General features: G+C 73.4%; 81 protein-coding genes and 4 pseudogenes (1 of these 85 only partly in view). 49 read left to right on the top strand and 36 right to left on the bottom strand.

The window, feature by feature from the left end:
• Positions 1–32: the start of an SDR family NAD(P)-dependent oxidoreductase gene (locus ACGFZP_RS26920; RefSeq protein ID WP_392937823.1), read on the bottom strand. 808 nt of this gene lie to the left of the window's left edge; only the first 32 of its 840 coding nucleotides appear in the window; its start codon is at positions 30–32; its stop codon lies off the left edge, out of view.
• A gap of 163 nt (positions 33–195) precedes the next feature.
• Between ACGFZP_RS26920 and ACGFZP_RS26925 the strand changes: the two genes are divergently transcribed.
• Together ACGFZP_RS26925 and ACGFZP_RS26930 are read left to right on the top strand one after the other, a co-directional pair.
• Positions 196–750, top strand: a complete 555-nt coding sequence (locus ACGFZP_RS26925; RefSeq protein WP_392937825.1) for a TetR/AcrR family transcriptional regulator — start codon at positions 196–198, stop codon at positions 748–750.
• A 46-nt stretch (positions 751–796) separates the two neighbouring features.
• A complete protein-coding gene (locus ACGFZP_RS26930; protein ID WP_392937828.1) occupies positions 797–943 on the top strand; it encodes a hypothetical protein in 147 nt (48 codons plus the stop codon).
• A 119-nt stretch (positions 944–1062) separates the two neighbouring features.
• Here the strand turns inward: ACGFZP_RS26930 and ACGFZP_RS26935 are convergent, their stop codons facing one another.
• The gene (locus ACGFZP_RS26935) at positions 1063–2454 is read right to left on the bottom strand and encodes a GH1 family beta-glucosidase (protein ID WP_392937831.1); all 1392 of its coding nucleotides are present in this window, start codon (positions 2452–2454) and stop codon (positions 1063–1065) included.
• A 198-nt stretch (positions 2455–2652) separates the two neighbouring features.
• Between ACGFZP_RS26935 and ACGFZP_RS26940 the strand changes: the two genes are divergently transcribed.
• Both ACGFZP_RS26940 and ACGFZP_RS26945 read left to right on the top strand, forming a co-directional pair.
• Positions 2653–2790, top strand: a complete 138-nt coding sequence (locus ACGFZP_RS26940; protein ID WP_392937834.1) for a hypothetical protein — start codon at positions 2653–2655, stop codon at positions 2788–2790.
• 322 nt (positions 2791–3112) lie between these two features.
• Complete coding sequence (locus tag ACGFZP_RS26945; protein ID WP_392937836.1) at positions 3113–3652, top strand: SMI1/KNR4 family protein; 540 nt, start codon at positions 3113–3115, stop codon at positions 3650–3652.
• A gap of 66 nt (positions 3653–3718) precedes the next feature.
• On the opposite strand, the pseudogene ACGFZP_RS26950 reads toward ACGFZP_RS26945, so the two are convergent.
• Positions 3719–4467, bottom strand: a pseudogene (locus tag ACGFZP_RS26950) (transposase family protein).
• A gap of 295 nt (positions 4468–4762) precedes the next feature.
• Here ACGFZP_RS26950 and ACGFZP_RS26955 point away from each other — a divergent pair.
• Both ACGFZP_RS26955 and ACGFZP_RS26960 read left to right on the top strand, forming a co-directional pair.
• Positions 4763–6721 carry a ricin-type beta-trefoil lectin domain protein gene (locus ACGFZP_RS26955; RefSeq protein ID WP_392937838.1) on the top strand — a complete coding sequence of 653 codons (1959 nt, stop codon included), beginning with the start codon at positions 4763–4765 and terminating at the stop codon, positions 6719–6721.
• Positions 6722–7113: 392 nt separating this feature from the next.
• Positions 7114–7542: a KUP/HAK/KT family potassium transporter gene (locus ACGFZP_RS26960; protein WP_392937840.1), complete on the top strand. Its 429-nt coding sequence runs from the start codon at positions 7114–7116 to the stop codon at positions 7540–7542.
• Between the two features lie 199 nt (positions 7543–7741).
• Here ACGFZP_RS26960 and ACGFZP_RS26965 read toward each other — a convergent pair whose 3' ends face one another.
• On the bottom strand, positions 7742–7816 hold the full coding sequence (locus tag ACGFZP_RS26965) for a 50S ribosomal protein bL37 (protein ID WP_392938131.1): 75 nt from the start codon (positions 7814–7816) through the stop codon (positions 7742–7744).
• Positions 7817–7844: 28 nt separating this feature from the next.
• Positions 7845–8675: an SDR family NAD(P)-dependent oxidoreductase gene (locus tag ACGFZP_RS26970; RefSeq protein WP_392937842.1), complete on the bottom strand. Its 831-nt coding sequence runs from the start codon at positions 8673–8675 to the stop codon at positions 7845–7847.
• Positions 8676–9320: 645 nt separating this feature from the next.
• Between ACGFZP_RS26970 and ACGFZP_RS26975 the strand changes: the two genes are divergently transcribed.
• The 8 genes from ACGFZP_RS26975 to ACGFZP_RS27010 all read left to right on the top strand — a co-directional run bounded on the left by ACGFZP_RS26975 (position 9321) and on the right by ACGFZP_RS27010 (position 15777).
• On the top strand, positions 9321–9650 hold the full coding sequence (locus ACGFZP_RS26975; protein ID WP_392937845.1) for a PadR family transcriptional regulator: 330 nt from the start codon (positions 9321–9323) through the stop codon (positions 9648–9650).
• Positions 9651–9652: 2 nt separating this feature from the next.
• Positions 9653–10021 carry a DUF1048 domain-containing protein gene (locus ACGFZP_RS26980; protein WP_392937848.1) on the top strand — a complete coding sequence of 123 codons (369 nt, stop codon included), beginning with the start codon at positions 9653–9655 and terminating at the stop codon, positions 10019–10021.
• Positions 10022–10387: 366 nt separating this feature from the next.
• Entirely contained in the window at positions 10388–11392 is a 1005-nt protein-coding gene (locus tag ACGFZP_RS26985; RefSeq protein ID WP_392937849.1) for an ATP-binding cassette domain-containing protein, read from the top strand.
• Positions 11389–12180: an ABC transporter permease gene (locus ACGFZP_RS26990; protein WP_392937852.1), complete on the top strand. Its 792-nt coding sequence runs from the start codon at positions 11389–11391 to the stop codon at positions 12178–12180. Before ACGFZP_RS26985 ends, ACGFZP_RS26990 begins: the two co-directional genes overlap by 4 nt.
• Before the next feature lie 221 nt (positions 12181–12401).
• Positions 12402–13643, top strand: coding sequence for a serine hydrolase domain-containing protein (locus ACGFZP_RS26995; protein WP_392937854.1), 1242 nt, complete (start codon positions 12402–12404; stop codon positions 13641–13643).
• Between the two features lie 363 nt (positions 13644–14006).
• Positions 14007–14669, top strand: coding sequence for a DUF4097 family beta strand repeat-containing protein (locus ACGFZP_RS27000; protein WP_392937856.1), 663 nt, complete (start codon positions 14007–14009; stop codon positions 14667–14669).
• 447 nt (positions 14670–15116) lie between these two features.
• Positions 15117–15275, top strand: a complete 159-nt coding sequence (locus tag ACGFZP_RS27005; RefSeq protein ID WP_392937859.1) for a hypothetical protein — start codon at positions 15117–15119, stop codon at positions 15273–15275.
• Between the two features lie 133 nt (positions 15276–15408).
• Positions 15409–15777 carry a hypothetical protein gene (locus ACGFZP_RS27010; protein WP_392937861.1) on the top strand — a complete coding sequence of 123 codons (369 nt, stop codon included), beginning with the start codon at positions 15409–15411 and terminating at the stop codon, positions 15775–15777.
• Between the two features lie 253 nt (positions 15778–16030).
• Here the strand turns inward: ACGFZP_RS27010 and ACGFZP_RS27015 are convergent, their stop codons facing one another.
• From ACGFZP_RS27015 to ACGFZP_RS27055, 9 genes are all read right to left on the bottom strand, one after another.
• Complete coding sequence (locus ACGFZP_RS27015) at positions 16031–16729, bottom strand: thioesterase II family protein (protein ID WP_392937864.1); 699 nt, start codon at positions 16727–16729, stop codon at positions 16031–16033.
• 74 nt (positions 16730–16803) lie between these two features.
• Complete coding sequence (locus ACGFZP_RS27020; protein WP_392937867.1) at positions 16804–16992, bottom strand: hypothetical protein; 189 nt, start codon at positions 16990–16992, stop codon at positions 16804–16806.
• Positions 16993–17013: 21 nt separating this feature from the next.
• Positions 17014–17757: an SRPBCC domain-containing protein gene (locus tag ACGFZP_RS27025; RefSeq protein WP_392937869.1), complete on the bottom strand. Its 744-nt coding sequence runs from the start codon at positions 17755–17757 to the stop codon at positions 17014–17016.
• Positions 17758–17787: 30 nt separating this feature from the next.
• Positions 17788–19047: a cytochrome P450 gene (locus ACGFZP_RS27030; protein ID WP_392937871.1), complete on the bottom strand. Its 1260-nt coding sequence runs from the start codon at positions 19045–19047 to the stop codon at positions 17788–17790.
• Between the two features lie 10 nt (positions 19048–19057).
• Positions 19058–19273 carry an MbtH family protein gene (locus tag ACGFZP_RS27035; protein WP_392937873.1) on the bottom strand — a complete coding sequence of 72 codons (216 nt, stop codon included), beginning with the start codon at positions 19271–19273 and terminating at the stop codon, positions 19058–19060.
• Between the two features lie 12 nt (positions 19274–19285).
• A complete protein-coding gene (locus ACGFZP_RS27040) occupies positions 19286–43435 on the bottom strand; it encodes a non-ribosomal peptide synthase/polyketide synthase (protein ID WP_392937876.1) in 24150 nt (8049 codons plus the stop codon).
• A gap of 103 nt (positions 43436–43538) precedes the next feature.
• The gene (locus ACGFZP_RS27045) at positions 43539–45836 is read right to left on the bottom strand and encodes an ATP-binding cassette domain-containing protein (RefSeq protein ID WP_392937880.1); all 2298 of its coding nucleotides are present in this window, start codon (positions 45834–45836) and stop codon (positions 43539–43541) included.
• Positions 45837–46021: 185 nt separating this feature from the next.
• A complete protein-coding gene (locus tag ACGFZP_RS27050; protein ID WP_392937883.1) occupies positions 46022–46360 on the bottom strand; it encodes a DUF5132 domain-containing protein in 339 nt (112 codons plus the stop codon).
• 300 nt (positions 46361–46660) lie between these two features.
• On the bottom strand, positions 46661–48361 hold the full coding sequence (locus ACGFZP_RS27055; RefSeq protein WP_392937886.1) for a DUF885 domain-containing protein: 1701 nt from the start codon (positions 48359–48361) through the stop codon (positions 46661–46663).
• A 352-nt stretch (positions 48362–48713) separates the two neighbouring features.
• Between ACGFZP_RS27055 and ACGFZP_RS27060 the strand changes: the two genes are divergently transcribed.
• The 6 genes from ACGFZP_RS27060 (at position 48714) to ACGFZP_RS27085 (ending at position 56451) form a co-directional block, all read left to right on the top strand.
• A complete protein-coding gene (locus tag ACGFZP_RS27060) occupies positions 48714–49748 on the top strand; it encodes a 3-oxoacyl-ACP synthase III family protein (protein WP_392937889.1) in 1035 nt (344 codons plus the stop codon).
• Between the two features lie 88 nt (positions 49749–49836).
• Positions 49837–51432: an ABC transporter substrate-binding protein gene (locus ACGFZP_RS27065; protein WP_392937891.1), complete on the top strand. Its 1596-nt coding sequence runs from the start codon at positions 49837–49839 to the stop codon at positions 51430–51432.
• Between the two features lie 13 nt (positions 51433–51445).
• Positions 51446–52414, top strand: a complete 969-nt coding sequence (locus tag ACGFZP_RS27070) for an ABC transporter permease (protein WP_392937894.1) — start codon at positions 51446–51448, stop codon at positions 52412–52414.
• A gap of 7 nt (positions 52415–52421) precedes the next feature.
• Positions 52422–54272 carry a dipeptide/oligopeptide/nickel ABC transporter permease/ATP-binding protein gene (locus tag ACGFZP_RS27075; RefSeq protein WP_392937896.1) on the top strand — a complete coding sequence of 617 codons (1851 nt, stop codon included), beginning with the start codon at positions 52422–52424 and terminating at the stop codon, positions 54270–54272.
• Positions 54269–55144 carry an ABC transporter ATP-binding protein gene (locus ACGFZP_RS27080; protein ID WP_392937899.1) on the top strand — a complete coding sequence of 292 codons (876 nt, stop codon included), beginning with the start codon at positions 54269–54271 and terminating at the stop codon, positions 55142–55144. Before ACGFZP_RS27075 ends, ACGFZP_RS27080 begins: the two co-directional genes overlap by 4 nt.
• Entirely contained in the window at positions 55141–56451 is a 1311-nt protein-coding gene (locus ACGFZP_RS27085; protein WP_392937902.1) for an NAD(P)/FAD-dependent oxidoreductase, read from the top strand. Before ACGFZP_RS27080 ends, ACGFZP_RS27085 begins: the two co-directional genes overlap by 4 nt.
• Here the strand turns inward: ACGFZP_RS27085 and ACGFZP_RS27090 are convergent.
• A complete protein-coding gene (locus tag ACGFZP_RS27090; protein WP_392937905.1) occupies positions 56441–57523 on the bottom strand; it encodes an alpha/beta fold hydrolase in 1083 nt (360 codons plus the stop codon). The genes ACGFZP_RS27085 and ACGFZP_RS27090 overlap by 11 nt on opposite strands.
• Positions 57524–57579: 56 nt before the next feature.
• Between ACGFZP_RS27090 and ACGFZP_RS27095 the strand changes: the two genes are divergently transcribed.
• The 12 genes from ACGFZP_RS27095 to ACGFZP_RS27150 all read left to right on the top strand — a co-directional run bounded on the left by ACGFZP_RS27095 (position 57580) and on the right by ACGFZP_RS27150 (position 71826).
• Positions 57580–57984 carry a dihydrofolate reductase family protein gene (locus ACGFZP_RS27095; protein ID WP_392937906.1) on the top strand — a complete coding sequence of 135 codons (405 nt, stop codon included), beginning with the start codon at positions 57580–57582 and terminating at the stop codon, positions 57982–57984.
• Positions 57985–58393: 409 nt separating this feature from the next.
• A complete protein-coding gene (locus tag ACGFZP_RS27100; RefSeq protein WP_392937909.1) occupies positions 58394–58765 on the top strand; it encodes a VOC family protein in 372 nt (123 codons plus the stop codon).
• Positions 58766–59123: 358 nt separating this feature from the next.
• On the top strand, positions 59124–60776 hold the full coding sequence (locus ACGFZP_RS27105; protein ID WP_392937912.1) for an amino acid adenylation domain-containing protein: 1653 nt from the start codon (positions 59124–59126) through the stop codon (positions 60774–60776).
• The gene (locus tag ACGFZP_RS27110) at positions 60773–61078 is read left to right on the top strand and encodes an acyl carrier protein (protein ID WP_392937915.1); all 306 of its coding nucleotides are present in this window, start codon (positions 60773–60775) and stop codon (positions 61076–61078) included. Before ACGFZP_RS27105 ends, ACGFZP_RS27110 begins: the two co-directional genes overlap by 4 nt.
• A gap of 80 nt (positions 61079–61158) precedes the next feature.
• Positions 61159–62514, top strand: coding sequence for a flavin monoamine oxidase family protein (locus tag ACGFZP_RS27115; protein WP_392937917.1), 1356 nt, complete (start codon positions 61159–61161; stop codon positions 62512–62514).
• Between the two features lie 216 nt (positions 62515–62730).
• Positions 62731–64437: a class I adenylate-forming enzyme family protein gene (locus ACGFZP_RS27120; RefSeq protein ID WP_392937920.1), complete on the top strand. Its 1707-nt coding sequence runs from the start codon at positions 62731–62733 to the stop codon at positions 64435–64437.
• Positions 64438–64443: 6 nt separating this feature from the next.
• Positions 64444–65838, top strand: a complete 1395-nt coding sequence (locus ACGFZP_RS27125) for a KamA family radical SAM protein (RefSeq protein WP_392937922.1) — start codon at positions 64444–64446, stop codon at positions 65836–65838.
• Positions 65839–65938: 100 nt separating this feature from the next.
• The gene (locus ACGFZP_RS27130) at positions 65939–67147 is read left to right on the top strand and encodes a RimK family alpha-L-glutamate ligase (RefSeq protein ID WP_392937925.1); all 1209 of its coding nucleotides are present in this window, start codon (positions 65939–65941) and stop codon (positions 67145–67147) included.
• The gene (locus ACGFZP_RS27135; RefSeq protein WP_392937927.1) at positions 67144–68370 is read left to right on the top strand and encodes an AMP-binding protein; all 1227 of its coding nucleotides are present in this window, start codon (positions 67144–67146) and stop codon (positions 68368–68370) included. Before ACGFZP_RS27130 ends, ACGFZP_RS27135 begins: the two co-directional genes overlap by 4 nt.
• Positions 68367–69686 carry an MFS transporter gene (locus ACGFZP_RS27140; RefSeq protein ID WP_392937930.1) on the top strand — a complete coding sequence of 440 codons (1320 nt, stop codon included), beginning with the start codon at positions 68367–68369 and terminating at the stop codon, positions 69684–69686. Before ACGFZP_RS27135 ends, ACGFZP_RS27140 begins: the two co-directional genes overlap by 4 nt.
• On the top strand, positions 69683–70555 hold the full coding sequence (locus tag ACGFZP_RS27145) for an SDR family oxidoreductase (RefSeq protein ID WP_392937933.1): 873 nt from the start codon (positions 69683–69685) through the stop codon (positions 70553–70555). The genes ACGFZP_RS27140 and ACGFZP_RS27145 overlap by 4 nt, the downstream gene beginning before the upstream one ends.
• A 14-nt stretch (positions 70556–70569) precedes the next feature.
• Positions 70570–71826 carry a phenylacetate--CoA ligase family protein gene (locus ACGFZP_RS27150; RefSeq protein ID WP_392937935.1) on the top strand — a complete coding sequence of 419 codons (1257 nt, stop codon included), beginning with the start codon at positions 70570–70572 and terminating at the stop codon, positions 71824–71826.
• Positions 71827–71889: 63 nt separating this feature from the next.
• Here ACGFZP_RS27150 and paaI read toward each other — a convergent pair whose 3' ends face one another.
• Entirely contained in the window at positions 71890–72357 is a 468-nt protein-coding gene (gene paaI, locus ACGFZP_RS27155; protein ID WP_392937937.1) for a hydroxyphenylacetyl-CoA thioesterase PaaI, read from the bottom strand.
• Positions 72358–72587: 230 nt separating this feature from the next.
• Between paaI and ACGFZP_RS27160 the strand changes: the two genes are divergently transcribed.
• The 3 genes from ACGFZP_RS27160 to ACGFZP_RS27170 all read left to right on the top strand — a co-directional run bounded on the left by ACGFZP_RS27160 (position 72588) and on the right by ACGFZP_RS27170 (position 74376).
• A complete protein-coding gene (locus ACGFZP_RS27160) occupies positions 72588–73289 on the top strand; it encodes a TetR family transcriptional regulator (RefSeq protein WP_392937939.1) in 702 nt (233 codons plus the stop codon).
• A 161-nt stretch (positions 73290–73450) separates the two neighbouring features.
• The gene (locus ACGFZP_RS27165; protein WP_392937941.1) at positions 73451–73645 is read left to right on the top strand and encodes a DUF1918 domain-containing protein; all 195 of its coding nucleotides are present in this window, start codon (positions 73451–73453) and stop codon (positions 73643–73645) included.
• Positions 73646–73695: 50 nt separating this feature from the next.
• Positions 73696–74376, top strand: coding sequence for a DedA family protein (locus tag ACGFZP_RS27170; RefSeq protein ID WP_392937943.1), 681 nt, complete (start codon positions 73696–73698; stop codon positions 74374–74376).
• Positions 74377–74514: 138 nt separating this feature from the next.
• Here the strand turns inward: ACGFZP_RS27170 and ACGFZP_RS27175 are convergent, their stop codons facing one another.
• Positions 74515–75255: a PIG-L deacetylase family protein gene (locus tag ACGFZP_RS27175; RefSeq protein ID WP_392937946.1), complete on the bottom strand. Its 741-nt coding sequence runs from the start codon at positions 75253–75255 to the stop codon at positions 74515–74517.
• A gap of 239 nt (positions 75256–75494) precedes the next feature.
• Between ACGFZP_RS27175 and ACGFZP_RS27180 the strand changes: the two genes are divergently transcribed.
• On the top strand, positions 75495–75917 hold the full coding sequence (locus tag ACGFZP_RS27180; protein WP_392937949.1) for a MerR family transcriptional regulator: 423 nt from the start codon (positions 75495–75497) through the stop codon (positions 75915–75917).
• A gap of 88 nt (positions 75918–76005) precedes the next feature.
• Here the strand turns inward: ACGFZP_RS27180 and ACGFZP_RS27185 are convergent.
• Both ACGFZP_RS27185 and ACGFZP_RS27190 read right to left on the bottom strand, forming a co-directional pair.
• A pseudogene (locus tag ACGFZP_RS27185) lies at positions 76006–76278 on the bottom strand (CocE/NonD family hydrolase); the annotation flags it as partial.
• Positions 76279–76632: 354 nt separating this feature from the next.
• On the bottom strand, positions 76633–77874 hold the full coding sequence (locus tag ACGFZP_RS27190) for a sensor histidine kinase (protein WP_392937952.1): 1242 nt from the start codon (positions 77872–77874) through the stop codon (positions 76633–76635).
• Between the two features lie 262 nt (positions 77875–78136).
• Here ACGFZP_RS27190 and ACGFZP_RS27195 point away from each other — a divergent pair, with 262 nt between their 5' ends.
• Positions 78137–80350: an MMPL family transporter gene (locus ACGFZP_RS27195; protein ID WP_392937955.1), complete on the top strand. Its 2214-nt coding sequence runs from the start codon at positions 78137–78139 to the stop codon at positions 80348–80350.
• Positions 80351–80504: 154 nt separating this feature from the next.
• On the opposite strand, the gene ACGFZP_RS27200 is transcribed toward ACGFZP_RS27195, so the two are convergent.
• Entirely contained in the window at positions 80505–80963 is a 459-nt protein-coding gene (locus ACGFZP_RS27200) for a ricin-type beta-trefoil lectin domain protein (RefSeq protein WP_392937958.1), read from the bottom strand.
• Between the two features lie 398 nt (positions 80964–81361).
• Entirely contained in the window at positions 81362–81799 is a 438-nt protein-coding gene (locus tag ACGFZP_RS27205; protein ID WP_392937961.1) for a hypothetical protein, read from the bottom strand.
• A 266-nt stretch (positions 81800–82065) separates the two neighbouring features.
• Between ACGFZP_RS27205 and ACGFZP_RS27210 the strand changes: the two genes are divergently transcribed.
• Complete coding sequence (locus ACGFZP_RS27210) at positions 82066–84024, top strand: FUSC family protein (protein WP_392937964.1); 1959 nt, start codon at positions 82066–82068, stop codon at positions 84022–84024.
• Between the two features lie 127 nt (positions 84025–84151).
• Positions 84152–84475: a hypothetical protein gene (locus ACGFZP_RS27215; protein ID WP_392937967.1), complete on the top strand. Its 324-nt coding sequence runs from the start codon at positions 84152–84154 to the stop codon at positions 84473–84475.
• Between the two features lie 240 nt (positions 84476–84715).
• On the opposite strand, the pseudogene ACGFZP_RS27220 reads toward ACGFZP_RS27215, so the two are convergent.
• The 3 genes and pseudogenes from ACGFZP_RS27220 to ACGFZP_RS27230 form a co-directional block, all read right to left on the bottom strand.
• Positions 84716–84871, bottom strand: a pseudogene (locus ACGFZP_RS27220) (pentapeptide repeat-containing protein); the annotation flags it as partial.
• Positions 84817–85281: a hypothetical protein gene (locus tag ACGFZP_RS27225; RefSeq protein WP_392937970.1), complete on the bottom strand. Its 465-nt coding sequence runs from the start codon at positions 85279–85281 to the stop codon at positions 84817–84819. The gene ACGFZP_RS27225 and the pseudogene ACGFZP_RS27220, both read right to left, overlap by 55 nt.
• A gap of 146 nt (positions 85282–85427) precedes the next feature.
• Positions 85428–86849: an amidase gene (locus ACGFZP_RS27230; RefSeq protein ID WP_392937973.1), complete on the bottom strand. Its 1422-nt coding sequence runs from the start codon at positions 86847–86849 to the stop codon at positions 85428–85430.
• Positions 86850–87064: 215 nt separating this feature from the next.
• Here ACGFZP_RS27230 and ACGFZP_RS27235 point away from each other — a divergent pair, with 215 nt between their 5' ends.
• Positions 87065–88123: a LacI family DNA-binding transcriptional regulator gene (locus ACGFZP_RS27235; RefSeq protein ID WP_392937975.1), complete on the top strand. Its 1059-nt coding sequence runs from the start codon at positions 87065–87067 to the stop codon at positions 88121–88123.
• Positions 88124–88247: 124 nt separating this feature from the next.
• Here ACGFZP_RS27235 and ACGFZP_RS27240 read toward each other — a convergent pair whose 3' ends face one another.
• Complete coding sequence (locus ACGFZP_RS27240) at positions 88248–91139, bottom strand: glycosyl hydrolase (RefSeq protein WP_392937978.1); 2892 nt, start codon at positions 91137–91139, stop codon at positions 88248–88250.
• Between the two features lie 237 nt (positions 91140–91376).
• Here ACGFZP_RS27240 and ACGFZP_RS27245 point away from each other — a divergent pair, with 237 nt between their 5' ends.
• The 9 genes from ACGFZP_RS27245 (at position 91377) to ACGFZP_RS27285 (ending at position 103893) form a co-directional block, all read left to right on the top strand.
• Entirely contained in the window at positions 91377–92666 is a 1290-nt protein-coding gene (locus ACGFZP_RS27245; RefSeq protein WP_392937981.1) for an extracellular solute-binding protein, read from the top strand.
• A gap of 29 nt (positions 92667–92695) precedes the next feature.
• On the top strand, positions 92696–93637 hold the full coding sequence (locus ACGFZP_RS27250) for a carbohydrate ABC transporter permease (RefSeq protein ID WP_392937984.1): 942 nt from the start codon (positions 92696–92698) through the stop codon (positions 93635–93637).
• Between the two features lie 5 nt (positions 93638–93642).
• On the top strand, positions 93643–94479 hold the full coding sequence (locus ACGFZP_RS27255; RefSeq protein WP_392937987.1) for a carbohydrate ABC transporter permease: 837 nt from the start codon (positions 93643–93645) through the stop codon (positions 94477–94479).
• 28 nt (positions 94480–94507) lie between these two features.
• Positions 94508–95968 carry a GH1 family beta-glucosidase gene (locus ACGFZP_RS27260; protein WP_392937989.1) on the top strand — a complete coding sequence of 487 codons (1461 nt, stop codon included), beginning with the start codon at positions 94508–94510 and terminating at the stop codon, positions 95966–95968.
• Positions 95969–96190: 222 nt separating this feature from the next.
• Positions 96191–97360: a serine hydrolase domain-containing protein gene (locus ACGFZP_RS27265; protein ID WP_392937992.1), complete on the top strand. Its 1170-nt coding sequence runs from the start codon at positions 96191–96193 to the stop codon at positions 97358–97360.
• A gap of 220 nt (positions 97361–97580) precedes the next feature.
• The gene (locus ACGFZP_RS27270; protein WP_392937995.1) at positions 97581–99644 is read left to right on the top strand and encodes a SpoIIE family protein phosphatase; all 2064 of its coding nucleotides are present in this window, start codon (positions 97581–97583) and stop codon (positions 99642–99644) included.
• 67 nt (positions 99645–99711) lie between these two features.
• The gene (locus ACGFZP_RS27275) at positions 99712–100620 is read left to right on the top strand and encodes an Lrp/AsnC family transcriptional regulator (protein ID WP_392937998.1); all 909 of its coding nucleotides are present in this window, start codon (positions 99712–99714) and stop codon (positions 100618–100620) included.
• Between the two features lie 151 nt (positions 100621–100771).
• Positions 100772–102250, top strand: a complete 1479-nt coding sequence (locus tag ACGFZP_RS27280) for an APC family permease (RefSeq protein ID WP_392938000.1) — start codon at positions 100772–100774, stop codon at positions 102248–102250.
• On the top strand, positions 102247–103893 hold the full coding sequence (locus tag ACGFZP_RS27285; protein ID WP_392938001.1) for an amidohydrolase: 1647 nt from the start codon (positions 102247–102249) through the stop codon (positions 103891–103893). Before ACGFZP_RS27280 ends, ACGFZP_RS27285 begins: the two co-directional genes overlap by 4 nt.
• Positions 103894–103980: 87 nt before the next feature.
• On the opposite strand, the gene ACGFZP_RS27290 is transcribed toward ACGFZP_RS27285, so the two are convergent.
• The 11 genes and pseudogenes from ACGFZP_RS27290 to ACGFZP_RS27340 all read right to left on the bottom strand — a co-directional run bounded on the left by ACGFZP_RS27290 (position 103981) and on the right by ACGFZP_RS27340 (position 114972).
• Positions 103981–104988 carry an MsnO8 family LLM class oxidoreductase gene (locus ACGFZP_RS27290; protein ID WP_392938004.1) on the bottom strand — a complete coding sequence of 336 codons (1008 nt, stop codon included), beginning with the start codon at positions 104986–104988 and terminating at the stop codon, positions 103981–103983.
• A gap of 152 nt (positions 104989–105140) precedes the next feature.
• Positions 105141–106829 (bottom strand): S8 family serine peptidase, encoded by a 1689-nt coding sequence (locus tag ACGFZP_RS27295; RefSeq protein WP_392938007.1) that lies wholly within the window; start codon positions 106827–106829, stop codon positions 105141–105143.
• Positions 106830–107004: 175 nt separating this feature from the next.
• On the bottom strand, positions 107005–107769 hold the full coding sequence (locus tag ACGFZP_RS27300) for a zinc ribbon domain-containing protein (protein ID WP_392938009.1): 765 nt from the start codon (positions 107767–107769) through the stop codon (positions 107005–107007).
• 365 nt (positions 107770–108134) lie between these two features.
• The gene (locus ACGFZP_RS27305; protein WP_392938010.1) at positions 108135–108707 is read right to left on the bottom strand and encodes a phage tail protein; all 573 of its coding nucleotides are present in this window, start codon (positions 108705–108707) and stop codon (positions 108135–108137) included.
• Positions 108704–110665, bottom strand: a complete 1962-nt coding sequence (locus tag ACGFZP_RS27310; RefSeq protein WP_392938012.1) for a putative baseplate assembly protein — start codon at positions 110663–110665, stop codon at positions 108704–108706. Before ACGFZP_RS27310 ends, ACGFZP_RS27305 begins: the two co-directional genes overlap by 4 nt.
• On the bottom strand, positions 110665–111087 hold the full coding sequence (locus ACGFZP_RS27315; RefSeq protein ID WP_392938014.1) for a GPW/gp25 family protein: 423 nt from the start codon (positions 111085–111087) through the stop codon (positions 110665–110667). Before ACGFZP_RS27315 ends, ACGFZP_RS27310 begins: the two co-directional genes overlap by 1 nt.
• Positions 111087–111404 (bottom strand): PAAR domain-containing protein, encoded by a 318-nt coding sequence (locus ACGFZP_RS27320; protein WP_392938016.1) that lies wholly within the window; start codon positions 111402–111404, stop codon positions 111087–111089. The genes ACGFZP_RS27315 and ACGFZP_RS27320 overlap by 1 nt, the downstream gene beginning before the upstream one ends.
• A gap of 66 nt (positions 111405–111470) precedes the next feature.
• The gene (locus tag ACGFZP_RS27325; RefSeq protein ID WP_392938019.1) at positions 111471–113288 is read right to left on the bottom strand and encodes a VgrG-related protein; all 1818 of its coding nucleotides are present in this window, start codon (positions 113286–113288) and stop codon (positions 111471–111473) included.
• Positions 113289–113440: 152 nt separating this feature from the next.
• Positions 113441–114139: pseudogene (locus tag ACGFZP_RS27330) on the bottom strand (LysM peptidoglycan-binding domain-containing protein); the annotation flags it as partial.
• A gap of 88 nt (positions 114140–114227) precedes the next feature.
• Positions 114228–114653, bottom strand: a complete 426-nt coding sequence (locus ACGFZP_RS27335) for a phage tail protein (RefSeq protein ID WP_053645909.1) — start codon at positions 114651–114653, stop codon at positions 114228–114230.
• A 34-nt stretch (positions 114654–114687) separates the two neighbouring features.
• Positions 114688–114972, bottom strand: coding sequence for a hypothetical protein (locus ACGFZP_RS27340; RefSeq protein ID WP_392938020.1), 285 nt, complete (start codon positions 114970–114972; stop codon positions 114688–114690).
• Positions 114973–115343: the final 371 nt, after the last annotated feature.

Below are 115343 nucleotides of genomic sequence, written 5' to 3' on the forward strand. Positions count from 1 at the left end.
GACGCGCCGGTGACGAGGGCGGTGCTGTTCATGGTGAAGCTCCTTCGCTGAGCTGGTGCACTGCGCGGTAACTGCGACATGACAGTATCAGTTATCCAGATATCTGCAACATGCATGACGCACTTTGGGCGCTACCTGCGGCGCGGCCGTATCATTTCCTGCTATTCGCGATCAGGCGCGACGAGGAGGCAGGGCATGGGACGACCACTGCGGGCGGACGCGGAGCGGAGCGTGCGCGCGATCCTGGAGGCCGCGGAGCGGGTCCTCGCCGAGAACCCGGCCGCCTCCATGGAGCAGATCGCCGAGGCCTCGGGGGTGGCCCGCACCACCGTCCACCGACGGTTCGCGAGCCGAAAGGCACTAATCGACACGCTCGCCGCCTCTGCCGTCGAGCGACTCGCGCAGGCCGTCGAGGACAGCCGTCCGGACACGGCACCGCCGCTGGTCGTCCTCCACCGGGCCACCGTGAACGTGCTCCAGGTCAAGAGCGCCTTCGGCTTCGCACTCGGTCAGCCGGTCGAGCCGGGCGGTGCGGTGGCCGAGGCATGGGAGGGCATCACCACCCGCTGCCTGGAGCTGCTCGCCGCAGCCCGGGAGGAGGGCCTTCTCGACCCGACCGTGGACCTCGACTGGGCGCGGCGCGTCTACTACGCCCTGATCAGCGAGGCCCTGCACGGCCCCGAGGGCGACCCCGACGCGCTGGCGACCAAGGTCGTGAACACCCTGCTGCACGGTCTCGGCCCCCGCTGAGCCGGGGCCCATGACCACATGGCGCCTCGGCTCCGGCAGGAGATCCATGACGTACCGTCAGGCAATCGACGGCCCGGCGGTGTCCGGGACGGACACCGCCGGTTGTCCGCACCGCGGCCGGCCGGGACGGCACGGCCCCCGCCCCCTGCTGCCGGCGGGCGTCGCCGACCAGCCGATCGAGGTGCCGGCGTGATGCTCAACGCCCTTCGCAAGTCCCCGTCTTTCGCTACACGGCCTGCCTGATCCGCTGGCGCGGCCATGTGGCGTGGCCGGACTTCCCGCCTACCGTCCCACCGAGGATCAACGTGTGACCTACCTCGAACTCCGCGCCCGGTGGGCGGCGATCAGGTGGCGGTACCAGGCGTAGGAGGCCCTCGGCGCGCGGCGCTGCGTCTCGAAGTCGACGTACACCAGGCCGAACCTTTGATTGAATCCCTCCGCCCACTCCAGGTTGTCCATCAGTGACCAGGTGTAGTAGCCGCGGACGTCGACACCTTGGGCGACGGCCTCGGCTAGGGCGTCGAGGTGGCCGGCGAGGTAGTCGATGCGGGGCTGGTCGTCGATGGCCGCGGTCGTCGAGCAGCCGTTCTCGGTGATGGTGATCGGCGGGAGGGCGGCGCCGTAGCGGTCGCGGAGGCCGGTGAGGAGTTCGCGGAGGCCGTCGGGGACGACGGGCCAGTCGAAGGCGGTACGCGGGACGCCGTCGATCGGGGCCTCGGCGAAGGGGAGGCCGGGGTCGGTGGGGGCGGCGATCCGGGTGGGGTTGTAGTAGTTGACGCCGAGGCCGTCGAGCGGGGTGGCGGAGATGAGCTTGAGGTCGCCGTCGTGGACGCAGCCGCCGAGGTCGGGGGCGACGCCGTAGGCGGAGAGGTCGGGGGCGACGCCGTAGGCGGAGAGGTCGGGGGCGACGCCGTAGGCGGAGAGGTCGGGGTAGCGGCCAAGGAGCAGCGGGTCGGTGAACAGGCGGTTGTGGAGGGCGTCGTAGGCGTCGGCGGCGGCGAGGTCGGCGTCCGAGGACGAGGCGGGCCATACCGGCGTGAGGTTGTTGGCGATCATCACCTCCAGGCCGCGCTCGCGCAGTGCGGCGGAGGCGAGGCCGTGGCCGAGGAGCTGGTGGTGGGCGGCGGGCAGGGCGTCGAGCATCAGGGCGCGGCCGGGGGCGTGGATGCCCAGCGCGTAGCCGTAGACCATGTGCACGAAGGGCTCGTTGAGGGTGATCCAGGTGGGGATCCGGTCGCCGAGCCGATCCGCGACCACTGCCGCGTACTCGCCGAAGCGGTACGCGGTGTCGCGGTTGAGCCACCCACCGGCGTCCTCCAGGGCCTGCGGGAGGTCCCAGTGGAAGAGCGTGGGCAGCGGTGCGATGCCCGCTTCCAGCAGGGCGTCCACCAGGCGGTCGTAGAAGGCGAGTCCGGCGGGGTTGACCGGGCCCGCGCCGGTGGGCTGCACGCGCGACCAGGCGATCGAGAACCGGTAGCCGTCCAGGCCGAGGCCGCGCATCAGCTCGATGTCCTCGGGGTACCGGTGGTAGTGGTCGCAGGCCACGGCCCCCGAGTGTCCCTCCCGGACGGCGCCGGGGCGGGCGGCGAAGACGTCCCAGACGGACGGCCCACGCCCGTCCTCCTCGACGGCCCCCTCGATCTGGTAGGCGGCGGTGGAGACGCCCCAGCGGAAGCCCGCCGGCAGGTCGAGACGATCCGGCACGGCTCGCTCCTTGCTCGCGATGGCGATGAGTATGCACTCAACGGAAGCATCAAATATGAGGAGTCCTCATGTTATCGGCTAACGGGCGAAGCACCAGATGTTGTGCGAAGGTTCGAAGCGCCAAGCCTGCCGGACCCGCGGAACAGCCGATCCACGGCAATAACAGGCGGATCGCGTGTGCGGTCGGGCGATGACTACTTGGACGCGGCAGACGCAGGCCTGCAGCGTGCCCCGGGCCAGCTCAACGACGTCACCGGCACCGTTGGACTCGCCGTCGTCGGCGTGCTGGGCCTGATCGCCGACGACCTACGGATCCCGGTCAGCAGCAACCCTTGAGTCACTGAGCGCTTTCAGTTTCGCCACCCCAGGGTGACGCCGTGGCCCTCGCTTGAGTCCTGGAAGCTCCTCGGCTGCGCCCGCCGGGCACAGTGGGTTGTCTGGAAAGGTCGCGGGCGGTCACTTCGCTGAGGAGCCGACCCTGCGCTTCGGGGCGGAAGATGATCGTGGGAGGGCTGGAACGCACCTCGAAGTACCATCCCTGCAAGGTTCTCCGGCCGATACTTCCCACCTCCACAGCGGCGTAGTCGGACGGAGACATCCCTGTAGAGAGGACCGGGGGCAGAGGGCGATGAGTGTGACTGAGAGTTGGTCGCGTGTGATGAGTCTTCTTCGGGAGCACGCGCCGGCCGATCACGCAGATCTGCCAGGGCCCGCTACGGAGCAGATGCTCGCGGCAGCCGAGGAACGAATGGGGATCTTCCTGTACGGGGACCTGCGGACGTGGCTGTTGCAGAACAATCTGGATCTCCCGGAGGGAGACGTCGACGACGAGGGGGCATGCTGCGGCTTCGACGGGTTCCCCGACGAGGGAAGCTTCTTTCTGGGCATCCGGGCGATGGAGAGGCTCTACGCGAACCGCTCCACGTCCTGCGGATTCGACCCTCCGGACCAGCCGGACCACCCGTTCTGGCGTAATGAGTGGATCCCGTTCCTGTCGGACCAGGACGGCTGGACGGGAAAGTTCATCGATGTGCGGGACGGGCGCGTCGGCAGCTGGTTCGTGGGTGACCCCACGGTCACGGGCGAGTACGAATCGATGGCCCAGTATTTCGACTCCGTGGCGGAGACGCTGACGAGGATCGCCGATGGAAGCTCACCGGTCTGTCGGTTCACCGAAGGCCGACTTGTCTGGTCGTGAGACGGCTCCCAACTGGATGACGGCCATTGCCAAGCCGTCCTCACCTTGGAACGGCAATGAGATTCATCAGCATTGACGTTCCAGGGTGAGGACGGCTGCGGCGATGACGGTCATCCGGTTGGGGCTGCAGCGGGCCCGGCGGAGGATCTGCCAGGACTTGAGTCGCGCGATGCTTCGTTCGACCGGTGCTCGTGCCGCTGACAGGGCTCGCTTGATCACCCGCCGGGTTGTGGTGAGGTCTTGGCCGGGAAACCGTCTGATGGGCGTGGTCACCCAGGGGCCGGCCCCGATGTAGGCGCGGTCGGCGAGCACGGGAACGCCCTGGCGTTCGCAGATCCGGATGATGCGGCGGGTGCGGGCCGCGGTCAGGTCGTGGGTGCGGCCGGGCAGGGCGGGTGAGATCCACCGCAGCTTGCCGGTGGGATCAGCCACAACCTGCACGTTCACGCCGTGACGGCGGCGCTTCTGAGAGAAGTCGGCCCGGCTGTCGCCGACCCGGTCGCACTCGGCGAGCGTCCCGTCCAGCAGGACGTGATCAGGATCCGTCTCGCGCAGGACCCGCAGCAGACCGGGTGCCCGGCGGGACAGGTGATCGACGACGGCCGTGACGTAGGCGTGGGCGGTCCCGACGGATATGCCGAAGCCGGCGGCGATCTGCGTGAGCGTGTCGTGCCGGCGCAGGTAGACCAGGCCGACGAGGGCGCGCTGGTGGGGCGGGAGCTTGAGCGTCGGCCACCCTCACGGGTGACGATGAGCATCGATACCCACTCGACCAGAGCATGAGGCAGGTCGAGTGCGGCAGGACGGGAAACCAACGCGGCTCCTGTGCTGTTGAGTTGAGACGTCGAGCATCTCTCTCAACGGCACGGGGGCCTCGTGGGTTGCGGGACGCTGGCCCGTCACCCGATCAGTGGCCACTCTGAAAGAGCTCACTGGTATCGAGATTGGTCCGGAAAGTTCACCGGGTCGGGCGAGTGCCCGAAAAGGCAGACCTCTCGACCTGGCCGTATGGACGCCGTAAGGATTCGCGAGACGGATGATTCCAGGGCCTATCGTCCATCTTCGTCGAGACGAAAGATGTTTCGAGCCGAGAAGAAAGACGATTCCGACATGAAACCCCTGTCCCGCCTGAAACGCGTCCTTGCCTGCGGGGTCGCCGCCTTCGCCTTGGTCTCCGGCCTGACCGTGCAGGCCCAGGCTGCGCCGAACGCCCCCGTGGACAAGACCTGCGGAACCCCGGCCGTGCCGGGCGGTGGCAACTGCATGTCCTCGCTGATCAGCGCCACCTTCGACGTGATCAAGCTCATGCACAACGCCGCCAACCTCAACAAGCTGGACAACGCGGAGTTCACCCAGAACACCGCGGCGAAGTTGAGCGAGAAGTTTCCCGGGTTCAACGTCATGGTGTTCAAGACGGTGGGCACCGACCTCTATGACACCGAGTGGTTCACGAACGAGCACAAGGCCGACATGAAGGGGGTGCTGCTCGACACCACGTACAAGCTGAACCATTTCCTGGACAAGGAGAAGAAGGAACCCTCCGGCTACGACAAATTCCGGATCTGGGTCTTCCAGGGGGACTCGACCTTCCGCAACCGGGGTGACGGCGGCTACATGAACTGGGCGTTCGTCGGCAACGACGGCGACAGCGTCAAAAAGGAGCCGTGGACCTGCCGGATGGGCACGGCGCGGCCCTACAAGTGCGACGGCGACGTGCGCACCATCCACTTCCCCGCGCGCTCCGGCTACGGCAGCAGGACCGGCAGCCTGACCCCCGACGTCAGCGCCCCCGGCTACCACGCCTGCCTGGACGTCAGCGGTAACGGCACCGCGAACGGCACCCCCGTGCAGATGTGGGAGTGCAATGGCGGCGACGCACAGAAGTGGACCTACAACGGCTACAAACTCCGGGCGGCCAACGGCAAGTGCCTGGACCTGGCGGACAACAACGCGGCGAACGGGAACAAGCTCCAGGTCTGGGACTGCTTGGAGATCCCCGGTCAGCGCTGGAACATGTCGGCCGGCGGCGGTTTTCGGCACATGACGGACCAGGACGACCGGTCCAAGGACGTCTGCATCGACGACTTCAGCGGCCGGACCGCCAACGGCAGCACGGTGGCGGCCTGGGCCTGCGGCTCCGCGGACAAGCGGGACGCGCCCAACCAGAACTGGGCCTGGGGCGGCACCCCGCCGACCACCACCCCCACCACGCCCGCCAACGGCGCCGATGTGTACCTGAAGCTCTCCAACGGGCTGGGCGCCGTCCCGCTCAGCGGTTCCGCCGGCGCGTCGGTCGTCCCCGGGATCCGGGGTGGCAGCGAATCCAAGTGGAAGGTCGCCCCGGTGGGCGGCGGTCGCTACCGGATCACCAGCTCCTACGGGCTGGAACTCACCGAGAACGGCAACTACATGGCCGAACTCCAGCCGTGGAGCAACTCCTCCAAGCAGAAGTGGGAGCTCTTCGGCGTCGGCAACGGCAGGTACCAGATCCGGATCTCCGACGACGACTGCCTCACCCACGACGCCGACTTCAAGCAACTCGGCGTGTGGACGTGCAAGCAGGGCTGGCAGCAGGAGTGGGTCCTGGAGTCCACGTCCGGCGGCGTGATCACCCCGGCCGAACCGGGCACTCCGACGAAGCCGAAGCCCCCGACGACCGGAGGCGGTTCCGGCATCCCGACCGAGCGGCCGCTGTTCCTGAAGCTCTCCAACGGGCTGGGCGCGTCGGCACCCACCGAGACCGCGAGCTGGGGTGCGCCGATCGTGGGCGGGATCCTGGGGTACAAGGGGTCGCGCTGGACGATCAAGCCGCTGGGCGGGGATCGCTACCGGATCGTCAACGACCTCGGGTTCAACCTCACCGAGAACCCGGACACCTACGTCGCCGAGCAGCAGGCGTGGGGCGACACCTCCAACCAGAAGTGGGAGTTCGTCAACCTCGGCAACGGCAAGTACCAGATCCGGATCTCCGACGACGACTGCCTCACCCACGACGCCGACTTCAAGCAACTCGGAGTGTGGAGCTGTGAGGGCGGCTGGAAGCAGGAGTGGTCCTTCCAGCTCCTCTGATCGGCAACCCGTAGCAGCGCCTGCCCGCACCCGAGGCCGAGGACGCCCACTCCTCATGCCGGCCGGAGTCACGGCGTTGGGCGCCGGCCGTACGGCCGGTGCCCAACGCCGTTCTCAGCGGGCGGTTCACGATTCTTTGACCGGTTTGCTATCGCCTGATGGTGTGGGCGCGGGCGGGGTTCGCCGGATGCCGCTGTGGCTTTGGTGGTCACGCACCGCTGCCACTGCTGCCGACATCGACCCGGCCTGGCAGGCGTACCTGCGTCGCACGCCTACCGGCGATTGCGCCATGAGATCGGTATCGTCCGCCCCGGGGCACGATGCCTGCAGCAGAGCAGCCCGCGCGGAGGAGCACCACCAGGGCCGATCGCGGTTCCGTACCCCGGCCGGCGGTGGCTCGCCGGCCGAGCGCCCAGGACACGGCGCGCCTCGCGCTGGTGATCGGCACTCTCGGCGTGGTCTTCGGCGACATCGGGACCAGCCCGGCGATCTCGGTCCTGTCCGCCATGGAGGGGCTGAAGGTCGTCGACTCCTCGCTGGAGGAAGCCGTCGTGCCAGGCACCGCAGCGATCATCGTGCTGCTGTTCCTGGTACAGCGCAGAGGAACCGCAGCGGTCGGCCGGGTGCTCGGACCGGTGATGATCGCCTGGTTCGTGGCCATCGGAGCCTGCGGTGCGGCCGGCATCGCCGACCACCCGGAGATCCTCAGGGCGCTCTTACCGAGCGATGGCGCGGGCTTCCTGTTCGGCCATTTCGGCACCGCGTTCTTCGCCCTGGCCGCGGTGGTGCTCGCGGCCACCGGCGCCGAGGCGTGGGTGTGACGGTCGTGAGGCCATCCGGAGGTCCGGCTACCGCTTACTACGCTCCCTTGGTGCGGACACCGGCGGTCTTGACGGCGCCTTGACGCGCCGGGCATGCCGCGGCCCCCGGGGCCGCCCGTCCGCACAGTTCGGACGGGCCCCGAGGGCCGCTGGGGTTCACCCGGTGCCGGTGGCACGCGGCACCGGGTGGGTCATCGGGTTACTGGCCCGACCTGCGGCCGTGGTTGGCCTTCTTCTTCCGCCGGGCCTTCTTCTTGCGGGAACGCTTGGACATGTCGTTCTTTCTCCGGTGGGTCGGTAAATCACGCGGCCTTGCCGACCAGCTGGTCGGCCAGTTTGGCGAGGCGCTTCTGCGAGCGCTCCTCCTGCACGACCGCGGCGGTCGGGGCGAGCTCGCCGCCGTCGTAGTACTCGCCGTTGATCAGCGGCACGGACGGCAGGCAGAGCCGCACCACGGCGGCCGCGCCCTCGGCCGCCGGCGCGCCCACCCGCCCGTAGAGCGGCAGCAGCGCCGTGTCGCACAGGCCCGGGTTGAGGCTGACGGCGGTGATGCCCGAACCCGCGGGCGCCATGTCGGCGGTGGCCATGGTCAGGGCGAGCTGCGACTGCGCGTACGCCGCGACCCGCGAGTACTTCTTCGTCCGGTGCGGGTCCGTCCAGTTCATCGAGGCGGTGCGGTGCAGCGAGGAGGACACGTTGACGATCCGGGCGGCGCCGGCCGCCGAGAGCGGGGCGCGCAGCAGCTTGGCGAGCAGGTGCGCGGCGAGGAAGTTGACCTGGAGCGAGACCTCGTTGCCGTCGTCGGTGTGGGTGCAGCGCTCGGGGGCCATCACGGCGGCGTTGTTGACCAGCAGGTCGAGCGCCGGGTAGTGCTTCACCACGGTGCCGGCCAGCGCTGCGACCTCCGAGAGCCGGGTGAAGTCGGCGGCCAGCTCGACGAGTTGGTCGCGCCGGGCACCGGCGGCGACGAGCCGCTCGATGGCGGACTCGGCCTCGGCGGTGGTGCGGGCGTGTACCAGGACTGTGGCCCCGAGCCCGGCCAGCAGGCGGGCGCTCTCCCAGCCGATGCCGGAGGAGGCCCCGGTGACCAGGGCGGTACGGGCGGAGAGCGTGGGCAGAACTGCGTCGGACATGACCCATCCAAGGGTGGCGGGCACCACCGGGGCACCGGAGGGCGTGACGGAGCACGCCCACCGGGGGCCGACGGTGCGAAGTAGGTGAAGGACACGTCCGCCTCCCCCGCGCGGAGTGGCGAGGGAGACGGACGGCATTACGCGGCACGCGGGCCGGCGGCGGAGCGGGGAGGCTCGGACCTACCGGACGGCGGCGGTGACCGCGACAGCGACGACCCGCGGCCGCGTATGCGGCGGGCGGTCGTGGTGGCGTGTCGAGCGGTTCATGTCCCCCATCCAACGCCATCCTGCGGAGCCCGGGCAGGCCTGCTCGCTGTCCCTGACGAGCCCCTGACGACTCCCTGACAGGCCCTTGACGTCCGATCGGCGCAAGCCATGGGGATCGGGGGCGGGAGCAGCGGTACAGCGCCCACGTCTCCTACTCCGGCATGGCGTTCGGGATCTACAAGACGGTCGGCTCTCCGCTTCGCGCCGCACGTCCGCGACATCGGCGGCCCGCTCGGGTTCCCGCCGGTACCGCTGCTGAACCGAGCGCTTGCGGCACCGACCCACATCCCAACTACTCTGCCTTGCTAAGTACCGGTAGTCAGCGTTACCGTGTAGCAGTAGTCAGTAACACCGAATACCTCAGGAAGGAGGTTTTCCATGCCCAAGCTGCTGACGGAGATGCTCAAGGGCACCCTGGAGGGCATCATCCTCACGTCCCTGTCCGGCCGACCCGCCTACGGCTACGAGATCACGGCACGGCTGCGGGAGCAGGGTTTCTCCGACATCGCCGAAGGGACCATCTACGCGCTGCTTCTCAGGATGGAGAAGCGCGGTCTCGTCGACGTGGAGAAGGTCCCCTCCGAGAAGGGGCCACCACGCAAGGTGCACTCCCTCAATGCTCAGGGACGGGAGTACCTCGAAGAGTTCTGGGGGACGTGGAGCTTCCTCACGGAACGACTGGAACAGCTCCGAGAAGGGGGCAGGTAGGTATGTCCGGTGTCGAAAACGGCGGCTTCATCGCGAAGGTGATCGGACCCAAGAAGCGCTGGAGGGCGTACAAGGCGCGCGTCAAGGAGCTTCCCGAGAACTACCGCACGGCGGTCGGCGCGATCGAGCGGTACCTGATGCACTTCGTGCCGATCGACGGCGACAGCAACGCGTCCATGTTCGAAGACCTCGCCGACCTGTTCGAACAGGCCGCGGCCAACGGATCGTCGATCCGCGACGTCGTCGGGGGGGACCCGGTGGAGTTCGTCAACGCGTTCGCCGAGAACTACTCGGAGGGCGGCTACGTCCCCGCCCGCGCGCGGAAGCAGCTGACCGACGACATCGCGCGCGCCGAGGACCAGGTGTCCTGACGACTGCACGCACGAACTCCGAACCGTCGATCCGCGCACACGGCCCGGCTGCGGCACCTGAAGGGCGCCGGCTGGATCGTGGATGACCTGCCGGCCCACTCCAGGCCCACCGACGCGACGGGTCACGCCGGGTCTACGTCCGGGTCGCGCTGCGGCCACTGGCCGCCGGGGTCCGGGTCACGCGGCCCGTCTCTCCGCAGGCACCGACCAAGGTCAACGCGGTGCTGAGCACAGACCCGCGCCCGCACCCGGCACGTCGACATCGATCCGCCGCGTCCGGGCCTGACCCCCGAAGAAGCACCCTCAACTCGCTCACCCCCAGTCACTTCAGCCTTCGAACGGGAGGGCTCCATGCCTTCATCTGTCATGCCCACATCCAGCAGGAGCAGCGGCCACCCGTCGCCGGCTGCCATCTCCGCCGTCGGTCTGCGCAAGTCCTACGGCGACAAGACCGTTCTCGACGGCATCGATCTGCACATCCCGACCGGGTCCGTGTTCGCGCTGCTCGGGCCGAACGGCGCCGGCAAGACCACCGCCGTCAAGATCCTCTCCACCCTCATCACCGCCGACGGCGGGCAGGCCCAGGTGGCGGGCCACCACATCGCCGCCTCACCGGACGGGGTGCGGGCCGCGATCGGCGTCACCGGGCAGTTCTCCGCCGTCGACGGCCTGATCACCGGTGAGGAGAACATGCTCCTCATGGCCGACCTGCACCACCTCTCCCGCCGCGACGGCCGCCGCACCGCCGCCGAACTGCTGGAACGCTTCGACCTCACCGAGGCCGCGAAGAAGCCCGCCTCCACCTACTCCGGCGGCATGAAGCGCCGCCTGGACATCGCCATGACGCTGGTCGGCAACCCGCGGATCATCTTCCTCGACGAGCCCACCACCGGCCTCGACCCGCGCTCCCGGCACAACATGTGGCAGATCATCCGCGAGCTGGTCTCCGACGGCGTCACCGTCTTCCTCACCACCCAGTACCTGGACGAGGCGGACGAGCTGGCCGACCGCATCGCCGTGCTCAACGACGGCAGGATCGCCGCCGAGGGCACCGCCGAGGAACTCAAGCGGCTCATCCCCGGCGGACACGTCCGGCTGCGCTTCACCGACCCGGCCGCGTACCGCAGCGCCGCCCTCGCCCTGGGCGAGGTCACCCGCGACGACGAGGCACTGGCACTGCAGATCCCCAGCGACGGCAGCCAGCGCGATCTGCGCTCCGTCCTCGACCGCCTCGACTCCGCCGGCATCGAGGCCGACGAGCTCACCGTGCACACCCCCGACCTCGACGACGTGTTCTTCGCCCTCACCGACAACGCGAAGCTGCCCGGCCAGGCCGACATCCCCCACCAGCCCAAGGAGAACGTCCGATGAGCGCCCTCTCCCTCGCCGTCCGCGACTCGAACACGATGCTGCGCCGCAACCTCCTGCACGCACGCCGCTACCCGTCCGGCACCCTGAACCTGCTGCTCGCGCCGATCATGCTGCTGCTGCTCTTCGTCTACATCTTCGGCGACGTGATGAGCGCGGGCGTCGGCGGCCACGGCGCCGACCGCTCGGAGTACATCGCCTACATCGTCCCGGGCATCCTGCTGATGACCATCGGCAGCACCGTGATCGGGGCCGCGGTGCACATCTCCATGGACATGAGCGAGGGCCTCATCGCCCGCTTCCGCACGATGGCGATCCACCGCGGCTCTGTGATCATCGGGCACGTCATCGGCAGCGTGCTGCAGTGCATCGCCAGCGTGGTCCTCGTCGGTGCCGTCGCCGTGGCCGTCGGCTTCCGCTCCCACGATGCGACCGCTCTGGACTGGCTCGCGGCGTTCGGACTGCTCACGCTGTTCGCGCTGGCGTTCACCTGGATCGCGGTCGGCATCGGTATGGCCAGCCCGAACGCCGAGGCGGCCGCCAACAGCGCACAGCCGCTGATCCTCCTCCCACTCGTCTCCAGCGCCTTCATCCCGGCCGACACGATGCCCGGCTGGTTCCAGCCGATCGCCGAGTACCAGCCGTTCACCCCCGCCATCGAAACCCTGCGCGGCCTGCTCCTCGGCACCCACATCGGCAACAACGGATGGATCGCGACCGCCTGGTGCGTCGGCCTGACCGCGCTCGGCTACCGCTGGTCGACGGCACAGTTCAACCGCGACCCGAAATGATCGCGCGGGCTGCCCCCTGCAGCCCGTCTCACTCCAGGGCGGCGTACTCCGACACAACGTCGGTCGCCCACGTGACAGCGCAGGTCAGCTGGGCAACAAGGCCGGGTCGCCCGAGGGTCAGATCCGCTCGGGCGAGGCGACCTGAGCCATCCAGGCACCCCGGGGTGCCGACAAGGACCACATTCCACCACCCGTCCGCTCAATCAAAGGAGCACACAACCATGTCCGTCACGCTCACCGGCCGGCGCAGCGGCTTCTCCGAAACAGGAATGCGCCGAATCCGCGAAGTACTGGCACGGCATGTCGAGTCCGGAAGGATTCCCGGGCTGGTCACACTGGTCAGCCAGGGCGGTGCGACGCACGTCGAAGCGGTCGGGACGATGCGCCATGACGGCGGCGCGCCGATGCGCCGGGACACGATCTTCCGGATGGCCTCGACGTCCAAGCCGGTCACGATGGCGGCGGCGATGGTCCTGCTGGACGAGTGCCGGCTGCGACTGGACGACCCGGTGGAGCCGTGGCTGCCGGAACTCGCCGACCGGCGGGTGCTGAAGCGGATCGACGGCCCGCTGGACGACACCGTGCCGGCGAAGCGACCGATCACCGTACGGGACGTGCTGACCTCCGCCTTCGGGCTCGGCATGGATATGACGGCGCTGGGCACCCCGATCATGAACGCGGTCTTCGGTCAGGGGCTCACACCCAATCTGCCGGAGCCGATGCCCGAGCCGGACGAGTGGATGCGCCGCCTCGGCACGCTTCCGCTGATGCGCCAGCCCGGAGAGAGCTGGCAGTACCAAATCGCCAGCGACCTCCTCGGCGTGCTCGTCGCCAGGGTCACCGGCCAGCCCTTCGAGACCTTCCTTCGCGAGCGCGTCTTCGACCCGCTCGGTATGAAGGACACCGGCTTCCACGTGCCCGCCGACAGGATCGCCCGACTGCCCACCCTCTACGCTCCCGATCCGCAGACCGGCGAGTTCCAGGTGTGGGACGAGGCGGCCGGCGGGCGGTGGAGCCGGCCTCCGGCGTTCCAGGGCGGCGGTGGCGGACTGGTCTCCACCGTCGACGACTACCACGCCTACTTCCGGATGCTGCTGAACGGCGGGATGCACGGGAGCGAGCGGATCCTGTCCCGAGCCGCCGTCCAGCTGATGACCACCAACCGCCTCGCCCCCGAGCAGAACGCCGCCCGCACCGCCATGGCCCGCGACAACGTCCACGTGTCCTTCGGTCAAGGGCAGCACGGCGGCTGGGGCTTCGGGATGGCGGTGCGCACCTACCGCGGCGACTACGCGCCCATCGGCCAGTTCGGCTGGGACGGCGGAAGCGGCACCTCCACCTACGCCGACCCGGACAACCAGCTCACCGGACTCCTGCTCACCCAGGTCGGAACGTCCGCCCCGAATTCGGTGCAGCTCATGCACGACTTCTGGACCACGGTCTACCAGGCCATCGAGGACTGACACCGGCGCGGCGTCCTGGTCGGCCCCGGTCGGCCCGCGACGCCCCGCGGCCGGCCCCTCGGCGACCGAACCGCCGACGGCTCCGCGAGGTCGGCCTCGCCCTGCGCGTCGGGGCCGTGGTCGCCCGAGGGTGGGAGATCCCCTGGGTGACCACGGCCACTGATCCCTCGACTGTAGCGTTCACCTCATACATTGCAATGATCAGAGCGGGCTATCGTTGCGTTACTTTCATGGCCGTTGCAACATTATTCATGACTCTACCTGCATAGATGCCTGTTCAACGCAACATGCACGTTGCCAGATCCAGAAAAGCAACGTAGCGTTTCCAATATCAGAAACAAAGAACGAGCACAGGAGAGCACGATGCAGAAGTTCGACACCCCCGCCCCGGTCTCCGTCGTCCTGGACATCCCCGCAGGGCGCGTCCGGTTCATCGCCGCCGACCGGGCCGACACCACCGTCGAGGTCCTACCCGCCAACCCCTCCAAGAACCGCGACACCAGGACCGCCGAGCAGACCAACGTCGCCTACGCCGACGGCGTCCTGCGGATCACGGCCTCGGCCCCCGACAACCAGGTCCTCGGCCCCGGCTCCCTGGAGGTCACCGTCCAGCTGCCCGCCGGCTCCCACATCGACGCCAGGACCGCCGCCACCGAGCTCACCGGCGTCGGACGCCTCGGCGACATCGCCTTCGAGGGCGCGTACCGCCAGATCAAGATCGACGAGGCCGCAAGCGTCCGCCTCACCGCGACCGACGGCGACGTCGAAATCGGCCGCCTCGGCGGCCCCGCGGAGATCAGCACCCAGCGGGGCGACATCCGGATCACCGAGGCCGTGCGCGGGACGGTCGTGCTCAGCACCCAGTCCGGCGACATCTCGGTCGGTGCCGCCGCCGGCGTCTCGGCCTCCCTGGACGCAGGCACCGGCTACGGCCGCATCAGCAACGCCCTCAGGAACGACGGCACCGCCGAACTCGACATCCGCGCCACAACCTCGCACGGCGACATCACCGCCCGCAGCCTCTGACTGAAGCAGAACCGGGACCGGCCGACCGGGCCCACCGCGATGGGGATCCCGGCCGCCGCCGAGGCCTTCCGCCCCAAGGGACCTGTGATCCCCGTGCAGGGCCTGCAGATGTCGTACGGGGGACGGCGACGTTGCGGTCCAGGCGCGGGTCGTGGACCTGCCAGACCTCGCCCATCCCCTGGAACGGAGCAGCGCTGAGGCTCTGCCCACCCGGACGGGTGACCCGGTGAAGCGTGTGCCCGGTAGCGCAGCACCCCCGGCCCCGGCGCGCGGAAGCTCCCGCGATTCGCCCGAAACGATGATGTTCGGCGGCCGGCCCCAGTATTTCGGCGGCAGTGCGGTGAGATGACCTTGATCACGGAGCCCCACCCGGCCCCTCGGACTCCGCGTCCGGCCGGGCGCGGCGGGCATCCCGTGCTTCACGACCACGACCGACGAGGAGCCGCTGTGCCCGAGGTGAACGCCACTGACCGGGCTTTCCTGGTGGCCGTGCAGGAGGTCTCCCCCATGCCCGGGCGCAGCACAGCCGTGTCCGGTGCGGTGGAGCACCGCAGGGCCGTCGGCAGGGGCGCCGTCCTGGAGGTCCGGTCGAACGGCGGTTCCTGAAGCCGCCACCGCATCTCCGGCCCGCTGCACCACCGGGGGGCCGGTACCGGCCCGGCCACCGGCCGCTCGCCGTCACCCGGGAGCCCGCTCCCGTGCCGGGCGGCAAGTCAACGATCACTCGATGGAGGAATCTGTGGGAGTCACGTTCAAGGCCAGCGTCAACGCCCAGAGCCAGTACTACGGCAGCGTAGTGATCACGGGCTTCGCCCAGGACGGCGGCGGGGAGGTGAAGGTCGAGAAGCATGTGACGGTGAACCTGACCCTGCCCGCCACGGTCAGCCCCGGTGACGTGAACTACACCCTGAACCCGTGGGTCCCGCTCGACTTCTCGACCGAGAACGACCAGGTCGAGAGTGCCAAGTTCAAGGTCGCGATCAAGGCGGCCCTGGAATCCCCCTACACCCTCAAGTCGACGGACACGCTCACCATCGGTGTGAACGGCGACCTGACCGACGCCGTGCAGCAGCACCTCGAATCGATCAGGATCAGCGTCGACGACTGACCACCGTCCGGGCGCCGGCGCCGGGCCATGCCCGCTGGGACGCACCTTGCTCGCCCAGCTGGGTCAGCGAGGGTGGCGCCACTCGTACAGGCCCGAGCCGGCGCCCGGCCCCGCGTGGGCGGCGTGACATCCCCGCAGCGCCCCTTCACCCGGTCAGCGCGCTCGCCCGCAGGCCTTGAGGGGGATGTCGGGGAGGACGGCGGCCCTCGCGGCGGCGGCTCGGACGGGCTCCTGCCCGGCCGAGCCGCCGCCGTTATGCGAGCCGGGCGGTGAGGTCGGCGAGCAGCTCGGCCTCGGACGCGGTCGGATAGAAGTGGCCGCCCGGGAAGCGGCGGTGCTCGAAGCCGCCGGGGACGGTCAGTTCGGACCACGCACGGACACCGTCCGGCGGGCAGTCGGGGTCGCTCTCCCCCGCGTACGCGGTGATGGGCGCGCGCAGGGGTTTCGGCTGCCGTGGGCGGTACGTCTCGATGAGCCGGTAGTCGGCGCGCAGCGCCGGGAGGGTCAGCTCGCGCAGCTCCGGGTCGTCGTAGGCCTCCGCCCCGGGCCCGCCCAGCTGCCGGACGTCCGCGATCAGTGCCTCGTCGTCGCGGGCGTGCAGGTCGGTGGGCGCGGCGCGGTGCGGGGCGACACGGCCGGAGACCAGCAGGCGGGTGGGCGTGCGGCCGCGGCCGTCGAGCCGCAGGGCGACCTCGTAGGCCACCGCCGAGCCCATGCTGTGGCCGAACAGTGCCACCGGCCGGTCGAGGTACGGTTCCAGGGCGGTGTGGATCTCGTCCGCGAGGGCCGGCAGGTCGGGGGCGAAGGGCTCCAGGAGCCGGTTCTGCCGTCCCGGGTAGCGGACCGCCAGGAGCTCGACGTCGGTGGGCAGCCGTGCGGGCCAGCTGTCGAAGAAGTTGGCGGTGCCGCCGGCGTGCGGGAAGCAGACCAGTCGGAGCCTCGGCTGCTGCACGCGCCGGTGCACGCGGAACCAGGCGCCGACCTCGCTCCGGGCTGGCGCCGGCCGGGTGACCGGGTGTCCCACGGCTACCACCGGCCGCGGGACGGTGTGGAGTTGAGCTTGGCGCTGAACGCCGCGAGGAAGACCGGGAGCTTGTCCACCATGGACTTGGGGACCGGGGTGGTCTGGACGGTGTCCCGTGCCACGTCCTGGAAGACGAGCGTGTAGGTGCCGTTCTCCTCGACGAGTTCGGCGGCGTAGAGAAGTGTTTCCATCGAGGTTTCCATCAGGGGCCCCTAGGCTTGGGTGTCGTTGAGCCAGGCGTTCCACGCCTTGGTGGCCCGCTGCTCGTCGGCGTCCTCGGCGAACAGGTGGTGGGCCAGCCGGACCGGCCAGTTCCAGGTGCTGCCGTTGAAGAACCGGTACAGCGCGTCCGGGCCGCGCAGGCCGACGAAGTCGGGGCTGAGCCAGTCCACGACGACCACCTCCGGGCCGCCGTCCGGACCGGGCACCTGGAGTTCGAGCTCGTCGCCGACGGCCACGTCGTCGGCGAGGCCGAGGCGTCGGCGCAGGGCGGCGAAGTCGGCCGGGTCGGAGGTGGGTCCGGGGCGCTGGGCCTTGACGTAGACGGCGGGACGGCCGCCGAAGTGCCGCAGGTACTCGGCGAGGCCGTGCTGGTAGAAGTGGACGTGCTTCTCGGCCGCGTCCGCCTTGGTCTCCCAGATCTCGTCCCAGACGCCCTCGTGCATCCAGTGGATCCCCATGCGCAGGTGGCTCGTTCCGCTGTCCGCCGGCTCGATCCAGTAGCTGAGCGTGTTGGAGAACTCGTCACCCAGGGTCGCCCGGACGGCGAAGTGACTCGGCGGCGCCCACGCCACGACGGTGCTGTCGGACCGGGAGACCTTTCCGCCGACGCGCGGCTCGACCTCCATGGGGTACAGCCAGCCGAGGTTGCCGGCACCGGTGGCGACGGCGGCCCAGACCTGGTCGGGTGTCGCGGGTAGGTCCTGTTCCTTCCGGACCTCGAACTCTCGGGTCATGGTCGGTTCTCCTTCGTCGTCGTTCAGGTGTCAGTAGGTGAGCGGGAGGGCGCTCAGCCGCCGTTGCAAGGGGTTGGGCCGCCATTCGAGGGCCGCGCCGCCGGCTGCTTCGTCGGCCAGTCCCAGCTGCGGGAGGCGGCGGACCAGCGTGCCGACGGCCACCTCCACCTGGAGCTTGGCCAGCGGGCCGCCGAGGCAGAAGTGCGGGCCGTTGCCGAAGCTGAGGTGCCGGTTGCCGGGGCGGGACAGGTCGAGCCGGTCGGGGTCCTCGAAGCGCTCGGGGTCGCGGTTGGTCGCGGCGAGGAACAGGTACACCAGCTCGCCCTCGCGCAGTGTCCGCCCGCCGATCTCGACGTCCTGCGCGACGACCCGGACGATCGCCTGGGTCGGCGTGTCGTAGCGGGCCAGCTCGTCCACGGCGGCGCGGATCAGCCCCGGGTCCTCGCGCAGCCGGGCCAGCTGGCCGGGGTGGCGCAGCAGGGCGAGCATGCCGTTGCCAAGCAGGTGGGTGGTGGTCTCGTCGCCCGCGGTGATCAGGACGAAGCAGGTGGACAGCAGCTCGGAGTCGGTGAGCCGGTCGTCCTGCGCCTGTGTCGCGACCAGGGCGCTGATCAGGTCGTCGCCCGGGTCCGCGCGGCGGCGGCGGACGAGGCGGGCGAGGTACTCCTCGTACTGCCCGATCGCCGCCTCGGACTTGTCGAGGTCCTCGCTCATCCGGCCGAAGCGGCGGAACCAGGTCTTGACCTGCGGGTGGTCCTCGGGCGGGATGCCGAAGAGCTCGCAGACGACGGACAGCGGCAGCGGGGAGGCGACCGCCTCGATCAGGTCCATGGCCGGCCCGGCCGCGAGCGCGTCGTCGACGAGCCGGTCCACGATCCGCTGGATGCCGTCGCGCAGGGCTGCGACGCGCCGGGCGGTGAAGGCGCGGTTGGCGAGCTTGCGCAGCCGGGCGTGGTCCGGCGGGTCGGTGTTGGTCATCACCCGGCCGAGCCGGTCGGTGATCCGGCTGAAGGCCTTCAGGTCGCCGCCGAGCGCGCCGTAGGCGCGGGTCATCCGGTCGCGGTCGTTGGACAGCCGCAGGTCGCCCAGGGCCGCCTCGACGTCGGCGTAGCGGGTGAGGTACCAGATGCCCTCGGCGCTGCGGTGGACCGGGCTCTCGCGCCGCATGCGGGCGTAGAACGGGTAGGGGTCGCGGCGGGCCTCGGGCGTGCGCAGCGCGGCGGCGAGGTCGCCGGGCCGGGCGAGGCCCGCGCTGCCGCGGGCCTCGTCCAGGGTGTCGGTGGAGGTCACGTCGGCCGCGTTACCGCTGGGCTTCCATGGCGTCGGCCAGGCTCCTGGGCCGCATGTCGGTCCAGGACTGCTCGACGTACTCCAGGCAGGCGGCGTTGGTGTCGGGGCCGTGGACGACGGTCCAGCCGGCCGGGACGTCCGCGAACTGCGGCCACAGCGAGTGCTGGTTCTCGTCGTTGACGAGCACGAGGAAGGTGCCGTCCTGGTCGTCGAAGGGGTTGGTCATGGGTCAGTCCTCCTAGTGGGAAAGGGTGGTGTCACCGGCGAAACCGGCGTCACGGATGTCATCGGTGTCATCGGTGACCTCGGTGATCCTGGCGGCCAGGATCGGCCCGATCTGGGCCAGCGAGCCGGCCTGGGTCATCCGGTCGTGCCGCGTGGTGATCTCGTGGGATTCGATCCGGCCCGCGACGTACGGGCGCCAGATTCCGGGCCCGGCATTGTCCTCGGCCCGGTCGATCGTGGAGTTGAAGAGCAGCAGGTCCCCGTCGAAGCCGCCGGGGACGAAGTCGACTGCCAGCTTGGCGTTGTTGATCATGATCTCGACGATCACCTCGACCTGTCGCTCGTTCAGGCCGGCCAGCGCGCTGCCCCGCCGGTTCAGGACCTCGGCGACCTCGGCGTAGGTGATCTCCTGGTCGCCCAGCTCGTCCGGGTCGACGTCGAGCACACCGACGAGCACGTCCCGCACGGTGGGCACCGGTACCTCCTCGAACTTCACGTCCTTCACCGGGTAGGCGTCGAGGATCGCCAGCAGTCCGGTCCGTTCGCCGCGCGACTGCAGCTCGCAGGCGAGCGCGTGGGCGATCAGCCCGCCCGCGGACCAGCCGAGCAGCAGGTACGGGCCCTCGGACTGGATCTTCTGGATCTGGTCGGCGTAGTCGGCCGCCATCTCCTCGTAGGACGTCGGCAGGGGCTCGGGCCGGCCCAGGCCGCGCGCCTGGATGGCGTAGACCGGGTGCTGCGGACCGAGGTGGTTCAGCAGTCCGCTGTAGGACCAGCTGATGCCGCCGCCGGGGTGGATGCAGAACAGCGGCGTGCCGGTCCCGGTCGCACGCAGCGGAAGCACCACGTCCAACGCGTCCTCGGGATCGTCCATGAGCAGACGCTCGGTGAGACCGGCCACGGTCGGTGCCTCGAACAGCATGCGCAGGCCCAACTCCAGACCGAGGGTCTCGCGGACGCGGGAGGCCAGGCGGGCGGCCAGCAGCGAGTGCCCGCCCAGGTCGAAGAAGTTGTCGTCGATGCCCACCTGCTCCCGGCCGAGGACCTCGGCGACGAGGCCGCACAGCAACTGCTCCTGCGGCGTCCGGGGTCCGCGCCCGGCATCCGACGCCCCGTACTCGGGGGCGGGCAGGGCGGCCCGGTCGAGTTTGCCGTTGGCGGTCAGCGGCAGCACGTCCACGGTGACGAACGCCGCCGGCACCATGTAGTCCGGCAGGTCGCGGCGCAGCCGACCGGACAGCTCGCCCGCCTCGGGCGCGCCCTCCGGGGTGGGCACCAGGTACGCGACCAGCCGCTTGTCGCCCGGCCGGTCCTCGCGGGCGACCACGGCCGCCTGGGCGACGCCCGGGCAGCCCGCGAGTACGGCCTCGATCTCTCCGGGCTCGATCCGCAGGCCGCGCAGCTTGACCTGGTGGTCGGCGCGTCCGGCGAAGTCCAGCGTGCCCTCGCTCCGCCACGACGCGAGGTCGCCGGTGCGGTACATCCGGCTTCCGGGCGGCCCGTACGGGTCGGCGGTGAAACGCTCCGCCGTCAGGCCGGCTCGCCCGAGGTAGCCGCGGGCCACGCCCGTCCCCGCGAGGTACAGCTCGCCCACCATTCCGGTCGGCATCGGGCGCAGCCTGTCGTCGAGCACATAGGCGCGCATGTTCGCCATCGGCCGGCCGATCGGCACGGTCGCGGCGTTCTCGGGGAGGGTGCGCACCGGGTTCCAGGTGGCCAGGGTGGTGGCCTCGGTGGGCCCGTAGCCGTTGACCACCTCGATGCCGGGGCAGGCCGCCAACACCCGGGCGACGGCGGCCGGGGAGACCACGTCGCCGCCGGTCCACACCTCGCGCACCCCGGCGAGCAGACCCGGGCGCTCCTCGGCGACCAGGCGGAACAGTCCGGCCGTGAGCCACAGTCCGGTCACCCCGTTCGAGGTGATCGTGTGCTGGAGCAGGTCGAGGTCGAGTTGCTCCGGCGGCGCCACCACGACCCGGCCGCCGTTGAGCAGCGGCACCCACAGCTCGTAGGTGGAGAGGTCGAAGGCCGTCGGCGAGTGCATCAGCACCCGCTCGTGTCCGCCGCCCCGCCATTCGGGGGTGAGCGCGAGGCCCACCACGTCACGGTGGGTGACGGCCACGCCCTTCGGCCTGCCGGTCGAACCGGAGGTGTACATGATGTAAGCCAACTGCGAGGGTTCACAGGGGACTTCGACATCGGACGGACCGGCGGCCCCGGACTGCACCAGCGCGGCGAGCACCTCTTGGGTGAGCACCAGGGCCGCCCCGCTCTCCCGCAGGATCAGGTCGATCCGGGAGGAGGGGAAGCGCGGGTCCAGCGGCACGTAGGCGCCGCCGGCCTTGACGATCGCCAGGATCGCCACGACCAGCTCCGCCGAGCGGTCCAGCATGACCGCGACCGGTGTCTCCGGCCGTACGCCCTGGCGGATCAGCGCCCGCGCCAGGCGGTCGGCCCGCAGGTCGAGCTCCGCGTAGGTCAGCTCGGTGCCGCCCGCCACGACCGCGACCGCGTCCGGGGTGGCCCGCACCTGGCGGGCGAACAGCTCCGGTACCGCGGCACCGGGCAGCTCGGCCGCGGCACCGTTGGACCCGGCGAGCAGTCGGCGGCGCTCCTCGACGGGCATGATGTCGATCCGGCTGATCGGCCGGTCGGGGTCGGCCACCGCCGCGCGCAGCAGCCGCGCCCAGCGGTCGAACAGCAGCTCCACGGTGGGTGCGTCGAACAGGTCGGTGGCGTACTCCACCGCGCCGACCAGGCCGTCGGGGCTGGGGGCACCTCCCGGGCTGCCAGGCCCAGGGGGATCGTCCTGACGGAACTGCTCGGCCAGGCTGAAGGTCAGGTCGACCCGGGCGGTCCCGGTCGGTGCCTCCAGGTGGCCGGTCTCCAGCCCCGGCAGCGCGAACTCGCCCAGCGGCGCGTTCTGCAGCGCCAGCATGATCTGGAACAGCGGGTGGTGGGCCAGCGACCGCGCCGGGTTGACCACCTCGACCAGGTACTCGAACGGCACGTCCTGGTGGTCGTACGCGGTGAGCGCCTTCTGCCGCACCCGGCCGAGCAGTTCGGCGAAGCCGGGGTCGCCGCCGGTGTCGGTGCGCAGCACCAGGGTGTTGACGAAGAAACCGACGAGCTCGTCCAGCGCCTGGTCGGTGCGGCCGGCGATCGGGCTGCCGATCGGGATGTCCTCACCGGCGCCGAGCCGGGTGAGCAACGCGGCGAGACCGGCCTGGAGCACCATGAAGAGGCTGGCACCCTGCTCGGCGGCCAGGTCCCGCAGGGCCTGGTGCAGTTCGGCGTCCAGGCGGACGACGACCCGGCCGCCCCGCTGGGAGGCCACCGGCGGCCGGGGCCGGTCGGCGGGCAGCTGCACCTGCTGTGGAAGCCCGGCCAGCTCGTCCTTCCAGTAGGCCAGTTGCCGGGCGAACAGGCTGTCCGGGTCGGCGGTGTCGCCGAGCAGGTCGCGTTGCCAGCCGGTGTAGTCGGCGTACTGCACCGGCAGCGGGGTCCACTGCGGTTCCTCGCCCCGGCGGCGGGCCGCGTAGGCGGCGGCCAGGTCGCCGGAGAGCGGGCCCATCGACCAGCCGTCGGCGGCGATGTGGTGCACCACGACCAGCAGTGCGTGCCGGTCGGGGGCGAGCGCGTACAGCTCCGCCCGGACGGGCGGTTCCGCGGCCAGGTCGAAGCCGCGCCGGGCCGCGTCCGCCAGCCGTTCGGCCAGTCGGCTCTCGTCGAGCTCGACCACCGGCAGCTCCGGGCTCGCCTCCGCCGCGCTCAGCACGACCTGGTACGGCACGCCGTCGGATTCCCGGAAGACGGTCCGCAGGCTCTCGTGCCGGGCGATCACGTCGGCGAGCGCGGCGTGCAGGGCCGGCCGGTCGAGTTCGCCGGTCAGGCTCAGCGCGAGCGGCATGTTGTAGGTGGCGCTCGGCCCGTCCATCCGGTGCAGGAACCAGAGGCGGCGCTGGGCGAAGGAGAGCGGTACCAGCTCCGGGCGCGGTCGGGCGGTCAGCGCGGGCCGCGCCGTTCCCGAGCCGTCCAGACGGGCCGCCAGGCCGGCCACGGTCGGGGTCTCGAACAGCGTGCGGACCTCCAGTTCCGCGCCCAGGGTCGCCCGCACCCGGGAGGCCAGCCGGGTCGCCAGCAGGGAGTGCCCGCCGAGGTCGAAGAAGCTGTCCTCGACCCCGACCTGGGTCAGCCCGAGCACCTCGGCGAACAGCTCGGCGAGCAGCTGCTCCTGCGGGGTGCGCGGCGCCCGCCCGGCTCCGGTGGAGCCGAGGTCGGGAGCGGGCAGCGCGCGGCGGTCGAGCTTGCCGCCGGCCGTCAGCGGGAGCGTCTCCAGGACCACGAACGCCGAGGGGATCAGGTAGTCGGGCAGCCGCCCGCGCAGCCAGTCGCGGAGTTCCCCGACGAGGGCACCGGTGCCCCGGCTGCCGGTCGGGCGGTTGGTCAGCGAGGACGGCTCCCCGCCGGTGGCCCCGGTCGGCCGGTACGGCTCGACCGGGGAGCCGTGGTGCGCCCGCGGATCCGCGAAGACGACGTCCACGGCGTCGGCCCGGGTGGCCGACCAGGTGACTCCCACCCAGCGGTCGAGTTCCCGCCCGAGCTCGTGGAAGTCGTCCGGGTCGGGCACGCCGTCCAGGTCGGGCAGGCCGTGCTCCTCCGGGGCGTGCAGCCGTTCCAGCAGCTCGGCGAGCGAGGCGTCCCCGTCCTGCACCGCGCGGGCCAGCGCGGACTCCCGCGCCACCCGGCGGTTGGGCACCCCGGTGACCCGCAGCACGCCCGCGAGCGGCCGGGCGAGCAGCTCGCGCAGCTCGGCCAGGCCGGCGACCTGCCGCCCCCACTCCAGCTCGACCGGCTGGCTCGTGGCCGCCGGGGCGACCGGTGACTTGTGCAGCGTCACGTCGTAGCGGTAGCGGGTCAGTTCGTTGTGGTAACGGCCGCGCTTGACCTCCACGGCCACCGCACCGATGTCCGCACCGTGCTCCCGCAGGGCGGTGAAGAAGTCCGGGTCGACCAGGAGTTCCTTCTCGACCCGGAGGGCCTGCTCCACGGCGCGGCGCACCGCCGCGAGGTCGGCTCCGGCACCGGTCCGGTGCAGCTGGACGGCCGTGGCCAGCGGGCGCAGCAGCCTCAGGTTGCGGACGTCGCCGACGAAGAGCGCGCCGCCGGGGGCGAGCAGCCGCATCAGCTTCCCGATCACGTCCGCCAGGTAGTCGGCGGACGGGAAGTACTGCACCACCGAGTTGATCACGATGGTGTCGAACGTCCCGGCGGGCAGTCCGTCGGTGTCATGCGCCGGGCGGGTCTGCAGCACGACGCGCTCGGCCAGGTCCTCCTGCCGGACCACCTGGGCGGCCAGCGCCTCGATCGCGGTCGCGGAGAAGTCCGTCGCCCAGTAGCTCTCGCAGTGCGGCGCGATCTGCGAGAGCAGCAGGCCGGTGCCGACGCCGACCTCCAGCACCCGGCGGGGGCGCAGGCCCAGAATGCGCGAGACGGTGGCGTCCCGCCACTGCCTCATCTGCTCGACGGGGATCGGGCTCGCGTCGTAACTGCTGTTCCAGCCGACGAAGTTCTGGCCGAAGGCGGCCTCCTCGGGGGTGATGGGCAGGGCGTCGTAGATGTCCTGCCACTCGCCCACGTGGTCGGCTTCGAGACCGCTGTCCCGGGACGCCTCCGGACGCGGGACGACGTAGCCGATGAGCCGGTCGTCCTGGGCGAGGACGGCGGCCCGGGCGACGGCGGGGTGCTCGGCCAGGGCCGACTCGACCTCGCCGGGCTCGACCCGGAAGCCGCGCACCTTCACCTGGTCGTCGGCCCGGCCGAGGTACTCCAGTTGCCCGTCGGCCCGGAACCGCACCACGTCGCCGGTGCGGTACATGCGCTCCCCGTCCGCGCCGAACGGGCAGGCGACGAACCGTCCGGCGGTCAGACCGGGCCGGTTCAGGTAGCCGCGCGCCAGCCCGGCGCCGGCCACGTACAGCTCCCCCGGCACGCCCGGCGGCAGCGGCCGCAGCCGCTCGTCCAGCACGTACACGCGGGCGTTGGCGATCGGGCGGCCGATCGGCGGCACGCCCGTCGCCGGGGACAGCGGGTCGCTCATCGTCGCGCACACCGTCGTCTCCGTCGGACCGTACGCGTTGATCATCCGCCGGCCGGGCGCCCACCGGGCCACCAGCTCCGGCGGGCAGGCCTCACCCGCCACCACCAGCGTGGTGGCCGTGAGCTCGGCGCCGTCCAGCGCGGCCAGGACGGACGGCGGCACGGTCACGTGGGTGACCGCCAGGCCCGGGTCGGTCAGCGCGGCCACCGGCTCGGCGGCGGGCAGCACCAGGGTCGCGCCGCGCAGCAGGGCGGTGAAGATCTCCGACACCGAGGCGTCGAAGCTGGGCGAGGCGAACTGGAGCACCCGGCTGCCGGGGTCGATCGCGAACCGCTCGATCTGGGCCGCCACCAGACTGGCCACGCCGCCGTGGCCGACCACGACGCCCTTGGGGCGGCCGGTCGAGCCCGAGGTGTAGATCACGTACGCCGGGTGCCGGACATCGAGCACGATCTCCGGATCGGTCTGCGGCCAGTCCCCCTCGGGCACCACCGCAGGATCGTCGACCACCACCACCGGCCGCGCGTCCTCCAGCATGTACGCGATCCGCGCCCGCGGGTACGCCGGATCCACCGGAAGGTACGCCGCCCCGGCCTTCAACACGCCCAGGACCGCCACCACCGACTCCACCGACCGCGGCAACGCCACCGCCACCACCCGCTCCGGCCCCACACCCCGAGACATCAGGGAATGCGCGAACCGGTTCGCCCGACCGTTCAACTCCCGGTACGTCAACTCCACACCGCCGCAGACCACCGCGACCGCATCCGGCGTCGCCGCCACCTGCGCCGCGAAGGCCTGTGGCACCGGGACGGCGCCCACCTCACGGGCTGTCGCGTTGCCCCGCTCCAGCAGCCGGTGCCGCTCGTCCGCGTCGAGGAGGTCGATCCGTCCGATCGGCTGCTCCGGATCGGCGGTGACCGTCTCCAGCAGGAGTGTCCAGCGCCGGGCGAGGGCTTCGACCGTCGAGCGGTCGAACAGGTCGGTGGCGTACTCCACCGCGCCGACGATCCCGGCCGGGCTGCCGTCCGGACCGAACTGCTCGGCGAGGCTGACCCCGAGGTCGAACTTGGCGGTTCCGGTCGCGACCGCGTAGGCGGCCACCTCCAGGCCGGGCAGCGAGAACCGGCCCATCGGAGCGTTCTGCACGGCCAGGACGGTCTGGAACAACGGGTGGTGCGACAGCGACCGGGACGGGTTCAACACCTCCACCAGGTGCTCGAACGGCACGTCCTGGTGCGCGAACGCCTCCAGCGCCGTCTCCCGCACCCGCCCCAGCAGCTCCGTGAAGCTCGGATCACCGCTCGTGTCCGTGCGCAGCACCAGCGTGTTCACGAAGAACCCGACCAGCTCGTCCAGCGCCTCGTCGGTACGGCCTGCGATCGGGCTGCCGATCGGGATGTCCGTGCCCGCACCCAGCCGCGTGTACAGCGCCGCCAACGCCGCCTGCAGCACCATGAACAGACTGGTGCCGGTGTCCCGCGCCAGCTCGGTCAGAGCGGCGTGCAGTTCGGGGCTCAGCTCCAGACCGACGTGGTCCCCGTGCCAGCCGGCGACGGCCGGCCGCGGCCGGTCGGCGGGCAGTTGGAGCAGCTCCGGCAGGTCGGACAGCTGGCGCTGCCAGTAGTCGAGCTGCTCGGCGAACCGGCTCCGCGGGTCCGCGGCGTCGCCGAGCAGCTCGCGCTGCCACAGCGTGTAGTCCGCGTACTGGACCGGCAGGACCGCCCGGCCCGGCGCGCGGCCCTCGCAGCGGGCCGCGTACGCCTCGGCGAGGTCCCGTGCCAGCGGGCCGGTGGACCAGCCGTCACCGGCGATGTGGTGCATGACCAGCAGCAGCACGTGCTCGTCCGGCGCGAGGGCGAACAGCTCCACCCGCAGCGGCGGTTCCGCCGCCAGGTCGAAGGGCCGCCGGGCGATCTCGGCGAGCCGGTCGTGCAGTTCGGCCTGCGAGACCTCGGTCAGCCGGGCCCGGGGCCGGGCCTCGGCCGGGTCCAGGACCCGCTGGCACGGGACGCCGTCGACCTCCGGGAACACCGTCCGCAGGCTCTCGTGCCGGGCCACCACGTCGGCCAGCGCCTCGTCCAGCGCCGCCCGGTCCAGCGTCCCGGTCAGCTGCAGCGCCAGCGGGATGTGGTAGGTGGCGGCGCTGCCGTCCATGCGGTGCATGAACCAGAGCCGGCGCTGGGCGAAGGAGAGCGGCACCGCCTCCGGCCGCTCCTGCACGGTCAGTGCCGGACGGACGCGGCCGGCCCCGGCCAGCGCCTCGGCCAGCCCCGCGACGGTGGGCGCCTGGAAGAGCGCCCGCAGCCCGAGCTCCACGCCGAGCACCGAGCGCACCCGCGCGGTCAGCCGGGTGGCGAGCAGGGAGTGCCCGCCCAGGTCGAAGAAGTCGTCGTCGACCCCGACCTGCGGGCGGCCCAGCACCTCGGCGAACAGCTCGCACAGGATCTGCTCCTGCGGCGTGCGCGGCGCCCGGCCGGCCTCGGCCGGGCCGAGGTCGGGGGCGGGCAGCGCGGCGCGGTCCAGCTTGCCGTTGGGGGTCAGCGGCAGCGCGTCCAGCACCGAGAACACGGCCGGCACCAGGTAGTCGGGCAGCCGGTCGCGCAGGTGCGCCGCCAGCTCCGCCGGCCGCAGTGCCGTACCGGAACGGGCTGCCGCATAGCCGATGAGCCGGTCGTCCCGGGCCACGACGGCGGCCTGGGCGACCCCGGGGTACTCGGCCAGCGCGGCCTCGACCTCGCCGAGTTCGACGCGGTAGCCGCGTACCTTCACCTGGTCGTCGGCCCGGCCGACGTACTCCAGCTCCCCGTCCACCCGGCGCCGCACCACGTCGCCGGTGCGGTACATGCGCTCCCCGTCCGCGCCGAACGGGCAGGCGAGGAACCGACCGGCGGTGAGCCCGGGCCGGTTCAGGTACCCGCGGGCCAGACCGGGGCCGGCGACGTACAACTCCCCCGCCACACCCGGCGGCACGATGCGGAGCCGCTCGTCGAGCACGTACACCCGGAAGCCCGCGACCGGCCGTCCGATCGGCGGCACGCCCGATCCGGGCGACAGCGGGTCGCTCATCGTCGCGCACACCGTGGTCTCGGTCGGACCGTAGGCGTTGATCATCCGGCGTCCGGGCGCCCACCGGGCCACCAGCTCCGACGCACACGCCTCACCCGCGACCACCAGGGTGGCGGCCGTGAGCTCGGCACCGTCCAGCGCCGCCAGGGCCGAGGGCGGCAGGGTCACGTGGGTGACGTCGAGCCGACGGTCCGTCAGCGCCTCCAGCGGGGCCTCGGACGGGGCCAGGACGAGGGTGGCACCGCTGAGCAGGGCACTGCAGAGGTCCCAGAACGACGCGTCGAAGCTCGGCGAGGCGAACTGCAGCACCCGGCTGCCCGGCCCCACGCCGAGCCGCTCGACCTGCGCCGCCACCAGGCCCGACACGCCGCCGTGGCTCACCACGACCCCCTTGGGGCGGCCGGTCGAGCCCGAGGTGTAGATCACGTAGGCCGGGTGCCGGACGTCGAGCGCGAGCTCGGGATCCGTGTCCGGCCGGTCTCCGTCGCGCACCATCGCCGGGTCGTCGACCACCAGCACGGGCCGGGCGTCCGCCAGCATGAGGTCGATCCGCGCCTGCGGGTACGCCGGATCCACCGGCAGGTACGCGGCCCCGGCCTTCAGCACACCCAGGACCGCCACCACCGACCCAAGCGAGCGCGGCAGCGCCACCGCCACCGCCTGCTCCGGCCCCACACCCCTCGCGATCAACGCATGCGCGAACCGGTTCGCCCGCGCGCTCAACTCGCGGTACGTCAACTCCACATCACCGCACACCAGCGCGACCGCGTCCGGCGTCGCCGCCACCTGCGCCGAGAACAGCTCCGGCAGGCTCACGGCGGCCGCCCCGCCCTCGACGGCGGGCAGCAGCTCGCGCCATTCCTCGGCCGACAGCAGGTCGATCCCGCCGATCGGCCGGTCGGGCGCTGCGGCGACCGCGACCAGCAGCCTGGTCCACCGGGCGACCAGGTCCTCGACCGTCGAGCGGTCGAACAGGTCGGTGCTGTACTCGACCGCACCGCTGAGCCCGGCCGGCGCGCCGTCGGGCCCGTGTTCCTCCGCGAACCCGAAGGTCAGGTCGAGCCGCGCGGTCCCGGTGAGCACGCTCACCCCGGAGACCTGGAGGCCCGGCAGCTCGAAGTCACCGCCCGGCGCGTTCTGCACGACCAGCCCGGTCTGGTACAGCGGGTGGTGGGACAGCGAGCGGGACGGGTTCAGCGCCTCCACCAGGTGCTCGAACGGCACGTCCTGGTGCGCGTACGCCGACAGCGCCGTCTCCCGCACCCGCCCCAACAGCTCGGCGAAGCTCGGATCGCCGCTGGTGTCCGTCCGCAGCACCAGCGTGTTGATGAAGAACCCGACCAGGTCGTCCAGCGCCTCGTCGGTGCGCCCCGCGATCGGGCTCCCGATCGCGATGTCCGTGCCCGCGCCCAGCCGGGTGTACAGCGCCGCCAACGCCGCCTGCAGCACCATGAACAGACTCGCGCCCGAGCGTCGCGCCAACTCCACCAGAGCGGCGTGCAGTTCGGCGTCGATCCGGAGTTCCAGGAGGTCGCCGCCGTACGACATGGCGGCCGGGCGCGGACGGTCGGCGGGCAGCTGCAGCTGCTCGGGCAGCCCGGCCAGCGCCTGGGTCCAGTAGGCGACCTGGCGGGCGAACACGCTGTCGGCGTCGTGCTCGTCGCCCAGGAGCTCGTGCTGCCACAGGGTGTAGTCGCCGTACGTCACCGGCAGCGGCGGCCAGGCCGGAGCCCCGCCGCCCTGCCGGGCGGTGTAGGCGGTGGCCAGGTCACGGGCCAGCGGACCCATGGACCAGCCGTCCCCGACGATGTGGTGCATGACCAGCAGCAGCACGTGCTCGTCCGGCGCGACCGTGAACAGCTCCGCCCGCAGCGGCACTTCCGAGGTCAGATCGAATCCGCGCACCGCCGCCTCCCGCAGCAGCGCGGGCACCTCCGACTCGCCGGCCGCGCGTACGGCCAGCGGGACGGCGGCCTCGGCGGGGTCCAGCACCCGCTGGAACGGGATTCCGGCGGTTTGCGGGAAGACCGTGCGCAGGGTCTCGTGCCGGGCCACCACGTCCGTGAGCGCGGCGGTCAGCGCGGCCCGGTCGAGGTCCCCGGACAGCCGCAGGGCCAGCGGCATGTGGTAGGTGGCGCTCGGCGCCCCGAACTGCTGGAGGAACCAGAGCCGGCGCTGGGCGAACGACAGCGGCATCGGTTCGCGGCGGGGCCGGGGTACCAGGGCCTGCCGCGCGGTGCCGGCGTCGTGCAGTCCGGCCGCCAGTCCGGCGGGTGTCGGGGTCCGGAACAGGCCGCGCAGCTCCAGTTCGACCCCGAGGGTCGCCCGGGCCCGCGAGACCAGCCGGGTGGCGAGCAGGGAGTGCCCGCCCAGCGCGAAGAAGTCCTCGTCGACCCCGACCCGGGCGAGGCCCAGCACCTCGGCGAACAGCTCGCACAGGATCTGCTCCTGCGGCGTGCGCGGCGCCCGGCCCGTCTCCCTGGCCGTGGCCTCGGGCGCGGGCAGCGCCGCCCGGTCCAGCTTCCCGTTCGGCGTCAGCGGCAGCGCGTCCAGCAGCACCACCGCGGACGGCACCAGGTAGTCCGGCACCCGGTCCCGCAGGTACGCCGTCAGCGCCGGCGCGGTCGCCCCGCTCCCGGCCAGGGGGACGACGTACGCGACGATCCGGTCCTCCCGGGCGAGCACCGCGACCCGGGCGACCCCCGGGTGAGCGGTCAGCTCGGCCTCGATCTCGCCCGGCTCGACCCGGAACCCGCGCACCTTCACCTGGTGGTCCACCCGGCCGGCGAACTCCAGCTCGCCTCCCCCGGCGCCCCCAGCCATGGGGGTCCCCCCGGCCGAAGGCTGGGGGAGGCTGGGAGGTGCCCCCACCGGCCGGGGGGACCCGCAAGCGCGCCAGCGGACCAGGTCGCCGGTGCGGTACATCCGGGCACCCGCCGGGCCGTACGGATCGGCGACGAAGCGCCCGGCGGTGAGCCCGGGCCGGTTCAGGTAGCCGCGGGCCAGGCCCGTCCCGGCCAGGTACAGCTCACCCAGCACGCCGGGGGCGACCGGTCGCAGCGCCGCGTCCAGCACGTACACCCGGCAGTTGGCGATCGGACGGCCGATCGGCACCGGCAGCGGGCAGTCCGCCGGGTCGGCCGGCAGCGGGTAGGCGGTGATGACATGGGTCTCGGCGGGCCCGTAGTGGTTGTGCAGCACCCGGCCCGCCCGACGGGCCTGGAAGCGGCGCACGGCACCGCCGAGGCGCATCGCTTCCCCCGCCTGGGCGACCAGCCGCAGGTGCGGCAGCTCCAGCCCGGCCTCCTCGGCGGCCTCGGCCAGCGCCTCGACCACCAGGTTGGGCGCGAACAGCTCCTCGACCCGGTGCCGGTCCAGCCAGTGCGCGAACAGCTCGGCGCTGCGCCGTTGCTCCTCGGTCGGCACGACCAGGGTCTTGCCGTACAGCAGGGCGGAGAGCGTCTCCTGCACCGAGACGTCGAAGCTGATCGCGGTGAACTGCGCGGTACGCGTGCCGGGTTCGCCGCCGACGGCCCCGTGGTGCCACTCCAGCAGGTTGAGCAGCCCGGCGGCGGGCATCACCACGGCCTTGGGCCGGCCGGTGGAGCCCGAGGTGTAGATGACGTAGGCCGGGCGCCGGGCGTCCACGGGGACGGCCGGGTCGTGCTCCGGCTGCTCCATCGCGGGCGTGACGTCCGCGAGGTCATCGAGGACGACGGCCGGCCGCGCGTCCTCCAGCATGTACGCGATGCGGGCGGCCGGGTAGTCCGGGTCGACCGGCAGGTACGCCGCCCCCGTCTTGAGCACCGCGAGGACGGCGACCACCAGCTCGGCCGAACGCGGCAGCCGCAGGGCGACGACCTGCTCCGGACCCACGCCGCGCGCGATCAGCGCGTGCGCCAGGCGGTTGGCCCGGCGGTTCAGCTCGCGGTACGTCAGCACGGTGTCCTCGAACACCACCGCCGGGGCCTGCGGGGTCGCCCGGACCTGCGCCTCGAACAGCGCGGGCAGGTCGGCCGTGGGGACCGGGCGGGCGGTGTCGTTGCGGGCGACCAGCAGCTCGTGCCGCTCCTCGGCGGTGAGGACGTCGATCCGGCTCAGCGGCCGGTCCGGCTCGGCGGCCACCGACGCCAGCAGGCGCAGCCACCGGGCGACCAGCGCCTCCACCGTGCTGTGGTCGAACAGGTCGGTGCTGTACTCGACGCGCCCGACGATGCCCTCGGCCGGTCCGCCGGTGCCGCCGCGCTCCAGCAGGTGGAAGCCGAGGTCGAACATCGCCGTGGGCGTGCGCACCAGGAGGATCTCGGAACCCAGACCGTCCAGCGCGAACTCGGTGCGGGGCACGTTCTGCAGCGCGAGCAGCACCTGGAAGAGCGGCTGACGGGCGAGCGACCGCGACGGGTTGAGGGCCTCGACGACGTGCTCGAACGGCAGGTCCTGGTGGGCGTAGGCGGCCAGCGCGCCCTCCCGGACCCGGGACAGCAGCTCCGCGAAGGTCGGGTCGCCCGAGGTGTCGGTGCGCAGCACCAGGGTGTTGACGAAGAAGCCGACGAGCTCGTCCAGTGCCTGGTCCGTCCGCCCGGCGATCAGGCTGCCGACCGGGATGTCCGTGCCCGCGCCGAGCTTGTCCAGCAGCGAGGCCAGGGCTGCCTGCAGCACCATGTACACACTGGTGCCGTGCTCCCGGCCCAGCCGGACCAGGCCGGCGTGCAGCTCGGGGTCCAGTTCGACGTCGAGGTGCCCGCCGGCGTAGGAGGGGGTCGCCGGGCGGTGGCGGTCCGCGGGGAGCCGGAGCTGCTCCGGAAGGTCGGCCAGCGTCCGCGTCCAGTGGTCGGTCTGGCGGGCGAACAGGCTGTCGGGGTCGGCCGCGTCGCCGAGCAGCCGGTTCTGCCACAGGGTGTAGTCGGCGTACTGCACGGGCAGCGGCGCCCACTGCGGCTCCTCGCCCCGGCGGCGGGCCTCGTACGCGGTGGCCAGGTCGGCGGACAACGGGCCCAGCGACCAGCCGTCACCGGCGATGTGGTGGATCACCACCAGCAGCACGTGCTCGTCCGGCGCCGCCTCGAACAGCTCCGCGCGCAGTGGCGGTTCGGTCGCGAGGTCGAATCCGCGCGCCGCCGCTGCCGTCAACAGCTCCGACAGGTCCGTCTCACCCACCCGGGTGACGACCAGGCGGGGTGGGGCCGTTCCGGCGTCCAGGACCTCCTGCCGGGGCACCCCGTCGACCTGGGGGTAGACGGTGCGCAGGCTCTCGTGCCGGACGACGACGTCGCCGAGCGCCGCCTGCAGGGCGGTCCGGTCCAGCTCACCGGTCAGCCGCCAGGCCAACGGCATGTTGTAGACGGAGCCGGCGTCCTCCAACTGGTGCAGGAACCACAGCCGTCGCTGTGCGAAGGACAGCGGGACCGGGTCGGGCCGCTCCGCACGGCGCAGCGCGGGCCTCGCCCGGCCGGCCCCGCCGAGCCCGGCGGCCAGCCCGGCCACCGTCGGCGTCTCGAAGAGGGCGCGCAGCTCCAGTTCCACCCCGAGGGCGTCCCGCGCCCGGGCCACCAGCCGGGTGGCCAGCAGGGAGTGCCCGCCGAGGTCGAAGAAGTCGTCGTCGGCCCCTACCTCGGCCACGCCCAGCACCTCGGCGAACAGCTCCGCGAGGACCTGCTCCTGCGGGGTGCGCGGGGCCCGCCCGGTCCTCGGCGCGGTGTGGACGGGTGCGGGCAGCGCGCGCCGGTCCAGCTTGCCGGTGGCCGTCAGCGGCAGGCTCTCCAGGGGAACGAAGGCGGCCGGGACCGTGTAGTCCGGCAGTCGCTCGCGTAGGTGTGCCCGCAGCTCGTCCGGCCGGAGTTCCGCCCCGGCGACGGCCACCGGGTAGGCGACCAGCCGCGCGTCGCCCGCCCGGTCCTCCCGGACGGCCACCGCGACCTGGGCGACCTGCGGGTGTTCCGCCAATGCCGCCTCGATCTCGCCGAGTTCGATGCGGAAGCCGCGCACCTTGACCTGGTCGTCGGTCCGGCCGAGGAACTCCAGGTTGCCGGACGCGTCCCAGCGCACCAGGTCCCCGGTGCGGTACATCCTCCCTCCTTGCCCGCCCTCGGGCCGGGGGCACCTCCCGGCCGCCGGGCCGGGGGCGAGGGGCCCGTCCCCGCCCGGACCGAACGGGTCCGCCACGAACCGTGCCGCGGTGAGCCCCGGCCGGTTCAGGTAGCCGCGGGCCAGGCCCGCTCCGGCGAGGTACAGCTCACCCGCCACGCCCGCGGGCACGGGCTGCAGCGTGCTGTCGAGGACGTGCAGCCGGATGCCTCCGAGCGGCCTGCCGATCACCGGGCGCGGACTCGATCCCAGCGGCGCGACGACGGCGTCCACCGTGCACTCGGACGGCCCGTAGTAGTTCAGGCAGGACACGCCCTCGACGGCCCGCAGCCGCTCCCACAACTGGCCGGGGACGGCCTCCCCACCCATCGAGACCACCGCGGGACGGCTCCCCGGGTCGTCCAGGAGCCCCCGTGCGACGAGGACTTGCAGGTAGGACGGGGTGGCGTTGACGTAGTCCAGCCCGGCGCGCGCGACGTAGTCGACGAAGGCGTCCGGGTCGGACCAGGTCGCCTCGTCCAGGACGTGCAGTTCGTGGCCCGCGTACAGGCCGGACAACTGGTCGCAGGAGGCGTCGAAGGACACGGAGGTGGTCAGCCCGATCCGCAGCCGCTCCTTCGTCCCCCGGGGGAACAGCAGCGGACGCTGGCTGACGAACAGGTTGAGCAGGCCGCCGTGGGTCGACACCACGCCCTTGGGCCGGCCGGTGGAGCCGGAGGTGTAGATCACGTAGGCCGGGTGCCTCGGTTCGACGGCCACCAGGGGGTCCGTCGCGGGGCAGTCGGCCACCAGCGCGGCTGTCGCCGGGTCGTCGAGCACCAGCCACCCGGCCGGACCGGCCTCCGGCAGTCGGCCCCGGGTCCGGACATCGGTCATCACCAGGACCGGGCCGGCGTCGTCCAGCATGTACCCGATCCGCGCGGACGGGTACTCGGGATCGACCGGAACGTAGGCCGCCCCGGTCTTCAGCACCGCGAGGATGGTCACCACCAGCTCGGCGGACCTCGGCAGCGCCACCGCCACCAGCCGCTCCGGACCCGCGCCCCGCGCGATCAGGGCGTGCGCCAGCCGGTTCGCCCGCTCGTCCAGCTCCTCGTACGTCAGCGAGACGTCACCGCACACCAGGGCCACCAGGCCCGGCGTCGCCCGCACCTGTGCCCGGAACAGCTCCGGCACGCTCGCGGCCGGAAGCTCCACCTCCGGTCCGGTGCCCAGTGCCGTCAGCTCATCGCGCTCCTCCGCGGAGAGAAGGCCGTACCGGCTCAGCCGCCGCTGCGGGTCGGCGACCGCGGCGCGGAGAAGGCGCTCCAGGCGCCCGAACATCGTCTCGACGGTGGCCGGGTCGTAGAGGTCGTCGGCGTACTCGACGATCCCGTCGATTCCCTCCGGGGAACCGTCCCGCGCCTGCCGCTCGGACATGGTGAAGATCAGGTCGAGTTTGGCGGTGGTCGTCGCCAGGGGCATGTCGTCGACGTGCAGCCCGGGCGGCGCGAAGTCGGCCCGGGGTGCGTTCTGCAGTACCAGCATGACCTGGAACAGCGGGTGGTGCGCCAGCGAGCGTACCGGGTTGAGGGCTTCGACCAGGTGCTCGAACGGCAGGTCCTGGTGGGCGTATCCGGCCAGAGAGGTGTCCCGGACCCGCTCCAGCAGCTCGGCGAAGGTCGGATCGCCCGAGGTGTCGGTGCGGAACACCAGGGTGTTGACGAAGTAGCCGACCAGCTCGTCCAGTGCCTGGTCGGTCCGGCCGGCGACCGGGCTGCCGACCGGGATGTCGTCGCCCGCGCCGAGCTTGCTCAACAACGCCGCCAGGCCGGCCTGGAGGACCATGAACAGACTGGTGCCGTGCTCCCGGGCGAGCTCGCGCAGGCCGCGGTGCAGCTCGGCGTCCAGTCCGGCGTGCACGAAGCCGCCCCGGTGCGAGGCCGCCGCCGGGCGGGGCCGGTCGGCGGGCAGCTGGATCCGCTCCGGGAGACCGGCCAACTGCTCCGTCCAGTAGGCCGCCTGGCGGGCGAACGAGCTGTCCGGGTCGGTGGCTTCGCCGAGCAGCTCGTGCTGCCAGAGGGTGTAGTCGGCGTACTGGACCGGCAGCTCCTCCCACCGCGGCTCCTCGCCGCGGCAGCGCGCCGCGTAGGCGGCGGTCAGGTCCTGTGCGAGCGGGCCCAGCGACCAGCCGTCGCCCGCGATGTGGTGGAGCACCAGCTGGAGCACGTGCGCGTTCGGCGCCAGCTCGAACAGGTCGGCCCGCAGCGGCGCGTCGCCCGCCAGGTCGAACGGCCGGTCCTTCGCCGCCGCCATCAGGGCGGACAGCTCGTCCTCCGTGGTCCGGCTCACGAGCAGCCGTGGCCGGGCCGCCACGTCGTCCAGCACCTGCTGGTGCGGGACGCCGTCGACGGCCGGGAAGACGGTCCGCAGGCTCTCGTGCCGTCCGACCACGTCCGCCAGGGCGGCTTCCAGGGCCCGCCGGTCCAGGGCCCCGGACAGCCGCCAGGCCAGGGAGATGTGGTAGTTCGCGCCGGCGCCCTCCAGCTGGTGCAGGAACCAGAGCCGCCGCTGCGCGAACGACAGCGGGAGCCGCTCGGGGCGCTCGCGCCGTACCAGGGCGGTCTGCGCCGGTCCGGCCGCCACCAGGGTGGCGGCCAGGCCGGCCGGGGTCGGCGCCTCGAACAGGGTGCGCAGCGGCATCTCCACGCCGAGCGTCGCGCGGATCCGGGCGGCCAGCCGGGTGGCGAGCAGGGAGTGCCCGCCCAGGTCGAAGAAGCCGTCCTCGACCCCGGCGGACGCCACGCCCAGGACCTCGGCGAACAGCTCGCACAGGACCTGCTCCTGCGGGGTGCGCGGCGCGCGGCCGGTGCCCGCCGGGGCGGGGTCGGGAGCGGGCAGGGCCCGGCGGTCCAGCTTGCCGTTGACGGTCAGCGGCAGCGCGTCCAGCACCACGAACACCGACGGCACCATGTACTCCGGCAGCCGCCCGGCCAGGTGCGCGCGCAGGTCGGCCACGCGCGGTGCGCTGCCGGTGGCGGGCACCAGGTAGGCGACCAACCGGGTGTCGTCTGCGCGGTCCTGCCGGGCCAGCACGGCGACCTGGGCGACGCCGGGGTGCGCGGCGAGCACCGCCTCGATCTCGCCGAGCTCGATCCGGAAGCCGCGCACCTTCACCTGCTGGTCGGCCCGGCCGACGTAGCGCAGACCGCCGGCCGCCGCCCGGCGCACCACGTCGCCGCTGCGGTACATCCGGGAGCCGGCCGGCCCGAACGGGTCGGCCACGAACCGCCCGGCCGTCAGACCCGGCCGGTTCAGGTAGCCCCGGGCCAGGCCCGCGCCCGCGACGTACAGCTCGCCCGCGACGCCCGGGGCGACCGGGCGCAGACCGTCGTCGAGCACGTACGTCCGCAGATCCGGGATCGCCGTGCCGATCTGGCCGGCCGGGGTACCGGACCGGTCGAGTGCCGCGTGGGTGACGTGCACCGTCGTCTCGGTGATGCCGTACATGTTCACCAGCCGCGGCGCGTCGTCCGGGTACCGCTCGTACCAGCTCTCGAGGCGGGCGGGCTCCAGGGCCTCGCCGCCGAACACCACCGTGCGCAGGGCGAGTTCAAGTCCGGTCTCGGACGCCTCGGCGTCCGCCTGGATCAGCTGGTGGAAGGCGGACGGCGTCTGGTTGAGCACGGTGACCCGCTCGCGGGCGAGCAGTTCCAGGAACCGGCCGGGCGAGCGGCTGGTCTCGTGGTCCACGACCACCAGGCGGCCGCCGTGCAGCAGCGCGCCCCAGAGCTCCCACACCGAGAAGTCGAAGGCATAGGAGTGGAAGAGCGTCCAGACGTCCTCGGCGGAGAAGCCGAACAGTTCCCGGGTGGTGTCGAACAGCCGGACCACGTTCCGGTGCGGGACCACGACGCCCTTGGGGTCGCCGGTGGAGCCGGAGGTGTGGATGACGTAGGCCGGGTGCCCGGGGTCGACCGGGACCGCCGGGTCCGTGTCGGGCAGCGCGTCGAGCTCGGCGTCGTCCAGCAGCAGCCGGTCCACCGCCTCCGCGCCCGGCAGGTCGCCGATCCGGCCGGTCGTCACGAGGAGCGCGGGCCGGGCGTCCTGGAGCAGGTAGGCGATCCGGGCCGCGGGGTACTCCGGGTCCACCGGCACGTACGCGGCGCCGGCCTTGAGCACCGCGAGGATCGCGACCACCAGCTCGGCCGAGCGCGGCAGGGCCACCGCCACCAGCCGCTCCGGCCCCACGCCCCGGGCGATCAGGGCGTGCGCCAGCCGGTTGGCACGGGTGTTCAACTCGTCGTACGTCAGGCTGGTTTCGCCGTCCGTGAGCGCGACCGCGGCCGCGTTCGCCCGAACCTGCCGCTCGAAGAGCGCGGGGATGCAGGTCTCCGGCAGCTCTCCGTCCCGGCCTTCGCCGGCCGTCAGCAGGGCGCTCAGCTCGTCGGCGGACAGCACGTCCACCTGGCCGATCTGCCGGCCGGGGTCGGCCACCACGGCCCGCAGCAGTCGCAGCCAGCGCTCGACGATCCCGGTGGCGGTGGCCTCGTCGAACAGGTCGGTGCTGTACTCCAGGACGCCCGAGAGGCCGTCGGGCTGTTCGGCCAGGACGAAGGTCAGGTCGCACTTGGCCGTCCCGGTCTGGACCAGATCCGTCGCCACCCGCAGGCCCGGCAGCTCGAAGGCGCCGAGCGGGGCGTTCTGCAGGGCGAGCATGGTCTGGAACAGCGGGTGGTGCGCCAGCGACCGGGTCGGGTTCAGCGCCTCCACCAGCTGCTCGAACGGCACGTCCTGGTGCGCGTAGGCGGCCAGCGCGTCGGCGCGCACCCGGCCGAGCAGTTCGGTGAAGGACGGGTCGCCCGACAGGTCGGTGCGCAGCACCAGGGTGTTGACGAAGAAGCCGACCAGGTCGTCCAGCGCCTCGTCGGTGCGTCCGGCGATCGGGGTTCCGATCGGGACGTCGGTACCGGCGCCGAGCTTGCCCAACAGCGCGGCCAGCCCGGCCTGGAGCACCATGAACAGGCTTGCCCCGCCCTCCCGGGCGAGCGCACGCAGGCCCTGGTGCAGTTCGGCGTCGATCCGCACCGGCAGCTGGGCGCCCCGGTAGGACATCGCCGTCGGCCGGGGCCGGTCGAACGGCAGCTCCACCTGCTCGGGCAGGCCTGCCAGCTGCTCGCGCCAGTAGGCGAGTTGACCGTTCAGCAGGCTGCCCGGGTCCGAGCCGTCGCCGAGCAGGTCCCGCTGCCACAGGGCGTAGTCGGCGTACTGGACGGGCAGCGGCGCCCATTCCGGTTTCGCCCCCGCGGAGCGGGCCGCGTACGCGGCCGTCAGGTCCCGCGAGAGCGGCCCCGTCGACCAGCCGTCACCGGCAATGTGGTGCACCACCATGAGGAGCACGTGCTCCTCCCGTCCCAGCCGGAACAGTTCGGCGTGCAGCGGCGGCTCCGCGGAGAGGTCGAAGCCGTGCCGGGCCGCCTGCGCCAGCCGGCCCGGCAGGTCGTGCTCGCCGGCCTCGGTCACCCGCAGCCGCGGCCGTGCCGCGTCGGGGTCCAGCACCCGCTGGCACGGCACGCCGTCGACCGTCGGGAAGGTGGTGCGCAGGCTCTCGTGCCGCTCGACCACATCCGCCAGGGCGGCCTCCAGGGCCCGCTGGTCCAGGTGTCCGGACAGGCGCAGCGTCATCGGGATGTTGTAGGTGGCGCTCGGGCCTTCCAGGCTGTGCAGGAACCAGAGCCGGCGCTGCGCGAAGGACAGCGGGACCGTCCCGGGCCGCTCGCGCCGCGCCAGCGCCGGCCGCGCCCGGCCCGCGACGTCCACCGCCGCGGCCAGTTCCGCCACCGTCGGCGCGTCGAACAGGTCACCCAGCCTCAACTCCACGCCGAGCACCGACCGTACCCGGGCGACGAGCCGGGTGGCCAGCAGTGAATGCCCGCCGAGGTCGAAGAAGCTGTCGTCCGGCCCGGCCTCGGCCAGTCCGAGCACCTCGGCGAACAGCCCTGCGAGCAGGTGTTCGGTCGCGGTGCGCGGGGCGCGGCCCGGGGCGGCCACGGTCTGCTCGGGCGCGGGGAGGGCGCGACGGTCGAGCTTGCCGTTCGGGGTCAGCGGCAGTGCGTCCAGCACCACGAACGCCGACGGCACCATGTACTCCGGCAGCCGCTCGCGCATCCGGGTCCGCAGCGAGTCCGACCGGACGGCCCGCCCTTCGGACGGGACGACGTAGGCGACCAGCCGGGGCTCGTCGTCGGTGCGCACCACGGCGGCGGCCTGGGCGACCTCCGGGTGCTCCAGCAGTACGGCCTCGATCTCGCCGAGTTCCACCCGGAATCCGCGGATCTTGACCTGGTCGTCGGTACGGCCGAGGAACTCCAGGTTCCCCTCCGCGTCCCACCGCACCAGGTCACCGGTGCGGTACATGCGCGAGCCGCTCGGCCCGAAGGGGTCCGCCACGAAGCGCCCGGCCGTCAGCACCGGCCGGTTCAGGTAGCCCCGGGCCAGACCGGCACCCGCGATGTACAGCTCGCCCGGCACACCGGCGGGCAGCGGCCGCAACGCGCCGTCGAGCACGTACAGCCGGGCGTTGCCGACCGGTCGGCCGATGACCGGGCTCGGGCTCGAACCCACCGGCGCGACGACCGAGTTGACCGTGCACTCGGACGGCCCGTAGAGGTTGAGTCCGCGCACCCCGTCGGCCTCCCGCAGGTCCGCCCAGAGCTGCTCCGGGACGGCCTCGCCGCCCGCCGCGACCAGCGCCGGCCGCCACTGCGGATCGCTCAACAGCCCATGCGCGACCAGGACCCGCAGGTAGGACGGGGTGGCCTCGATGTAGTCGAGCCCGCAGCGCGAGGCGTAGCCGACGAAGGCGTCCGGGTCGGTCCAGGTCGCGTGGTCCAGGACGTGCAGCTCGTGGCCCCCGAACAGGGCGAGCAGCTGGTTCAGGGAGGCGTCGAAGGACATCGACGTGGTCAGCGCGACCCGCAGCCGCTGCCGCTCGTCGAGCACCGGCCGGAACATCGCCTGCCGGTGGTCGGTGAGCAGGTTCAGCAGGCCGCCGTACGTCGGCAGCACGCCCTTGGGCCGCCCGGTCGAGCCGGAGGTGTAGATGACGTACGCCGGGTGCGCCGGATCCACGGCCGCCATCGGGTCCGTGTCCGGAAGCCCGTCCAGGTCGGCGGTGTCCAGCACCAGCCGGTCGACGGGACCCGCCTCGGGCAGCCGTTCGCCGCTGCGGGCGTCGGTCACCACCAGGGCCGGCCGGGCGTCGTCGAGCAGGTACCCGATCCGGGCGGCCGGGTACTCCGGGTCGACCGGGACGTAGGCCGCACCGGTCTTCAGCACCGCGAGGATCGCCACCACCAGCTCGGCCGAGCGCGGCAGGGCCACCGCCACCAGCCGCTCCGGCCCCGCGCCCCGGGCGATCAGGGCGTGCGCCAGCCGGTTCGCCCGGGCGTCCAGCTCCGCGTACGTCAGCGAGACGTCCCCGCACACCAGCGCGACGAGGTCCGGGGTCACCCGCACGTGCTCCCGGAAGAGCTCCGGCAGGCTCGCGGCCGGGGCCTCCGCCGCCGGCCCGCTGCCGACGGCCGCCAGCTCGCCGTGTTCCTCGGCCGTGAGCAGCTCGATCCGGCCCACCAGGTCGTCCGGGTCGCAGTCCGCGACGGTGTCGAACAGGGCGAGCAGCCGCTCCTGGTGCGAGGCGAGGTCGTCGTCGCCGTACGCCTCCGGTGCTCCGTGGAGCCTGAGGAGCGGAGGGTTGCCGTCCCGGTAGTCGAACACCCAGACCGCCAGGTCGGTGGTCGATCCGGACACGAAATGGTGCACTTCGGCGGGGTGCCCGCCGAAGCCCGGCCTGGAGTTGAAGGCCATGATGTTGACGATCAGCGGGAACGCCGTGCCGATACTGCCGGGCGCGCCGAGGTCGCGCAGCAGGTCCTCGCTCCGGTAGCGCTCGTGCGCGACGGCCGCGTCGACCTCCCGCGCCACCTGATCGACGAGTTCGCGCCAGCGCATGTCGGGGCGCACGGTCAGCCGCAGGGGCACCACGTTGGACATCGTGCCCGGCACCGACATCAGGTCCCGGCCGGCGGACCGACGGGCCGTCACGGGGAGTGCGAGCACCACGTCCTGGGTACCGGTCAGCCGGTGCGCGTAGAGCGCCGTCGCCGCGATCACCAGACGGGACCAGCGGACACCGGCCCGTCCCGCCGCCGCCCGCAGCGCGTCCGGGCGCCGCAGTTCCCGCTCCTCGCGCAGGCGCAGGGCCAGGTTCGGGTCGGTCGGGGATCGGTGGGTGAGCCTCGTCGGTGCCGGCCGGTCCGCGAACCGCTCCGTCCAGTAGGCGCGGTCGGCGGCGAAGTCCGCGGACGAGCGGTAGGCGGCGTCGCTGTCGACCAGTTCCCGCAGCGAACCGAACGAGGACGGCGGCACCGGGCCGCCCGCGGCCAGCGCCGAGTACACCTCGCCGACCCGCTGCCGGACGAGGGCGCTGCTCAGCGCGTCCAGAACGACGTGGTGGTAGTTCAGGTACCAGAGGAATTCCGTCGGTGACAGCCGGATCAGCGCGTGGCCGAACAGCGGATCACTGGCGAGGTCCAGCGGGCGCGCCAGGTCCCGCTCCATCCACTCCATGGCCGCCGCCCGGGGAGCGGGTGCCCCGCTGAGGTCGAGGTGGGCCGGTGCCCAGTCCCACGTCTCCCGGACGACCTGCCGCGGGCCCTCGCCGTCGTCGACGAAGCTCACGTGCAGGGCGTCGACCTCGTCGACCACCCTGCGCAGCGCGGTCTCGAACGACTCCGGGTCCACCGGCCCGTGGATCTCCAGGCACTCGCCGACGCGATAGCCGGGGATGGCCGTCCGGGAGCGTTGTTCGGCCAGCCAGATCTCGCGCTGTGCCGCGGTCAGGGGAAGGACGTCGCCATCGCGACGGGACATGGGGGTACCTCCAGAAGTGTGGGCGGGCGGGCGCGCAGGGCACACCGGGCCCCGCCGGCCGCGGTGACGTCACGCTGCCGGCGGGCGGGTGCTGCTGCGGTGCTCAGGCGGCGAGTTCGCCGGCCTGGAGCTGCCAGAGGGATGCGTAGAGTCCGTGCCGGGCGAGGAGTTCGTCGTGGGTGCCCTGCTCGGCCACGACTCCGCCCTTGTCCATGACGAAGATCCGGTCCGCGTGGCGGACGGTGGAGAGCCGGTGGGCAATCACGATCATGGTCCGCTCGGCGGCGAACCTCCGGAGCGTCCTCTGGATGGCGGCCTCGGTCTCGTTGTCCACCGCGGAGGTGGCCTCGTCGAGGATCACGACGGGCGCGTCCTTGAGGATCGCCCGGGCCAGGGCGATCCGCTGCCGCTGGCCGCCCGAGAGCGCGGCGCCGCGTTCACCGATCACCGTGTCGTAGCCGTCCGGCAGCGTCGCGATGAAGCTGTGCGCCTCGGCCATCATGGCCGCGTCGACCACGGCCGCGTCCGGGGCCCCGAAACTGCCGTACCGGATGTTGTCGGCGATGCTTCCGTCGAAGAGGAACGGATCCTGGGCGACGAACCCGATCGCGTGGCGCAGGTCCCGGCGCGGCAGGTCGCGGACGTCGCGCCCGTCGAGCAGCACGCTGCCGGACTCCGCGTCCTGGAAGCGCATCAGCAGCTTGGCGACGGTCGTCTTGCCGGAGCCGGTGGCGCCGACGAGGGCGGTGACCCGGCCTGCGGGAATGGTCAGTGAGACGTCCTCCAGCACCGGCGGGCGGCCGGGGTAGGCGAAGGTCACGTCGTCGAGGACGATCTCGCCCCGCACCTTCGCGGGGTCGAGCGGCCCGTCGGTGCCTTCGGTCTCGACGGGCAGGGCCCGCAGGTGGTGGACCCGGTCGTAGGCCGCGAGCGTGCGCTGGTACTGGTCGACGATGCCGCCGAGCCGGTTCATCCGCAGCAGCACCATCTGCGGCAGCCCGATCAGCGGGCTGAACACCTCGAACGGCAGGCTGCCGTTGAGCACCGACCGGCCGCCGATCAGCAGGGTGCCGGCCATCGAGCCGGTCGTGCAGACCCTGACCGTCTCGGCGTGGCGGATCGTGCTCCGGTCGGTCTGCTCGTTGCTCTCCTGGGCCTGCGCGCTCAACCGGTCGATGCGCTCGGCCTCGTAGTCCTCGGTGCAGAAGCTCTTGACGGTGGCGCCGGCCTCCAGTGTGTTCACCAGCTGGCTGTGAAGCCTGGCCCGGCGCTCACCGGAGACGGCGTAGTCGGCCGTGACCTTGTCCTGGTAGCGGAGCGACAGCCAGGCGATGACCGGGATGGGCAGGAAGGCGACCCAGGCGATCTGCGGTGCCAGCAGGAGGAACAACGGCACCAGGAGGGCCAGGCTGGCGCCCAGCTGCAGCACGTCGTTGGCCGAGGTGGCGAAGAAGGTGCCCAGCTGGCGGACGTCGTCGGTGAGCACCCCGGCGATCCGGGTGGTCCGCTCGCCTTCCAGGTGACGCAGTTCGAGGTGCTGCACGTGCTCGTACGTACGGCCCCGCCAGTCGTGCTCGATGTCCTGGCCGAGCTGACGCCACTGGAGGTTCGACGAGTAGGAAAGGCCCGCGACGGCGGCGCAGGCGACGGTCACCAGCCCTGCCAGGCCCCAGAGTTGGGACGACGCGGTGGTCAGGCCGAAGCGGATCAGCGGCGCGGCCCCGCCCTTGATCAGGACCAGTGCGGTCCAGCCGAGGAAGGTGCCGAGCGCCATCTCCGCGATCTGGCAGGCGACCGAGAGGGCGGAGGCGCGGTAGAGCCGTCGGCGGTGCGGTCCGACGATCTCCAGCAGGGGGTGCCGCTCGGCCACGGTCCCGGGCAGGCCCTCGGCCGCGTCGGCCGATCTGCGCCAGGCCTTCCGGAGGACGGCCCCGGTCGCCACCACCACGCCCCCCAGCGCGACCAGTTGCCTGCTGAGCGCCGACCCGCGGATCAGGGCGATCCCGGCCGCCACGCCGCCCCCGACGGCCAGCACGGGGCGTACGACGGCACCACGGTCACCGCGCGGAGCCGGTTCGGCGGCGGACCGGACCGGCACGGGACGGGCGACTCGGGCCGCACCCTCCGCAACCAGGGCGACGGCCCTGCGGACGATCCGGCCGACGTCCGCAGCACTCACGCGCGCATCGTGCCGGACGAGGACCCCGCCGGTGACCGGGCTGGCCTGCACCTGGGTGATCCCGGGGATCCGCCGCAGGGCCGCGGCGAGGACTTCGGCCGCTCTGGGCCGCCCGAGTACCGGTTTGACGTCCCAGCGCTGACGACCCGGAATGACCGATCGCAGACGCACTTCCAAATCCGCGGAGTGGTTCCCGGCTGCGGCACCCAGCAGAGAAGGCATGTGTACGATCACCTGTTTTGCGAGGTCGCGAAAACCGTCACGGGCGTGACGCGTTTCTGCGACGGAGTGGAATTCTGAAGGAGGAAGGAGATGCGGCGAACAGACCTGCAGTCAACCGCCTCCTGGGCGCACACCGGGCTCGGCCCGAATGTGCACCCAGGCAGCCAGGGCCGCCGGACAGGCCGTCAGTTCACCTTGCCCGCGCCGGCGGTCGCACGGATCTTCGGCGACCTCGCCTCGCCCTCGGTCCGATCGGCGGATTCGCCGTTCCCGGCGGCGGCACCCTGACCGTCGCCCGAGCGGACTCCGACGTCACCGGCGGCGATCTGCGCCGCCACCACGTCGGCGGCGACCTCGGCCGCGAGGTCGTGGATGTTCTCTCCGGCCTCGTGGGCCGCCTTCTTCACCTCAAGGACGATGCCGACGGAGGTCTTGACGACACCGAGCATCAGTGGCTTGAGGAGACGTTTGGCGAGTGGCGCGACGACGAGGCCGATCAGGAAGGGCGGTACTAGGGGTGGCATGATGCTCCATCCTCTCTACGTGTTACGCATGACAGGGGACCCGGGCACTGCAGACACCGAAGCAGCGCACAGCCAGGCGGACGAGGGAATCCACCTCCGGAATTCGACATTCAACCTACCGAGCCGAATTCGTCACCGTGGAGCCCGTCGCCCGCTCTTCCGCCACCGTAGTCCAGCCACGTGCATCGAGGCCAAACGGTTCCTGCAGGTTTCACTCATGCGAGTGTTCTTGAACGATCCGAGTGGCACGGAGTGCAGTACGCCTACTCACTAGGCAACCCGATTATCCGTCTTATATGACTAGTGGGAATTACCGAGTTCTCGCCCCACCCGCTCGCGCAGGGCGGGGAACGGCAGCCCGCCTCCGCCCAGCACCGCTTCGTGGAAGGCCCGCACATCGAAGCCGACGCCCGGGCGGGCCTCAGCCTCGGCCCGCAGCCGGGTGAACTCCAGGTAGCCCGCCCGGTAGGACAGCGCCTGCCCGGGCAGGTCGGTCGCATAGCGCAACAGGTCCGAGGCGATCTGGCCGTCCGCCTCGGTGGAGTTCGCGCGCATGAAGTCCCGGGCCTGCTCCAGGTCCATCGTTCCGAGGTTGAGCCCGGTGTCGACGACGAGCCGCTGCGCGGTGAACCGCTCCTGGGTCAGCCGCCCGTAGGCGTCCCACGGATCGTCGTAGAGGCCCATCTCCCAGCCGAGGCCGGCGGCGTACTCGGCCCAGCCCTCGTTGAACGCACCGAACTCGGCTACCTCGCGGCGCAGTTGCGGAAGCGCGTGGTTCTCCGCCTGCCGGGCGAGGTGGAAGTGGTGCCCCGGCGCCAGCTCGTGGTGGATCAGGGACGCCGCCCCCAGGAGCGAGCGCCGATCCAGGTCCGAACCGTTGTAGCGGTAGCGTCCGACCGGGGCGTCCGACGTCGGCTGCTCGTAGTACCCGAAGGTCATCCCCGCCTCCAGCGCCGGATCCAGTCGCGCCAGCCCGTACGGCGCGGCCGGGAGGACCGCGAACCAGCGCGGCAGCAGCGGGGCGAGCCGGTCGAGGTAACCGCGGTAGCGGGCCTCGACCTCCTCGGGGGTCCGGGCGTACAGGCGGGGCTCGGTGCGCAGCCGCTCGTGGAACTCGGCCTCGGGGCCCGGGAATCCGAGGGCCGTGCGGACCTCCCGCATCCGCTCGGCGAGTTCCCCGCACTGCTCGCGGCCGAGCTCGTGGAGTCGCTCGGGCGGCATGTCGCCCCCGCTGTGAGTCCGGACGAACTCCCGGTACGCCTCCTCGCCGCCCTCGTACTGCGCCCAGCCGACGGCCCGCGGCGCCTCGCGCAGGTAGGCCGGGTCGTCGAGGACGGCGAGCAGGCCGTCGAAGGCCGGTGTCAGCTCGACCTCCACCAGCCGGTGCACCCCGTCGCGGAGCCGTCCGCGGTCGGCGCGGCCCAGCCCGCCGAGTCGGTCGTCGCCCACCTCCACCCGGCGCGCCACGGACGCCCGCAGGCCGACGACGGTGGCGCGCGCCCCGGCCAGGGCCGGGACCGGCACCCGGAAACCGCGTCCAGCCTGCTCCGCCGCCTTGTCCGCGATCGAGCCGACCACCCGGGCCAGCTCGTGCAACAGCGACAAGTACCGCTCGACGTCCGGTCGTTCGGCGAAGCGGAACGGGCACAGGACGGCGTCGACGTACTGCGACAACGGGAACAGCCGGTACGTCGTGGCCGCCGGCGTCAGCCAGTAGCAGCGGTGGGACCGCAGCTCCTGCTCGGCCAACCCGGCGAGGAACGCGGCGGTGTCGGCGTCGACTCCGGACGACGCCACACCGCCGAGTGCCCGGACCCGCCCGAGCACGCCCTCCGCGAACCGCGCCCGCTCCTCGGCCTCGGCGGGCGAGGCCCCGGGGAGCGTCTCCACCGGGAGGCCCTGGCGCACTCTCAGCAGTGGATCGCGCTCCAGCAGGAACTCCCAGTAGCGGTCCGCCAGATGGCTCGTCGCCCGGCCCGGCTCGTTCGTCCTCGTGCTCATGCGGCCAGTGTGGCGGTGACGGGTCGGCCGCCCTGCCCGGTCGGCGAAACAGCAGCCGAAGTATCCCTCGAACGGATGAGGCGGCGGGTTTCGCCCCCGACCCGTGCAGAATGCGACCGCATCAACCGGAGCGCCGGGATGTCACCGTGCGCACGGACGTTCTGACGAGCTCAGTGGTCCCCAGCAGGCGCGCCGCGAGGGTCCCCATGTGCGTGCGCCGCATCCGGTTTCCGGGATTGCGGCGCCCTCATCACCCGGACCGCCCGACGTAGGGTGCTCGGCGACCCTGTGCCTCCGGCCGCTGGCACACCGCCCCGGAGGTCCTGATCGCGCCCGAGCGGAGCACCGTCGCATGACCGTCACCCAGGACAAGCCCCTGCACCACCACACCGGCGCGGGATTACCCGGCCCGTTCACCGTCGCGGGGACCGGGATGCACCTGCCCCCGACCGTCGTCACCAACGAGCAGCTGACCCGCTCCCTCGACACCAGCGACGCGTGGATCACCAGCCGCACCGGCATCCGTGAACGCCGCCGCCTGGCCCCGGACCTGGCCACCTCCGACATGTGCGTCGACGCGGCGCACCAGGCCCTGGAGTCGGCGGGCACCACCCCCGACCGGTTGGACGCGGTGATCGTCGCCACCTACACCTGGGACCAGCCCCTGCCCTCCACCGCGCTGATCGTCAAGGACGCCCTGGGCGCCCACCGGGCCCTGTCCCTGGACGTCACCCAGGCGGCCTGCGCCTCCGGTGTCCAGGCCGTGCTGATCGCCGCCCACCTCCTCCAGAACCCTTCCATCACCACCGTCCTGGTCCTCGCCGCCGACTGCGCCTCCAGGATCACCGACCCCACGGACCGCACCACCGGCGTCTTCTTCGGCGACGCCGCAGCAGCCGTCGTGCTCACCCGCTCCGAGACCGCCGGCGCGGGCCTGCTCTCCTACGACCTGGGCTCCCAGCTCTCCTACGACGTCCAGGTCCCGGCCGGCGGCTCCCGGCTGCCCACCAGCACGGCCACCCTGGCCGCCGGCGCCCACTACCTGCGCATGGACGGCCGCTCCGTCTGGAACACCGCCACCACCCGCCTGCCCGAGAGCATCACCAGCGCCGCCCGGCAGGCCGGCGTGCCGCTCGACGAGATCCGGCACTTCTTCCTGCACCAGGCCAACCTGAACCTCCTCACCGAAGCCGTGAAGGCCATGGGCGTCCCTCAGGAGCGCGTCCCCGTCACCGTCGACCGGCTCGGCAACACCGGATCGGCCGGCCTGTTCACCGCGCTCCACTCCACCGTCACCGCGGGCGGCCTGCGTCCGGGCGACATCTACGTCCTGTCCGGGATCGGAGCGGGCTTCCAGTGGGGCACCCTCTGCCTCCGGCACGCCTGACCCCGATCACCGTTTCACATTCGAACACTCTTACTGTGCAAGCGAGTTGGCTCGCCCAGTGACAGGAATCGGTGGCTCCATGACGCCCATGCCCCGTCGTACCCCGCCGCCCGTCCGGACGGCCGCCGCCACCGCCCTGGCCGCCGCGGTGACCCTCGCGTTGGCCGGCTGCGGGGGCGCCGCCCGCCCCTCGACGAGCACTCCGCTCGTCGAGCACGGGACCGTCCGGATCGCCGCGGCCAGTGAGACACCGAGCTTCGACCCGTACTCGACCTTCGGCGCCGCCCAGGCCGGCTACGCCTACGACTCGCTGGTCAACCTCGCCCCCGACGGCACCGTGGTCTCCGGCCTGGCCTCCTCCTGGCAGGCCACCACCACCACGGCCAGCTTCACCCTCCGACCCGGCATCACCTGCTCCGACGGCACCCCCCTCACCGCCTCGGCGGTGGCCCGGGCACTGACGTACGCGGGCGACCCGGCCCACCAGCTCGCCGGCGCCCAGACCGTCCTCCCCAACGTCCCCTTCACCGCGACCGCCGACGACCCGGCCCGCACGGTGTCGGTCGGAACCACCGCCCCCTTCCCGTTCCTCACCCGCACCCTCGGCCTGCTGCCGATCGTCTGCCCCGCCGGCCTCGACCGACCGCAGTCACTCGACCGGGTGAGCCACGGCACCGGCCCGTACGTCCTGAGCCGCTACTCCCCCGGCGGCCCGTACGAGTTCACCGTCCGCGAGGGCTACACCTGGGGCCCGGCCGGCGCGACCACCGCGGAGCCCGGCCTGCCGGCCCGCCTCGTCATCTCGGTGGTGCCCCAGGCCTCCACCACCGCGAACCTGCTGCTCACCGGGGGCGTCGACATCGGGGGCGTGAACGGCCCCGACCGCGCCCGGCTCACCGGCCACGGCCTGTCCACCACCGACGTGGCGACCGTCGTCGGGATGACCTTCTTCAACCAGCGCCCCGGTCGCCCGCTGGCCGACCCGGCTCTGCGCCGGGCCCTGGTGTCCGCGCTCGACCGCCAGGGCCTCGCCAACGTCGCCGTCGGCGGCACCGGTCGTCCCGCCACCGACCTCGGCGCCGCGGGCGCCGTCTGCCACGCCGACCTCGCGGCCGCGAACCTGCCGACGCAGGACGCCGCCGAGGCCCTGCGCGCCGCCGGCTGGGCCGGTGGCCCGGACGGACGGCTGACCAAGGACGGCAGGCCGCTCCGGCTGCGCCTGATCACCAGCCCGGACCTCGGGCCGACGCTGCCGCCCGCCGCCGAGCTGATGGCCCGGACCTGGACGGCGCTCGGCGCGGACGTCAAGCTGGTCACCGAGAGCCTCCCCGCGCTCGTCAACGCCATGTACCGGACCGGTGACTTCGACGTCGTGGTCGGCACCTCACCGGGCTTCGCCCTGCCGGTCGGCTTCATCCCGTTCTTCTCCGGCCCCACCCCCGCCCAGGGCCTCAACTTCGCGGGCGTCGCCAACCCCGAGTACGACGCCCTGGTCGCCGAGGCCCTCCGGGAGCCGGACACCGAAGGCTGCGGCACCTGGAACCGGGCCGCCGCCGCCCTCTTCCGCTCGGTCGACGCCCTGCCGATCGCGGACGGCCACAGCACCGTGTACGGCCGGAGCACCACCTTCGCCACCACCTTCGGCGGCCGGCTCGTCCCCACGAGCGTCCGCCTCCACCAGTAACCGGGGGCCCACCGTGTCCTTGCACCGCCTGCTGCGGAATCCCTGGACGGCGTTCCTCGGCCGCCGCTCCGCCCGGCTGCTCCTCTCCCTCGGAGTCGTGCTCACCGCGTCGTTCGCGATGATCCGGCTCGTCCCCGGCGACCCGGTCCGCGCCGCGCTCGGCGTCGACGCCGCCCCCGCCCTGGTGGCCGCGCGCCGTCACCAACTCGGGCTCGACACGCCGTTCCCCTCCCAGTACCGGGACTACCTGAGCGGCCTCGCGCACGGCGATCTCGGCACCTCGCTGGTCACCGGGACCCCGGTCGCCGAGCTGGTCCGCACCCGGCTGCCGGCCACCCTGGAGATCGCCGGCCTGGCCTTCCTCGTCACCCTCGCCGTCGCCCTGCCCTGCGGACTGCTCGCCGCCGTCCGCACCCGCGACGGCCGCCACCCGCGCAGCGAGCTGGCGTTCACGGCACTGACCTCCGGGCTGGCCGGCGTGCCCGACTTCGTCCTCGCCGCCGGACTCACCGCGCTCCTGGCCGTCGGCCTCCAGTTGTTCCCGGTGGCCGGCTCGGCAGGCGTCGAGTCCTTCGTCCTGCCGGTCCTCGCGCTCTCCCTCGCGCCCACGGCCGTCCTGGTGCGCATCATCCGGGTGGAGGCACTGAAGGTCCTGTCGGAGGACTACCTGCGCACGGCCCGGAGCAAACGGCTGTCCCCCGCCCGCCGCTACCTGGTGCACGCGGCGCCCAACATGGCGACCGCCACGCTCACCGTCGCCGGAAGCCTCCTGCCCGCCTTGATCGCCGGCACGGTGCTGGTCGAGAAGGTGTTCGCGTGGCCCGGCATCGGCTCGGCGCTGGCACAGTCGGTGGTCTCCCAGGACTACCCGGTGGTCCAGGCGATGGTGCTGATCCTGGGCACGACCGTCCTGCTCGCCGGCCTCCTGGTCGACGTGCTGCTGGCTCTGCTGGACCCGCGCTCGGCGATCAGGGAGAGCTGAGGATCCGATGTCCCCTCCCCTCAGGTACCCGCGCTCGCCCATGGCCTGGGCCGCGGCGGCCATGCTGGCGTCCCTGGTCGTACTCGCAGTGGCCGGCCCGCTCCTGTGGGGCACGGCGGCCGACCTCCCCGACCCCTCCGCGGTGCTGCAAGGCCCCTCCGCGGCACACCCGTTCGGCACCGACAGCCTCGGACGGGACGTGCTCGCCCGCGTCCTGACGGCCACCCGGCCGTCCCTGCTGCTCGCGCTGGCCGCGGTCCTGCTCGGCGCGACCGGCGGCATCCTCCTCGGCGCGTCCACCGCCGTGGTCGGCCGCCGTACCCGCCGGCTGCTCGCCGGGCTGATCAGCCTCCTGCTCGCCTTCCCCGCACTCCTGGTCGCGATGTTCCTCGCGGTCGTGTTCGGCGCGGGCGCCGGCGGGGCGGTGCTCGCCCTGGCCGTCGCCGGCGTGCCCGGTTTCGCCCGGCTCGCCCAGACGCTCGCGGCCGCCGTCGCGGGCACCGACCACCTGGCCGCGGCCCGGGTCCTCGGCCTGCGCCGGCACCGGCTGCTGTGGCGGCACGTCCTGCCCAACATCGCCGAACCCCTGCTGCTGAGCACCACCACGGCCGCGGGCACGGCCCTCGTCGCGCTCGCCGGGCTGAGCTTCCTCGGCCTGGGCGTCCAACCGCCCGGCTACGACTGGGGGCAGCTGCTCAACCAGGGACTCGACCGCATCTACGCCGAGCCGCTGCCCGCCCTCGCACCCGGCCTGGCCATCCTCTACGCGGCCGTGACGTTCCAGCTGCTCGGCGAGGTCCTGGCCGGAGGCGTCGCCCGGCGCAGCCCGGCACCCCGTACGCCCGCTGCACCGACCGCCACAAGCGGGCCCGCCGCAGAGGGTCTCGTCCTCCAGGTCGAGGACCTCACGGTCGAGCTCCCCACCCCGGACGGTGTGATCCGACCGGTACGCGGCGTGAGCCTGTCCCTGCGGCCCGGTGAGATCGTCGGACTCGTCGGCGAATCCGGCTCCGGGAAGTCGCTCACCGCACTCGCCGTCGCCGACCTGCTCCCGGACCGGGCCCGGATCTCCCGGCGGACGCTCCGCCTGCTCGGCGCCGACCTCGCCGCCATGACGCCGAAGGAGCGCGAACACCACCTCGCGACCGGCCTGGCGATGATCTTCCAGAACCCGGCCTCGGCGCTCAACCCGTCGCTGCGCATCGCCACCCAGCTCACCGAGGCCGTCCGCACCCATCGCGGTGCGAGCCGCGCCCAGGCGTTGGCGGAGGCCTCCGACGCCCTGCGCCGGGTCGCCCTCCCTCCGGCCGTGCTGCGGGCACGCCCCCACCAGCTCTCCGGCGGCCAGCGCCAGCGGGTGATGATCGCCGCCGCGCTGATGGTGCGGCCCGGCCTGATCATCGCCGACGAACCGACCACCGCGCTGGACGTCACCGTGCAGCGGCAGATCACCCGGCTGCTGTCCGAGATCCGGCGGGACACCTCCGCCGCCGTCCTGTTCATCAGCCACGACGTCGCGCTGGTGGGCGAGTTCTGCGACCGCGTCGCCGTGATGTACGCGGGGACCGTCGTCGAGACCCTGCCCGCCGACCGCCTCCCGACCGACACCCGGCACCCCTACACCCGGGCCCTGGTCGAGTCGGTACCCGCACTCACCGCGGACCGTGACCGGCCGCTGCCGACGGTGGAGGGCGCACTGCCCGAGCCGCTCTCGCCCGGCCCGGGCTGCCCGTTCGAGCCCCGCTGCCCACGCCGCCGGGAGCAATGCGCCGAGGAGGCCCCACCGCTGGAGGACCTCGACGCGGTCCACCGGGTGGCCTGCTGGTACCCGGTGGCGGCGGAGGTGGTCGTGGCGTGACCGCCCTTCAGCTCACCGACCTCACCGTCCGCCACCCGGGCCGGCGCGGCCCCGTCGCCGCCGTGGACGGGGTCTCGCTGGAGATCCCGCCCGGCACCACGCTCGGGCTGGTGGGCGAGTCCGGCTCCGGGAAGTCGAGCCTGGCCCGCGCGATCGTCGGCCTCACCCCCGTGCACGGGGGCCGGATCCTGCTCGACGGCCGGGAGGTCCGGGCCCGCACCGTCGGCGACCGGCGCCGGCTCGGCCGCCTGGTCCAGATCGTCCTCCAGGACCCGGACACCGCGCTGGATCCCCGGATGACCGTCCGCCAGACGCTGGGCGAAGCGGCGACCGCGTTCCACCGGCTCGACCGGGAGGCCCGTGCCGAGCGGGTCGTCGCCCTGCTCGAACTCGTCGGCCTGAACGCCCGGTTCGCGGACCGCCTGCCGCGGCAACTGTCCGGCGGCCAGCGCCAGCGGGTCGCCGTCGCCCGTGCCCTGGCCGTCGAGCCCGGACTGCTGATCGCCGACGAGATCACCTCGGCGCTCGACGTCTCGGTGCAGGCCTCCGTCCTCAACACGATCCGCGACCTCCAGCGGCGACTCGGCCTGTCCATGCTCTTCATCGGCCACAACCTGCCCGCGGTCTGCTACGTCTCCGACGCGGTGGCGGTCATGCGGCACGGTCGGATCGTCGAGACCGCCCCCACCGGGGCCCTGCTGCGCGACCCACGACACCCGTACACCCGGACGCTGCTCGCCTCCGTGCCCGGACTGCGCACCCCCGTGCCCGGACTGCGCACCTCCGTGACCGGCCCGGACACCGCCCTGCCCGGACTGCACACCACCCTGCCCGGCCCGGACACCGCCCTGCCCGACGAGAGGCCGTCATGACCACCAGCCGACCGGACGCGGTCGTCGTCGGAGCCGGAGTGATCGGCGCCGCCATCGCCCTCGAACTCGCCCGCACCGGGCGGCAGGTGGCCGTCGTGGACAAGGCGGGCGCCGCCGGCCACGGCTCCACCAGCGCCTCCAGCGCGATCATCCGGTTCAACTACTCCACCTTCGACGGCGTGGCCGCCGCCTGGGAGGCCCAGCACCTCTGGACGTCCTGGCCCGACCACCTGCGGCTCACCGGCCGCCGCCCGCTCGCGGCCTTCCACCGCACCGGGGCCGTACTGCTCGACTCCCCCGCCGTCGCACCGTTCGCGGTCGCCGCCCTGTTCGACCGCGCGGGCGTCCCGTACGAACGGTGGGACGCCCCTGCGCTGCGCCAGCGCCTCCCCGGGATCGACCCCGGGCGGTACTGGCCGCCGAAGCCGGTGGAGGACGACGCCTTCTTCGACCCACCGACCGGCGAGCTCGGCGCCCTCTTCACCCCGGACGCGGGGTTCGTCGACGACCCGCAGCTCGCCGCCCAGAACCTCGCCGACGCGGCGGGTGAGCTGGGCGCGAGCTTCCTGTTCCACCACACCGTGGTGGCCGTCGACCGGCACGCGGACCGGGTGGCGGGAGTCCGGCTGGCCGACGGAACGCGCATCGCCACGCCGGTCGTGGTCAACGCCGCCGGCCCGTGGTCGGGAGGCCTCAACCGGCTGTCCGGCGTCGGCGGCGACTTCACGATCGGCGTGCGCCCGCTGCGCGAGGAGGTCCACCAGGTCGTCGCGCCGAGCGGCCGGACCAGCGGTCCCGGACTCGGCCCCGTCGTCGCCGACCTCGACCTCGGCACCTACCTGCGAGCGGCGTCCGGCGGCCGCCTCCTGGTCGGCGGCACCGAGCCGCCCTGCGACCTGCCGGAGTGGGTCGACGACCCGGACGAGGCCGACCCCCGTCCCACCGCCCGCCGCTTCCGGACCCAGGTCACCCGGGCCGCCCGCCGCTTCCCGGAGATCGGCGTCCCGAACCGGCCCCTCGGGGTCGCGGGCGTGTACGACGTCGCCGACGACTGGACCCCGATCTACGACCGCACCGCCCTCGGCGGCTACTACGTCGCCATGGGCACCAGCGGCAACCAGTTCAAGAACGCCCCGCTGGTGGGCCGCTTCCTCGCCACCCTCGTCGACCTCGTCGAAGCCGGCCACGACCACGACGCCGACCCGGTCCGCTACCACTGCGAGCACACCGGCAACGTCGTGGACCTGGGCGCCTTCTCCCGCCGGCGCCCGCCCCGGGCCGGCTCCGCCCGCACGGTCATGGGCTGAACGTGCGCAGCTCCCGCACCAGATCCGCGACCACCCCGACCACGAACCCGGGCGCCTCGGTCGGGAAGGCATGGCCGGTGCCCGCCGGCGTGTACACCAGCCGGGACGCCGTCGACGCCGCCAGGTACCGGGTCCTCGTCCGAAGGTAGAACCGGGCGATCCGCTCGGCCTCGGCCGCGTCCCGGGCAGCGGCCAGCACCGCCTCGCCGCCCGTGAGGTCCCGGGGTATCACCAGCACCAGCGGCAGGTCGCCGAGGTCCCCGTCATAGACCACGGTCTCCCAGCCCACCCCCGCCAGGCCGGCGGGCGTGAGCTCCGCGAAGATCGACGCGGCCGCGCAGTACGGGCCGGTCCGGCCGCCCCGGCCCCGGTGAGCGCCGAACAGGTGCCGCACCGCCGTCCGCAGGAACGCCCCGCGCATGCCCGCGACCAGCCGGTTGGACGGCGCGAACGCGATGACCTCCAGGGGCGTCGGATCCAGCAGCACGAGTCCGGCCACCAGGTCCGGCCGTCGCCTGGCGGCATTCGCGACCAGCAGCCCGCCGAAGGAATGGCCGACGAACACGTACGGTGCCCGCTCCCCCGCTTCCTCCAGCGCAGCCACGAGCTCCTCCGCCTCGGCCGCCGTCGTCCTCGGGAAGGGCCCGACATCGCTCCAGCCCGAGCCGAACCGGTCGACCAGCACCGAGCGGGTCCGCGCCGCCGTCATCACGTGCAGGTGCCCGAAGTCCTCGCCGGGGCTGTGTCCCCCCGGCAGCCAGACGACCGTGGGGCCGTCCCCGGCGTCGCCCTCCGCGAGGAGGTGCATCCGATGCCCGCCCACGTCGACCAGACTCCCCGGCACCGGCCGCGCCCGTGCCTCGCGGGCCACCAGCACCAGGTGCCGCGCCGCTCCTGCTGCCAGCGCGACACCGACAGTCACCGCCGTCCACCCGAGTGCCACCGCCCAGGCGCTCTCCAGCGCCACGAGGCCGGCACCCACCGCCGTCACCAGCAGCGCAATCGGCACTCCCAGCCAGTCCCGGCTCAGCAGAGCGAGCAAGGCGTTCGCGACCCGTCCGTCCCCGCGCATCGGCCCTCCGCGGCAGAAACATCCAACCCGGTGCCCGCAGTCCTTTCCTACCCCCCATGCTCGTACGCGCACCCGACATCCGCTCGCGAAGACAGCACACCGCCGAGGCCCCGGCCAACGACGGACTCCCGACCAGGCCGTCGCGCGGCGCAACGACCCTGCGGGAGTTTCAGGATTCCGGTGTACGACACCCGGTTGGCCTAGATATCGACCTTGCTGTGGGGTGTGGGCCGGTTGGCTCACACCCGTGCGGTTGGCAGTCGTCCGTCGAAGGCGATGTCATCAAGGCGCTTCTCTCGGCAGACCTGTTGGACCGGCTGTATCTCATGATCTTCCCCGAGATCGTCGGGGGCGGGCAGCGACTGTTCAGCGACGGCCTGCCGGGCTCGAAATGGAAGCTCGCCCATCAGGAGACCGGCGATCTGGGCGAGATCGCCCTGGTCCACGACCGAGAGTGCTGATCCGCTGATCCGCCTGCTCGGCGTACGAGGTGGCCGGCCCAACAGGCCGACGGGAGTGGAATGCCACCCGACGCCGGCGGGCCCGGCCGTCCACCGACCGCCTCGTTCATCCGAAGGCCGTGAGGTGCTGGAGGTCCTTCACCGTGTCTCCGTGCGCGATCGGTCGCCTCGGCCGCCGCGAACTCTCCGTGCTGCTGTGCACCGCCATGCTCAACGCCGCCGCACTGGAGTGGTACGAGATCGACGACATCTGGCAGCACGTCAGCCAGGGCGCGCCGCTCTTCACCGTCGGCGCGGTTCACGGGGGAGGGTCACGAGCCCTCCCCGCGAAAAGGGGAGGGCCGGGGGCGGGGGCCCGCCCTAGAGTGGTGATCACGCAAGTCCACTGGTCGGAGGCCCGGAGGTGCCAATGCCCCTGCAGATGAAGCTGGTTGCGATCACACTCGACTGCCCTGATCCGCCGGCCCTGGCGGCTTTCTACCAGCAGGCCACCGGCTTCGCACCGCACCCGAAGTCGGACGCCGACTTCGCGGGGCTCGACCGCGAGGACGGGCTCTTCATCGGATTTCAACGGGTCGACGACTACCGGGCTCCGCGCTGGCCCGAGCAGACCGTTCCCCAGCAGCTGCACCTCTGCTTCGACGTCGCCGATCTGGACGAGGCCGAGGCCCTGCTGCTGGAGCTGGGCGCGGGCAGGCCGGACCACCAGCCCCACGACGCCGCCAGGGCGCGGGTGCTCACCGATCCGGCCGGCCATCCCTTCTGCATCTGCCAGGCCTGACCGGGCGGATGCCGCTCCCCTGCCGACCGTGACGGCAGGCGCGGGCGGTCGGGCCCCACCCGCCCCGGGAGGCCCGTACCGCACCACGCGCAGATCTCCGTGCCCGGCCCGACGGTGCGACAAACCACGCCCCGTCGGGCCGCGCCTGCTTTCAAGGCGGGTGACATGCCCCCCGCCAGGGCAATGTCCGGAACCGGACAACCCCCCCGCCGACCGGCGGCCGGGAAGGGCTCGCAATTTCTCCCGCGGCTCCCCGGACCAGTCGACTCAACATCCATTGTGGCAACGCATGTTCGAAGGTAGAGTCCCGGTTCGCCGAGCGCGGAGCAGTGCTCGCAGGCATTCTTTTGGGGCGGGCATGTCAAACCACGGCACCAACCCACCGGCGTCCGATCTGCTTGACGCGTTCACGGAAATCGCCCGGCGATTTCCGGACCGCCCGGCGCTGGTCCACCACGGGCACACCATGGGCTACCGCCGACTCCACGAGCTGGCGAACGCCCTGGCCAGGCAGCTGGGTACCGATCCCGGCGTGGTCGCGGTCCAGGCCGCACACACGCCGGAAACCGTCGTCGCACTCCTCGGGGTGCTGTCCGCCGGAGGCGTCTACTGCCCGGTCGATCCGGCATTCCCGCCGGAGCGCAGACAGGCGATGCTCACGGCGGTCGACTGCCGCGCAATGGTCCTCGCCGAGGCCGGTCCGGAATCCCAACCAGCCTCGGAATCAATGCGGTTACGCCATTTATCGGAGCTTTCCGGGAGTCCGCCGCACAACGGACGACACGACGGACGGCGCGATGGACGACACAACGAACAGCGCGACGAACAGCGCGACGAACGGCGCGACGGATCGCAGAACGAACAGCGCGCCGCACCGCACAACGGAGCCTTCGTCGGGGTGGATCCCGACAATCCGGCCTACATTCTCTTCACGTCGGGTTCGACCGGGCAGCCGAAACCCGTCGTGACGCCCCGTAGGGCCGTCTCCGCCGTCGTGCACTCGCTGCGCGACCTGTTCGACCTCACCCCCGAGGACCGGGTGCTCCAGTTCGCCTCGCTGAACTGGGACACCTGCTTCGAGGAGATCCTGCCGACCCTCACCACCGGTGCCGCGCTCGTCTTCGACGCCGAGGCGCACTCCGGGTCGTTCCCCCGCTTCCTGCGGATGGTCGAGCGGGAGCGGATCACCGTCCTCGACCTCCCCACCGCCTACTGGCACGAGTTGGTGCTCCACCTCGTCGAGGACGGTCGGCCGCTGCCGGACTGCGTCCGCCTACTGGTCATCGGCGGCGAGGCGGCGAACCCGGCCCGGCTGGCCGACTGGGCGGGCCTGGACACCGGGCGGATCCGGCTGCTCAACACCTACGGCTGCACCGAGACCACCCTGATCACCCACGCCGTCGACCTGCACGGCCCGGCGGCGCTCTCGCCCGCGCCCGACTGGTCCGGCGGCGCGCCGGCGCCGATCGGCCGCGCCCTCCCGCACGTCGACGAACGGATCGACGGGCAGGGCGAGTTGCTGATCGGCGGCCCCTCGGTGGCACTGGGCTACCACGGCCTGCCGGAGGCCACCGAGGCCCGGTTCACCGTCGTCGACGGCGAGCGCTGCTTCCGTACCGGCGACCGGGTGAGCCGCGCGCCGGACGGCCTGCTCACCCACCGCGGCCGACTGGACCACGAGCTCAAGGTCCGCGGCATCCGGGTGGACCCGGCCGAGGTCGAGGCCCATATCGCCGGCCACCCCGAGGTGAACGCGGTGGCCGTGGTCGGCGCGACGGTGGCCGGCCGCGCCGCCCTGGTCGCCTACGTGGTGGCGCGGACCGGCGCCGCCCCCGGCGCGCTGGACGCCGACGTCCGCTCGTACCTGCGCGAGCGGGTACCCGGCCACCTCGTACCCAGCCGGATCACCGTCGTCCCGCAGCTCGTGCACACCGCGAGCGGAAAAGTCGACCGGGCGGGCTCGCACCGGCGGCACTCGCCCGACGCCCAGGTCAAAGGAGACCTTCGATGAGCGTTGACACCACCGGCACCGAAACCGGCAGCGAAACCGGCACCGACCCCGCCGCCGACCCCGGCACCGCCACACACCCCGGCGCCGCCGTCGAGGACGTGGTGGCGATCTTCGGCCGGGTGCTGGAGTGCCAGGACGTCACGGCCGACTCGGACTTCTTCCTGCTCGGCGGCGACTCCCTGGTCGCCACCCGGGTGCTGAGCGCGGTCGCCCGCCGCAGCGGGGTGGAGCTGGCCTTCGAGGACTTCCTGCTCGCACCGACCCCGCGTGCGCTCGCCGCGAGAATCGCGACCGCCCGATGACCGGCCGCGACGACTCCCCCGCCCGACCGCCGGTCCCCACTCGCTCAGCGAGCACACCAGGCGGCGTCACCTCCGCCGTCGTGGTCGGGGCCGGTCTGGCCGGCCTCACCGCCGCGACCGGACTGGCGGCCCGCGGCATCGAGGTCACCGTCCTGGAGGCCCGCGACCGGGTCGGCGGCCGCACCCGCGGGATCGAGGTCGCACCCGGCCGCCAGATCGACGCAGGCGCCGCCTACCTGGGCGACCGGCACACCGAACTGCTCGCGACGATGGCGCAGTTGGACCTCAAGACCACACCGACCACGATGTCCGGCGCCAGCCGCTTCGCACTCGGCGGCGCGGACGCCACCCGCGACGGGCGGTTCCCCCCGCTCAACGCGGTCGCCCTGGGCGACCTGTTCGAGCTGCTGGACGAACTGACCGCCGCCGTCCGGCCCGAGGCGCCCTGGCTCACCCCGGACGCCGAGCGACTGGACACCACGACCGTCGCCGAGTGGGCCGGGGAGCAGCTGACCCACCCGGACGCCCGGCTCTTCCTCCCGCTCTTCCTGGGCGAGATGATGGCCGCCGACCCGGCCGAACTGTCGGTCCTGCACATGGCGTTCTACCTCCGCTCCGGCGGCGGACTGCGCTACCTCAACGCCTTCGAGGGCGGCGCGCAGCAGGACCGGATCGCGGGCGGGGCGCACCTGGTGTGCGAGCGGCTGGCCGAGCGCCTGGGCCCCCGGGTACGGCTCGGCGAGCCGGTCGAGGCGGTCCACCAGGACGCCGACGGGGTCACCGTCCGTTCGGCCCAAGGCGTGTACCGGGCGGACGTCGCGGTGGTGGCGCTGCCGCCACTGCTGGCCGACGCCCTGGAGCAGCGCCCGGCGCCACCGGTGCGGCGGGCGGGCGGGCGGACCGCCCGCGGCTGCGCGGTGAAGGTCAACCTGGTCTACCCCGAGCCGGTCTGGCGCGGGCACGGGCTGTCGGGCTGGTCGGTGAACTCCGAGGGCCCGCTGCTGTCCACGGTGGACGACTCGCCGGCCGAGGGCGGTGTGGGCGTGCTCACGGGCTTCGTCACCGGCGCCGAGGCGCACCGGTTCGCGGCCCTCGACCCGGCACGGCAGCGGGCGGCGGCGGTCGGGCAGGCCGCGCGGCTGTTCCCGATGCTCCCGGAGCCGATCGGCTTCCACGTCACCGACTGGGTCAACGAGCCTTACAGCAGGGGCTGTTACGCGGCGCTGTTCGGCCCCGGGGACTGGCTGCGGCTCGGTCCGGCGCTGACCGCACCGCACGGCCGGGTGCACTGGGCCGGCACCGAGACCAGCACCGAGTACTTCGGACTGATGGAGGGGGCGATCCGCTCGGGCCACCGCGTGGTCGAGGAGGTCCTCGCCGGGCCGCCGAACGGCCCCGCGGCGCCCCCGCCGGTGACGGCCGGGCGCCAGCCGTGACGGCGACAGCCCGGCGGTAGCCCGGACACCCCGCCCCCGCCCGCACCGCCACCACCCGCACCACCGCCTGCTCCGCCACCACCACCCGCACCACCACCGCCGCCACCGCCACCGCCAGCTCCGACACCCTTCTCATCGAACACCAGTTCCCCTCTCTCTCGCCCGCCCCCGGTTCCACAAGAACCCGGCCCGGGCCGCCTTCCCTGGGAGTCCGCCATGAGCGACCAGACGTCCATCGCCCCCCTCGCCGCCAGAGAACAGCTGATGACCGAGCCCTCCCTCGGCGCCGGCAACTTCCTGGACCAGGCCATCGCGGTCAACCCGAACCGCGCCGTGCCCTTCGCCTTCACCCACCACACGGACCACCGCGGCGCCGTCGTGCTGCGCGGGCACAGCCTGCTGGACCTCGCCGCCCTGCGCGACCGCTACGCCAAGTGGTACCGGGCCAACGGCGTCCGCCCCGGCGACCCGGTCGGCGTGGTGGTCGCCGAGGGCCTGGAGCCGCTGCTGCACTTCCTCGCGCTCACCGCACTGGGCGCCGTCCCGGCCCTGGTCAACGACGCCATGCGGCACGACGTCATGGTCCGCTACCTCAACCACGTCGGGGTGGTCGGCGTCGTCGCGGACGACCCCACCCGCCTGGCCGCCGCCTACCGCGAGGACCCGCAGCGCCGCCCCGGCTTCATCGCCCTGGCCGCCGAGGTCCAGGCCTTCGACGCCGAGGCCGCCGGGCTCCCGGAGGACTACCCGTACCGGCACGCGCCCGAGGACGTGGTCGCGCTGATCCACTCCTCCGGCACCACCGGCACCCCGAAGTCCACCATGCTGGCGCACCGCCAGTTCTGGGACGGCAAGCAGCCCCGCATGGTGCGCTTCCCCGCCGAGCCCTCGGACCGGCTGATGTCGCTGATGCCGCACACCCACGCCGGCGGGCTCAGCTACTTCCTCACCGCCACCCTGCTCGGCCTGCCGACGGTGGTGATGTCCGACTGGCGGCGCACGGTCGTGGAGCCGGTGATGGAGGCCTTCCAGCCGACCATGGTCGCCTCCTTCCCGCGGACGTTCGTCGAGTTGGCCACCGGGGAGCTCCCGGTCAGGGGGGCCGCCCGGGTGCACTCCTGGTTCAACACCGGGGACAGCGCCCACTACGGCCACATCCGCCGACTGGTGCAGCTCGGCGAGCGCCCGGCCGGGCTGATCCGGCCGTGGCTGCTGCCGAGCGAGAAGACCGGGCAACCCGCCCTCCCCGGTTCTCAGTTCATCGACGGGCTGGGCTCCTCCGAGATGGGCATGGCACTGTTCGGCCAGGTGACCACACCGGAGACCGCACGCGACGACCGCTGCGTCGGCAAGCCGCTCGAGGTGGTCCTCAAGGCGGCGGTCCTGGACGAGCAGGGCGAGGAGGTACCGGACGGCACGGTCGGGATGCTGGGCGTGGTCACCCCGTCGCGCACCCCCGGTTACTGGAACGACGCCAGGCTCACCGCGAGCTTCGAGCTGGCCGGGTACTGGCTCACCGGCGACGTGGCCCGCCGCGACGCCGAGGGCCGGTTCCACCACCTCGACCGGACGGTGGACGTCATCGACACCACCGCCGGCCCGGTCTACAGCCTCCCGCTCGAGGAGGTGCTGCTGGCCGACTGCGCCGACCTGGTACAGGACTGCTCGGTGGTCGGCGTGCCCGGCGGCCCCGGCGAGGGCCAGCGGCCGATCGCCGTGGTCCGCCTCCAGTCCGAGGCGGCGGCGCGCAGCGCCGAGGAGGTCCAGGAGGCCGCCAACAAGGCGCTGGCGCAGGCCGGGCTGGCCGCGCTCGCCGCGGTCCGCATCGCCCGGAACCCCGAGGACCTCCCGCTCGGGCCCACCGGCAAGGTGCTCAAGCGCGAGCTGCGCACCCGCTTCGCCACCCTCTTCACCGGCCAGTAGCACCTGATGGAACACCACGCGATCCGGCAGCCGTACCAGTACCTGCGCACTCCACTGACCGAGCCGGACTGGCGGCGGCTGCCGGGCTGGCGCGACGTCACCGCGGCCGAGTGGCGCGACGCCCGGTGGCAGCGGGCGCACTGCGTCAAGGACCTCCGCCAGCTGCGGGAGGTCGTCGGCGGCCTGCTCACCGACCGGTTCTACGCGGACCTCGCCGCCGACCAGGCCGAGTTCGCCACGATGTCGATGCTGCTGCCGCCGCAGATGCTCAACACCATGGCGCCGCACGGCCCGACCGATCCGGAGGGGTACACCGACGCGTTCCTGGCCGACCCGGTCCGCCGCTACATGCTGCCGGTCCGCTCGGAGCGGCACCCGCGGTGGCCGAGCCACCCGTACGCCGAGCGCGACTCGCTGCACGAGGCGCAGATGTGGGTGGTGGAGGGCCTGACCCACCGCTACCCCGGCAAGGTGCTGGCCGAGCTGACCTCCACCTGCCCGCAGTACTGCGGGCACTGCACCCGGATGGACCTGGTCGGCAACTCCACCCCCCAGGTGGCCAAGGCCAGGCTGACGCTGCGGCCGGCCGACCGGCAGGAGCAGATCCTCGACTACCTCAAGCGCAGCCCGGCCGTGCGCGACGTGGTGGTCTCCGGCGGCGACCTGGCCAACGTGCCCTGGCCCCGGCTGGAGGCCTTCCTGCTGCGGCTGCTGGAGCTGGAGTCGGTGCGCGACATCCGCCTCGCCAGCAAGGCGGTGGTGGGCCTCCCGCAGCACTGGCTGCAACCGCGGGTGGTCGAGGGGGTGGCCAGGGTGGCCGCGGTCGCGGCCCGCCGCTCGGTCAACCTGGCCGTGCACACCCACGCCAACCACGTGCGCTCGGTGACGCCGCTGGTCGCCGAGGCGGCCCGGGCGCTGCTGGACGCGGGCGTGCGGGACGTCCGCAACCAGGGCGTGCTGATGCGCGGGGTCAACGACACCCCGGAGGACCTGCTGGACCTCTGCTTCGCGCTCCAGGGCGAGGCGAACGTCCTGCCGTACTACTTCTACCTCTGCGACATGATCCCGAACGCCGAACACTGGCGGACCTCGGTCCACGAGGCGCAGCGGCTCCAGGAGGCGATCATGGGCTACCTGCCCGGCTACGCCACCCCGCGGATCGTCTGCGACGTCCCGAACCTCGGCAAGCGCTGGGTGCACCAGGCGGTGGCCTACGACCGCGAACTCGGCATCTCGTACTGGACGAAGAACTACCGCACCGGTCTGGAGGCGCGGGAGGCGGAGGGCGGCGACCTCGACGACGTGCTCAACCGACGCCATCCGTACTACGACCCGGTGGACACCCTGCCCGAGCCCGGCCGCCGCCGGTGGGCCGAGCGCTTCGCCGGCCGGTGCCCATGACCGCGGCACGCCCCCGCCCCCGGCACGCCCATGGCCTCAGCACTCCCATGACCTCGGAAAGGCCCCGGACGGACCGGAGAGGCCTCGGAAAGGAGCAGTGGTGAACCCCAGCCCCGCGCACCCCGGCCCCGCGCACGACACCTCCGCGCACCCCAGCCCCGCGCACGACACCTCCGCGCACCCCACCTCCGCGCACGACACCGGCCCGCTGCGCCGGATGTGCTGGATCTTCCCCGACCGGGAGTCCACCCGGATGACGGCGACGTGGCAGCACTTCTTCTGGGAGCTGTACGCGGAGGCCGCAGCCGAGCTCGGGCTGCGCTGGACCAGGCACGCGCCCGACGCGGTGACGGTGGACGCCACCGTCCGCGGCCGGACGCGGGTCTACGTCGACGAGGAGCTCGTCACCCCGGAGGACACCCTCTTCATCACCGCGCTCTACTCGCTGCCGTACCAGTCGGCGGACGTCTTCAACCAGTACGCGCTGTACGCGGTGCTGGAGCAGGCGGGCTTCTACCTGCCGTTCCCCCCGCAGGTCTCGCTGCTCGGCAACGACAAGCTGGCCACGCTGCTCTACCTGGAGGGCTCCCCGGTGCAGCCGATCCCCTCGGTGCGGATCGGCACCGGACGGGACATCAGCAAGCACCTGTACGAGGTGGCGCTGGGGGGCATGACCTACCCGGCGATCGTCAAACCGTCCGGCTGGTGCGGGGGCGGCGGGATCAACCTGGCCCGCGGCCCCGAGGACGTGCGCGGGCTGGCCAGCCTGGCCCAGGGCGGCGACACCACGCTGGTGGTCCAGCCGTACCTCGGCGACGGCACGGTGGACTACCGGGTGTACGTGGTCGACGGCGAGCCCGTGGCCGTGATGAAGCGGACCCCGGAGCCGGGCTCCCCGGTGGCCAACGCCAGCCGCGGCGGCACCATGGAGTTCCCGCCGGTGCCGCCCGAACTGGCCGCTGCGACGGCCTACTTCGCCGAGCGGCTGCCGATCCCGTTCTTCTGCGTCGACTTCCTCTTCGACGGCGAGCGGTACTGGTTCTCCGAACTCGAACCGGACGGGGTGATCGCCCCGGACTTCGACGACCCGCACCGCACCCTCCAGCGGGACATCACCCGCGCCCGCTTCACCGCCTACCGCGACGGCCACGCCAAGTGGCTCGCCGACGGGGCCCGCCCGGCCGACCCGTTCGCCGCCGCGGGCCGCCCCTACACCTCCTCGCTCGCCACCGCCCCGGCCACTCCCAACGCCCCTACCGCCCCAACCACCCCGATCACCCCGATCACCCCAGGAACGGAACCCCGATGACGGACGTGTTCTCGCTGCCCCCGGAGGCGGCCGAGCCGCACCTGCACGTCGCCCGGCGCTCGCTGGAACGGCTGCGAACCGTCCCCGAGCTGGCACCGCGCTACGACGGGCAGAGCGGACCGGCCACCCTGGAGGGCCTGGCCGCGCTGCCGCCACTGGTGAAGGACGACCTCAACGTGGCGCTGGCCCACCTGGAACCGCAGGCCGGGCAGGCCGCCACCTGGCTGTTCCAGAGCGGCGGCAGCACCGGCGCCCCCAAGGTCGGCTACGCGCCGACCGGCTTCTACATGGAGGGCGTGTACGCGCACTGGCGGCCGCTGGACCGCGACGACGTCTTCGTCAACGCCTGGGGCGCCGGCCGGATGTGGGGCGCGCACTTCCTCGCCGCGGCCCTGGCCGACCTGTGCGGCTGCCGGATCATCGCGCTGGGCTCGGTCACCCGGGACGAGTACGCCGACTGGCTGGCGTTCTTCGCCGCCCGCGGGGTCACCGCGATCGGCGGGACGCCGAGCGTGCTGCGGCTCTGGTTCGCGAACGCCAGGGCCGCCGGGGTGCGGCTGCCGGCGCTGCGCAAGGTGCTCTGGCTCGGCGAGGCCTGGCAGCCCCAGCTGGAGGAGGACATGGCCGCGGTCGCGCCGAACGCGCGGCGCTGGGGCATGTTCGGCAGCACCGAGACCTGGGTGGTCGGCACCAACACCCCGGACTGCCCGGCGGACACCTTCCACACCCTCCCCGAGCAGCTGGTGCACGTCGGCCCGGACGGCCTGCTGGACTTCACCACGCTCAACCCGGAGATGCTCAACCCGGTGCTGCGCTACCGCACCGGTGACGCCGGGGAGCTCACCGCCTGCCCGTGCGGCCGGCCCGGCCGGGCCATGCGGGTACTGGGCCGCCGCGACGCCGTGGTGCAACTGCGCGGCCTGGGGCTGCACGTGGACGAGATCGTCGCCCGGGTCGAGCAGGAGCCCGGGGTGGCCAGGGCCCAGGTCCTGGTCACCGAGCGGGGCGGCCGGGCCACCGGCGTGGACGTGCTGCTGCTGACCGGTCCGGACGCGGCACCGGACACCGACCGGCTGCGCAAGGAGCTGTTCTCCGCGACCTTCACGCTGAGCACCGCCTTCCAGCACGACCCGGAGTCCTTCCGGGTCCGCACGGTGGACGAGCTGGTCAGCAACGACCGCACCGGCAAGACCGCCGCCTTCGTGGTCCGGGAGGAGGCGTGAAGCCGCGCCGGCCGGCCCCGCTCGGGCGCGGCTTCGACCTGTTCTGGGCCGGACAGACCGTCAGCACGGTGGGCGACCGGGTCACCCTGTTCGTGGTACCGACCCTGATGATCTTCGCCCTGCACGCCTCGGCGCTCCAGGTCGGCGTGGTCGCGATGGCCCAGTACCTGGGCATCCCGCTGCTCGGACCGGTCGCCGGGGTGCTGGTGGACCGCTGGGACAAGCGGTGGACCATGCTCGCCTGCGACCTGATCCGGCTGGCGGCGGTGGCGGTCATCCCGCTCGCCTACTGGCAGGACTTCCTCTCCACCCCGCTGCTGTTCGCCTGTGTCGCGGTGATCAGCGGCGCGACGATCTTCTTCAACGTCGGGTACCTGGTCGCCGTCCCCGCCGTCGTCCCGGAGAAGGACCTGGTCCGCGCCTACTCCCGGCTGGAGGGCAGCGGCTCGGTGTGCGAGGTGGCCGGGCCGTCCATCGCGGCCGGCCTCTACAGCGCGTTCGGCGTGGCCGCCCTGCTGGTGGACGCGGCCAGCTACCTGGTCTCGGCGGTCTGCTTCCGCTTCATGCCGCCCTGGGGCGAGCGGACGGTCGTCCCCGGCTCCATCGGGGAGCGGCTGACCGCCGGGTTCCGGCTGAACTGGGCCGACCCGGTGCTCCGGCGGGTGGTGGTCGCGGCGGTGACGCTGAACTGCGGCGGCCCGGTCTTCGTCACCGTGCTGCCGGTGCTCGCCTACCGCGGACTCGGCGTCTCGGTCGGCGTGTTCGGCGCGGCCATGTCGGTCGCGGCCGTGGGCGCGCTGGTCGGCGCGGTGGTCGCGCCGAGAATCAGCGAGCGGCTCGGCCTGGGGCGGACGCTGGCCTGGGCGCTGCTGCTGCACTGTCTGGTCGGGCTGGGCGTGCTCGCCGCACCCGCGCTGCCGGCCGGGCCGGTGATCGCGGTGACGATGGGCTGCTACGGCTTCTTCATGTCCTGCATCAACGTGTGCAGCGCGCCCACCCGGCAGTCCCGGATGTCGGCGCAGCACCAGGGCGTGATGCACGCGGCCTTCCGTACCGTCACCTGGGGGGTGATCCCGCTCGCCGCGCTGGTCGGCGGTGTGGCCGTCTCCCTGCTCACCGGGCCGCTGGGCATCCTCGGCGCCGCCCGGGCGGTGATGGCCGGCGGGACGCTGCTGGCGGCGCTGTCCTTCGTCCCGGCCCTGGGGATCCAGCCGCTGCTCGACGCCGCCGCCCGCGAGCCGAAGCCGCGGACCGACGGCACCCCGGCCGACGGCACCGCGACCGACGGCACCGCACTCGCGGAGAGCGCGCCGTGACCGCGGCGGAGCGCCCGGTCCTGCTGATCACCGGGACGTCCTCGGGCATCGGCCTGGCCACCGCGGTCGAGGCCGCCCGGGCCGGGTTCACCGTGGTGGCGACGATGCGCGATCCCGGCCGGGCCGGACCACTCCTCGACGCGGTCCGCCGGGCCGGCGCCACCGTGGACGTCCACCGCCTCGACGTCACCGAGGAGGCCTCCGTGACGGCCTGCCTCGACGGTGTGCGGCAGGCCCACGGACGGCTGGACGCGGTGGTCAACAACGCCGGCGTCTCCAACTTCGACCCCACCCTGGAGATGTCGACCACCGAGGCGCTGCGGGCCAACCTGGAGGTGAACTTCTTCGGCGTGATCGCGGTCAGCCGGGCCGCCATGCCGCTGCTGCGCGCCGCCCGCGGCCGGCTGGTCACCATCGGCAGCGTGCACGGCCTCGTCGGCCAGCCGTTCAACGAGGCCTACTGCGCGGCCAAGTTCGCCGTCGAGGGGTTCATGGAGAGCCTCGCCCCGGTCGCCGGGGCACACGGCGTCCGGGTGTCCGTCGTGGTGCCCGGCTTCGTACCGGACACCGACTTCGGGGTCTTCCCCGACATCGACCGCACCACCATCCGGGCGGCCTCCGGCCCCTACGCGCAGACCTTCGGCGACTACCTCGACTGGGTCGGCGGGCAGGGCTGGGAGGCCGCCGGCCAGTCGGCCCGGGAGGTCGCCGAGGTGGTGGTGGACACCCTGCGCGCCGACCGGCCGCCCTTCCGCGTCCCCACCGGCCCCTGGGCCGCCGCGTACCTCGACCAGAAACTGACCGACCGGGACGGCGCGGGCGTGCAACGGCTCGCCCGCACCTGGATCGGCCGACCGGACCCCAGCTAGAGGCAGGAGAAGCAGTGCCCGCGAAACCGCTACAGGACCTGGTCGACTTCGCCCGGACCAACTCCCCCTTCTACGCGGAGACGTACCGCGACGTACCGCGGACGATCTCGCACCTCACCGAACTGCCCCTGATCGACCAGAACGCCTTCTGGGCCGCCAACACCTGGCCGGACAACCGCCTGCTCACCGGCCCGCTGAGCGACGCGGGCGTCTACAAGACCGGCGGCACCACCGGCGTCCCCAAGTTCTCCCCCTGGACGCGCACCGAGCACGCCGACTCGGTGAGCGCCTTCGGTGCGGGCATGGTGCAGGCCGGACTGCGCCCGGGCCACCGGGTGGCCAACCTGTTCTGCGCCGGAGAGCTCTACGGCGGCTTCCTCTACATCGAGAACGCCCTGCACCACGCGCCGGTGGAGAACGTCCGGCTGCCGGTCGGCGGCACCGCGCCCGACGACTACGTGGCCGACCTGATCGCCGGGTTCGGAGTGCACGTCCTGGCCGGTGAGCCGATGAAGCTCAGCTCGGTCGCCGAGTGCCTGGTCAAGCGCGGCGAGAGCGCCGACTCCGTCGAGCTGCTGCTCTTCGGCGGCGACCTGCTCTTCGCCGACCTGCGGCCGATCCTCACCCGGGCGTTCCCCAAGGCGGCGGTGTCCTCGCTCGGCTACGCCTCGGTCGACGCCGGGCTGGTCGGCGCCCCCGTCCCGGGCGACGACGTCCGCGTCCACGAGGCCTTCCCGCACCGCACGGTGGTGGAACTGGTCGACGACGTGACCGGCGAGCCGATCACCGCCGTCGGCGTGCCCGGCCGGGTCGTGGTCACCAACCTGTTCCGCACCCTGATGCCGATCCTGCGCTACCCGACCGGTGACCGCGCCGAGTGGGTCGACCCCGCACGCGGCCGGTTCCGCCTGGTCGGCCGGTCCGTCGAGGGCGCCCGGGTGGGGACGGTCGCGATGCCGACCGAGGAGATCCGCGCCGTACTGATCGCCGCCGACCCCGACCGGTACATCTCCGGGATGCAGCTGGTCCAGCGCCGCTGGGACGGCCGGGACGGCCTCATCCTGCGCCTGGGCTGCACCGAGCAGCCCCCCGAGGAGCTGAGCGGACGCCTCGTCGAGGCCGTCTACGCGGCGCGGCCACTCTACCCGGCCGAGGTGGCGGCCGGCGCCGTCCACCACCTCGCCGTCGAGTGGGTGCCGCGCTCCGAGCTGGTCACCAACCCGCGGACCGGCAAGCTCCAGCAGGTGCTGGACGAGCGCCCGCCGGCCTGACCGCCGCCGGGTCGCCGCCGGGGCGGGCAGTTGCCTCCCGCCCCGGCGGCGCCTCCCGCGCGGTCAGTCTCCGAACGGCCGGCCCGGCAGCATCACGCTCTGCCCGCGGAACTCCGCCACGATCTTCCCGTCCACGACCTCTCCGGCCGCGTCCTGCCCGCCCGCCTGGCGGACCGTCACGTCGTAGATCCCGGTCCGACCGGAGCGCGACCGTTCCTCCGCCTCGGCCACCAGCTCGTCGCCGACCGCGGCCGGGGACAGGAACGTGACCTGGGCGGCCTGGGCGACGGTCACCGGGCCGTGGCTGTTGCAGGCGTACGAGAACGCCGCGTCGGCCAGCAGGAACAGGTAGCCGCCGTGGGCGATCCCGAATCCGTTCACCATCGCCTCGGCGACGGTCATCCGCATCCGCGCGCGCCCGGGGGCCACCTCCTCCAGGGCGATTCCCAGCGTCCGGCAGGTGTGGTCGCGTTCGTAGAGCCCGGAGATCGCGCCGCTCCCCACCCCGGTCGACCCGACATCCGTACCCATGCCGCCCTGCCTTCCTCCGGGGCACGGCCCCCGCGGCCGGCCGCAATCGCCCCCGGATTACACCGACCCGCCCCGCCGCCTGTCAACGCCCGCCGGTCAACGCCCACCGGGCGCCGCGCCCTACCCGGTGCGGGGCGCGCGGCCGGCCGCCCCTGGGTCGGCGGCCTCCGGGCGGGAGTGTTCACCGGGATGATTCGCCGGTGGAACACCGGATGCGGCACAGTGGCCCCATGAGCGCGGACACGAGGAGTCACCAGGCTGTCGGACGGCCGGGCGCGGCCCGGCGGCGGCCGGTCCAGCAGCGCAGCCAGGAGCGGTGCGAGCGGATCCTGGACGCCTGCGCGGATCTGCTCGACGCGGTCGGGGCCGGTGCACTCACGACCAAGGAGGTCGCGCACCGCGCCCAGGTGCCGATCGGCACGCTCTACCAGTTCTTCTCCGGCAAGGAGGACCTGCTCGCCGCGCTGGCCGTCCGCAACCTGGAGCTCTACCTCCAGCGGCTGGACCGCCGGCTGTTCGCCGAGGCACCGGTCGGGCCGGCCGGGTTCACCGACCTCGCGGTGGACGAGTTCGTCGCGATGAAGCGGGCCGTCCCAGGATTCGGCCAGGTGGACTTCGGTCTGGCGGGTGCGCTCGTGCCCGCCGGGGTCCGGGACGACCGGCATCTACTGGACACCGACCTGGACAACAACACCGCCGTCGCCCTGCGCCTGCAGGCCCTCGGGGGCGAGGTCTTCACCGCGTCCGACCCGGCGGCGCTCACGCTGGGGCTGCGGGTCGCCCTGGAGGCGGCGGACGCCGTCCTCAAGCTCGCCTTCCGGAGCGACCCGGACGGCGATCCGGCGCTGATCGCCGAGTGCAAGCGGCTCGTCCGCTGCTACCTCGCCGACCAGCTCACCGGGCCGGTCGGGGGACCGCTCACACCGCGCTGACGGAGGCGGTGGCGGAGCGGCAGCAGGGCGAGCCGTTGCGAGCCCGCCCCCGCCGCAGCACAGTGGAAGCAGCACAGTGTGGAACCAGTGCAGTGTGGAACCAGCACGGTGTGGAACCAGCACAGCAGCCACCGAAGCCGCCACTACCGGAGGAGCAGCCCATGCACGCAGCGGTAGGTGACCAGCTCCACATCCACAGCAGGGCGGTGGGCATGGTCGACCAGAAGGGCGAGATCATCGAAGTGCGCGGCGCCGGGGGCGAGCCGCCGTACATGGTCCGCTTCGAGGACGGCCACGAGGGCCTGATCTACCCGGGCCCGGACTGCATCGTCGAACCCGGCGAGAAGACCCACTGACCCGCGTACCCGCCGCCCCGCGCCCGACCCGCGCGCGGCGGTGAGTCGCGTTGTCCGCGCTCTCCGCCCCCTCCCTCTCCGCCGCCCCCTCCTCACCCGGCACCCCGCTCCCCGGCGCGCTTGCCGCGCTCGCGCCCCTGCTGGACCACTACGGCTACCCGGCCCTGGCGCTGTTCGTCCTGCTCGACAACTGCGGCATCCCCGCGCCCGGCCAGACCATGCTGGTGCTGGCCGCCGTCTACGCCGGCACCGGGCACCTGAGCCTCGCGGCCGTGGTGGCGATCGCCTTCGGCGCGGCCGTCCTCGGCAACAGCCTCGGCTACCTGATCGGCAGCACCGGCGGCCGCGCCTTCGTGCACCGCTGGGGCCGCTACGTGCTGCTCACCCCCGCCCGGATGGAGCGCGCGGACGGCTTCTTCGCCCGGCACGGCGGCAAGGTCGTCACCGTCGCCCGCTTCGTGGACGGGCTGCGCCAGACCAACGGCATCATCGCCGGCACCACCGAGATGCCCTGGCGCCGCTTCCAGCCCTTCAACCTGCTCGGCGCCGCCCTGTGGGTCGGCGTCTGGTCGACCTTCGGCTACCTGGCCGGCGCCAACATCGGCACGGTGTACCGGACGGCGGTCCGCTACCAGCTGTGGCTCCTGATCGGCCTCGGCGCACTCTGCGCGGCACTCGCCGTGCGCCAGCTGCTGCGCCACCGCCGCCGCAACGGCACCGGGCGCGCATAGCCCCGCAGGACGCCGCGCGCCGGCGCTCGCGGTCCGCACGCCCGCACGCCCGCACGCCCGCCCACAGGGGCCTGCCCGGCGGGTGGGCAGGCCCCTTTCGGTCGTGGCGGGGTCGGTGCGGGGGACCTCCGCAGGGGGTCAGTGCAGGGGGAAGACCTCGAACGGCACGGCGAAGCGCACCCCGAGCCGGCTGCCGGCGCCCCGGCCGAAGCCCTCCAGGAACTCGCGCGCGTCGGCCATCGCCCCGCCGAGGCCGGCCAGGTAGGCCCGGTGCTCCTCCAGCGACGCGACGCCCTTGTCGAAGTGCTCGGTGGTGTCGACCGCGTGCCGGGACTCCGGCGAGGCGACCGCCCAGACCTCCTTCACGCCGTTCCACGGCTCGTGGCCCTCGGCCGTCAGCTCGCGGAACACCCAGCGGTTGCCCGCGTCCCGGACGGCGTCCAGGGTCGCGCGGCCGACCGCGATGTGGTCCGCCTGGTTGAGGAACGTCCCGCCGTACGTCTCGCGGAAGTTGCTGGTGATGACGATGTCCGGCCGGTGCCGGCGGACCGCCCGGGCGATGTCGCGGCGCAGCGGCAGGCCGTACTCCAGCACGCCGTCCGGGTGGCCGAGGAACTCGACGGTGTCGACGCCGACCACGGCGGCGGAGGCGATCTGCTCCGCCTCGCGCAGCGGGCCGCACTCCTCGGGGCTCATCGAGTCGATCCCGGCCTCGCCGCTGGTGACCATCAGATAGACGACCTTCTTGCCCTGGGCCGTCCAGCGGGCCACCGCGGCGGCCCCGCCGTACTCCATGTCGTCGGGGTGGGCGACGACCGCCAGTGCGGTCTGCCAGTCCTCGTTGACCGGCTCGAACGGCTCGGGTGCCTGCTCGCTCATGGGTCTGCTGCCTCTCGTGCTGTACGTGTGTGCGATGGATCGGTCGTACGGTCGCGCCGCAGGCGACTCTAGAAGATCGCCGCGCCGACCGGCCGTCAGACACCGCTCCGGGCCGTCGCCTTGGCCCTGACGCGCGGGTCAGGGGTTGGCGTCCCGGCACCCGCAGCGGGACCGCCGCTGCCCGGTCCGTCCAGGAGTCCTGCCGTGCCCGACACCAGCCCGCCCGAGCTGCGGCGCAGGTGTCGGGCGGACCGCGGACGGTGGCCGGGCGGACGGTGGCCGGGCTGGTGTCGGGCGGGCTGCGCTTCTTCGAGCAGCGCGGCCTGCTGCCGCCGCCGGTCCGCACCACCTCGGGCCAGCGCGAGTACGGGCCGGCCGAGGTGGCGCGGCTGGGCGCGATCCGGCGGCTGCTGGCGCTCGGCCTGACCGTCGAGGATCTGCGCAGCCGCGCCCACCGGCTCGACATGCTCGCCGAGGACCCGCCGCGCAGCTGTGCCTCCACCGGGGAGGCGGGGCCGGAGACCTTCGCCCCGGTGGTCGAGCACCGGCTGGCCGAGCTGGACGCCGAGATCGCCCGGCTGACCGGGCTGCGCGACGGCCTCGCCCGCCATGCTGCAGCACGCCGTTCGGGGTGCCGGCGTCCAGCCAGCCGGCGTCGGTGAGGACCGGGACGCCGCCCGCCCTGATGGCGCGGCCGCGCTCCGCCACGCTGGTGACCGCCCAGCTCTCCGGGCCGTTGGCGTAGTCGCCGAGCGAGCCGCTGTCGGCGATCAGGGTGCTGCCGAGTTCGGCGTCGAGCGTGCCGAACGACGCTCCGGTGCCGCGCAGATCGGCCAGGACGTAGGCGTAGCCGCACGCGTTCCAGCGGTCCGCGGCTCCGGCCCTGGGGTCGTTCCCGGGCCCGCCGGCGTGCTCCCTGGAGCGCCAGTAGCGTTCGGTCTCCAGGACGGTCGGCAGCCGTCGGCCCGCGGTGGTGCCGGGTGGCAGCCAGACGTCGACGGCGAGCCGGACGCCGTCGGGCATCGCCACGTACAGCTGACTGGAGCCGCGGCAGTTCGCGGGCGGCGGCGCCTGCGGGGTCGGCGGCGGCGGCCGGTGTGAGCGGGCACGCGAGTGCGGCGAGCACGGCCAGCAGTGCGGTCAGCGGGCGGCGCAGGGAGCGGGGTGGTGGCACGGGTGTCCCCTTCGGTCGTGGCGGCCGAAGGGGACAGTTCCGCACACGGACGGTGCGCCTGCGCGCCACGGGCGGTTGCCCGGCAACGCACCTTCTGCAGTGTGGGATTGACGTTCGATCAGGAGAACGACCGGCACCCCTCGTTCGCTTCCGGCCTCACTCCCGGTCCCACTCCCGGCCACGGCCGGGTCCGGCCCCGGCGGTCACCGGCGCGCCGGCACCAGCGCCCCGCCCGCCTCCTCCGCGGCCAACGGGATATCGGCCACCACCGCGAACCCCCCACCGGCCTGCGGGCCGACGGCGAGGGTGCCGCCGTGCAGGGCGACGCGCTCACGCATGCCGATCAGGCCGTACCCACCCGGACCGGCCGTCGGCGCCCCCTCCTGCGGCGGCCCGCCCCCGCCGTCGTCCCGTACCTCGACGGTGACCCGGTCCTGACGATAGGTCAGCCGGACGGTTGCGCGGGCCGGTCCGGCGTACTTGCGGGCGTTGGTGAGGGCCTCCTGGGCGATCCGGAACACCGTGAGGCCGACGGTCGGCGGCAGTGGACGCTGCGGCCCGTGGACGCTGAAGTCGGTCGGCAGCCCGGCAAGTCGGGACTCGGCCACCAGGCGGTCGAGGTCGTCGGCGCCGGGCTGGGGCAGTGAAGGCCCGGTCTCCGGCTCGTCGCCGGCCCGCAGCACGTCGAGGAGCTGGCGCATCTCGCGCAGTGCCAGCCGCCCGGAGGCCTCCAGGGTGACCAGGGCGTCCCGGACCACCTCCGGTTCGCCGATGTTGGCCCGGGCCCCGCCGGCCATCAGCTGCATGGCGGTGATGTGGTGGGCCACGATGTCGTGCAACTCCCGTGCGATGCGGCGGCGTTCGTCGGCCACCGCGCGGTCGGCCAGCAGCCTGCGGTTGGCCGCCACCTCCCGCTGCCAGCGGTTGACGGCCAGCGCGGTGCCGACCACGATCAGCGCGGTGAGGGGGGCTGCGACGGCCTCCTGCCAGGACGGGATCCAGCCGCTCCCCTGGCACAGCAGCGTCAGCGGCACCGTCGCGGCGGCCGCGACCGCCGTCACCCGGCCGGGGCGGGCCCGGGCGACCGAGTACAGGGCGACCACCAGGACGGCGCCGAAGTGGCGGGGCAGCGACACCGCCAGCGCGACCGCGCCGTCGAGCGCCAGGACGGCGGCGAGCACCGCCACCGGGTGGCTGCGCCGGGCGAGCAGCGGCACGGCCGCCAGCGCGACGAGCAGGAACCCGGCCACGCTCACCTGGTGCCGGCCGGCGGGGTCGTCGAAGAACACGTAGCTGAGCAGGTTCATCGCGCAGGCCCCGACCGTCACGAGCGCGTCGCCGTGCGGCCACAGCGGCTCGGCGGCGCCGGAGCGCAGCGGCTCCCGGGCGGCGCCGGTGCGCGGCGGCTCGGCGCCGTCGGGCGCGGTGTGTCGGCTCCTGAGCATGTTCTGTTTCCCCTTGCGTCCGACCTCCCGGCCCCTCCGGACAGCGTTGCACAGCGGTCGCCGCGGCAGGATCGGACCCAGTACCGAGTTCAGCCGCGTGACCAGGACCAGGGTCCTGGTCACGGGCCGGGGAGGGCCCCAGGACCCCGGCCCGGATCAGCCGCCGCCATGACGTCCGACGGGCCCTCGGGGTGATGGTCTGGAGACCGGCCGGGAGCCCCCGGCAGACGTCCGCATTCAAGTCCGTCCGCCGGAGGACATCGTGATCCGCGCCCTGACCGGATACTCCACCAGACACCCGTGGAAGGTCATCACCCTCTGGGTGGTGCTGGGCGTCGCACTGAGCGCCCTGACCCCGATCCTGATCTCCCGCGTCACCCAGAACCAGACCGGGGAGTTCCTGCCCCGGAGCTACGACTCGGCCGCCGCGCTGCAGATCTCCCAGGAGCGGTTCGGGGTGGACCCCGACGCCACCACGGTGACGGTGCTGGTCGCCCGCTCCGACGGCAAGGCCCTCGGGCCCGCCGACCAGAAGCAGATCGACGCCGAGGCCGCGAAGCTGGCCCAGCGCCGGGTGGCCATGCCCAGGGAGGACGACCTCCCGGCGTTCATGGTCCCGGACCGCTCGCAGACGCCCCGGATCGCCCCGGCGATGACGGCGCCCGACCGGAGCTTCGCACTGCTCTCCGTCCAACTGCTCGGGAATCCCGTGGACAAGGGGGTCCAGGGTGTCTACCGGGCGTTCCGGGACGCCACCCGGACGCAGTTCGCCGAGACGGGGATGCGCACCGGGTTCACCGGAGGGCTCGCCGACACCGTCGACACCACCGACGACAACAAGACCGCCGCGCTGGTCGGGAGCGCCCTCGTCATGGGGTTCATCGTCCTGCTCAACGTGCTGGTGTTCCGCGGTGTGCTGGCGGCCGTGCTGCCGCTGGTCGCGGTCGCCATGATCGGCGGTGTGGCGGGGGGAGCCGTCTCGGGTGCCGCGATGCTCACCGGGCGCAAGCTCGACGCGGGCACTCCGGGGCTGATCAACGTGGTCCTGCTCGGCATCGGCATCGACTACCTGCTGTTCCTGCTGTTCCGCTTCCGCGAGCACCTGCGGGCCCGGCCGGAGCAGAACGCCCGGGAGGCGGCCGCACAGGTCTCCGGCCGGGTGGGCACCGCGATCACCTCGGCGGCGCTGACCATCGTGGCCGCGTTCGCCACCCTGGGGCTGGCGACCTTCGGGCAGTTCCGCTCGCTGGGCCCGGCGATCGCCGTCGCCGTCCTGGTGATGCTGCTCGGCAGCCTCACCCTCATGCCGGCCCTGCTCGCGGCCGCCGGGCGCAAGATGTTCTGGCCCTCCAAGACCCTGCGCCGCGAGCCGTCCGCAGGCCGGGCCGCCCGCTTCGGCACGCTGGTGGCGCGACGACCGCTGACCATGCTTGCCGTCTCCGTCGCCCTTCTCGCCGCCCTGGCCGCCGGGATGGTCGGCATCCGGATGGACTACGGCCGGGGCGACTCCGGTGCCCGGACGGCCGCCGCGGCCACCGCGGCCGAGATCTCCCGCGCGATGCCGGCCGGGGTGTCGGACCCGACGAGCGTCCTCGTCGCCACCACGGACGGCACCGCCCTCACCACCGACCGGCTGGACGGCCTCGCCAAGGCGCTCGCCCGGGTCGACGGCGTCGGCCAGGTCGCACCGACCGTCCTCGCCGAGGACCGCCGTGCCGCCCGGATCGACCTCTACACGACCGCCGACCCGCAGAGCAGGCAGGCCCGCGACCTGGCCTCCGGTCCGATCAGGGCCGCGGTCGCCGGGCACACGCCCGCCGGGACGACGGCACACGTGGGCGGGACGGCGGCGATCTTCGCCGACATCTCCACCGCCGTCGACCACGACCTGAAGATCGTGTTCCCGGTCGCGGCCGCGCTGATCGCGCTGATCCTCCTGCTGCTGCTGCGCAGCCTGCTCGCACCGCTGGTCCTGATGCTCGCGGTCGGGCTCGGCTTCGCCGCCACCCTCGGCGCCGCCACACTGCTGTTCCAGCACGTCCTCGGCAAGCCGGGGGTCAGCTTCACCCTCCCCCTGGTGCTGTTCCTGTTCGTCGTGGCGCTGGGCACCGACTACAACATCCTGATCACCGACCGGATCCGGGAGGAGATGCAGCGGCCGGGCCCGGCCCGCGCCGCCGTGGCCCGCGCGGTCCGGCACACGACTCCGGCCATCGCGACGGCCGGGCTGGTGCTGGCCGGTTCCTTCGCCACGCTCGCCACGACCCCGGGCAGCGAACAGGTCGCCTTCGCGATGGCGCTCGGCATCATGCTCTCGGCGCTCGTCCTCTCGCTGGTGCTGGTGCCGGCGCTGGCCGCACTCCTCGGCCGGGCCATCTGGTGGCCGCTCCGCCCGCGGCCCACCGCGGCCGAGCACCCGCAGCACCCGCAGCACCGTGCGTCCGCGCCGCAGCCCGACCGGGCCACGGTGTACTGAGGTGCTGCGGATGTTCACCGGAAGCCCGAAGCCGTCGAACCAGGAAGCCGTGGCGGACTTTCGGATCCGAACACATCGCAGGCCTACCCCGTCAAGCCGGCAACAGTAGCGACCGGGCGGCCGAAATGAATTTCGGCCGCCCGGCACGGACCGGTCAGAAAACCCGGGCCCACTGGCTGAAATTGCCCTGGTTGGGGCCCAACCAGGCGGTGTAACCCCCCGTGGTGAGATAGCCGCCCGAAGTCGACCAGAGGGTGGACGGGTTCGACCCGTACCACCAGTTCGGGTTGTTCGAGCTGCAGATCGCGGTGCCGGGCTGGCCGTTCTGGTTGACCAGACAGACCCCCCGGTAGTTCATTTCCATCAGCTTTTCCCCGTTGTTGCCCCACCACTGCGACGAGTTGTAACGGTCGCACCCCTGGAGCACCACATCGGCGAAGCCGGCGCCCGCACTGGTGGCAGTCAGGCACTTCCCGGTGGCCACGTTCTGCAGCATGAACGACATGCCGTCACCCGGGACGGGCGCCGCGGAGGCCGGGGACACCGAACCGGCAGTGACGGCGCCGACCGCCAGGGCGAATGCGGATATGATCTTTGCTGAACGGAGGAGCACGGAATACCCCATTCCGATAGACGGTGATCTTTTCGGAAGAGCAAACTGCTTTCCCGACGACCCAAAGGCTAACCGGAGAATGCCCTCAACAGCCCCCCGTTGAGCTTAATTTGAGGATCCAGAACAAGATCTCCAGCGCCGCCAAATCGGTACAATTTCACCGTCATTGCTGATGGCAGTATGAGATGCGTATGCAGATGGCATGTCATACAGCGGCACGCCATCGACATCGCCCACCGCGGTTCAGGACGCCCCCGAACCCATGAACAACCGACGTCACGCCTCGCGGTCAGGGCCGGGCCGTGCACCTGCGAGGTGCACGGCCCGTTGCCGTTGCCGTTGCCGTTGCCGCGGCCGGGTGCGCGGGCCGGTCCCGTAGCCGCGCGCCGGGCGGGGGGTCAGCAGGGGACGGGCACCGAGATGGTGGCGGTCGACGGCGGCCAGCCCCACTGCGTCACCAGGAAGGTGCCCTCGACGGTCGAGCCGCACGGGACGGCGCCGGAGACCCGGCCCACCCAGCGGCCGCCCTTGGGGATGACGGCGCTCGGGGTGTCGGTGCCGAGTTCGGCGCCGCCGGCCACGGAGGCGGAGAGCCTGAAGGGCACGGCCCGCTCCGTCCAGGTGATGCTGGCAGGGGCGGCGTGACCGGTCAGCGTGATCAGGTCGCCGTCGACATCGGCGCAGAGCTCGGTGAGCAGGATGCCCTGGTAGCCGGAGACGCAGGTCCTCGTGGGGATGGACGAGGCGGTCTCGGAGGCGGGCCGAGCGGTGGCCTGAGCCGCGCCGGCCGCGGTCAGGACGGCGGTGCCGGCGAGGATGGCGAGGAGCCGGTTCATCGAATGCTTCCCGTTCGTAGGAATGGATGACACCGTGAAGCAATGTGACATTTCATGCTTCACACCCCAGATACTGCCATGGATTCGAGCGGAATATCTAATTCCAACCTTGCTCTTGAAGCTAAATCACGATTTCAGCCTTCATGTGTCCGAATCTCGCCGGTCGACGCCCGCCAGGTCGCACCGGAGGTCATGCGCTTCGCAGCCCGGACGCCGCGCCGTCCGCGTGCCGGGCCCACCGGGCGCCGGGGCCGTACGTTGGCCCCATGGCACGGAGCGCTCGGGCCGCGCGGCTCGCACCACCCAGCTGGCTCGCCGCGGGCCTGCGCCCCCGGTCGGCACCGATCCCCTGGGCGGCCGTCGCCCGCGCCTCGGTCGCCCTCTCGGCACCGCTGGCCGTCGGGTTCGCCACCGACCGGCCCTCGTACGGCGCGCTGGTCTCGATGGGCGCGCTCTCCGCCGTCATCGGCGACACCGCCGACGCCTACCGGATGCGGGTCTTCAACATCGCCGTCCCCCAGCTGTTCGGCGCCCTCGGCGTGGCCCTCGGCACCCTGGTGTTCGGGGAGGGCTGGGTCGCCGTCGCCGTGCTCACCGTGATCGCGCTGGTCTCCGGCATGATCTCCTCGATCGGCGCGGTCGCCTCCGCCTCCGGCCTGCTGCTCCTGCTCGACGCGGTGGTCGGCGCCGGCCTGCCGATGCCCACCCCCTGGTGGAAGGCTCCCCTGCTGCTCACCCTCGGCGGCGTGCTGGTGCTCCTCCTCGCGCTGTTCGCCTGGCCGCTGCGCGGCGGCGTCCCCGAGCGGACCGCCGTCGCCCGGACGTACCGGGCCGTCGCCGAGTTCCTCGCCGCGGCCGGCACGCCCGCGCACGACGACAAGCGGCGGACCGTCACGCACTCCCTCAACGAGTCCTACGACCTGCTGCTCGCGCACCGCACCCGTCGGCACGGCCGCTCCCCCGGGCTGGTGCGGCTGCTCGCCCAGCTGAACGCCGTCATCCCGGTGGTCGAGGCCGCCACCTCGGCGAAGCTGCGCCCGTCCTCGCTCGGACCGCTGCCGGACGCCTACCCGGCGGCCGCCCGCGAACTCGCCGCCGCCGTCGGGGCCGGCCGCACCGGAGCGGCATCACTCGCCCTGCCGGAGCCCGAGGGGCCGACCGAGCGGGCCGTGGACCACGCGCTGCGGTACGCGGCGACCGTCGTCCACGAGACCGGGCCCGACCTGCACGGCGTCGCCGAACGGCTGGGCCGGCCCGCCCCCGTGCGGATCCGGACCCGGCGCGCGCTGCGGGCCGTGATGCTGTCCGGGGCGTCCTGGCGCTACGGGCTGCGGCTCGCGCTGTGCATCGGCCTCGCCCAGGCCCTGGTCTCGGTGATCGCCGTCCCCCGCTCCTACTGGGTCACCCTGACCGTCACCTTCGTGATGAAGCCCGACTTCGGCTCGGTCTTCTCCCGGGCCGTCCTGCGCGCCCTCGGTACCGCGGCCGGTCTGCTGATCGCCATGCCCGTCCTCGCGGCGGTACCGCACGGCTGGTGGGACGTGCCGGTGATGATGCTGCTCGCGACGCTGATCCCGGCCGTCTCCGCGAAGGGCTACGCCTTCCAGACCGCGGCGATCACCCCGGTGATCCTGCTGCTCTCCGACCTCCTCAACCAGCAGGGCTTCGACCTGGTGCTGCCCCGGCTGTACGACTCGCTGATCGGCTGTGCGATCTCGCTCGTCGCGGGCTACCTGCTGTGGCCGGAGTCCTGGCACACCCGGATCGGCGACCGGCTCGCCGACGCGGTGTCGGACACGGCGGTCTATGTGGCCCTCGCCTTCGAACCCCGGCCGGACCAGACGGCCCGGCTGAAGTACCGGCGCCGGCTCTACCGCGACCTGTCCACCGTGCGCTCCGAGTTCCAGCGGGCGCTGACCGAGCCGCCGCCGACCGGGGCACGCGCCGCCGCCTGGTGGCCGCTGGTCATCGCCGTCGAGCGGATCGTCGACACCACCACCGCCACCCGGGTCCGGGTCGACCACGGCGCGCCCGCCCCGCCGGCCGAGGAGGTGGCCGCCATCGGGGGCGAGTTGCGGGAGCTCGCCGAGGCGGTGCGGTCGAGCGGCACCCTGGCCCGGGCACCGGAGGAGGCGGACGGGCCGGACGGGCCGACGGGCGTGCTGGCGCCGCTGCGCGACGAGGTCCGGGCGGCCCGCGCGGTCGCCGCACCCGGCCCGGGCTGAACGCCGAACGAGCTCCGGATGGGCGCCGGATGGGCGCCGGGGCGTTCGGGGGCGAAGAGCTGAGGGCTGGTCAGCACCCGTTCCGGGTGACCGGCAGGAGCCCGGGGGCGCATCGTACGATCAACCCATGTCCCAGCATTCAGGCTCGTTTCGCTCACTCTGGTCCAAGGACGCCGTGCTGTCGATCGCCTCGGCGGGCTCCACCCTCTCGATCGGATCGGTCGGGTCCGTGCTCTCCGTGGGGTCGGTCGGCAGCGTCCTGTCGATCGGCTCGGTCGGCTCGGCGCTATCCCTCCTCTCGGCCGGCTCCTTCCTGAGCACCGGCTCGATCCTCTCCGCCCAGTCGCGGTGGTCGATGCTGTCCTGGCGCTCCCGGGGCAGCCTGCTGGCCGCCGGAGCGGTGGCGGCGGTCGCCGGTACCGCGCTGATCGAACGTCAGCGCTCCCGGTAGCCCGCCCCCGACCCGACCGGCGGGCCGGGGGGGGGGGGGCCCGGCGCCCCCCCCCCCCCCCCCCCGCCCCCCGGCGCGGGGGGCGGGGCCGGGCGGGGCGGGGGGGGGGCGGGGGGGGGGGGGCCCGTTCCGGCGGTGAGCTACGGTCTGCGCGCCGGGTTGCCCGCCCCGGCCCCGCCGGGGGGGGGGGGGGGTCGGGGCCCGGGCCCGTACGCCGCCGTCCGCCGTCCCGTTCAGTTCGGCTCCGTTCAGGTCCGTTCCGTTCAGGTCCGTTCCGTTCAGGTCCGTTCCGTTCAGGTCCGTTCCGGGCAGGCAGACAGGCAGGCAGGCAGGCGCCAGGGCTACGGGACGGGGCAGGAGATCGTGGTCTGCAGCGAGGGCAGGCCGTACATCCAGATCTCGTCCTTGACCTGGGTCGCGTTGTCGAACTCGTAGTAGATGTACGGCGCCCAGTTGAGGTTGCGCTGCCCCGAGCAGGACAGGTCCGAGGCGATCTGCACGCCCAGGGTCACCGTCCGGGTGGCGCCCGGGGGGATCGGTGCGGTGAGGTGGAGTGAGGCCTGCTTGTCGGTGTGGGTGCAGTCGACGGTGTCGCCGGTGCACGAGACGATGGCGTAGGTGTTCAGCGCCTCGTTCTCGGGCCAGGTCGGCTGGATGAACTCGTAGGCGAAGTTGATGTCGGTCGACTCGGTATTGGTCAGGGACAGGCTGATGGTCAGCAGCGTGCCCGCAGTCGCCGTGTGCCGGTCCACGGACAGGCTCGCCCCGGAGACCGTGGCGGAGGCCGGCGGGGCCGCCCACAGCATGCCAACTCCGATGAATGCGGCAAGAGTTGTTCCGATTCGTCGCGCTCGCGATAACCTCATGCGGGCGAGAATACGAAGGGCGCCGCGGTTTGTCTCTAGGGCCTCGGCCGGGTGCGGGGCGGCGGGTGCGGCTCCGGCCGGGCGGCTCAGGTCCGGGCGTCCTGCAGGTCCTGGATCCGCCGCCACGGCCGCTCCGCCTCCAGGGCGAAGGCCAGCTCCAGCAGGACCTGCTCCCGCCCGTGCGCCGCCGAGAGGTGGACGCCGATCGGCAGGCCGTTCGCCGCCTCCCCCGCGGGCAGGGCGATCCCCGGGCCGCCCGTCACGTTGTTGACGGGGGTGAAGGCCACATAGCGGTTCAGCCGGTCCAGCAGTTCCTCGAACGCGACGTTCGGGCTCAGGTGCCCGATCGGCGGGGCCACGTGCGCCAGCACCGGCGAGAGGATCGCGTCGTGCTCGCGGAACAGGCCCGCGTAGGTCTGCTCCGCCTGCCGCAGCCGGCGCAGCACGCCCGGTGTCCGGAGGAACTCGCGCTGGTAGCGGCGGCGCAGCCCGAGGGTGAGGCCGTCCAGCTTCCGGGCCTGGAAGCCGCGGTCCAGCACCAGCTTGCCGGTGGCTGCGATCAGGAAGGCGAGGTAGCCCCAGTACAGCGTGAAGTCCCGGGCGAACTCGGCCCCGAACGGCAGCGCCGCGGGGGTGACCCGGTGCCCCATCCCCTCCAGCCGTGCCGCCGTCTCCTCGACGACCCGCCGGGTCTGCTCGTCGGTGGTGGCCATCGGCGAGTCCAGCACCAGCCCGATCCGCAGCGGCCGCTCCCCCGGGCCCTCCACCAGCCCGAGCGGGGGAAGTGCGGGATTGCGGTAGTGCCGCTCGGCCGCCGCGAGGAAGGCGGCGGTGTCGCGGACGGAGCGGGTGACCACGCCGTCCGTGACCAGGTCGATCGGCAGCCGCTTGCCCTGGCCGTTGGCCACCGTCCGCCCGCGGGTCGGCTTCAGGCCGACCAGTCCGCAGCAGGCCGCCGGGATCCGGATCGAGCCGCCGCCGTCGTTGGCGTGGGCGATCGGCACCACGCCGGCCGCGACCAGGGCGGCCGCACCGCCGGAGGAGGCCCCCGGCGAGTGCGAGGGCTTCCACGGGTTGCGCACCGGCGGCGCGTCGGCGAACTCCGTCGAGGCGTTGAGGCCGAACTCCGGCAGCCTGGTCTTGCCCAGCACCACCAGGCCGGTGCTCAGGAGCTGGTCCGCGAACCCGGCGTTGCGCCGCGCCGGGCGGGCCTGGAACGCCGCGCTGCCCTGCCCGGTCGGCAGGCCCGCGAGGTCCACGTTGTCCTTCAGATAGGTGGGCACGCCGAACAGCGCACCGCCCGCGCCGGCCTGGGCGCTGCGCGGCTGCTCGTAGACCGCGTACGCGACCGGCGCCAGCTCCGCCTCGACCTGCCGGGCCCGCTCCACAGCGGCGGCGGCCAGCTCCCCGGGAGCGACCTTGCCCGTGCGCACCAGCTCCGCCAGCGCCACGGCGTCGTGCTCGCCCAACGCGTCGTCGCCGAATGCGTGGATCCGCTTGTCAGCCATGCGAACTCCCTCATCCCTACCGGCTGGTAATACCGTGCGCGTTCAGCAGTGTAGGGGCGCGCGAGGGCGGCCGACACCCCGCACCGCCCGGCGCCGCCCGGTGCGGGGGCGGAGCGCGGCCGGTTTCCCCCAAACAGTTCTGGGAGCGCTCTCACGCCGCGCCCGGTATCCGGATAGGCTCTGGGGGCGAAGCGTTTCCGGGAGAGGAGCCCAGGGTGGCGGAGCACACGGCGCGGCCGACACTGGAGTCGGTGGCCGAACGGGCCGGGGTCTCCCGGGCCACCGCGTCCCGGGTGGTCAACGGCGGGGCCGGGGTCCGGGAGTCGCTGCGGGAGAAGGTCCAGCGGGCGGTGGACGAGCTGGGGTACGCGCCCAACCTGGCCGCCCGCACCCTGGTGACCCGGCGGAACCAGGCGGTCGCGGTGGTGGTCGCGGAGCCGGAGAGCCGGCTCTTCTCCGACCCGTTCTTCGCCCAGCACCTGCGCGGGATCGGCCGCGAACTGTCCGACGCCGACAACCAGATGGTGCTGCTGCTGATCGAGGACCAGCGCGACTACGACCGGGTCGGCCGCTACCTGGCCGGCGGCCACGTGGACGGGGCGCTGCTGTTCTCCCTGCACCGGGCCGACCCGCTGCCCGAGATGGCCCGCCGGGTGGGCCTGCCGTTCGTGGTGGGCGGGCGGCCGGGCTGGCCGGGCGCGGAGTCCGAACGCGAACTGGTCTACGTGGACAGCGACAACCGCGGCGGTGCGCGGCTGGCCGTCGGGCACCTGGCCGCGCTCGGCCGGACGGCGATCGCCACCATCACCGGCCCGCTCGACCAGACCTCCTCCGTGGACCGCCTCGACGGATACCGCGACCTGCTGCCCGACGGGGATCCGGCGCTGATCGCCGAGGGCGACTTCACCCCGGACGGCGGCGGCCGCGCGATGGCCGAGCTGCTCACCCGCAGACCCGATCTGGACGCGGTGTTCGCCGCCTCGGACGCGATGGCCTCGGGTGCGCTGCGGGTACTGCGGGGGGCAGGCCGCCGGGTGCCGCAGGACGTGGCCGTGGTCGGCTTCGACGACGTCGAGTCGATCGCGGCCTGGACCGAGCCCCCGCTCACCACCGTCCGGCAGGACATCGAGGGCATGGGCCGCCTGATGGCCCGGCTGCTGCTGCGCCGGCTGGCGCAGGACCACGGCACCGCGGCGGGCGGCCCCGGCCTGCGGGTGGGCGGGCCCACCTCGGTGATCACCCCGGTGCACCTGGTGCACCGCGGCTCGGCCTGAGTCCGGGACCCTCCTCGGGAGACCGCGGGCCCGGGCCGGGCCCGCGGCGCCCGCCCGAAGGGCCCCGCCCGAAGGGCCCCGGCCGAGGTCATCGGCCGGGGCCCGAACAGGCTTGGGTTACCGGTCAGTTGTAGGGAATGCGCAGGACGGACTGGCTGCCCTGCGCCTGGGTGGCCGCCACCCTCAGCCGGGCCGGCGCGCTGCCGATCGCCGACCAGACCTCCAGCCGCACCGTGCCGTGGACGAGGTTGCCCGCCGTCCCGGTGGCCGAGACCGGCCCGGCGCCCGCCCCGGAGTACCGCTCCCAGCCGTCCACCGGGTCGGTGGCGAAGTAGCGGTAGGTCTCGACCCGGTCGAAGGTGCCGTCGCCGTCGAGGTCGTAGGAGACCCGGGCCTGCTGGCCCAGCCCGACGGCACCGCCGGCGTCGACGAAGAGGTCGAAGTCGGTGCCGGCGCCCGGCCGCAGGGTGCCGGTGACATTGCGGATCTCGTAGCTCCTGGCCTGGTAGGGCGTGCCGTCGTGGTTGGCCCCGCCCGCCGAGGGGAGGGTGTCCACCGCCGCGCCGGAGCCGTACGCCGTGGTGAGCGCGCCGGAGGCCTGCAGGTAGAAGGTGTTCCCGGTGGAGGACGGCACCGTCGGGCTCGCGGTCGGGGAAGGCGAGGCCGTCGACGAGGGTGAGGCGGTCGGCGAGCCCGTCGGCGAGGGCGAGGCCCCGCCCGTCCCGCCGTCCTGGAAGGAGCCCCGCTCACTGGCGGTCGAACGGGCCGGCACCGTCAGGCTGTACCCGTCCGAGAACCGCACGGTGCGGGCGGTGGTGCCGTAGTTGTGCGCCACGTGCGTCCGGACGGCGCCGTTGGCGAACACGGCCGCGGTCGGACTGTCCGCCGTGGTGGCCGGATCCAGGGTGCCGAGCACGGCGAGGTTGCGGATCCAGTGGTCGGTGTGCGCCTTGGACTCGCCCTCCTCGGGGGTGTAACCGTCCTTCCCCGCCTCCCAGTTGGCCTTGGCCGCGGCCGGGTCGGCGAGCGCCTGGAACTCCCAGAGCAGATCCCGCCAGTCGGTGAACGTGCCGCCGTTGTTGGCCCGCAGCTCGTTCAGGTTCGCGGTGACGGCATCCTTGCGCCGCGCCAGGTAGAGCGAACCGCCCGTCACCGGAAGCACGTTGATGCCGTGGATCATGCCGGGGGCGGCGGTCCACCAGGTCGAGTAGGCCGCGCCGCTGCCCCAGACCATGCCCACGGTGTCGTGCCCGAAGGAGGCCGGGAAGACGCTGTGGTCGGCGTCGAACCAGTACTGCTGCACCGCGTTGGCCTCGGTGGTGTAGAGGTAGATGCCGAGGTCGCGCAGGGCCGCGTCGCCGGTGGCGGAGCCGTAGAGGATCAGCCCGGAGCTGAAGTTGAGCGACTCCGAGGAGGACTCCTCGTTGTTGCCCGCCGCGAAGGCGGCGTGGCCGGAGGCCCAGCCCTGGCCGGCGTACGGGTCGAAGTTGCGCAGCAGCGGGAAGCGCGTGTCGCCGCGGTCGGCGTTGGCGGCGTCCTTGGCCAGCAGCTTGACCATCCCGCCCCATGCCGCGTCGGCGGCCCAGGCGGTGTCGTAGCGGGCCACCGTGGCGGCGGCCTGGACGAAGTACCCGTAGTGGAAGTGGTGGTCGTTGAGTTCGGCGTCGGTGCCGTAGGAGGCGGGGTAGCCGATCAGGGTCTTCCAGCCGGCGTCGTAGGCGAAGCCGGTCGCTCCACCGCCCTTGAACCAGGCCTGCAGTCGGCCCTTGATCAGCCCGAGCAGCTTGTCCCTGGTCGCGGAGTCACCCAACTGGTCGGCGATCGGCACGAGTTGGGCGAGCCGCCCGAGCGCCTTGCCGGTCCAGTAGGTGTCGGTGGCGCCCTGGAACGGGTCGGCGGCGTCGGCCGCCTGGCGCACCAGGGCGCCCAGGGCGGTCCGGTCGGTCCCGCCTGCGTCCGGCAGCGAGGGCAGTACGCCGTTGACGCTCTGCACGGTGGTGAAGCCGTCGCCCTGGCGGACCTTCATCAGGCCGCGCGGGGAGGTGTAGGTGAGCGCGGTCAGCTGGTCCGCGGTGGCCGTCCACTGGTGGCGGTAGAGCGCCAGCAGGGTGCCGGTCCGGGTGCCCTCCTGGGGGGTCGTGGTGGCGGTGTACGTGGTGGCGAGGGTGCCCGCGGCGGCCTGGTACTGCCAGCCGACCCTGGTGTCGGTGACGAAGCTGTAGGCGTAGTCGCGGTACAGCGCGAGGTCGCCCGGCGAGGGCAGGACGGCCACCGAGTAGTAGTCCTTGGCCCCCAGGGCGGCGGTCAGCGTCGTGCCGTTGACCGTCCAGTCGGTGCCGGTGGGCGCGAACAGGCCGTAGTGGTGGCCGCCGACGGTGACGCCGAGGACGTTGCCCTGGTCCGCGAAGACGGTGGGGGCGCCGGCCGCGGTGACCTGCGCGGCGCCGCCGGTGGCGTGGGCGTAGACGTAGGGCAGGCCGTGCCCGATGGTCGCGGTGAAGGTGTGCGCGCCGTCCGACCAGGAGGGGGTGACCGTCCAGTCGGACCAGCCGTCCACCCTGGTGTCCGGGGAGTTGAGCCCGGCCACGCCGAGGGTGAGGTCCCGGGTGTGGGTGAAGTCGTACTGGCGGCCGTCCGGGGTGACGGTCGGCGTGGTCGGGTAGCCGACCTCCAGTCCGGCGGCCTGCGCCTTGAAGGTGAACGGGTGGGCGTACATGTTCTCGGAGTACGGGTTGCCCGCGTAGCGCTGGTAGATCAGCGAGGACCACCAGTCGTTGGTCGGCGCGGCGCGGCCGGCCATCCGGGCGGTGACCTTGGGGGTGACGGGGGCGCCGTCGGAGTTGCTCGGGCCGACGGTGCCGGCCGGGCGGCTGTCGCTGTAGCCGCCGAGTCCGACCGGGACGGTCGCCGCGGCGGCGGCGCTTCCGGCCCCGGTCAGGGCGGTCAGGGCGACCGCGGCGGCCAGGGCGAGCGCGGTCACGGCGGCGGCCGGTCTGCGCAGAGGGCGGTGCTTCATGAGTGGTCCACCTCGGGGTGGGGGATGGAGGGGTGGATTGAAAGCGCTCTCAGCGATCGGACGGTAGAGGGGTCGGTGAGGGGGTGTCAACGGGCCCGACCGGATCCGATGCATTCAGGTCTCGAAGGCAAGGTCGCCACAACCCCCTCGGTTACGTTCAGGTTTCAGGGTCTTGACGGCCGGGCTACCCGGCGGGCAGTCTCCCGACATCACTGAGAGCGCTCTCAAGGAGATTCCATGCGCCCCAGCTCTGTCGCCGTCGGCTCCGCCGCCCTCGCGGCCGCCCTGCTCCTCACCTCCTGCGGCAGCTCCGGCGGCTCCGCGGACACCGCGGCCGGCGGCAAGGTGACCCTCACCGTGGACCTCTTCGGGACCTTCGGGTTCAAGGAGAGCGGCCTCTACGAGGAGTACATGAAGCTGCACCCCGGCATCACCGTCAAGCAGACCGACACCCAGGACGAGGCCCAGTACTGGCAGGCCCTGCAGACCAAGCTGGCGGGCGGCGGCGGCCTCGCCGACATCCAGGGCGTCGAGGTCGGCCGGGCCGCCGGCCTGCTGCAGAAGCAGGCCGACAAGTTCACCGACCTCAGGACCCTCGGCCTCGGCGCGGTCAACGACGACCTGGTCCCCTGGAAGGGCGCCGCCGTGAAGGCCGCCGACGGCCGCGTGCTGGGCGCCGGCACCGACATCGGCCCCGAGGCGATCTGCTTCCGCACGGACCTCCTCAAGGCCGCCGGCCTGCCCACCGACCGCACCGAGCTGGCCGCCAAGTGGTCGACCTGGCAGGGCTATCTGGACCTCGGCCGGCAGTACGCCGCCAAGGCCGCCGCCGGCAACACCTGGACGGACAGCGCGGCGGGCGTGTTCACCGCCGAGGTCGGCCAGCAGAAGGTCCGCTACGCCGACGAGGCCGGCAAGCCCGTCCACGACAGCAACCCGGCCGTGCAGAGCGCCTGGGCGGACGCCACCCGGCTGGTCGCCGACGGCCTCTCCGCGAAGCTGCCGCAGTGGACTCCGGAGTGGAACAAGGCCTTCACCACGGGCAAGTTCGCCACCCTCAGCTGCCCCGCCTGGATGATCGGCTACATCAAGGGCCAGGCCGGCACGGCCGGTTCGGGCACCTGGGACATCGCCCCTGGCCCCGGCCGGACGGGCAACTGGGGCGGCTCGTACCTGACCGTCCCGAAGAGCGCCAAGCACCCCAAGGAGGCGGCCGAGCTGATCCGGTGGCTCACCGCCAAGGAGCAGCAGACCACGCTCTTCACCAAGCAGGGCTCCTTCCCGTCCTCCACCGGTGCGCAGACGGCCATCAAGGGCGTCCAGGACCCGTACTTCAACAACGCCCCGATCGGCGAGATCTTCAGCGAGTCCGCCGCCAACATGCCGGTCCAGGTGCTCGGCGTGGACGACGGCGTGATCGGCAAGGCCTTCACCGACGCCCTCGGCGAGGTCGAGCGGACGGGCACCGCGCCCGACACCGCCTGGAAGCACGCGCTGGACACCGTCCGCAAGGCCGTGGGCAACTGACGGTACGCCGGATACCCCAAGGGACCTCCATGGCCACCACCACCTCGGCCCGGCTGCCCGCGGCCCGCCCGGCCGGGGCCCGCCCGCGCCGGTCCGGGCGGCTCGCCCCGTACGGCTTCGTCGCGCCGTTCTTCGTCCTGTTCGCCGCCTTCGGCCTCTTCCCTCTGCTCTACACCGCCTATGTCTCCCTGCACCGCGTCGAGTTGCAGACCTCCGACCGGATGGACTGGCTGGGGCTGCAGAACTACACCCGGCTGCTGGACGACCCGTTCTTCTGGAACGCGCTGCGCAACACCTTCACCATCGGCGTGCTCTCCACCGTCCCGCAGCTGCTGATCGCCCTCGGTCTGGCCCATCTGCTCAACTACCGGCTGCGCGGCCGCACCTTCTTCCGGGTGGCGATGCTGATGCCGTACGCGACCTCGGTCGCCGCCGCCACCCTGGTCTTCGCCCAGCTCTTCGGGCGCGACTACGGGCTGATCAACTGGCTGCTGGGCAGCGTCGGGCTGAGCCCGGTGGACTGGCAGGCCGACACCTGGGCCTCGCAGTTCGGCGTCTCCGCGATCGTGACCTGGCGCTGGACCGGCTACAACGCGCTGATCTACCTGGCCGGCATGCAGTCCATCCCCGGCGAGCTGTACGAGCAGGCGGCGGTGGACGGCGCCTCGCGCCTGCAGCAGTTCCGCCACGTCACCGTGCCGGGCCTGCGCCCGACCATCGTGTTCACCGTGGTGGTCTCCACCATCGGGGCCACCCAGCTGTTCGGTGAACCGCTGCTGTACGAGGGCAACGCCTCCGGCGGCATCTCCCACCAGTACCAGACCCTCGGCCTCTACCTGTACGAGCAGGGCTGGAGCTTCTTCCACCTGGGCCGCGCCGCGGCGGTGGCCTGGGTGATGTTCCTGCTGATCGTCGTACTCGCCCTGGCCAACGCGGCGATCGCCGCCCGGGCCGGCCGAAGGGACCGGTGACCGCCATGCGCTCCACCCGACGCTCCCCGCTGCACGGCGGCCCGCTCGCCTACACCGTGCTGGCCGTCGCCACGCTGGTGTCCGTCTTCCCGTTCTACTGGACGGTGGTGGCCGCGAGCCGGTCCAACTCCGAGCTCAGCGCGGCCACTCCGGCCCTCACACCCGGTCCGAGCCTGTTCCACAACCTCGGCGAGGCCCTCCAACAGGCCTCGATCGGCACCGCGTTGCTCAACTCCCTGCTCGTCTCCGGCACCGTCACCGCGGGGGTGGTGCTCTCCTCCACCCTCGCCGGGTTCGCCTTCGCCAAGCTGCGGTTCCGCGGCCGCGGCCTGCTGCTGGCGGTCACCGTGGGCACCATGATGATCCCGCCGCAGCTCGGGGTGATCCCGCTGTTCATGCTGATCGTCCGGCTCGACCTGCAGAACAGGCTGCCCTCGGTGATCCTGCCCTCGCTGGTCTCGGCGTTCGGGGTGTTCTTCATGCGGCAGTTCCTCGTCCAGGCGCTGCCCGACGAGCTGATCGAGGCCGGCCGGGTCGACGGCGCCTCGCTGTTCCGGATCTTCCGCTCGATCGTGCTGCCGGCGGCCCGGCCGGGAATGGCCGTGCTCGGCATGCTGACCTTCATGGCCACCTGGAACGACTTCTTCTGGCCGATCGTGGCCCTCAGCTCGCAGAACCCCACCGTGCAGGTCGCGTTGAAGTCCCTCGGCCAGGGGTACGTCCCCGACCAGTCCGTCATCATGGCCGGCACCCTCCTCGGCACCCTGCCCGTCCTGCTGGTCTTCGGCCTGCTGGGCCGCCAGATCGTCGGCGGGATCATGCAGGGCGCCGTCAAGGGCTGACGCCCGACTCACCGCCAAGGAAGGCGACATGACCCTCGAAGCCCCCACCTCCCCGACCGACCCCGACACCTCCACCGCCCTCACCGCTCCGACCCGCTCCGGGTTCCCCGCCGGATTCGTCTGGGGTGCGGCCACCGCCGCCTACCAGATCGAGGGCGCCGCCGCCAAGGACGGCCGCACTCCCTCGATCTGGGACACCTTCAGCCGGCGCCCCGGCGCCGTCCGCAACGGCGACACCGGCGACATCGCCGCCGACCACTACCACCGCTACCGCGAGGACGTCGCGCTGATGGCCGAACTCGGCCTGGGCGCCTACCGCTTCTCACTCGCCTGGCCGCGCGTCCAACCCGGCGGCCGCGGCCCGGCCAACCCGGCCGGCCTGGATTTCTACGACCGGCTGGTGGACGAGCTGCTGGCCCGCGGCATCGGCCCGGTCGCCACCCTCTACCACTGGGACCTGCCCCAGGAGTTGGAGGACGAGGGCGGCTGGACGGCCCGGGACACCGCGTACCGCTTCGCCGAGTACGCGGCGCTGGCCGCCGACCGGCTCGGCGACCGCGTCCCGACCTGGACCACCCTCAACGAGCCCTGGTGCAGCGCCTTCCTCGGCTACGGCAACGGTGTGCACGCACCCGGCCGCACCGATCCGGCCGCCGCACTCACCGCCCACCACCACCTGCTGCTCGCCCACGGCCTCGCCACCGGCGTGCTGCGCGAGCGGCTCCCGGCCGCCGCCCAGGTGTCGCTCACCCTCAACCTGGCCGCCGTCCGCCCGCTGACCGCCGACCCCGGGGACGCCCGGGCCGCCCGCCGGATCGACGGCCTGGCCAACCGGATCTTCCTGGACCCGGTGTTCCACGGCCGCTACCCCGCCGACGTCCTGGCCGACACCGCGCACGTCACCGACTGGGCCTTCGTCCAAGACGGCGACCTCGCCGAGATCTCCCGGCCGATCGACTCGCTCGGCCTCAACTACTACACCCCCACCGTGGTCGCCGCCGACGACCCGGCCGCCCCGGCGCCGCGCCAGGACGGCCACCAGGGCGAGCGCTCGCCGTGGCCCGCCGACGAGGGCGTCCGCTTCCTCCCCGCCGAGGGCAGCCGCACCGCGATGGGCTGGCCGGTCGACGCCGACGGGCTGTACGAGCTGCTGACCCGGCTGCGCGACGACCTGCCCGGCCTGCCGCTGCTGGTGACGGAGAACGGCGCGGCCTACGAGGACTACGCCGACCCGTCCGGGGCGGTGCACGATCCCGAGCGGGTGGCCTACCTGCACGGCCACCTCGACGCCGTCCGCCGCGCGATCGCCGACGGCGCCCCGGTGCGCGGGTACTTCCTCTGGTCGCTGCTGGACAACTTCGAGTGGGCGTACGGCTACGGCAAGCGGTTCGGCATCGTCCACGTGGACTTCGCCAGCCAGCGCCGCACCCCCAAGGACAGCGCGCACTGGTACGCCGAGGTCGTCCGCACCGGGCGGCTGCCCGGCTGAGCGGCGCACCGGGGTCGGCCGGCCCGGGGCCCGCGGCGGTGGAACGGGCCCCGCCTTGGTGGAACACGGCCCGCAGCGGTGGGACGGGGGAATACTCCTGGGGCAGGTGGGGTTGACGCACCGGCAGGTCGGCGACCGGGGGGTGGCATCCCCTCCGTGGTCGCCGCACCGGCGCCACCGAGCCCGGCCCACCGCGCCGGGTCCGTCATCGAGGGGGAGCAGATGTCGAGCAGTGCCGTCGTCCACGGGAGCGTCGCACCGGGTTACGAGCAGGTGCGGGAGGAGTTCGCCGCCGTGGCCGCCGCCGGCTCCGACCTCGGCGCCCAACTGGCCGCCTACGCCGACGGCCGCCGGGTGGTGGACCTCTGGACGGGCGAGGGCGTGACGGCCGACTCGCTGTTCGCGCTGTTCTCCTCGGCCAAGGGCGCCGCCCACCTGGTGGTCGCCCTGCTGGTCCAGGAGGGCGTGCTCGACCTCGACGAGCGGGTGGCCCGGCACTGGCCGGAGTTCGCCGCCGAGGGCAAGGGCGGCCTCACCCTGCGGCAGCTGCTGGAGCACCGGGCCGGACTGATCGGCGTCGACGGCGGCTTCACCTTCCGGGAGCTGGCGGACGACCGGCTGCTCGCCGCCCGGCTGGCCGGGCAGAAGCCGTACTGGGAGCCCGGGACGGGCTACGGCTACCACGCCTTCGTGATCGGCGCGCTCACCGGCGAGGTGGTGCGCCGCCGCACCGGGCGCTCCGTCCAGGAGCTGTTCGAGGAGCGGATCCGGGCCCCGTACGGCCTCGACTTCCACCTCGGCCTGCCGGTGGAGCTGGAGCCGCGCTACCTCCCGGTCCAGGCCGCCCGGCTCACCCCGGAGCAGGAGGCGCTGGCCGCGGCCGGTGCGCCCGCCCCCGACAGCCTCACCGGGATCGCCTTCAACCTCAACGCCACCCCGCCCACCGACCTGGTGGAGTTCGCCAACACCCGTGCGGTGCGCGCCCTCGGCCCGGCCTCCGCCGGCAGCGTCGGCACCGCCCGCGGGCTGGCCGCGATGTACGCGGCGGCCATCGGCGAGGTCGACGGCCGGGCGCCGCTGCTGACCCCGGAGACGGTCGCCGAGTTCGGCCCGGCCCGGACGTTCGGCACCGACCTGGTCACCGGCGAGCAGGACCACTTCGGCCTCGGCTTCGAGGCGCAGCACTCCCGCTACCCGTTCCTGGGCCGCGACGCGTTCGGGCACAGCGGCGCGGTGGGCGCGCAGTCCTTCGCCGATCCGCGCAGCGGCGTCGGCTACAGCTACACCCGGCGCCGCTTCGGCTTCGGCGACGGTGGCGGCGCCGTGGAGAACCACCGGCTGGCGGCGGCCGTGGTCCGGGCCGCCGAGGCCGCCCGCGCCACCACGGCCTGAGGTACCGGACGGGGGCGAGGCGGCGGCCCGCCCCGGACCGGCGGTTGCGACACGTCGGACCGCCGAGCGGCGGTGCGGCCCGTCTGCGCCCCGGTCCGCCGGTAGCGTGCGGGGGGAGGCCGCCGTCGATCACCGCTGATCGGCTCCCGGCCGCCGATCGCCGAGCGGCCGGGGCGCTGCGCGTGCCGCCGCGACTGCACCGCCGAAGGGGACGAGACGGGTGGCCGAGCCTCAGCTGACACCGGAGGTCTTCGACCGGGCCATCGTGGCGATCGCCCTGACCGCGGGGCCGGAGCACATCCTGGTGTACCGCAACGACGCCTTCCTCGCCCTGTTCGGTCCGCGGCCGACCGGCCGACCGATGCGGGAGCTGTTCACCGAGCCGGGGGTGAACCGGTTCCTGGAATCCCTCGACCTGGTCCTCACCGACGGGACGGCCCGCCAGGTCACCACGCCCCGCACCGTGGAGACCTCGCACGAGGACCCGGAAGGCCACCGGCACTTCGTCTACAGCTGCTCGCCGGTCTCCTCCCGGTTCGGCCCCGGCGTGCTGGTCTCCGCGATCGACACCACCGCCGAGGTGCACTCCGCGCACCAGGCCGAGCAGCTGTCGACCGAGCGCCTGCACGCGCTGCAGCGCTACGAGGCGCTGATGTCGGCGGTCTCCCAGCTGGTCTGGCTCACCCGCGCGGACGGCTCGATGGTGGAGCTGGTCCCGGGCTGGGAGGAGCTGACCGGGCACCCCTGGCGGGACACCATGGACGAGGAGTGGTTCGAGCTCATCCACCCGCAGGACCGGGACGCCCTGGCCCGGCGCTGGCTGGAGGCGGCGGAGGGCGAGCCGTCGATGTTCGAGCACTCCTTCCGGGTGCGGACCGCCGGCGGGGAGTACCGCCACATCGCCGCCCGGGCGGTGCCGATCGTGCGCGACGGCCGGCTGGTGGAGTGGATCGGCGCCACCTCCGACATCGAGGACCGGTGGCGCAACCGGCTGCGCGAGCGGCTGCTCGCCCGCGCGGTCGCGGTCACCGAGGCCACCCGCGCCGAGGACGCCTTCGCGGCCGTCGCCGAGCTGGTGGTCCCCGACCTCACCGACGCCTGCACCGTGTTCCTGCTCTCCGGGCGGGAACACTCCTCGCAGCCCGACGAGATCCGCGGCATCCGGATCGCCTCGCTCGCCCGGCCCGGTCTGCCGCCGCTGCCGGCCCTGCGCCAGCAGACCTTCGTGCTCGGCCCCGCCGCCCGCCGGGTGGTGGCCGACCGAAACCCCGTGGTTCTCACCTTCACGCCCGACCGGGTGCCGCCCGGCCTGGTCCCCGCGGAGTCATCCCGGTGGCTCGCCCGGGCCGGCGCGACCAGCCTCACCCTGCTGCCGATCGTCATCGACGGCGCCACCGTCGCGCTGGCCGCGGCCGCCGGGTGCGACGGCACCCCGCCGCCGGGCCGCGCCACGATCGAGCTGCTCCAGGAGGTGCTGCAGCGCGCCCAGGCGCCGCTGCGCCAGACCCTGGAGCTGCAGCGCACCCGGCATGCGGCGCTCGTCCTCCAGCGGGCCCTGCTCACCGCCCCGCCTGCCGTGCCCGGGGCCGAGCTCGCCGCCCGCTACCAGCCGGGCAACCGCGCCGCCGAGGTCGGCGGCGACTGGTACGACGCCTTCGTGCTGCCCGACGGCTCCCTCGCGCTGACCATCGGCGACGTGGCCGGCCACGACCTGACCGCCGCCACCACGATGGGCCAGCTGCGCAGCATGCTGCGGTCCATCGCCTACAACCGCACCCATCTGCACACCCCCGCCTACGCCCTCGCCGAGCTGGACGCCGCCGCCGACGGGCTCGGTGTCGCCGCCTTCGCCACCGCGATCCACCTGCACCTGGCCCGCACCGGGGGCGGCGGCTGGCAGGCGGCCTGGTCCAACGCCGGGCACCCGCCGCCACTGCTGGTCCCCGCCGACGGGCCCGCCCGGTTCCTCACCACGGACGAGGCCGATCTGCCGCTCTGTGTGGCCCCCGCCGAGGCGCGCCACACCCACGAGTCCGTGATCGGGGCCGGCGACACCCTGCTGCTGTACACCGACGGGCTGGTCGAGGTGCCCGGCGAGAACCTGGCCGCCGGTCTGGCGCGGCTGGCCGACGCCGCCGACGAGGGGCACGGCCTGCCGCTCGGGGAGCTCTGCGACCAGCTGCTCGCGGAGGTCCCGGACGCCCGCGACGACATCGCCCTGATCGCCTTCCGGGCCGGCCCCCCGCCGTCGCCGGCCGTACCCGGTCCGCCGCACCCGGGCTGACCGGCGGCGGTCGACCGGGTGCGGGTAGATTGCCTGGATCCTTCGCCCCGCCCCCCAGGAGCTCCCCGTGCTCGACACCACCGATGCCGCCCTGGTGCGCGAACTGCAGCGGGACGGCCGGGTCAGCTACCAGCGGCTGTCCGAGCTCCTCGGCATCTCGCGGGAGGCGGCGCGGGCCCGGGTACAGCGGCTGCTCCAGCACGGCGAGGTGCGGATCGTCGGCATCGTGCCGCCCGCCGTCGCGGGGATCGAGGCGGTCGCCCATGTGTCCCTGGACGTGTCCGGTCCGAGCGGGCCGGTCGCGGCGGTGGCGGCCGGGCGCCGGGCGACCAGCTTCGTCTCCTGCACGGCCGGGCCGCACGGGGTGATCGCGGAGGTCCGGGTGGCCGACGCGGCCGCGCTGGAGCGCGAGTTCGCGGCGCTGCGGGCGGCGCCCGGGGTGCGCGGGCTGGAGGTGTTCCGCTGCGCCGAGCTGGTCCGGGACGCCTACTCCCCCGAGGTCGCGGGGGTGCGGCCCGGTCCGCCGCCCGTACTGGACGAGGCGGACCGCCGGCTGCTCGGGCTGCTGCAGCTCGACGGACGGGCCAGCTTCGCCGCGCTGGCCGAGCGGATCGGGCTGTCCCAGCCGGCCACCCGGGCGCGGGTGCTGCGGCTGCTGGAGGTGGGCGCAGTGCACGTGACCGGGCTGGTGGAGTCGCGCGCGCTGGGCGTGCGCGAGGCCGCCGGGGTGGGCCTGGGGGTGCTGGGACCGGTCCGGGCGGTCGCGGAGGCGGCCGCCGCGCTGCCGGGGGTGAACTACGTGGCGACCGGCTACGGGCGCTTCGACGTGGTCTGCGGGCTGGACGCCCCGGACCGGTCGGCGCTGCTCACCGGGCTGGAGGCGGTGCGCGGTCTGCCGGGGGTCGGCCGCTCGGAGTCCTGGTTCCACCTGGGGATCGTCAAGGAGTCCTACACCTACGATCTGCCCATCCGGTAGGCGCTTCACTCGCCTGGATTCCATCGCACAAATGATTCGCCGAGTCGGAAACATTTGACAGGCGGAACGATACCAAGACGCCCTTGACGCGTTCTTTTCGCCTCGCCTTCAATGGCCGGACACCTTCCCCCGCGAGAGATCCGGTCCCCCGATGACGTCTTCTCCTCCCCCACCGCCCGCGGTCGCGGCCCTGCCGCGCTCGCTGGGCGTCTTCGGCGGGGTCCTGCTGACCCTGTCGTGTGTGACGCCCGCGTCGTCGCTGTTCATCGTCGTGCCGCCGCTGCTCCAGTCGCAGGGCAGCGGCGCGGTCATCAGTCTGCTGGTGGCCGCCGTGCTCTCGCTCGGGGTGGGCCTGTGCTACGCGGAGCTCGGCACCCTGGTGCCCAGCGCCGGCGGCGAGTACTCGATCGTCGGCCAGGTGCTCGGCCGGCTGGCCGGCTGGCTGGTGTTCGTGATCTCGATCGTCTCGCTGCTGGTGATCCCGCCGATCATCGCGCTCGGCACCGCGGACTACCTCGGCTCGGTGCTCTCGCTGGACCCGGCGGTCGCCGGCTGCGCCGTGATGGCCCTCGCCGTGGCGGTCGGCGTCCTGGACATCAAGTCCAACGCCCTGATCACCGGTGTCTTCCTGGGCCTCGAAGTCCTCGCCGCGGGCGTCGTCACCGTGCTCGGCCTGACCCACATCCAGCAGCCCGCCTCGACCCTGGTGCACGCGGTCGTCCCGGACGGCCAGGGCGGCACCAGCCCCTTCACCCTCGGGCTGCTGATCTCCGGGCTGGCCGTGGCGATCTTCACCTACAACGGCTTCGGCACCGCCGTCTACCTCTCCGAGGACCTGCGCGACCCGCGCCGCTCGGTCGCCCGGACCGTCCTGTGGTCGCTGCTCGCCGGGGTCCTCGTCATCACCGTCCCGGTGATCGCCATCTGCCTGGGCGTCGCCTCCCCGGACCAGCTGGCGACGGGCGACCTGGTCGCCATCGTCGACTCCTGGGCGGGCAGCACGGTCGGCACCTTCGTCAGCCTCTGCATCGCCGCCGCCATCCTCAACGCCGTCATCGTGATGGTGATCCAGAACGGCCGGGTGCTCTACGCCTCCGCCCGCGACCGCACCTGGCCCGACCCGGTCAACCGCGCCCTCGCCACGCTGCACCCGCGCTGGGGCTCGCCCTGGGTGGCCACCCTCGCCATCGGGCTGCCCGGCGCGGTGCTGGCGCTGACCGTCCCGATCAGCGCGCTGCTCGGCTTCACCGGCGTGGTCGTCGCGGTGATCTACCTGCTGCTCGGGGTCGCCGCCCTCGCCGCCCGGCGCGGCCGCCACCGCTCCACCGGCGCCTGGCGGATGCCGCTGTGGCCGCTCGCCCCCGTCCTCACCACCCTGGTCCTCGGCTACACGCTCACCCAACAGGCCGGCCGGGACCTGCTGATCACCCTCGCGGTGCTGCTCGTCGGGGTCCTCTACTGGTTCCTCTACCTGCGCCCGCGCAGCGCCACCCACTGGGTGCTCAGCCTCCCGGCCGACCAGTCCGTGCAGGACGGGCGGGACGGGCGGGACGACCCCGCCGGGCGGCCGGACCACGGCAGCCCGCTCCCCACCGCCGCCACCGCCGCCACCGTCTCGGAGAAGCCGTGAACCGCCCCGCCGAACTGATCGTCCACAACGCCCACGTCCACACCGTGGACGACCGGCGCCCCCGGGCCGAGGCGGTCGCCGTCCGCGACGGCCGGATCGCCTGGGTCGGCGACGGCGACGGCTGGCGCGACCTGGCCGGCCCCGGCACCGAGGTCGTCGACGCCCGCGGACGCCTGCTGGTGCCCGGCTTCGTCGACAGCCACAACCACGTCCGGCTGGGCTCCGACACGGACTGCGTCCAGCTGGCCGGCGCGGCCGACCTGCCAGGGATCGGCCGCCGGATCACCGACTGGCTGCGGCGCAACCCGACCGCCGACTGGGTCGAGGCCGAGGCCTTCGACTACTCCGCCATCCCCGGCGGGCGGATGCCCACCGCCGCCGACCTCGACCCGTACACCGGCGACCGGCCCGCCTTCGTGCTCAGCTACGACGTGCACACCGCCTGGCTGAACACCGCGGCGCTGCGCCGCCTCGGCATCACCGCGGCCACCGGCGAACTCGCCTTCGGCACCGTGCAGAAGGACCCGGCCACCGGCGAACCGACCGGGTTCCTCACCGACTTCGCCGTCCGCGGCCTCTCCCGCGACGGCCACCGGGCGCTGCGCGCGGCCGGCGTCCCGTGGGCCGACCCGGACCGGCAGTACGGCCGGCTCTGCGCCAGCCTCGACATGGCCGCCCGGTACGGGCTGACCACCGTCGTCGAGCCGCAGAACTCCCTCGACGACCTGGCCCTGTTCGAGCGGGCCATCGCGGAGGGCCGACTGCGCTCACGGCTGGTCGCCGCGCTGTTCCACCCGCGCGGCACCACCGCGGCGGAGCTTGCGGAGTTCGCCGCGGCCGCCCGCCGGCACGACGGCGACCGGTTCCGGGTCGGTCCGCTCAAGCTGTACATCGACGACGTGGTGGAGCCGCACACCGCCGCCCTGCTGGAGCCCTACGCGGGCCACCACAGCCACCGCGGTGAGACCTTCTACCCCGCCGAGGAGTTCGCCGAGGTGCTGGCCGGCCTGGACGCGGCCGGCTTCCAGGCCTTCGTGCACGCCACCGGCGACCGCGGCATCCGGACGGTGCTGGACGCCGTCGAGCACGCCCGCCGGGTCAACGGCGCCCGCGACGCCCGCCACCAGGTGGTCCACGTGGAGTGCCTCGACCCCGCCGACGTGCCGCGCTTCGCCGAACTCGGCGTGGTCGCCTGCATGCAGCCCCGGCACTGCTCGCCCGACATCGCCGGACCGGGCCGCGACTGGGCCGCGGCCGTCGGCGAGCAGCGCTGGTCCAAGGCCTGGCCGATGCGCAGCCTCCAGCAGGCCGGCGCGGTGCTGGCCTTCTCCAGCGACTGGAACGTCGCCGAGATGGACCCGCTCGTCGGCCTCTACACCGCCGTCACCCGCCAGGGCCTGGCCGGCGGCGAGCCCTGGGTGCCCGACGAGACCGTCTCGCTGGCCACCGCCCTGCGCGGCTACACGCTGGGCAGCGCCTACGCCAACTTCCTGGAGGACGGCCTGGGTTCGATCACCCCCGGGAAGCTGGGCGACCTCGTGCTGCTCTCCGAGGACCTCTTCACGCTGGACCCGAAGGCCATCCTGGACACCCGGGTCGACCTCGGCGTGGTCGGCGGCGAGATCGTCCACCGGGCCGGCTGACGGCCGGGCCCGCTGCCGCCGCCCCGGCCGCGGCGGGCCTCCGGCTAGGCCCGGCCCAAACCCGGCTCAGCCCGGCTCAAACCCGGCTCAGCCCGGCCGGACCGCCTCGGCGAGCAGCCGGTAGGAGTCGAGCAGCGCCGCCCGGTCGTGGGTGCTGGTGGTCACCAGGTACTCGTCGGCCCCCGTGCGCTCCATCAGCGCGCGGAGCTCGGCCGCGGCCTGCGCCGGGGTGCCGGCGATGTGCCCGCCCAGCGCCTGCTGGTAGGCGGCCCGCTCGCGCGGGCTCATCTCCCGGTTCAGGACCTCCCCGGCCGGGAGCAGCGGGGGGAACTCGCCGTGGGTGCGGGCGTAGGCGCTCGACCAGGCCTCGGCGACCAGCAGCTCCCCGGCCTGCTCGGTGCTGCGGGCCACCGCCACCGTGCCCGAGACCACGACGTAGGGGTGCGGCGCCTGTGCCGAGGGGCGGAACCGGGCCCGGTAGCGGTCGATGGCGGCGAGCATCCGGTCCGGCCCGTGCGCGGCGGCGATGACCAGCGGCAGCCCGGCGGCGGCGGCGATGTCGGCGCCCGCGCCGGTGGCCAGGACGAACGCCGGGACGTGCAGCCCCTCGGCGGGCCGGGCGTGCACGTCCCGGTGGGTGCGCGGCGACCCGTCGAAGTAGCCCAGCAGCTCGGCGAGCTGCTCCGGGAAGCGGTCGGCGGCGTCCTTGTCCCGGCCGAGGGCCCGCCGGACGCCGTCCGTGAAGGCCACCGAGCGGCCCAACCCCATGTCGATCCGGCCGGGGAAGAGTGCGGCGAGCACCCCGAACTGCTCGGCCACCACCAGCGGCTGGTGGTTGGGGAGCATCACGCCGCCCGTCCCGACCCTGATCCTGGTCGTGGCGGCGGCCACCGCCGCGGCCAGCACCGTCGGCGCCGAACCGGCCACCCCCGGCACGCCGTGGTGCTCCGACACCCAGAAGCGGTGGTAGCCCAGCTGCTCCGTCTGCTGGGCGAACGCCACCGTCTCGCGCAGCGTCCGCGCGGGATCCTCCCCCTGCCTGGTCCTGGAGCGGTCCAGTACGGAGAGGCGGAGCGCCGGCGCGGTGGTGGTCACCTGGGCTGTAACGATCACCCGCGGGGATCCCATTCCCCGCGCGGTCGGAGCCGTCCGTCCGGGCGGCGTCCGGTGCCCCCGTGCGGGCCGCACGCACCGGTGCGGGGCGCCGCAGTACGCCCCGCACCGGCCTGTCGGGCCGAAGAGGTGGTTCAGAGGGCCTTGAGGCCGTCGAGGAGCTTCTGGCCGTCGATGCTGCCGAGGCCGGTGCACGGGTCCCAGCCGGGCCCGGAGGCGAAGGCCCCGTTGCTGCCCCGGGTGACGTCCCGCAGGACGCCGGTCGCGAACTTCGCGTAGAGCAGCGGGTTGAGGAAGCCGACCTGGGCGGAGCCGGGCAGGGCCTGGTTGATCCGGGCGAGCAGGGCGGACCACATCGGGGCGGCGGCGCTGGTGCCGCCGATCTGGTTGAAGTGCACGCCGTCGATGCTGGGGATGACCACGCCGGTGCGGGGGTCGGCCAGTGCGGACACGTCGGGCACGCCGCGCCCGCGGCGGTGCGGCGGGTTGATCGAGGGCGGTACGAGGCTGGCGGCCTGGTACGCGGGCACCGGGAAGAACTCGCTGATGCCGCCGCCGGTCCGGCTGCCCGGGCCGTCGTCCCAGCACAGCTCGCTGACGACCTGCCCGTGGTCGACCACCAGACTGGTGCCGCCGATACCGAGCACGTGCGGGCTGGACGCCGGGAAGTCGGCGTGGGCGCGTTCGTCGTCGGCCTGGTCGCGGGAGCCGTCGTCGCCCGAGGCGCAGCAGATGCTGATGTTCCGCTCGGCGGCGTTGGCGAAGGCGGCGTCCACCCGCTTCATCCCTGCGGGCGACCACCGGCCGCCCGGGACCGCCTCCAGGTTGCCGTAGCTGGAGGAGATCACCGCGGGCCGGTTCTCGGTGTCGTTGACGATCCGGGTGACCAGGTCCACCCAGCCCTGTTCGGTGAAGGTGCTGAAGTAGACGACGATCTTCGCCTTCGGCGCGAGGGCCCCGACGATCGCCAGGTCGAGCATGATCTCGCCGCTGGTGTCGGCGGTCGCGAAGTCGGCGTCCTGCCCGGGGTCGTTGCCGGGGGTGCCGACGCCCGGGATCACCACGTTGGTGATGTCGGGCATGTCCTGGTGCAGGACGTTGACGAAGTAGTTGCGCAGCGCCTTGAGCGAGTAGCCGCCGGACGGGATGCCAGGCGGTGTCTCGCCGTTGAAGGCGAGGACGGCGATGCACTGCCCGCTGCCGTCGGTGCCGGCCGGGTAGGCGTACGGCGCCTGGAGCTGCGGCGGGAGGAAGGCGCCCGGGCGGACGGTCGGGGTGGCGTGCGCGACCGGGATGGTGTCCGCGGCCCGGCGGATCAGCAGTCGCGAGCCGATCGGCCGGTCGTCCAGGCCGAAGACGCCGGTGACGATGCCGTCCAGCTCGGCGGGGACGAAGATCTGGCCCTCCCGGCCGCGGTAGGTCCGGGGGTTCCCGTCGGCGTCCTGGAAGCGGTAGCGGGCCAGCGTCACCTGGAAGGCGTCGGCCACGTCCCCGGTGGTGCCGGTGAGCTGGATGCTGCGGGCCAACGGGTCGGGGTCGTCGGCCTTGAGGCCGTGCGCGGCGGCGAAGTCCTCGACCGCCTTGAGGTCGGTGTCCAGCCACCGGTGGGTGGCGGTGTACTGGTCGTCGGTGGGCACGGTGCGTCGGGTCGGCGCCTGGAGCGCCAGCTCGTAGACGTCCGGCCGGGCCGGCGCGTCGGGGGCGCGCCGCAGGTAGACCGTGACGGTCATGGGTGTCTGGGAGTGGGCCGGTCCGATGACCCGCGCTCCGCCGAGCGGAACGCGGGAGCTGTCCGGCAGCGCCACGTAGTGGGTGGTCGACATGATCGCTCCAGCGGTCGGGTCAGCGCCGGGAGCTCGCGACGGTGGGTCGTGCGCTTTCGACTGTCCGTATACGGCTCACACTTAGGCCGTATACGGACAGCGTCTCTCCAGGTCCGGGCGACGTCAAGCGGTACCCGGCGGCTCTCGGGCGGCGGCCCGGTCGCCCTGCCGGGCCTCAGCTCCTTTGGAAGAACTCCAGCTCCGCCAGGGCGAGGTGGCGGTCGCCGTCCAGGCCGGCGGGGGCGTCGAGGGTCAGCCGGATCGAGGTGGCGTCGCTGATGCCGGTCGGGAAGGTCTGCGGACCGGGCTTGTCGCTCAGGGCAAGCCTCTTGACGGTCCTTCGGCCGTCCGACGCCGTCACCTCCATCTCGATCTGGAGCGCCCGGCCCTCGCGGGCGTAGTCCTCGGGCGAGGTCGAGGCGCCGTTGGTGACGATCACGGCCACCAGGCGGAACGGCTTGGCGAAGGTGTACGTCACCGAGGCACCCGGGCCGGGCGCGCCCCAGTAGCGGTTGCTGAGGCCGTCCGTGGCGTCGCCGGCCGGGTGGCCGGGCACCTCGGCGCTCGCCTCCACGCGGACCGGGGTGACCGCCTTGCTCTTGCCCAGCTTGTCCCGGGTGTCCTCGAACAGGCTCCGGCCGGCCGGCAGCAGCAGGAAGCCGCCCGCACCCAGGGCCAGCACCACGGCCAGGACCACCAGGAAGCGCGTGGTCCGGCCCGAGCCGGCCCGGGTGCGGCGGCGCAGCGGCCAGATCGTCCGCCACCAGGGCAGGGGCGGCGGGGCGGTGCCGGGCGTGAGCGGGGTCGCGCAGCGGCGGCAGAAGCGGCGGTCGGGCGGGTTGGGCGTGCCGCAGGAGGGGCAGGGCACCCCGGTGCCGTCCTCGTCCACCTGGACGGGCCGTACGACCGGGCGTGGCGCGACGGCCTTCGCGGGCTGCACGGGCTGCGGGGAGTCGGATGGCGGGGAGTCGGATGGCGGGGCTGAGCGTGGCGGGGCTGAGCGTGGCGGGGCTGAGCGTGGCGGGGTTGCGGGTGGTGCGGCCGCAGGTGACGGGGATTCGGGTGGCGGGGATGCCTTCGGGACGGATGCCTGCGGCGCGGCGGGCGTAGCCGGCGGGTCGGTGGCCGGAGGCTCGGCAACTGCGGGGTCGGCGGCCGGCGTCGCCGCGGTGCCCGGCGGCGGGGGTGCCGGGGCGGCGGGGGCGGTCGGGGTGTCCGACCAGCCCAGGTAGGAGCCGCAGTTGCCGCAGAAGCCGTCCGTCGGGCCGTTGGACGCCCCGCACACGGGACACTCGCGCATCGCCGTCACCCCTCCTCATCCACGGGCGGCCCCGACAGGACCTCCACCCGGCAGACCGTGTGGACCGGGCACAGGCTCCGGACCAGTGAGCGGACCCGGTCCGCGTCCACCTCGGACGCCGCTCCCCCGGGCCGCGGCCACACCCGTACGAGCACCTCGTCGGCCGGGGCGGGCGGCAGCGCGGCACCGGCCGTGCCCGACCAGGCGGCCCCGCCGTCCCCGCTGACCTGGGCGGACACGCCCAGCACCAGGCGCAGCGCCTCGACCAGGCCGCGCCGGGTGCCGCGCCGGTGGTGCAGTTCCACCGCACGGGCCACCGCCTCGCGCCGCAGCTCCACCGGCCAGTGGGGGTCGTCGGCCGCGCCCACCCAGGTGGCCAGCCAGGCCAGGAAGTCGGCCGGGGCCAGCCGCGGATCGAAGTACGAGGGCAGGTTGTCGAGGGTGGTGAACACCGGGGCCAGCACCGTGTCCAGCCCCGCCGTGAACCGCTGCGCGAAGTCGTCGTCGGCGTACAGCGCAGGCAGCTGGTCGCCGATCGGATGCCGGCTGGGCAGGCCCGGCACTGCGGCCCGGCTCATCCGCGCACCTCCGGCTCCCGTGCGGTCACGACCACCTGGTGCTGGTAGGAGAAGACCAGCGCGCCCGCGCCGACCTCGATCCGGTCGACCGGGGCGCCGCGCCGGCCCGTGACCGGGTCGGCGGCGAACAGCCGGATCTCCTCCACCAGCACGTCCCCGACGGCGCGTTGCAGCACGCCGAACACCTCCCCGTACTGCACCGGCCGCCCGAACGGCCAGCCCGTACCGTCGGGACCGCCGCGCAACGGGTCGAGGTGCCGGAACAGTGCGCCGAGCGCCGCGTCGCGCACCCGGTCGGCGTCCGCGGCCGGCGCCGAGAGCCGGGCGACGACGGTGACGCCCTGGTAGACGGGCGGCTCCACGACGAGCCGGGTGCCGATCAGGCGCCGCTCGTCGAGGGTCCCGGCGATCCTGGCGAGGACCTGGTCGGAGGGGATCAGCTGCTCGAAGCGCAGCCGGTCGCCCTCGTCGGCCACCGCGTCCGGCACCACCAGGACGCGGACCGCGCCCGGGCCCGCGTCCCGGTCGGGCAGGCAGCGCACCCGGCGTACGGAGGGCGCCGCCTGCCGGGCGATGATCTCGTAGTCCTCGGCGGTCACCGCACGCTCCTGCATGCGCAGCGTCTCCGGCGCCCGGAGCTTGGCGTTGTCGATCGTCTCCCCGGCGACACCGCCGCGCGCCGCCTCCCGGTTGACGACCCGGGCGACGTACGGGACGGAGCTGCGCAGGACGGAGACCGCGCCGCGGGAGACGTTGCCCGCCGGGCCGCCGCCGGTGCGGTAGCGGGCCACCCGGATCCGGGCGCCCTTGGACGGCACGGCCCCGCACGGGCGCAGGGTGCCGTCGGCCTCGCGCAGCACCGGCGGGAAGGCGAACTCCCCGGTGGTGGCGTCCACCCGGACGTGCCGGTCGGCCGGCCCCGAGCGCCCGAAGTGCTCGACCACCTCCCAGCGCTGCCAGCCGTCCGGCGAGGACACCTCCACCACCGGGGGCTCCCCGTCGAGCAGCACGGGCGGGCGGCCGAGCCGGAAGGACTGCCCCGCCACCCCCTCCGACACGCCGAGCGGTACGTCGGACACCCGCTCGGCGTGCTCCACCTCCGCCGTGCCGCCGACGGTGAAGACGGCGGCCTCGCGCACCGTCGGCGACTCCGAGTAGAACGGCTGGCCCGGCTCCGCCTCGGTGACCCGGCAGCGCAGCCAGCCCGCGCGGGTCCCGCTGACCAGCGACGCCGTGTGCCCGGCCGGGACGTACACGATGACCTCACCGGGCCGGTTCAGCCCGCCGGTGCTGTCGGAGCCGGTCTCGCAGCGCTGCCACCGGCCGCCGTCCCACGCCTCCCACACCAGCGGGGGCTGGCGCGGGTCGACGCCGACGCCCTCCACACGGCTGTCGAGGCGGACCGCCACCACGCAGCGCGGCACCGCCGTCGGCAGGCCGAACAGCAGCGCGTCGCCGGGCTCGGGCGCGGCCTGGAAGCACGGGATGTCCCGGCCCTCGGCCAGCGCGCCCGTCCGGTCGGTCTGCTCACCGGTGCGGGGCGCGGTGACCAGCCTGGTCAGCTCGCTCGGCACGATGCGCAGGTCGTCGGTGGTGGCGAAGACCACGGCCTCCTCGGTCTCGCCGGCCGCGGTCGTCACCTCGGTGCCCGCGGGCAGCGTCACCGTCTCCGGCTGGGGTGCCGACAGCCAGAAGTCGACGTCGGCGACGGCGGCCGACGGCGGGTACAGCCTGATGCCCAGCAGGTCCAGGAAGGCCAGGTAGTTCTTGTCCGGGACGCGGTTCAGGCGGTACAGCAGCTGGTCCACGAGGTAGGCGAAGGTCTCGATGAGGGTGACGCCCGGGTCGGAGACGTTGTGGTCGGTCCACTCGGGGGCGCGCTGCTGCACGTACCGCTTCGCCTCGTCGACGAGCTGCTGGAACCGTCGGTCGTCCAGGTTGGGGGAGGGCAGGGCCATCAGTCCGCGACCGTTTCCTCGGCCCCCTCCTCGGAGGGGATCGTGTAGAAGGGAAAGACCAGGTTGCGCCGGTCGTTGGTGGTGCGCACCGTGTAGCGCACGTCGATGTAGAGGGTGGCCGTCTCGACCGCGTCGAAGGCCACGACGACCTCGTCCACCGCGATCCGGGGCTCCCAGCGCTCCAGCGCCTCGCGCACCTGTCGGGCGATCCGCCCGGCGGTGCCGCCGTCGCCGGGGGCGAAGACGTACTCGTGGATGCCGCAGCCGAATTCGGGCCGCATCGGCCGCTCGCCGGGCGCGGTGCCCAGCACCAGGCGGATCGCCTCCTCCAGCTCCCGCTCCCGCTCGACCATGGCGATCCCGCCGGTGGGCCCGACCCGCAGGGGGAACGCCCAGCCGCGCCCGATGAACCGTTCGCCCATCACACGCCTCCGATCAGCACGTTCGGGGCGCCGGTCAGGACCATCGCACCGCAGGCCGTCTGGTCGCGGGCCCGCGCGGCGGGCAGTCCGCCGATCAGCACCACTCCCCCGGCGACCGCCGACGGGCTGGGCATGAGCACGTTGCCCGGCCCCAGGGCCGCGTGCGGCGGCACCGGGCAGACGTGCAGGCTGCCCACCACCGCGGCGGGTTGGCCGCCGATCAGCACCGTCGCCACCTGCGCGGCGGTGCCGGGCGGCGGGGTCGCGATCCGGCCACCGTGGTTGGTGGGGTCACCGGTACGGGCTGCGGCTGGCATCGGGGGCTCCTCGGGGCGAACGGCCTGGGGTGAACGGCCTTGCGGCCACGGTTGGGTGACGATGCGTCAGTTGATCCGGATGAGGCGGGCCTTGAGGACGGCGAGCAGGCCGCCGTCGACGGAGACGTCCGCCGTCCCGGCCACCCGCACCGACCGGCCGCCGATGCTGACCCCGGCCGTGCCGTCGATGTCCACCTGCCGGCCGGTCACCTTCACGGTGCCCTGCCGGGCGTCGAGCGTGATGCCGTCCCGGTCCAGCAGGACGGAGGTCAGCGGACGGTTCCGCCCCGCGTACACGGTGAGCTCGATCCGGTCCCGGCGGTCGTCCAGCCGGACCTCCATCCGCTCGTCCCCGGTCACCAGCCGCAGCCCGGAGGGGCCCGGTGCCGGTGCGTCCAGCAGCTCCACCCGGTGGCCCGAACGCGATACCACCGAACGGCGGTTGACCTTGCCGCTGGTCGCGTCGATCAGCGGCACGTCGTGCGGCGAGGGCTGGTCCACCCCGTTGTAGAGCCCGCCGATCACGTACGGGCTGTCCAGCAGGCCCTGCTCGAACCCGACCAGCACCTCGTCGTTGACCTCGGGGCTCACCACACCGCCGCCGCCCTTGCCGCCCCACTGGACGGTGCGCACCCAGTCGGTGGTGTAGGTGTCGTCCAGCCAGGGGAACGTCAGGCGCACCGCGCCGCGTTCGGAGCCGTTCGGCTCGCGGACGTCCGTCACCACGCCGATCGCCAGACCGGGGATGCGCGGACCGCGCCCCGGGGCGTTGGCCCCGGTCACCAGACCGGCCAGCGAGCGGTCCGGGCTGGCGCTGACCCACACCGTGGTGCGGTAGCCGCCGTGCGGCTCCAGTACGTGCTGCACGGCCGTCGCGGTGTACCGGCCGGAGAACGCCTGGCCGACGTTGCCCAGCGCCACCGGCCTGCCCGCCCGCAGCAGCGGATTTCCCTCGGCCACCGCCTCCAACTCGCCGAATCCGGCGCTGACCTGGGCCGCCGCCGCACGGGCGGCCGCCGTCGTCTCCGCCTGCGTCCGGTAGGGGGTGTCGGTGACTGCCACGGCCGACGCGCCGAACCGGGCGGCGGACCCGGGGGCGAGGCCCGGCACCACGGTGTCGCTGACCACGGACGGCTGCTCGGCGACCAACGGCCGCTTCGTGGAGACGTCCCAGCCGCGCACCTGCACCTTCGAGGCGCCGTCGGCCGCCGACAGCGCGGCCCGCAGCGCCAGCAGGTTGCGCCCGTACTCCAGGACCATCGGATCGGTCATGGCCGACGTCGACGGGGCGGGCGCCGCGGACGCCTTCGCGGGCCGGGTGAACTGGAGCAGCCCCTTGTCGTCGACGCGCACCTGCGCGCCGCTCTCGCCCGCGAGGAACTGCAGGAAGTCCCAGTCGGAGACGTTCGCCTGGGACAGCTGCCGGTACGTCACCGGCGCGGCCTCCACCCTCCCGACGGCCAGGCCCGCGCCCGCGGCCACCTTGCGGACGATGGCCGCGGCCGTCATGTTCCGGTACGCGACGACCTTGCGGCCGCGCTGCAGGCGGTGGGCCCTGGAGTAGGCGCGGACGACGGTGAACGAACCGGTGCCGTCCCGGTCGATCTCCAGGGCCGTGACCTCCCCGCTGAACAGCCGCTCCCGGGCCTGCCCCTTCGCGGTCGTCACCGACACCCGCAGCGGGGAGCCGATGGTGATGCCGGTGGCGCGCAGGAACTCGTGGTCGGGGTCGCGGTAGGTGAGCACGGCGGTGTCCGGCAGGCCCACGTTCTCGTCGACCACACAGCTCACCAGCTGCGCCGCCCAGATCTGCGGCAGTTCGCCGGGCGCCTCCACGATCGGGTCGGCCGCGAACGACCTGCCCCCGGAATCGAACCCGCTCACCGGTCCCCCTCGCCGTTGCCGTTGTCGTAGCCGTCGTGGCCGTCGCCGTAGCCGTGGCCGTAGCCGTAGCCGTGGCCGGTGCCTTCGCCGGCGCCGTTGCCGGGTCCGTGTCCGTCGCCGGCGCGGTTGCCGGCCTCCCGGGCGTACCCGTCGTCCCGCAGGCCCGGCACCACCAGCTCGGTGCCGGGGGCAAGCGCCATCGGGTCGTCGATGCCGTTCGCCTCCGCGATGACCCGCCAGGCCGTCGCGTCGCCGTACTCACGCCAGGCCAGCATCGCCAGGCTGTCGCCCGCCACCAGGGTGTGCGTGCTGCGGGCGGTGCGCGCGCCGGACGTCGGGTTCTGGCCGGGCGGGTCGACGCTCGCCTCCTCGATGGACAGCGAGCAGGTCGCCCGCAGCGGCGTCCCGTCCACGTCGAAGAGCGTGTACGAGACCGACAGGTTCGACAGCACCCCGTCGAACGAGGTGGTCCGCGCGCTGCCCCACTCGAAGCGCACCCAGGGGCTGGCCGGCTTCTTGCGGCCGAGGCTGGCCGGGGTCGGCACGCACGCCTTCATCAGCTTCTCCACCGCCTGCTCCACCGAGTCGTCGTGGGTGGCGGTGGCGTCCAGGAAGACCTCCAGGCTCAGGGTGCGCGGGCCGCTGCCCACGAACTCGGGCAGCGCCGACTGCCCCGCCATCCGGGACGGGGAGCGCCGCCACTCGGTGGTCTTGCCCAGTTGCAGGGTCGAGGGGTTGAACTGGAGGTCGAGCCGGGCGATCGTCCCGCCGGGCTTGGCCCCGACCGAAGCCGGGGGCTCCTTCAGGGTGAGCTGGGCCCTGGCGCGGCTGGCGCGTGCCGATGAGGCCATGGCGTGGCTTCCTTCCGGAGCGGGGCGGGACGGGTGGTCTGTGGGCGGTGGTCGGGCGGGGTGGCCGGGCGGGGTGGCCGGCGGATGGTCAGGCGGGGACCAGGCCCGCGTGGGCGATCTCCAGGGTCTCCACCGCGGCCGCGGAGTTGGCGGGGTCGAAGGACGGACCCTGCCAGCGGACCGGGACGATCCCGAAGACCTGCCAGCTGATGATCCGGCTCAGGTCGGGCCGCAGGGCCACGATCTCGCCGTCCTTCGGCTCGACCCGCCGCAGCGTCTCGTCCAGCCAGCGGCCGATCTTCGCCGTGTCGGCGGTGACCGGCCGGGTCAGGGTGATGTTCGACCAGGTCACGCGGCCCGGGAGCTGCCAGGTGAAGCCGTTGTTGCCGCCCTCGGCGTAGCTCTCCATCTCGACCTCGGCACCCATGCCGGAGCAGGTGTGGAAGGCGCCCAGGTCGTTGCCGCCGATCGCCAGCCGGAAGAACACGCTGGTCGCGAAGATGTTGTCCGTCATCGGTCCGTCGTCCGTTTCTCGTTCGTGCGGGTGCTCAGCGGCGCCCGTCGAAGGGCCTGCCCGCGCGTTCCCGACCGCGCCGCAACTCGGTGCGCAGCAGGCGGGCGACCGGGTCGAGCAGCCGGCGTGCCAGGTCGTCCAGGTCGAGGTCGCCGCCCTGCGGTACGGCGTCGCGCGGACTTCCGCCGGATCGGTTGCCGGAGGCGGTGGCCTGTCGGGCCGGGGCGGTGGCGGTGCCCGGGGCGGTGGCGGCGGTGCTCGTCCCGACGGTGCCGCGGGTACTGCCGGTGCCCCGGGTGCCGCCGGTGTCGCGTTGCACGGGAGGCGGAGACGGAGGCGGGGGCAGGGTCGGGGGCGTCACCGGGGGGACGCCCGGAGTGCCGCCGGGGTCCGGCGTCCTGGCCCGCACCAGCGGCACCACGGGTACGGGCCGTGCCGCGGGCTCGGCCGGGGACGGCTGCACCACCAGCGGTGGCGCGTGCGGGGCGGTCACGGGCAACGGTCCTGACGTGCGCAGGGGTTGGGACCCGCGCAGGGGTCCGGAAGCGGACACCGGGTGCGGGCCGTGCGGGCCGGGGGCTCGCTGGACGTCCTGCGGTCCGGCGGCGGGCGAGGCCGTCCAGCGTGCCGCGACCACGGGACGGCCGGCGGCGCGGGCGGCGACGACGGGGGCCGCCGCGCTCCCCATGT

The organism is Kitasatospora sp. NPDC048239, from assembly GCF_043202015.1.
Classification (GTDB): domain Bacteria; phylum Actinomycetota; class Actinomycetes; order Streptomycetales; family Streptomycetaceae; genus Kitasatospora.

Bases quoted from the DNA above. Each gene is read 5' to 3' on its own strand.
- ACGFZP_RS27280 (WP_392938000.1), top strand. From the start codon at position 100,772: ATGACGTCTTCTCCTCCCCCACCGCCCGCGGTCGCGGCCCTGCCGCGC.
- ACGFZP_RS27040 (WP_392937876.1), bottom strand. From the start codon at position 43,435: ATGTCCCGTCGCGATGGCGACGTCCTTCCCCTGACCGCGGCACAGCGC.
- ACGFZP_RS27250 (WP_392937984.1), top strand. From the start codon at position 92,696: ATGGCCACCACCACCTCGGCCCGGCTGCCCGCGGCCCGCCCGGCCGGG.
- ACGFZP_RS27310 (WP_392938012.1), bottom strand. From the start codon at position 110,665: ATGGCCCTGCCCTCCCCCAACCTGGACGACCGACGGTTCCAGCAGCTC.
- ACGFZP_RS26925 (WP_392937825.1), top strand. From the start codon at position 196: ATGGGACGACCACTGCGGGCGGACGCGGAGCGGAGCGTGCGCGCGATC.
- ACGFZP_RS26955 (WP_392937838.1), top strand. From the start codon at position 4,763: ATGAAACCCCTGTCCCGCCTGAAACGCGTCCTTGCCTGCGGGGTCGCC.
- ACGFZP_RS27050 (WP_392937883.1), bottom strand. From the start codon at position 46,360: ATGCCACCCCTAGTACCGCCCTTCCTGATCGGCCTCGTCGTCGCGCCA.
- ACGFZP_RS27110 (WP_392937915.1), top strand. From the start codon at position 60,773: ATGAGCGTTGACACCACCGGCACCGAAACCGGCAGCGAAACCGGCACC.
- ACGFZP_RS27315 (WP_392938014.1), bottom strand. From the start codon at position 111,087: ATGGGCGAACGGTTCATCGGGCGCGGCTGGGCGTTCCCCCTGCGGGTC.
- ACGFZP_RS27205 (WP_392937961.1), bottom strand. From the start codon at position 81,799: ATGAACCGGCTCCTCGCCATCCTCGCCGGCACCGCCGTCCTGACCGCG.
- ACGFZP_RS27305 (WP_392938010.1), bottom strand. From the start codon at position 108,707: ATGAGCCGGGCCGCAGTGCCGGGCCTGCCCAGCCGGCATCCGATCGGC.
- ACGFZP_RS27240 (WP_392937978.1), bottom strand. From the start codon at position 91,139: ATGAAGCACCGCCCTCTGCGCAGACCGGCCGCCGCCGTGACCGCGCTC.
- ACGFZP_RS27035 (WP_392937873.1), bottom strand. From the start codon at position 19,273: ATGACCAACCCCTTCGACGACCAGGACGGCACCTTCCTCGTGCTCGTC.
- ACGFZP_RS27335 (WP_053645909.1), bottom strand. From the start codon at position 114,653: ATGACGGACAACATCTTCGCGACCAGCGTGTTCTTCCGGCTGGCGATC.
- ACGFZP_RS27160 (WP_392937939.1), top strand. From the start codon at position 72,588: ATGAGCGCGGACACGAGGAGTCACCAGGCTGTCGGACGGCCGGGCGCG.
- ACGFZP_RS27320 (WP_392938016.1), bottom strand. From the start codon at position 111,404: ATGCCAGCCGCAGCCCGTACCGGTGACCCCACCAACCACGGTGGCCGG.
- ACGFZP_RS27260 (WP_392937989.1), top strand. From the start codon at position 94,508: ATGACCCTCGAAGCCCCCACCTCCCCGACCGACCCCGACACCTCCACC.
- ACGFZP_RS26930 (WP_392937828.1), top strand. From the start codon at position 797: ATGACGTACCGTCAGGCAATCGACGGCCCGGCGGTGTCCGGGACGGAC.
- ACGFZP_RS27135 (WP_392937927.1), top strand. From the start codon at position 67,144: ATGACGGACGTGTTCTCGCTGCCCCCGGAGGCGGCCGAGCCGCACCTG.
- ACGFZP_RS27245 (WP_392937981.1), top strand. From the start codon at position 91,377: ATGCGCCCCAGCTCTGTCGCCGTCGGCTCCGCCGCCCTCGCGGCCGCC.
- ACGFZP_RS27210 (WP_392937964.1), top strand. From the start codon at position 82,066: ATGGCACGGAGCGCTCGGGCCGCGCGGCTCGCACCACCCAGCTGGCTC.
- ACGFZP_RS27230 (WP_392937973.1), bottom strand. From the start codon at position 86,849: ATGGCTGACAAGCGGATCCACGCATTCGGCGACGACGCGTTGGGCGAG.
- ACGFZP_RS27120 (WP_392937920.1), top strand. From the start codon at position 62,731: ATGAGCGACCAGACGTCCATCGCCCCCCTCGCCGCCAGAGAACAGCTG.
- ACGFZP_RS27090 (WP_392937905.1), bottom strand. From the start codon at position 57,523: ATGCGCGGGGACGGACGGGTCGCGAACGCCTTGCTCGCTCTGCTGAGC.
- ACGFZP_RS26945 (WP_392937836.1), top strand. From the start codon at position 3,113: ATGAGTCTTCTTCGGGAGCACGCGCCGGCCGATCACGCAGATCTGCCA.
- ACGFZP_RS26985 (WP_392937849.1), top strand. From the start codon at position 10,388: ATGCCCACATCCAGCAGGAGCAGCGGCCACCCGTCGCCGGCTGCCATC.
- ACGFZP_RS27175 (WP_392937946.1), bottom strand. From the start codon at position 75,255: ATGAGCGAGCAGGCACCCGAGCCGTTCGAGCCGGTCAACGAGGACTGG.
- ACGFZP_RS27165 (WP_392937941.1), top strand. From the start codon at position 73,451: ATGCACGCAGCGGTAGGTGACCAGCTCCACATCCACAGCAGGGCGGTG.
- ACGFZP_RS27125 (WP_392937922.1), top strand. From the start codon at position 64,444: ATGGAACACCACGCGATCCGGCAGCCGTACCAGTACCTGCGCACTCCA.
- ACGFZP_RS27190 (WP_392937952.1), bottom strand. From the start codon at position 77,874: ATGCTCAGGAGCCGACACACCGCGCCCGACGGCGCCGAGCCGCCGCGC.
- ACGFZP_RS26970 (WP_392937842.1), bottom strand. From the start codon at position 8,675: ATGTCCGACGCAGTTCTGCCCACGCTCTCCGCCCGTACCGCCCTGGTC.
- ACGFZP_RS27075 (WP_392937896.1), top strand. From the start codon at position 52,422: ATGTCCCCTCCCCTCAGGTACCCGCGCTCGCCCATGGCCTGGGCCGCG.
- ACGFZP_RS27060 (WP_392937889.1), top strand. From the start codon at position 48,714: ATGACCGTCACCCAGGACAAGCCCCTGCACCACCACACCGGCGCGGGA.
- ACGFZP_RS27295 (WP_392938007.1), bottom strand. From the start codon at position 106,829: ATGTCGACCACCCACTACGTGGCGCTGCCGGACAGCTCCCGCGTTCCG.
- ACGFZP_RS27000 (WP_392937856.1), top strand. From the start codon at position 14,007: ATGCAGAAGTTCGACACCCCCGCCCCGGTCTCCGTCGTCCTGGACATC.
- ACGFZP_RS27025 (WP_392937869.1), bottom strand. From the start codon at position 17,757: ATGACCCGAGAGTTCGAGGTCCGGAAGGAACAGGACCTACCCGCGACA.
- ACGFZP_RS27215 (WP_392937967.1), top strand. From the start codon at position 84,152: ATGTCCCAGCATTCAGGCTCGTTTCGCTCACTCTGGTCCAAGGACGCC.
- ACGFZP_RS27055 (WP_392937886.1), bottom strand. From the start codon at position 48,361: ATGAGCACGAGGACGAACGAGCCGGGCCGGGCGACGAGCCATCTGGCG.
- ACGFZP_RS27095 (WP_392937906.1), top strand. From the start codon at position 57,580: ATGCTCGTACGCGCACCCGACATCCGCTCGCGAAGACAGCACACCGCC.
- ACGFZP_RS27100 (WP_392937909.1), top strand. From the start codon at position 58,394: ATGCCCCTGCAGATGAAGCTGGTTGCGATCACACTCGACTGCCCTGAT.
- ACGFZP_RS27225 (WP_392937970.1), bottom strand. From the start codon at position 85,281: ATGCTGTGGGCGGCCCCGCCGGCCTCCGCCACGGTCTCCGGGGCGAGC.
- ACGFZP_RS26975 (WP_392937845.1), top strand. From the start codon at position 9,321: ATGCCCAAGCTGCTGACGGAGATGCTCAAGGGCACCCTGGAGGGCATC.
- ACGFZP_RS27020 (WP_392937867.1), bottom strand. From the start codon at position 16,992: ATGGAAACACTTCTCTACGCCGCCGAACTCGTCGAGGAGAACGGCACC.
- ACGFZP_RS27065 (WP_392937891.1), top strand. From the start codon at position 49,837: ATGCCCCGTCGTACCCCGCCGCCCGTCCGGACGGCCGCCGCCACCGCC.
- ACGFZP_RS27105 (WP_392937912.1), top strand. From the start codon at position 59,124: ATGTCAAACCACGGCACCAACCCACCGGCGTCCGATCTGCTTGACGCG.
- ACGFZP_RS26995 (WP_392937854.1), top strand. From the start codon at position 12,402: ATGTCCGTCACGCTCACCGGCCGGCGCAGCGGCTTCTCCGAAACAGGA.
- ACGFZP_RS27045 (WP_392937880.1), bottom strand. From the start codon at position 45,836: ATGCCTTCTCTGCTGGGTGCCGCAGCCGGGAACCACTCCGCGGATTTG.
- ACGFZP_RS27085 (WP_392937902.1), top strand. From the start codon at position 55,141: ATGACCACCAGCCGACCGGACGCGGTCGTCGTCGGAGCCGGAGTGATC.
- ACGFZP_RS27265 (WP_392937992.1), top strand. From the start codon at position 96,191: ATGTCGAGCAGTGCCGTCGTCCACGGGAGCGTCGCACCGGGTTACGAG.
- ACGFZP_RS27255 (WP_392937987.1), top strand. From the start codon at position 93,643: ATGCGCTCCACCCGACGCTCCCCGCTGCACGGCGGCCCGCTCGCCTAC.
- ACGFZP_RS26980 (WP_392937848.1), top strand. From the start codon at position 9,653: ATGTCCGGTGTCGAAAACGGCGGCTTCATCGCGAAGGTGATCGGACCC.
- paaI (WP_392937937.1), bottom strand. From the start codon at position 72,357: ATGGGTACGGATGTCGGGTCGACCGGGGTGGGGAGCGGCGCGATCTCC.
- ACGFZP_RS26990 (WP_392937852.1), top strand. From the start codon at position 11,389: ATGAGCGCCCTCTCCCTCGCCGTCCGCGACTCGAACACGATGCTGCGC.